Genomic DNA, 115,343 nt, shown 5'->3' with positions numbered 1-115,343 from the left:
AGCCGTTCTGACCGCCTTGACTTTGCCGTCCTTCACGACGACGTCGAGAACAGGCGTGTTCTCGTAGGCTTTTGCACCTTTCAGCTTTGCGCCCTTGATAAGCGCAGTGGTCACGTCGAGAGGATTGACTTGACCGTTCGATGGCACGAACTGCCCGCCGAGCACATCGTCGACTCTCAGCAACGGCCATCGCTCTTGGATTTCCGCCGGCGTCAGGTAATGGCAGGGAACATCCATCCGCTTCGCCGATGAAACGTTGCGGCGAATCAGTTCCAGACGCTCGGGCGTCAGCGCGACCGTCATCGATCCATTTTCCTTGTAACCCGTGGCTTGGCCAGTCTCTTGCTCGAGCGACTGGAACAATCGCGTCGTATATTGGGCAAGTTCCGTTTGCGCTTTGGAATCGCGCAATTGGCCTACGATGCCGGCGGCGTGCCAGGTAGTACCGCTAGCGAACCGATCGCGCTCCAACAGAACGGCGTCGGCTATGCCCTTGTGAGCCAAATGGTAAAGCGTGGATGCGCCGATGATGCCGCCGCCGATTACGACGACGCGGGCACGCTCAGGCAGAGATTGAGTCATGGTGTCGACACCTTCTGTATGGTGATAATCCGAGAACCTAGTGCGAGCGAGAGGTAGCGGCCGTACGCGCCCCACCGTCGGCCACCAGAACGGCGCCGGTAACGAAGGAGGCGTCGTCGGAGGCGAGGAAGGCCGCGCACTTGGCTATTTCAGCCGGCTCGGCCACGCGCCCCAGCGCGATGCGCTGCGCCACATGTGAGAACTCTTGTTCGACACTCGTTCCGTTCGCCTGCGCAAGGTCGGCCATTTCGGCCTCGCTCATGCGCGTGCGCACCCAGCCAGGACAAACGCAGTTGGCGCGAACCCCATCCGCGCCATAACGGTTCGCAAGCGCCCTTGTTAGCGCGACCAGTCCGGACTTGCTCGCCGCGTACGAAGCCATGCCTGCCGACGCGTTGAAAGCGGCTACCGACGAAACGTTGACGATCGACCCTCGTGCGCGGCGACGCATGTGGGGCAGCACAGCGCGACACACACGCATGGCGCCGGTGAGGTTGACTTCGATAATCGTGTTCCAGGTGTCGTCACGGATGTCGGCAACGTCATCCGCGATCATCACGCCCGCGGCATTGACCAGAATGTCGATTTGGCCGGAGCGCGCGATCGCCCCCTCGATGGCGCGGCTGACGTCTTCCTCCCTGCGAACGTCAACGCGAACTTCGGCGAAATTCGCTCGCCCGCTCGGCGAAGCTTTCGGATCGAACCCGATGTCCGCAGCAACAACGTTGGCGCCTTCCGTCGACAACTGCAGCGCAATCTCGCGCCCGATGCCTGAGCCCGCACCGGTGACGAATGCTGTTCTGCCATGAAAACGCGACATGATGACGGCTCCTATTGTTCTGTCACGCCCGGCGGAATCAGTCCGGCTTCGACCCAGTTATCGAAGATGCCGAGTGCCTCGTCTGTAAAGGCGCGATCGTTGATATGCATGTCGAGAACGCGCAAATCGACCGGCGGCTCGATCAGTTGCTTGTATTCATCGATGAAGACCTGATGCCCTTGCGGATCGTGCAAGGGCTGGCCCGGCGCATCCCAAGCGTGAATGCCTTGCAGCGGAAGCAAGAATGCGGTCGGCCCCTTGGCCGCATTGACCTTGCTCGCGACGAAGCGCGCGAGCTCGCGTCGCTCTTCGCTCGTCGTCGTGACCGACGCAATCAGGCGGTTGTGGGCGTGGTAAGGGCGGCCTCTATACCTCTCAGGCAACGGCGCCCATGTCTGGACATCCACCATATCGCTCGCGCCCGGCGCGATGATCTGGGGAACGCCAAGGCGACCCGCGGTCTCGAGTCGTGAAGCACCCGCGTTGACAACGGACCCCCGCAGAATGTTGCTCAACTCGCATAGCGCAAGATCGAAGACCGCCACAAACGTGCCCTGCTCGATCAACGACTCCATCGCCCGTCCGCCCATGCCCGTGCAGTGGAACACGACCGGCTCGTAGCCTCGCTTTTCCAATTGAGGCGTAAGTTCGACCATGTAGCTCAGGCAAGACTTGCCCAGCCCGCCGATAGCCACACGTGGCCGGGCGGCCTTGGATAAGGTTACGGTGCTGCAAGCCCCGAGGACGGCGCCGGCCGCCTGGCTCAACGTGGCCCTGCAGATCGAATTCAACCCGTACAGGCCACCGGCCCATAAAATCATCATGACGTCGGCAGCGAGCCGGTCGGGTGGGATCAGGTGGGAATACGCCACCGTCGTCACGATGAATTTCGGCATACCGAGCGGCAATGCGGCGGTGACGTCGAGCGCTAGGTCGGTTCCCATCGTGCCGCCCAGCGCGAGCACGCCATGCACCTGCCCCTTGGCATAGAGATCCAGCGTGAGCTTGACCGCACCTTCCGCCATTTTGGTCATGGCGGCGTTTTCGTCGCCCAGCGCGGCAATCTCCTTCAACGTGATGCCGGCTGCGGCCGCGACCTTCACGTTGGAAATCTCCGGATCGAAGACAGGCGTTCCGAGCACCCCGACATCCATGATGACGCCTGAGGCGCCCTCCCGCTCGATGCACTCCTTCATGAACAGCAGTTCGTCCGACTTGGTATCGGCGGTGCCAACAATTAAAATCTTCAATCCCGACTTCACGTTTGGCTCCCGTTAGCGACGCCGGCGCGCTCCGCGGCCCAGAGTTCTTCCATCGCGTACCCTGATTCGGGCAACGTCGTCCCGCCATCCACGACGATCGTTTGTCCCGTGATCCAACTCGCTTCCCGACTGGCGAGGAACAGCACCGCGGACGCTACATCGTCCGGCCGTCCGGGGCGCCCCAACGGTATGTAACGGGTAAGCCGTCTCAACGTCTCGGCCTGACTCAAACGACCCCGATCCTTTGTCACCATTCCAGGTTCCACTCCATTGACCGTGATGCCACTGCTGGCCAACTCCAATGCAGCAGCCTTGATGAACCCGTTCACACCGGCCTTGGCCGCGGCGTAATGGGTGGCGCCCGCCATCGCGACACGCGGACCCGTGATTGACGAGGTGATAACGAACCGGCCGGCCGCGCTGTGCCGAAGCGCGGGCAAGGCCGCTTGCAGAAGCCAGAATCCGCTTTTGAGATTGAGCGCAAAGGTATCCTCGACGACTTGCTCGTCAAGCGCTTCCAAGCCAAGCCACCGACACCCGCCCGCGTTATGGCAAACCACATCCAGGCGGCCGTCGGTAGCGCACAGCGCTTGATCGACCATCGCCGATATCTCGGCGCGCTCGACCCCAAAGGGAACGACGTGAGCGCGGATACCTTCGGCCTCGAGTTGGCTCGCAACCTCCTGCGCGCTGGACAGCGTTCGATTGGCCAGCACGAGCTGCGCGCCCGCGCGCCCGAGCGCAAGCGCGATGGCCCCGCCGATACCGGGGCGCGCGCCGGTTATCAGCGCGACCCGACCGCCAAATTGGAAGTGACTCATGCGAGCCCCCCGTGCTCGAGGCAATTTGCCGCGAGGAACTCGCAGAATTGCTCGAAGACTTCGATATACCTGTCGGTGTCCGCCGCGGTGGAAGCCGGGCACATCAGGAGCATGCAGTGGAATGGCGTAATGAGTACGCCGCGATTCAGAAAATAGACGTGCAGCAGGGCCTCCAGATCGCCGTCACGCCCCGCGGACACCTCCGCGGCATTCCTCGGCGCAGCCGGCGCGAACATGATTTCGACGCGCGCCCCCAACTGCTCCACGTACCACGGAAGATCGAACTGGCTAACGATGCCTCTCAAACGCTCGGCGAGATCCTCCGCGAGTCGAACCATGCGATCGAACGCGGCAGGCGTCAGCACTTCGGCCAGCACGGCGCGAACGGACGCCACTTGAAGCGCACTGCCCGCCAGCGTGCCGCCGAAACCCAGATGCGCGCTTTGGCGCACCTTGGTCGGATCGACCTTGGGGACCTTCTCCCACATTCGGCGAGCCACATCGTCGCTCACGCCATACAAGCCAACCGGGATTCCTCCCCCCACCGCCTTGCCCAAAACAAGCATGTCAGGGTCGAGTCCGCGAAGGGCCGTGTACCCGCCCGGTCCCGTCGAGAACGTATGCGTTTCGTCGATCAAGAGCAACGTGCCGTGTCGGCGGGTCGCCTCGCGCAGTGCTTGATGAAACCCCGGCTCAGGCGCGACCATTCCGTAGTTGGTCATGAACGGCTCGGTCAATACGCAGGCGACGTCCCGCGATGCGAGCTTCTCTTCGAGCGCCGCGATATCGTTGAATTCCACCACGGCAGAAACGCGCTCGTGGTCCACCGCGTTGGGATGGATGCCATTGCGCATCACCATCTGCCCCGACGAATCGAGCGTGACGTGGGCCTCTTCGACCGAGCCATGGTAGCAACCGCTAAACACGAGGACCTTCTCACGCCCCGTAATCATGCGAGCGATGCGGATGGCCGCGCGATTTGCGTCGCTGGCTGACGTCGTAAAACCCCAGTACGGAAGACCGAATCGCCGGGTCAGCTCCTCGCCGACCCACGACGCGTGCTCCGTGGGCAACATCAGCGTCGCACCGCGCTCCATTTGCTCGGAGACGGCTCGTGTAACGGCCGCCGGCGCATGTCCGCACATGGCGCCCGTGTCACCCAAACAGAAGTCGACATACCGTTGGCCATCCACGCATTGAAGCTGCGTGCCGGAAGCGTCTTTCGCAAACACCGGAAACTTGCCGGCCCAGCGACGGAACCAATGCGATGGCGCACCATACAGATAGTGGCGCTGGCCCTCTTCGAATAATTGCTTAGAGATTGGGTGCAGATCCGCAAACGCGTCCTGCTCACGTTCCAAGGCATCGCGAACCCCGGACTCACTGAGTCGATTCATGAATCGCTTCTCCGTACATGACGACGCTGCCCGGTCGCGTAACAAAGCGCATTTGCACATCGTCGTCCCGTCGATTTGGCTAGTTCCGCTTGGCTTACCGCTCGACCGCCATGAATGCGCCTTCGAGGGCATCGCACAGAAAATCGACTTCGCTGCGGCTAATCGTGAGCGCGGGCGATAGGATGATGTTCGGTCCCGACGTACGCACCATCGCGCCTCGCGCATACGCTTCGCGCGCCACCATCGTGACTTCCTTGGCGCCTCGGCCGAACGGCGCCTTGGTCGCCTTGTCGGCCACCAGTTCCATCCCGGCCATCAGCCCGATACCTCTGACATCGCCTATCAGACGTGACTTCCGGCCCAGGTCCGTGAGCCGTTCCATCAAGTACTGGCCTTGCTGCGCTGCGTTGGCAACGACGCCCTCGCGCTCGATAAGATCCAAGGCGGCGAGCGCCGCCGCCGCGGCCACGGGGTGTCCGCTATACGTATAGCCGTGCGAAATCGCAGCGCCCGACGCATCGCCCGACCGGAACACGTCCGACACTTTCTTCGATATCGCTGTGGCGCCGAGGGGGACGTAACCGGAGGAAATCCCTTTCGCCAGGCACCAGATGTCGGCCTTCACATTCCAAAGCCGGGTGCCGAACAACTGACCGGCGCGCCCGAAACCGGTCACGACTTCATCGGCGATCAACAGCACGCCATATTTGTCGCAGATCTCGCGCACGAGAGGCCAATAATTCGGAGGAGGCACGATCACGCCGCCCGCGCCTTGAACGGGCTCGGCGATGAACGCCGCAACCGTGTCAGTGCCCTGGAACAAGATCTCGCGTTCGAGCAATTGCGCGCAGATTTCGCCCAGCTTGATCGGGTCGTCCGTGTAGGGATTGCGATAGACCCAGGGCGTGTCGATATGGAAGCAACCTGGCAGAAGCGGCTCGTAGGGGCGGCGGAAGTTGGTATTCCCATTGACGCTCATTCCGCCGAAATGCACACCGTGGTAGCCCTGCTTCAGCGAGATGAACTTCGTGCGGTCTGCTTGCCCGTTGACCTTCCAATACTGGCGGGCCAACTTCAGCGCGCCTTCGACCGCGTCCGAGCCACCACTACTGAAGAACACGGAAGCTACGCCGTCCGCCTCCATCATGCGTACGATGCGTGCGGAAAGCTCGATTGCACGCGGGTGTGTCGTACCTCTGAAGGTGTTGTAATAAGCCAGTTCATCGAGCTGCGCCACGATGGCGTCGCGAATTTCCGTCCGCCCGAATCCGAGATTTACACTCCAGAGCCCGCCGACGCCATCGAGCAGTTTGTTGCCGTCCGCATCCCATATCCAGCTTCCTTCGCCGCGCGTGATGATGTCGGGGGGCGTATCCATCATCGCCTGCGGGTGAGCCATCGGATGCCATAGGTACTGTGCGTTAGCCGCCTTCAGCTCGTCGAGCGTCATCTTGTTCATGCCAATTCCTCTACCGGTAGGTTGAGCCGCGTCGCGATTGCGGCGATATTCCCATTGATGTCGCGCAGGTCGAAGTACTGCACTTGCAGGCCTGCCTTTGCAGCACCGACGACATTTCGCATTTGGTCATCGACGAACAGGATCTCGTCGGGGCGCGTCTTCAGTTCGTCCACCGCGAGCTGATAGGCGCGTCGATCGGGTTTCAGAATCCCGGTGTGCGTCGCATCGACGATGACGGCCATGTCCTTGAGCACCGACATTTGCGCAAGGAACTCCGGTCCGTAGAAAAGTTCAAGTTCGTTCGAAAGAATTCCGACGAGGATCCCGTTGGCTCTAGCCCGACGGATCAGCTTCACCATGCCGGGCCGAACGACCGCATTGGGGTCGGTCTGGCGCGTGCGCGTCAGCATGGCGCGCACGGACCAATCCCGTTCGCCGATCGCCGCGCCCACCTCGCGCGCGCGGATTGCCCAGTAATCGCGCTCGCTAATTTCGTCGCGCTGCATGCTCTGCCATAGCATGTCTGTCGACGGATCGATCGGGCCGAGCCAGGTCAACGTTTCAGGTGGCAGTCCCAGCGCCGACTCCGTCTCGCGGTGCCGCTCAAACACGGAAACGCTGATGACGCTGCCGAAATCCAGGAGTAATGCTTTGGGCGGACGTTGGGGAATGGCCGCACGCGCCTGCGCTAGTCCGCCGCGGTTCTTGGGGAGAGAAAAGGCGTTCATTGAGCCACCGAAACGAGTTTGAGGTCCGTGTATCCGAGCAACCCCTCAAGGCCGCTTTCGTGGCCGAGCCCACTTTCTTTCACGCCCCCGAATGGCGTTTCAGGTTGGGAAACACCAAAATGATTGATGCCGACCATGCCGGCTTCCAGCTCTAGCGTCAGACGATGCGCCAGGTCGAGGCGATTCGTGAATCCGTAGGCGGCGAGCCCGACAGGAAGACGGTTCGCGCGTGCGATCGCCTCATCGAGATCGTCAAAAACATCAAGCACGGCGATTGGGCCGAACGGCTCCTCGTTTTGAACGCGCGAATCCAACGATGCATGTTCAATGACGGTCGGCTCGAAGAAATATCCCGGCCGCGTCAGCTGCTTTCCGCCGCAGGCGATTGTTGCGCCATGCTGCGCGGCATCGTCGACGAACGACTGCATTTCGAGCACCCGGCGACCCTCGATCAGCGGGCCGAATTGCACACCCTCGTCCAAACCCGCCCCAATCTTGAGCGAGGAGGCGCCTTGCACAAACGCTGCACGGAACGCTTCGTATTGAGCGCGATGCACGATAAAGCGAATCGGCGAAGCGCAAACCTGGCCCGCATTTCGAAACTTTGCGGGGACCGCCAGCTTGGCGGCTTTGGCGCCATCGTAGTCTTCGCACACGATCACCGGCGCGTGGCCGCCGAGTTCGGCGGTATATCGTTTGATATGCCGTGCCGCTTGCTCACCGAGCAGCTTGCCCACGCGGACGGAGCCCGTGAACGAGATTTTTGCGATCCCAGGGTGAGCGATCAGCGTCGATGAAATGAACGCAGGATCGCCCGCAACGAGGTTCACGACCCCTTCCGGAATGCCGGCATCGACGAAGCATTGGACAATCGCCATACACGTGGCAGGCGTTTCCTCGGCAGGCTTGATGACGACACTGCATCCCGCGGCGAGCGCGCCGCCCAGTTTCCGCGAAGGCAGGTTCGCGGGGAAGTTCCAGGGCGTAAATGCCGCCACAGGACCGACGGGAACACGCATGACCGTCTGACTTGTCACATTGGACAACCGAGCAGGCACGCCGCGAATCGGCAGGCGTTTGGCTTCCTCGGCCAGGAAATCGATGATGTCGGCAGAAAGCGTGACTTCGCGAACAGATTCGGCGAGCGGCTTGCCTTGCTCGAGGGTCAGGATGGTCGCGATTTCTTGCACGCGTTGACGCATGAGTGCAGTCGCGGCGGTGATGATTCGAAACCTTTCGATGGGCAACATGCGCGACCATCGGCTGAAACTGCGCCGCGCAGCCGTAGCAGCGCTTTCGAGTTCGTTGGGGCCGGCGACGGGAAGACGGCCGAGCAATTCCCCATCGGCCGGATTGAGGACTGCCACAGAGCCTTCGTCAGTCTGCTCGATCCACTGGCCGTCGATGAGCAGTTTCAGTTTCGGGTATGTCATGGTGCGAGCCGTGAGAATTTGTTAAATACATTCTCTGTCTCGCCATACCCGCAAACAATCAGCCTTTGGGTGGAATCTGTCAGCCAGCCGCCATCACCTTGCGCACGTTCTTCACGTTTTCCGAAACCCGTTTGACGAGCTTGTCCGAATCATCCGCCAGCTTTTTGATTTCCGCGGCGACCACTGCAAAGCCGCGCCCCTCTTGGCCGGCGCGTGCGGCTTCCACTCGTGCGTTGAATGACAGGATCGAGAGCGCACGGATGGTTTTCAGTATTTCTTCGACGTCTGAAAGAATCGCATTGGTCGACGATGTCATTGCCGCAAAGCGCTGTTCGGCTGCAATTTGCGCGGCGCGCTCGCCTTGGACCTCGATGACGAGCCCTTCCAAAAAGAGCAACTTTCCCTGTTCGTCGAAAACGCCGCCACCCACCTCTCTGACCCAAACGAGCTGTTTGTCGGCCCGCCGCACGCGATAGTCCACCGTCCACATTTGCCGAGTTCGCAATGCGGTGGTGACCCAGTCGAGCACGTATTGCTCGTCGGCCGGCTCAGTGAGAGAGGGCAACGTTCGCACGACGTTTCCGATGAAGTCCGACGCGGGGTAGCCCGTGAGCGAATGAATGCCATCGGTGGTGAAAACCAACGTGTAGTCGTTGTCGTTCAGACACCGATACAAAAATCCCTTCATCCTGCCGGTAATGCTTTGCATGATGGCAAGCTCATTGCCTGGATCACGCATCTGCGATGTCGTCATCTTGCTCATTCGCGACCTACGACGCCATCCTTCGAAAACAAAACCGGCACATGGGTCTGCGACAGCGCAACTGCGGTAAGCGCTTCGCGGCCCTGCCGATGCGTTGCCGCGAATCGCTCCGCATCGGCCAACCCCGTTATTTCAGTGCCATCGAGCCCGACACCGAGCACGCCCGCTCCATTCGCGATGAGCGCGGTAATGGAACTCGTCGTGCCGGAATCCACCTTGGCCCAGGTTTCGCCGTCGTCGCGACTCGCGTAAAGATGGCCCAGCAATCCGCCGACGAATACTGTTCCATCCGAGGCCACGGTGCCGGCCCACAAGCTTCCCTTGCCGCCCGTCTGCGTGTAGTCCCACGTCGAGCCGCCGTCGCGCGAGCGCAAAACGAGCCCTTGCTCGGACGTCACGAACAGAGTGCCGTGCGCGCTCGCGAAGATCTTGAACAAGTTTCGGTCGGCCTTGGTTGCACCCGGCGCTGGGCGCAGCTTGATGGTGCGCCAATGCGCGCCCGCATCGTCGGTCTCGAGCATCAACGACCATAAGCCCACCGCCCAGCCGTGGCGCGCATCGGCAAAATGGACGGAAAACAGCGGCTGGTCTGTCGAGGTATCCGCGCGCTGCAATTTCCACGTCTCCCCGCCATCATCGGTAGCAATGATCACTCCCCATTGCCCCACTGCCCAGCCGTGAGAAGCATCCGCGAAAAAGACATCGGAAAGGGTGGCCGAAACAGGCACGGTGCGGGCCTGGCGAAAAGTCTTTCCGTCGTCGTCCGAAAGCAACACGATCCCATGCGTTCCGACGGCAACCAGCCGCACGCCGGCACGCGCCGCTCCAAGCAGCATGTGATGCGTCGCATCGCGCCAGGCGTGGGCCGGGGCGACCTCAATCGCCGCCGGCGGCGCGTCGCCAGCGCTCGCCACGCTAGAGAAAGCGATACACAAAGACACCGCGATACCAATAAGCTTCGTTTTCATATCAAATGGCTCGTCGAGCTTGCTTCCAGTCAGTGGCTGAGTAGCCCGGGGGCGCGGACCGGCGTCCGGCGAGGAAATACACGCTCAAGAACGACCGCCAGCGCCGGCAACGCGGTCATCGCCATCACCAGGTTCACGATGAACATGAACGCCAGCAGTTTGCCCATGTCCGCCTGGAACTTCAGGGCCGAGAAACTCCAAGTGGCGACGCCGATGGCCAGCGTGATTGCCGTGAAGATGGTCGCTATCCCAACTTCGAGCATCGCATGCTCGACGGCTTTCACGATCGACTGGCCATTGGCCATGTGCAGCTGCAGGCGGTTATAGATGTAGAAGGCATAGTCCACCCCGATGCCCACCGCCAACACCATCACGGGGAGCGTTGCGACGGTCAGGCCGATTTGGAGCTCCTTCATGAACCAGTAGCCAATAAACGTCGCCACTGTCAAAGGCGCACAGCACGCCACCATCGCCCGCACATCGCGATAAGCAAGGAATACAAGGATCAGGATCGCCGCGTAGACGTACAACATCATCGGCAACTCGCTTTTTTGCACTTCCTCGTTGGTGGCTGCAATGACACCGGCGTTGCCCGCGGCCAGGCGAATGTTGAGACCGTTCATACGATGCGCGGCTCGATAGCGCTTCACGTCGTCGAGAATACGATTGAGCGTCGTCGCCTTGTGATCCGCCAGGAACAAATGCACGGCAGTCATGCTGCAATCCTTGTTCATGTAACCTTTGATGCGCCCGATTTCGGCAGACAGCCCCCCATAGTTGCCCGGGTCGATCGGCACGACGGCCATTTTCGGATTGCCTTCGTTGTATCCCTCGTTGTAATCGCGCAGCATCGCGGGATAAGACTGGACCGATACCACGCCCGGTTCGCTCTTCATCGACGATGCAAAGTCGTCCTCGAACAAGCCGACTGCCGGGTTATCGCATGCCGAGCCAGTCGATTCGAAGACCACCGTCAGCCAATCCAGGCCGACGTCGTAGTTGCGTGCGATCGATACGGCATCGCGATTGAAGCGTGCGTCCGCACGCAATTCGGGGGCGCCGGGCTGTAGCGTACCGATCACGCGGTCCTGGCTCTGCCATACCGCGACGACGAAGATGACAACGGTCAAACCGACGACCCAATAGGCGTTTCTAGGCTCAGCAACCCTTGCGAGCTTGCGCAGCCACGCCGAGCGCCGCTCCCGCTTCTCGAGCGCCCTATCCGCATACGCTTTCGTGAAATTGAAGAAAGACGCTGCGACGGGCAGCATGACAAGATTCGTCAATATTTTGTAGCCGACCCCAAGCGAAGCCGTAATTGCCAGCTCGCGCACCATGGGGATGGGGATAAGCAGCAGCGTGACGAAGGAAACGAACGCCGTAATGAGCGCTAGCGTACCCGGCACCAACAATCCACTGAAACTGCTGCGCGCAGCTTCCATCGTGCTGTGGCCGTGAGACAGCTCTCGGACGATGTAGTTGACCTGCTGAATGCCATGCGAGACACCAATTGCGAAGACGAGGAATGGAACGAGCACGGCCAGCGGATCCAAGCCAAAGCCAAGCAGCTTGAGCGTGCCGAATTGCCAGACGAGCGAAGTCAGCGAGCAGACAATCGGTAACGCGGTGAATCGCACCGAATGGCAGTACCAGTAGACCGCAAGCGCGGTGAGGAGCAATGCGATGCCGCAAAAGCCGAGCACTGCCTTGGCGCCGTCGGCGATATCGCCGATCTGCTTGGCGAACCCGATGATTTGGATCTCGTACCCGGCATCTTCGAACGGCTTGCGAATCTTCTCGTCGAGCAGATGATTGAATTGGACATAGTCGAGCACTGTTCCGCTCGCGTCGCGCTCATTGAGCTCGGCCGTGATCATGGCGCTGTCGCCGTTGTGCGAAACCAGCGTGCCGATATATCCGCCGTTGGTCGCGGACTGGCGAATCCGCGCGACAACGGCCGGGGTCAACTGATCAGGCGTGATCGTTCCGTCGATCACGGGGTTGGCGCGAAAGCCATCCTCCGTAATTTCGTTGACAAAGGCATTGGGCGTCCATAACGATTGAACGCCTTGACGATCGACGTTCGGTAGGAAGGTCACCGCCTGCGTGACTTGATACAAGCGGGTCAATCCAAGCGGCGTCCAAATGCTGCCGTGACGCGCGCGTACCACTACCGTTATGCGATTGGCGCCGAAAAGGTCCTTGCGATACTTCTGGAATGTCTGGATGTACTCATGACCGATGGGCATCTGCTTTTCGAAGCCGGCCTCCATGCGCAGCTGCACGGCAAAGACTGCCATCGCGGCGGTAAAAAGCGCAATCGCAGTCACGACAAGCACGCGATGCCCGAAAAAGAAACGCTCAAGGCGGAGGACGAAACGATTCAACACGACGATCTTCCCTTAAAGGTCGCGGCACGCGCTCGCGTGCCGCGTTACAACCTCTACCGATCAGAAGTTGCGGGTCACGAACATCCCGACGAAGTTGCGGTCCGCATACGGCTGACCCACGGTGTTATGTCCTCCGAAGAACGCCGTATAGTTGATGCCGGCCTGCCAGACTGCCGGATTCTGGTTGAACAACACATAGAAGTTCAGTGACTTCGCACCCTGCATGTAGTTGGCCGAGAACGTCGGCGTATAGCCATACAGTGCATCCGAGAACGTGATGCCGGGCGTCACTTGCCAGCCGTGAATCAACGTACCGTCATAGGTCCAATTGAAATCGACCGTAGCGCCGACGGAGCTGGACGTTCCTTGTGCCTGAATAATCGGATAGCCCAGGCTCGAGCCGTTATTCAGCCACGCGAAATAACCGGCGGCGGGCGCCTGCGTGACCGCCTGGCCATTGATCGTGCGCGTCACGCCGTTCGAATTGAGCCCAGGGTAGTAGATCCAAGTCAGTTCGGCGGTGAGCAAGGCCATATCGGCATGCAGCAGCTTCAGGAACGGATACTCGCTCTGCGTCAGGCTCAACTGACCGTTGATGTCGTATTGGAACTTCTTCTTGTCCGCCCATTGCTGACAATCGGCGCCAGCGATGCCGTTTGTGTTCGCGTCGAGCGCGCCGCCGGCGCCGAAGCAGCCGGTCAGTGCGACAGCATCATGCGGCCGATAGGACAATTCAGTGCCAATCGCCCAGTCGCCCAGTGCGAAGTTGGCGCTTGCACCGAATAGTTGCCGATTGGCGAGGTACGACCACTGACTCGAGCCGTTAGCCAGGGTGGAAAGCACGGGCGATTTGTCCGTGTAGTTCTCGTAATAGAACCCGAAATTGACATCGAGGTTCTTCGGCTTGTAGTTGAGTTTGACGCCGAACTGCGGTTTATATTGCGACGGCAGCACGGTGGAAACCGGCACACCGATCGAATTGAACGGCGGCCCGGCATATTGACCATTCACGAGCCCCTGATTGATGCCGGCGATCGTCGCGGAATTTCCGCTGTTGGGTCCGGCAATCGTCCCTGCGTCGACGCCCCCGACGTTGAAGTTCCCCGAATTGACGGTAGCGGGCTCCGCACCGCGCCCGAAGTTGTTGGCGACGGACCAATAGGTGCCGACCGGTGGATAGCGATTGCCGTTCCACTGAAACTGGTAATAGGCTTCCGTGCTGAAGCCGTGGCCGAGCCCGGCGGCGAAGCTCAGCATCGGGGCCGGCAGCAAGGCCTGCTTTAATTGCGTTCCCGGGATTAGCAACGACTGAACGTCGACTGAATTCGTTGCGTTGATCCCGCCCGTCGCGAAATAGCTTTCGCCCCAGTTGATCACCTGATTGCCTAGCCGCACGTGGGCCGGCTGACCACCAAGGTTAAAGTCCTTCTCGCCCCAAAGATCGAGAAGCCGCACAGGGTATTTGACTTGCGCGAGCGCGGAACTCGACAAAGGTGTGCGCGCGGTGTCGTTCACGAGGAAGTCATACATGCCGGTGCCGCGAATCATGAACTTGTAGCCTTCGCTCGGCATCGTGAGAAGCAGCTCGCTCGTGGCGCTGATATAAGCGCTAAATGGCTGTCCCTTCTTGTAATTCAAGTCGCCGTTATCGCCGAAGCCCCACTGATTCACGTTGGCTCCGGTGCAGCCGTAGGCGTTCGGATCGCCGGTCAGGGAACAGCTAGGATTCTTTGTCCGAATCCCGGCTCCCGCCGTCAAGTTGGTTACCCAAGATCCCGAGAGATCGCCCAAACCCGTAGAGAAATCGTATCCGTATGCGTTCGCCGCGAAAGCGCTCAGCACGGCAACCGACATCGACGCACCCACCCCTGGTCTTTTCATCGCTCATCCTTCGTCCGTTGTTCGCGGCGTGCGCCTCATCGGGCACGCCCGTCGCCAATCGATTGGCTGTCCTGCTTACCGCTCGCTGATCGAGCGCAGGTTCTCGGCGCTGTAAAAGCCCGAGGTGAAGTGCGGGTCGTTCGACTGTTCGAAGTAGTGAATGTCAGCGCCAGCGCCAATCACGCTTTGGTCAGAGACATAGCGCCCCGATGTCAGGTTGTATTGCGCGAAGGGTTCGACGTCACACGTGCCGCCCAGCTCCCAAACGGGGATGGGGTAGCCTTCCTTGGCCTTCCAGAGCTTGCCTTGGGCGTCGTAATCTTCCCCCGCCAGGGCGAGATAAGTATCCTCGTCGAGGTACAAGACCTTTTTCTGCGAAATGTGCCGCATGCTGGGCTTGAGTGTCGCTTCAAGCACATACACGCGATGAAGTTCGTAGCGCCGCGCCGATGGGTCGACCGAGTCCGGTTTGTAGACGTCGTTGACGCCCTTCTTGAAGTCATACATCCCGAAGTCGTTGTACGGGACATACATTTCCTTCTTCCCGATCAGCTTCCAGTCGAAGCGATCGATATCGCCGTTGAACAACCAGGGTTCGTCCACTGTGTACTGGTTTTCGAAACCAATTTGCGGCGCGTCATAGTCATATGAGGGCATGCGTCGAACGCGTCGCTGGCCGGAAAAGTAGTAATACGTCGGCGTGTCGTTATTGGCAAAATTGAACGTCTGCACCAGCCCCTGTCCCGCGAGAGCGGCGGGCGACTCGTAGGAGAAGTAAATCGAGAACAGCGCTTCGTCCGATTGCAGCGCGTTCGCCCCCTTCTTGCCCCATGGGAAGAACAACGTTTGATGGCTGGTCACGTCAATCCAGTCCGAGCTGCCGGGCCGCGGAGAGACAAGTGTGTTGAGCTTGCTCCACTCGACGCCGACGCCGCGATAGCGCGTGAGGTAATTCCAAATCGCCTCTTGCCCGGTCTTTGCCGCGGGGAAAGGCAAGCCAGGCAGCACCGCGGTTTGCAAGTGGTTACCACTTGCGTCGAGCTTGGCGGTACCCGCGTTCTTTTTAATGTTGTCCTGGATCCAACCGGGGTAACCGCAATCTCGGTGCGTCGGATAGACGTCCATCCGATAACCCTTGATCTGCTTGAAAAGCGCCAGTTGCCCGGGCGGCAGCTTGTCCGAATATTTACTCAGGTTTTCCGCAGTGATGGAGAACAACGGCTTTTCCGCTTTATACGGCGAATAGTCGCCCCGCACCTTTCCAACGGACCATCCGGCGGGCGCAGCCTGGGCGCCCTCAAACGCCGAAATTTGTCCGTCCTTGCTGCCGGCCCGGTCTGCTCCACTGATCGTCGTGTCCCCAGCAGACTGCGCCCAGCTTGCCGCAATGGCGCAGCAGCATGCGATTGCCAGCGCGGTTTTGATATAGAAGTGCATCGCGTATCCCTCTCTAAGAGCAACTTGACGCTGGGCAAGGCATTCGGATTTCCGATTGATGCGTGACCAGGTGAAGCGATTCTCGATGTGTCAAATTTGACCGGGGATCAACCGAAGGGATGATTTTCAGCAAGCCTATGGATAACCCCGAGCGCATTTGATTTGTATGAAAGCGGTTCACGGAAGGCTAGCGCCCGAGGAGTCCAAACGTGCGAAAACGCCCCGCGGCGGTCGCGCGCGAAGCGTTGGAATTGAATGCGCGGCTATCGGGCGTCGCCTTAACGGCGATGGAAATGATCGTCCGCAGCGACGGCAAACCGCGAAGGTCAGTGCGTCTCGTACTCGGACATCAGCGACACGAGACTCGCACGGTTCGGCACCCCAACCTTCTCGTAAATTTTCAAGACATGCGACTTCACGGTCGCGATGCTAATGTGCAATGCGTGCGCAATTGAAGCGTTGGTCCGTCCCGACGCCAGTAATTCAACCACGTCGAGCTCTCTCGGCGACAAGGAAAATTCGTTCGTCAATTCCTCGCGGACTTCGGTCTTGCTTCTACCGGTGAAACCCCGCAGGTTGTATTCGATGTAGGGGCTCATCGCGTTCATGACGGCTGCCACTTGAGAAGCGTCATCGCCCTGCTCGAGCAGAAGGCTCATCCCACCGAGAACTCGTGCGCCGGCTTGAAAAACTGCCTCAACGGCGTCTTCATAGCCGTGCGCTTTGACAAAGCGCACATAGTGATGGTGTTCGGGGGTGGGGGTCGGACTGATCGCATGCGTGAGCAACATGGTCCGCTCGCTCATACCATCGAGCCGATGGTATTCGAACGGATCGTACTTGCACATGCCGGCCTTGTACTCGCGGTGGAAATTCTCCGGCACACCCAGGCGGCGGAAATGGCAACTGTCCGCCTCCTGATCGATGACGTAGAACGCCATGGCTTTGACCCTTGTCATGCGTGCAGCGAACGCCATCGTCTCATCGATAAAGCGCCCGTCGATAAGCGAACGGTCCGAACGAGAACAAGCCGACATCATGAGATCCGCCTCCACGCTATCTGGTCAATACCCAAATGCACGCACGATCGTTAATCGATCGCGGAGCCTGGCCGCGGCCGGACCGACCTAACGCGCCGAGACATCCACGCCACGCGCTCAACTCAGTAAGCGCATAACGCGGGTCGCGGTGTTGTCGTCGGCCGATTTCGTAGCTAGGCGCACAAATTTGTCACATGACCCAGTTATAGCGAATGAAAATATTCTTAGCAAGTAGGGTGAAGTCCTAAGCCTCGATGTGCGGCGGCGTTAGAACCGTCCAGCGCCTCGCGCTTAGTATTCGGCAGCACAAGGCCTGGCCCGTTGGGGCGCCACCGGATGGGGTTCGCTCGACATTGCCCGGGATGGCTTCGCATAGAAACTCAGAACGCCCGTCCTGACGCGGCAATCCGATCAGGTAGTCGGTCCAATGATCTTCCTTCTCGGTGACAAATTGGGTCATTTGACCTATTATAAAACAACGATTGCATCGCAGGCCCGGGCAAGGCGGTCCGGAGGATCACCGGGGCGGCGATATTCGCTGAAGGGCCGCAGGAAACGGTAGTCGAGTCGCAGGATGATTGAAGGGGAACGTGATGGCTTGCATGGGAAGGTCGCTGCGCACAATGGTGGACCACTGGTTCGCTCCCCGTCCCGGTGATCGTTTGCGGGTCACGCGTTTTAGCAGAGCGCCTACGACTCACGAGCGGTTTGTTTGCATTGAAGCGATGAGATCGGCAGGGCCGATCTCCATACACTTCTTTCGTCATGAGAATGGTTTCTGGTGTGTCTATCCGCAGAGTCCTCGGCGTCCGACAATGCGGGCCGCGTAGCGCGAGTCGAACGATAACCACCACTTCGAACGACCGGCTTGCACTCTATGAGTCATATGACCGACAATAAGTCACGAAACTCTTAATCGAAACTCTTGTTGCCTGCGGCGTCGAGCCCATGACCAGAAAAACTCCGCCCCGCGAGACCTTGCTGCAGAATCGCTCGCCCGAAAACGACGAGTTGAACCTCCCCCCCGATTCGTTTGGCGACGAACAGGCTGCGATGGGGAACAACGGGAAGCGAGCGCTGACGGAACGCGGGCGCAATGCCGTGGCCCGAATCTTGAAATGCGCGACCGACATGTTCATTACCGAGGGCTACGGTGGATTGACGATGCGCAAGGTTGCATCGGCTGCTGGCATCGCCCTATCGAATCTTCAGCACTACTTTCCGTCTATCGAGCCATTGTTTGCCGCGCTCATGAGGCAAGTGGTCGAAGAGTACGCGAAAACTTACGACAATCTCCGGCACGATCTGTCACTCACAGCCGAAGAACGATTGGAAAAGGTGATCCGTCTTTTGATCGAAGACGATAAACAATCTCGGACACAAAGTCTGTTCATCAACATGTGGGCCTTGGCGCAGACTCACGATTTCGCGCGGGAAATCGTGGATGAAGCATACTTGCATCAACGACGCTGGATTCGCGGCTTCCTCGAAGCCGTCAATCCCGATCTATCCTCGCTGGAACTTTCGTGCAGAGCTGCCCTCATCACGTGCCAAATCGAAGGCCTGATGATTCTCATTCCCCAACGGAATCGATTCCCCTCGGATATCAAGGGCATCGAAGAGGAAGCCGTTAGGTCGATGATGTCACTCGCTCTTGCGGAAAGCGCCAGACAACCTTCTTCGAAGCCCAGAGCCCGCGATCGACGCGCCGATATTTCCTGAGCGGTGGTGACGCGGCGGAAGGGCGAGGCAAGTAGTAATCGGCGGGTGCATTGCCGAGCGTTTAGCTCTGCTCTCTACCCCAAATCCTACCCACAAATGCGGGGGCGAACGCCCTAGAGGGCCGAGAGAATACGACTGGATCTACACCCCAACTCGCCCGCCCAATAAGGCTGAGCGAGATTTCCTGAGAATCGGCGAGAACGCCTGAGAAGCTTGACTGGCGAAGAGAGGGGGACAGGCTCCCCGCCCGATAACGTTACTTAAAAATCAATAGCTTGATCCTGTGGACGAAATATCAGTGTACCAGCAGTTGTGTACCGGCTATCTGTATATTTAGGCCTCAAACCCGCCTTGAGTGTTGCCGTACTCGATCCGGTTGGCAATTACGGATGTGCTGCGCCCAAGGCCCAGATCGCTGCAGCGATGATTGAGCCGACAACACCAACAGCTATTCCGTACGCGCGCTCCGTCCATTTGGCTTTCGGGCTGTTGGCGTTGCGGAGTTCAGCGCGCATCTCCTCGATCTTCTTGTCTTGCTTTTCCAGCAGCTCAATTTGTCGATTCAGAGCATCAACAAGCGCCGCCCCTGCTTGGGGAAGCTCTTGAGGAGTGAGATCGCGAACCATCTCGTTCCACGGCATCGGCTGGGTCATCGTCGCCTTGCGAACGAATGGAACCCCTTCGGCCTTCACAAGTACGGATGACCGCTCCACCTGAATAACCGCAATTGCGTGCCCCTCGTGGGATTCGATTGCGAGGCTTGCCTTAGGCGCCGGCGCAAGGCGCTTCAGGGCCGCGTCGTATACACGACGGAGCTTCGTCCCGTCCACGCCCACGATTTCGGGTGGCTCCTTCACACCAACGACAATCTGCCCACCTTCAGTATTCGCGAACGATGAAATGAGGCTTGCAAGTATCCGAGGGTCTGGTACGGTGGACTTGAACTCAAGTGTTTCACTTTCCCCGGCGAAAATCAGGTCCAATATTTCTTTTTGCACTAATGGCTCCGTGCTTAGATCTCATTGTCGTCGTCCGAGAGTCGACGTTTGCCGACCCTCGGGATGAGGCCAAAATTCTAGCGGATGTCTATGGCGATCGCGGTTCGTGACGAACCTTGGACGCTTCGAAGGTTAGTGGTAGCAAGTTAGCCGACGCCTCTCGGCGCTGGACTGACAGCTAAAACTTTGCAACCGAGTGCAAAATCAATGCAAAGTCAGCCGGTTGCTTGCTTATTCGAGCGGAGGCGTACGGTTCACTAAGAGTCAAAAGCCTGACCTTTTCGTCTTGCGCGAATCACCCACTTTGAATTTTTTCCCAAGCTTACGTCTCACGTTTTCCGGATTCGCAGGGGCTGAAGGGTGGGTCGGCTTTTTCGATACTTGCTGCATATGGGCGAGGAACTCAAGGTCTCGCTCTATGTACTCTCGTTCGATCTCATTTCCGAATTCGAGGGCGGAATGGAAGTCTCGCTCAGCATCACTCAGATACGTCCGACACAATTCCCAAGCACGAGACTTCATATCTCGCGAGGTACCACGATCACGCGCTTTCTCGATACATTTTTTTGCAAGGTCGATCCGGGCCTTCCCCGTTAGTTGGAGCAGCGGGGCATTTCGCTTCAGAGCAGGATTCTTTTTTGTCGCTTCCTCTATTAGCTCGATTGCTTTATCATCTTCTTTGAGTTTTCGCAAGTTTACTGCCGCCCGCCGCAGTTCATTGGATTCAAGGCTTCGACTAGTAGCTGTGGAGTTCAGCGCCGCAGCGATCTTGTGCGACTCTTCATCCTCGCCCAAAGACAAAATTGTCTCGGACAGGGTTAGAAGGGTTGATGCATTATTGGTGTTCTTGATCGTTTCGTAGTGATTTTTTACAAGATCCAAAAGTCGACGTGAGCTTCCTTTTGCAATAGATGCTTGACAATACAGCTCAATCGCGCGGAAATTACTTGGATCCTCGTTGAGCAGCTGTTCGAGCTGTTCAATTGCGTCATCGTTGCGTCCGATGATAATTTTGTTCTCAATCGCCTGGAGTTCTCGCAGCAGAGAGTGACGTGGATGCGCGGGAAGAACACACGTCACTCGCCCCGGCTCAATCACGAACGAAGGGGGAGGACACCCCTCTTCTTGCATGCTTCGAATAATCGTGGGGATCCCTTGCCCCTCCGACTGTGCGAATTGCAGCCTAGAGAAAAAATATGCGAGTGCTTGGTTGCGCCAAAAAGGCGCTGCCTTCCCGCTTTTGAATCTAGCTTCATCAAGCGCACGTGGAAGCTCGCCGGGTGACGCAATCTCAATCCGATCGGAGAACACAGTTACTCGAACAGGCTGATCACTCTCATAGTCACGATGGACGATCGCATTAACTATTGCCTCTTGGAGCGCTTTCAGCGGGTATTTGTGTTGGTTTGGAACCGGGCTTTCCTTGTCGTAAGCAATATAGGCCTCAGCGTTCAGCTGTTCCATCACCTTTCTGGTTTGCTCTAGAACGTTGCCAACAATATCGCGTCGCTCCGCCGTCGGTTCACTCCTGTCCTTTCCTCTGTATATCGAGAAGACGATATATGCGCCCGGCACGAACTTCAAAAGGTCGCGACCAAAAAGCAGCAGCGCGAAATTTCTCGGATGAGAGACCCCGGCCCCACTAGGGGCTAGCAACGTTGGCACAAATGACGAGATCGCCTCCTGAGCCGATAGATAGTCCTCGATCGACTTTTGCGGATCCCAGATCCCGATCCTCTGGAGGGTGTCCCGCAGAGCGACCAGATCAATGTCACTGCCGCGTGCATCGAGTGCCGCGCGCTTGTCCCACGGCGGCAACTGGCCTTTGCGAACAAGTAGTTCGCGGAGCAATCCATCTTTTGCTTCGCGAGTTTCGCGCCCAATGCGAATCCAGTATCTGGACGCGTCGGCCCCGTCAGCGCGGTAGCAATGGGCGTAACCCGTGGACGGAACTACAAAGATGAGAATGCGCTTGTCCTCAGCGCCTTCAACGCGTTCTTCGTATACCACCGGCACAATTGGCGGCTCTACCTTGTCGCGGCAGTGTGCGAGCAATTGTCCTTCTATCTCTCTGAAGCGACTGGAAGTAAGGCCCACAAGCTCGACCGTTTGAAACCCATGAGCGTCCTTCTTCTCAGTCGCGCCGCAAACAATGTACCCGCCGCCTAGATTTGAGTAGTCGTTTGCAAAGGCGACTGCCGTACGCACAAGGTCTTGCACGTCCGCGACGTTCTCTTTCCATTCAACGCGCTCACTTTCACGCGTAGCTAGTTCTTTTAGGTCAATGAGATTCATCTTTTCATTCCTCCAGCGTCGGCGCAGTATATCCCACGCTTACAGCTCCACATGTGCCGCCGCCCGAGCTAGTCCGTAGGTTGCGCACAAAATCAATAGTGAGCTTAACAGCGGCTCGCAATAGGTAGCGAAGTCAATTAGCGCCGGGTTCGCTTGTACAGGCGCGAAGGCGCATGATTGTCTGGCGGCTAGTATTTAGCCTTCGCGCGATGGCTGCGACAGACTCACCCTTCGCGAGCCAACTTAAAGCCTGCGCTTCCTGTCCAGCGTCTAGGGCCCGAGGGCGGCCCAGTACCTTTCCAGACGCTTTGGCTCGCGCCAAGCCCGCCGCTGTGCGTTCAAGCAATAGGTCGCGCTCAAATTCTGCCACGGCGGACAGCACGGCCATTGTCATTTTCCCAGCTGCACTCGTGAGGTCTGCGCCACCAAGCGCGAGGCAATGGACGCGCACCCCAGCCATAGACAGGTCTTCGACGGTCGCTCGCACATCCATGGCGTTCCGCCCGAGCCTGTCCAACTTGGTCACGACCAGCACGTCTCCAGCCTCTAATCGATCGCGTAGCTTTGCAAAGCCCTTTCGCTCTCTCGCTGCTACAGAGCCCGAAACGCACTCGGCAATAACCCGGCGCGGCTCGATGCTGAAGCCCGCAGCCACTATTTCGTGGACTTGATTGTCGGTTGTCTGGTCCGAAGTCGAAACACGGCAGTATGCAAAGACTCTTCCCATGATCTTTCCGGCTGTCCATAAATGATGTACGAAATATCCGTCATGTCCAAAAGTGAGTCAAGCAGATTTTTGTACACAGGTAGACGTCGTGACCACAACCGGACGATTTGCTTCCCCCCATACCCAAGCGGTCTCTAGCAGGACAAGGGCGCGGCGGGAGCCTCTTGGAAACGGGGGAAACATAGCTGACAATGCTCGAACCGCGATGACCATCCCACAATACAGATGACGCTACAAATATATCCGCGCGAACATTCGTTTCGCCATGATCCGAGCGCGCGCGAGGTGCTCGAGTATTTGCGTGACAATCAGAGCAAGCTCGGCTTAGAGGACGCCGCAGTCTTTTGCAACTTCCCGATCTTCCGCGAAGAAGGTGAACTCCTTTCCGCGAAGCTGCTCTTGGTCAGCCCAAGTCTAGGCGTGGTTCTTATCGGTACCGAGCTGCCGAGCGAAAATTCAGACCATGCGATCGGGGCATCAGCTGCTTCTCTTGAGTCGACGTTTAGCCAAATATTTTCACGTCTTGTCAAGTACCCTCGCCTGCGCAGTAGCCGAACCTCATTGGCAGTGACGATGGACGCGTTCGTGTTTGTCGCCGAGACGACATTGAACGTGTCCGCTTACGACGAGCAGGTCGTCGTCGGCTTCGCCGCATTGGACCAACGATTCCGCGGTCTGCGTGCCGCGTCTCCCTTGGATGAAACAGTAATGCAGGAGTTGCTGTCCGTCCTTGATGGCTCGAAGGCGTTGCTCAAACCGGCAGAACGAAACGTCGAGCCATATGGGACAAACTCCAAAGCCGCTCAGATCAGCCGCCTCGAGGACGAAATTCGGCGCTTCGATAGGGAGCAACGACTTAGCTACATGTCGGATATAAATGGCCCCCAACGCGTTCGTGGTTTAGCTGGCTCCGGAAAGACTGTCGTGCTGGCCATGAAGGCGGCAATTACAATGGTCAAGGATCCCGAAGCGACGATTGCCTTTACTTTTTATACCAAGAGCCTGTATCAGCACGTAAAGCAGCTTATTACGCGATTCTATCGACTGTTCGACGACCGAGACCCTGACTGGGACAGGATCATGGTATTGCATGCGTGGGGTGGCGCTTTAGTAGAGGGATTTTACGCCTATACAGCGAGAGCATTTGGAGAAAGAGCGCTCACGTTGCGCGAAGCTAAAGACTTCGATCCGAGGCAACCATTCGATTACGCTTGCAAGCGACTTCTGAACTCGGGCCGAGCGGCCCCCATATTCGACTACGTCTTCGTCGACGAGGCGCAAGATTTTCCCCCTTCGTTCCTGAGGCTAGCGCTTTCAGTCGCCCGAGATGAACGGTTGGTCATCGCATATGACGTATTTCAGACCATATTCGATGTCGAGACCCCAACTGCTGGCAGCCTCTTCGGGACGGACGACCGGGGCGAGCCAGCCGTTAGCTTCGACGAGGACATTGTGCTGCACAAGTGCTACCGCAACCCGCGTGAAGTACTTGTGACGGCGCATGCAGTCGGTTTTGGCATATACGGACCACGCATTGTCCAAATGCTTGAATCTCGCGAACATTGGGAAGACCTGGGTTATCGGGTTACGGCCGGCGAGTTGGTTAGTGGCCATCCTGTCACCGTGGAGCGACCAACGGAAAATTCTCCATCTTCCATTTCGGACAGCAACACTCCAGACGATCTAATCAGGGTCACTGTGTTTAACTCATTCCCTGAAGAGGTCGATTTTTCGGCGAGCCAGATCGTCCATGACATTCGAAGTGAAGGCATTCAACCGGAAGATATACTAGTCATCTGCGCGGATGACCGTAACGTACGGTCCTATTTTTCCGCATTGACTGTAGCGCTTGAAAAATATGGGGTTAGCTGCAACAACCTCCATGAGGAGACGTACGGTCTGAGAGATTTCCAAGCCAAGAACAAGATAACTCTATCAACTGTATACAAGGCTAAAGGTAATGAGGCATATGTTGTGTTTTTGCTCGGGGTGGATGCATTGTTCTATCGCTCGACCGCCAAAAACAGAAATATGCTGTTTACCGCCATGACGCGAGCGAAGGGATGGCTTCGCATGAGCGGGATCGGTCCCGACGCACAGAGGTTCGCCGACGAAATAACACGCGCAAAGAGCAACCTACCTCGTCTCACGTTCAATTATCCACCGGCTGCTGAGCTTGTAGTTATGAAGAGAGACCTTGTGGAAATTTCCGTGGATGAGGTCGAGGACGCGCTCGGGCGGCTGGCGGACGACCTAGAGCCCGAGGAGTACGAGGCTTTATTGATGAGAAGGCTCCGGGAAGTCCGTGCCAGAAAAAGGCAGACTAGCTCTGTCAAAAAGAAGATTCTGTAATTGGTGCGATTCCATGTTTTCTGAACTGCTGCGCCCATATTTCCGATACTCTCGCCTGCGAGCCGAGACAACAGAAAATTTTCGCATAACGCCCGAGGTCATAAGAGTATTACGGAACCTATCTTACTTTGAGCAATGGAAACAAGCAAGGGCGAATAATTGGTTCCACGTAGCACTTGAGGACCATTCGCTCTTTGTGTTCAAAACGGGGGAGGGAGCGAGCTATCATTTCTATGACCGGCCTTTGGATGCCGTTCCGCTTTCTGAATACATTGAGGGAAACGGTGAAACCTATAACGTAAGAACTGTCGAGCAGTTCAAAGAGGAGTATGGCGAATATCTTCTTACTGCCCGAGCAAGAGAGCACGTCACGCCGATTCGCTATGATTTGGATTTTTCCGCATACAGAACAGGGGTGCACCCGGCAGCGCACATACATTTTGGCTTGGACAATCACATAAGAATTGGATTGCATCGTGAGCTAACGCCGCTCTCCTTTTTTCTTTTTGTTCTGAGGCAAATGTATCCGAGAAATTGGGAGTTTCTAATGGAAAGCAACTTGGGACAAAACCTCGATCGACGTATCCGAACTGATCTCAGAGAGATCGAGGCGGCATATCTGAAAGATCAGGACCGCGTTGAACTGGCCTTGTTGTAGCCGGACAGACGTCGGGCAGGCGGCCTTCTCTCGAGCGAATGACTGTTTAACGACGCTTACTAGGGCCACCGCCCGGCTGAAACGCCCTATCGCGGGCATAGTGAAGCCATTGTTTCGGCTCACCCACATTTGATATGTCGGTTTGATAGCCGCGAAACAAAAAACCCCGCAAATCATTGATTTTGCGGGGTTTTCCTCCATCTTCTGGCGGAGAGAGGGGGATTCGAACCCCCGATAGGCGATTAACCTATACACGCTTTCCAGGCGTGCGACTTAAACCACTCATCCATCTCTCCGAGAGCCGCGCATTATAGCAGAACTCTGCTGGCGTTGGTGCACTACGCTCGCCTGACCGCGCCCCCGCCCCACCCGCCCCATCAAGGATGCCGAATATAGTCCACCAGCGCCTTCGTACGCGCATCGGGCGCCTGATCGAACAAACTGACGACGATCGTCGCAACAAACCCGGCGGGCACCCCAAACACGCCTGAGCTAATCGGCTCGATCCCGAACCACCTCGGCCCGACGAACCCGGTCAACTGCCTAAAGTACGGATACGTCGAAACGATGTAATAAACGCACACCGCCAACCCCGCCAGCATCCCCGCGACCGCGCCCCGCTGCGTCGTCCGCTTCCAGAACACGCCGAGCACGAGCACCGGGAAAAAGCTCGACGCCGCCAACGAAAACGCCGCCCCCACCAAGAACAAGATGTTCCCCGTATTGAGCGACGCCACATAAGACGCGAACAGCGCCACCCCAAGCAGCAAAATCTTCGAAATCGTGACGCGCCGCTGGCTCGACGCCTCGGGATCGACCATGTGGTAATAAATGTCGTGCGACAACGCATTCGCGATCGTCAGCAGCAAACCATCCGCCGTCGAAAGCGCCGCCGCCAATGCCCCGGCCGCAACGAGCCCCGATATCACATACGGCAACCCCCCAATCTCCGGTGCCGCCAGCACCACCATATCGGGCTGAAGGCGAATCGCCGACCATCGAATGATGCCGTCGCCATTGCCCACATCGATACCGATCAACCCCGGTTCCGCGCGATGCCATTGCGTCACCCACGCCGGCCAATCGGCCATCGACCGCCCGACAAGATGCGTCAACACTTCATACTTGATCAAAACCGCGAGCACCGGCACGGAGACGTAAAACAGCGCGATAAAGAATAACGTCCAAGCGACCGATCGCCGAGCCGAACTCACCGAGGTCGTCGTGTTGTACCGCGACAAGATATGCGGCAAGCTCGCCGTGCCAAGCGATAAGCACAACAACAGAGAAAGAAAATTGCGCTCGTGCGTTCGCCGCTCGCCATTGCTCGCAGCCGGAAACGGTTCGTACATCGGCACGGGATCGGTTGCGCGCGCAAGCAAATCGTCACGCTCTTGCATCCAGACCACGCGCGCGGCCGCCGCATCGCGCGGGAAGGCCTCGAGCGCCGCCTCGCGCGCGTGAATGTCACGCAGCGGTCCATTGTGGCGGCGCAAGTCGTCGAGCTCGCGCATCAAGCGCGCCTTCTCATCGAGATACGAACCCGGGAGCGCTGCGAGCCGCCGGTCGATTTGCGCCACCCATGCGCGATACGACGCGCGAACGCTGCGCTCCTGCGGCGCATCGCGCACCATGCGGTCGAGCGTCTCCATGCGCTCCATCATCCGCCCATACGTCAATTGCGGCACCCATCCGAGCCCTTCCTTGTGCGCGATCATCGACACGGGTATCAAAAACGCACTGATGAGAATCACGTACTGCGCCACCTGAGTCCAGGTCACCGCACGCATGCCGCCGAGAAACGAACACACGAGAATGCCCGCCAATCCGCAAGCAATACCGATAGCAAAATCGACGCCGATAAAGCGTGTCGCGATAAGCCCCACCCCCTGTATCTGCGCGACGAGATAGACGAACGAACACAATATCGCGGCCATCGCCGCGATGCCGCGCACGACGTTGCTCGAATACCGCGTGCCGAGAAAATCGGGAATCGTGTAGCGCGCAAGCTTGCGCACATACGGCGCGAGCAAGAAGGCGACGAGGCAGTAGCCGCCCGTCCAGCCCATCAGGTATGCAAGCCCGTAGTAGCCGGTGGCGTAAAGCGATCCCGCGAGCCCGATAAACGAGGCGGCCGAGAGCCAATCGGCCGCGGTCGCCATGCCGTTGAAGGCGGCCGGAACACGCCGCCCCGCCACGTAATACTCGACGAGATCGGAGGTGCGCGATAGCAGTCCGATCACCGCATAAACCGCGATCGGCACGAACAAGAAGACGTAACCCACCCATACGCCCGGCCCCGTCGCGCGCTCGATCCGCCACATCGTATAAACGAACAGAAAAAAACCGAGCGTATACAACGCATAGGCACGCGCCAGCCGGCTCACGAGCCTCATCGCGTGACCTCCCGGGACAAGTCGCTCGCGGCATCGTCCGCCGCGGCCTGGCGCAAGCGCCGGTCGGCGCGTGTCATCGCAACGATATAGACAGCGATCAACAACAGATAAACAATGATCGCGCCTTGCGCCCCAAGGTAAAACGGCAATCGGAAGCCCGCCACGCGCAAGCCCGTAAGCGTTCGCGCAAAGACCGGGACGATAAACGAAACGGCAAACCCGATCAGCATCAACACGCTGATCAAGATCACGTTAAAGCGCCAATAGCGACGATGGGCGAGGAGCATCGCACTCGAAACCGGAGGCGGTTCGAGCGAGCGTTGAGCGACGGGATCGAGAGGACGTGGCGCGGCCATGCGCCTATGTATCAAAAAGGCGCGGCACGGGCAATTGGGATTGTCCGTGCCGCACCTTTAACAGAGCGCCGGCAGCCTACTTGCCGCTACCACCCGCTACCACCGCATCATGCGCTCAACGCACTTCGGCGAGTTGGTCGAGGATTGCCGGGTTTTCGAGCGTGGAGACGTCTTGCGTGATCTCCTCGCCCTTCGCCAATGAACGCAGCAAGCGCCGCATGATCTTGCCCGAGCGGGTCTTCGGCAAGTTCTCGCCGAAGCGGATGTCCTTCGGCTTCGCGATCGGACCGATCTCCTTACCCACCCACGCGCGCAACTCGTTCGCGAGCTTCACCGCTTCCTCGCCCTCGGGGCGGGCCCGCTTGAGCACGACAAATGCGACGACGGCTTCTCCCGTCGTATCGTCGGGCCGGCCTACGACAGCCGCCTCGGCAACGATCGGGTTGGCCACGAGCGCCGATTCGATCTCCATCGTCCCGAGCCGGTGCCCCGAGACGTTTAGCACGTCGTCGATCCGGCCCATGATCGTGAAGTAACCCGTGTCCTTGTCGCGTACCGAGCCGTCGCCGGCCAGATACAGGTTGCCACCCAGCTCAGCGGGGAAATAGCTCTTCTTGAAGCGTTCAGGATCGCCCCACACGGTACGCAGCATCGAAGGCCACGGGCGCTTCACGACCAGAATCCCGCCCTGCCCGTTCGGCACGTCTTGCCCCGTCTCGTCGACGATCGCAGCCATGATGCCCGGCAGCGGCAACGTACAGGACCCCGGAACGAGCGGCGTGGCACCGGGCATCGGGGCGATCATGTGGCCGCCGGTTTCGGTCTGCCACCATGTATCGATCACTGGGCAACGCGCACCGCCGACCTGCTCGTAGTACCACACCCATGCCTCGGGGTTGATGGGCTCGCCCACCGTGCCGAGAATGCGCAGACTCGACAGATCGAAACTCTTCGGGTGGACCTTCTCGTCGGCATCGGCGATCTTGATCAGCGAACGGATAGCCGTGGGCGCCGTATAGAAAATGCTGACCTTGTGCTTCTCGATCATGCTCCAGAAGCGGCCTCCGTCCGGGTAGGTCGGCACGCCCTCGAACACGACCTGCGTCGCGCCCAGTGCCAGCGGACCATACGTGATGTAGGTATGACCCGTGATCCAGCCGATGTCGGCCGTACACCAGAAGACGTCCGACGGCTTCCAGTCGAACGTCCATTTCATCGTCTGCGCGGCCCACAGCAGATACCCGCCCGTGCTGTGCTGCACGCCCTTGGGCTTGCCCGTCGAACCCGACGTGTAAAGCACGAACAGCGGATGCTCGGCACTGAGCCATTCGGGCTCGCAGCTCGTCGCTTCTTGCGCGGCGATCTCATGCATCCACAAATCGCGCGAAGCATCCCAGTCGACATTGCCGCCGGTGCGCCGATAAACGATCACGCTCTTGACGGCCTCGCACCCGCCCATGGTCAGCGCCTCGTCGGCGATGCGCTTGAGCGGCAACGCCTTGCCGCCGCGCATTTGCTCATCGGCCGTGATCAGCGCGACGGCGCCCACGTCCACGAGCCGCTCGTTCAGCGACTTCGACGAAAACCCGCCGAACACGACGGAGTGCGGCGCACCGATGCGCGCACACGCTTGCATGGCAACGACGCCTTCGACCGACATCGGCATATAGATGACGACGCGATCGCCCTTTTTTACGCCGCGCCGTTTGAGCGCATTGGCGAAGCGGCAAACGCGCTCGAGCAAGTCGCGATACGTGACGTGCGTGACGGCGCCGTCGTCGGTTTCGAAGATCAGCGCGGTGCGCTCGCCGTGGCCGGCTTCGACATGGCGGTCCAAGCAGTTGTACGACGCGTTCAGCTCGCCGTCTTCAAACCACTTGAAAAACGGCGCGTCGGACTCGTCGAGTACTTTCGAGAACGGTTTGCGCCAGGTGAGAGTCTCGCGCGCAAGCTTCGCCCAAAAGCCGTCGTAATCGCGCTCGGCCTCGGCCATCAACGCCCGGTATGCGTCCATTCCCGAAATCGCCGCGCCGGCCGACGCCTCGGCGGTAGGCGCGAATACGCGGTTTTCGCGAAGAACCGATTCAATCGCAGACATCGACTACTCCCTTATCGACAAGATGAAACTCGAATCCCGCGGCGGCAGGCGGATGCCGGCTAACCGCGCAAGACGGAAATGAAATGCCGCATCGCAACAATCAAGCGTCATGCGGAGCGCGCTCGCATGATAGTGGGTGCACAGTAGCGACGACAACTTACCGGGTTCTTACATCAGCCGCCATCGTCCGTTCGGTCATTCGCGCAGCTACGCTCCACGGGGCTCGCGCGCGCCGCACCTCGGGTTTACCTGATCGCGCATGCCCCTCTACAATGCTAGCCGAACTCCCCTCGGATCACAGCTTGAATCGCTACGCTTGGTTTCTCATCGCCGCAATGCTGCTCGTCGGCAGCAATGTCGGTATCGGTAAGTCGATCGTCGCTTTCGTTCCCGTGCTCGTCTTCGCGCTACTGCGTTTCGTCATTGCGCTCGCGGTATTGTGGCCGCTCTTGCGGCCCTCGAAAATGCGCTGCGTCAAACGGGGCGAATGGCTCAATCTGTTCTTGCAGGCCCTCTTCGGCACATTCGGGTTTACGCTGCTGATGCTGAACGGCGTAGCCCGCACGAGCGCCGTGGCCGCCGGCGTCATCACGAGCACGATACCGGCGGTCGTCGCCCTATTCGCCTGGGTCTTTCTCGGCGAACGGCCGAACGCGCGCGCCTGTATCTCGATCGCGCTCGCCATCGTCGGTATCGTGGCCGTCAACCTATCGCACGGCACGGCGGCGGCAGCCCATGGCCCAGCGGGATCGCTCGCCGGCAATCTCATGGTGCTGGGAGCGGTCTGCTGCGAATCGCTCTACGTGATCTTGTCGCGCCGGCTCACCCAAACGCTCACGGCCATCGATATCTGTGCCTATACCCATTTGTTCGGCTTCTTGCTGATGCTGCCGCTCGGGATCAAAGCCATGGCCAGCTTCGACTTCGCCGCCGTGCCCTCGAGCATTTGGGCGCTCACGCTTTGGTATGGTCTATCGGCCAGTATTTTCTCGTTCTGGCTCTGGATGAAAGGCATCCGGCATGTGCACGGTTCGCTTGCCGGCGTGTTCAGCGCGGTGTTGCCCGTTGCGGCGGCAGGTTACGGCATCGTCTTCTTGGGCGAGCGCCCCACGCTCGCCCACGGCATCGCGCTTGCCTGCGTCATCACCGGCATCGCCGTCGCAAGCGTCGAGCTCAAGCGCTCGCCGCCGGTTGCCTCCTGACGCCCGGGACGTTACGCCGCAGGCAGCCTTGGGGTGCTCGCGGCGCCGGCGCGGTACAATAGCGCGATTTGCGCGCGCATTTTTTAGCGCCCGCGTGTTCGTTTCGCCGCTCCGTCCCCACAGCACTCAGCCATGACAGTCATTAAACAGGAAGACCTCATCCAGAGCGTCGCCGACGCGCTGCAGTACATCAGCTACTACCATCCGCTCGACTACATCCAGGCCCTGGGCCGTGCGTACGAGCTGGAGCAAAGCCCGGCCGCGAAAGACGCAATCGCTCAGATCCTGACGAATAGCCGGATGTGCGCCGAAGGCCGCCGCCCGATCTGCCAAGACACGGGCATCGTCACGGTCTTTCTGAAAATCGGCATGGACGTGCGTTGGGGCAGCGCAAGCGGTCCGGCGACGATGAGCGTCACCGATATGGTCAACGAAGGGGTGCGTCGCGGCTATCTGAACCCCGACAACGTCCTGCGCGCATCGATCGTGAATCCGCCCGAAGGCGCCCGCAAGAACACGAAGGACAATACGCCCGCCGTCATCCACTACGAGATCGTGCCCGGCGACAAGGTGGACGTGCAGGTCGCGGCCAAGGGCGGCGGCTCGGAAAACAAATCGAAGTTCGCGATGCTCAACCCGTCCGATTCGATCGTCGATTGGGTCCTGAAGACGGTGCCGACGATGGGCGCAGGCTGGTGCCCGCCGGGCATGCTCGGCATCGGCATCGGCGGCACGGCCGAAAAGGCGATGCTGATGGCGAAGGAATCGCTGATGGATCCGATCGACATCCAGGACATCATCGCGCGCGGCCCGCGCGACTGGATCGAGGAATTGCGCGTCGAACTGCACGAAAAAGTGAACGCGCTCGGCATCGGCGCGCAAGGCCTCGGCGGTCTGGCCACCGTGCTGGACGTCAAGATCATGGCCGCGCCGACGCACGCCGCATCCAAGCCGATCGCGATCATCCCGAACTGTGCGGCCACGCGCCACGCGCACTTCACGCTCGACGGCACGGGCGCGGCCCATCTCGAGGCGCCCTCGCTCGACGCTTGGCCGAAGGTGCAATGGGAGCCGAACACGGAAACGAGCAAGCGCGTCGACCTGAACACGCTTACGCCCGAGGAAGTGGCGAGCTGGAAGCCGGGCCAAACGCTGCTGCTGTCCGGCAAGATGCTGACGGGGCGCGATGCGGCTCACAAGCGTATCGCCGATATGCTCGCCAAGGGCGAAAAGCTGCCGGTGGACTTCACGAATCGCGTGATCTATTACGTGGGCCCGGTCGATCCGGTGCGCGATGAGGTCGTCGGCCCGGCCGGCCCGACCACGGCGACGCGCATGGACAAGTTCACCGAAACGATGCTCGCGCAGACGGGTCTCATTTCGATGATCGGCAAGGCGGAGCGCGGCCCCGTTGCGATCGAGGCGATCAAGAAGCACAAGGCGGCGTACTTGATGGCCGTCGGCGGCGCCGCCTATCTCGTCTCGAAGGCCATTCGCGGCGCGAAGGTACTGGCGTTCGAAGATCTCGGTATGGAAGCGATTTACGAATTCGACGTGGCCGATATGCCCGTCACGGTGGCCGTCGACTCGAACGGTACGTCGGTCCATCAAACGGGGCCGAAGGAGTGGCAAGCCAAGATCGGCAAGCTCCCGGTCGTCACCGCTTAAGCGCTGCCCCGTCATCTCGACAAAAGCCGGGCCGCGCGCCCGGCTTTTTCGATGGGGGATCGGCCGAACGGCCAACGCGATGTCCGAAACCTTGGCTTTTGGTCATACAGCGTTTATCGTTTGCCAACACGAGCCCAATAGCATCTAGAACAAGGAACCCATATGCAAGGCGATAAGAAAGTCATCGAATATCTGAACGCGCAGCTCAAGAACGAGCTCACCGCGATCAATCAGTACTTCCTGCATGCGCGGATGTACAAGCATTGGGGGCTCGAAAAACTCGGCAAGCACGAGTACGACGAATCGATCGGCGAAATGAAACACGCCGATATGCTGATCGAACGCATCTTCATGCTCGACGGTCTGCCCAATTTGCAGGACTTGCACAAGCTATTGATCGGCGAGGAAACGAAAGAGATCCTCGAGTGCGATCTGAAGCTGGAGCAAGGCTCGCAGGCCACGTGCAAGGAAGCGATCGCCTACTGCGAATCGGTGCGCGATTTCGTTTCGCGCGGGATTTTCTCGACGATCCTCGACGACACGGAAGAGCACATCGACTGGCTGGAGACGCAGCTCGATCTCATCGATAAGGTCGGCATCCAGAACTACCAGCAATCGGCCCTGGGCTCGGCGGCCGGCTCCTGATCGCCGCGCGCTCGCGTACCGCCCGCGTTTGCCTTGCCGGCCATGACCGCACCGCCCGCCATGCCCCTCGACGAATCCGCGCCCTCGATGGCGCGCGGCCATGCCGCGCCGATCGGTATCTTCGATTCGGGGCTCGGAGGACTCTCGGTGCTGCGCGCCATCCGCGCACAGCTACCGCATGAGTCGCTGCTGTACGTCGCCGATTCGCTCCATGCGCCCTATGGGCTGCGAGACAACGAATTTATCTCCGAACGCACGCTCGCGATCGGCGAATGGCTGGTCTCCCAAGGCGCGAAGGCGCTCGTCGTTGCCTGCAATACCGCGACCGCGGAGTCGATTGCCCTGGCGCGCGGGCGTTTAGCGATCCCCATCATCGGCGTCGAGCCGGGCATCAAACCGGCCGCCAACCAGTCCAAATCGCGCGTGGCGGGCGTGCTCGCCACGCAAGTCACGCTGCGCAGCGAACGGTTTCGCTCGTTGATCGAACGTTATGCGGCCGATTGCCGCTTCCTCTGCCAACCGGGCCATGGGCTCGTGGAAGCGGTCGAGCGCTGCGAGATCGATACGGCGGAGGTGCGCGCGCTGCTCGCGAGCTATCTCGAACCGATGCTCGCGGCGGGCGCCGATACGCTCGTTCTCGGGTGCACTCACTACCCGTTTCTCGACGCGGCGATCCGCGACATCGCGGCTGGGCGTCTAACGCTCATCGATACGAGCGTGGCGATCGCGCGGCAACTCGAACGCGTGCTCGATGCAAACGGCTTGCGTGCGCCGGCCGATGCCGCGGCGGCCGATGCCGCGGCAGCCGATGTCGTGGCGGCCGACGCCGATAGGCAGCCACGCGAGCCCCGGCTCTACTCGACCGGTGAAATCGCCCATATGCGGCAGCTCGCTTCGACGCTGCTCGGCCTGGCGGGACCGGTCGAGCACATTCGCATTACTTCGCTGCGCCGCGCGCCGGAGCGCACACCCTCCGCTTGACCATTTGGTCCGCCCCGGCCTCCAATCCCGATCCCCGCCGCCTTCACAGCCGCCGGCGGCCCCTTCCCCCCTCGTTCGCGTCCCGTGCGCGCACGGGTAGACGCGTCCCACGCCAAATCAGGGTTCGATCCCTCGTGCCCGCTTGTTACAAAAAACCGGACGACCTGCTTGCCAACGACGCAAAACGTAATGATAATAGTTCGCATTAACGTTCTACCTTGGCTTGAGTCATGATCGTCTGCGTGTGCAAGTCCGTCTCCGACCGAAAAATCCGCGCTGCCATCGCGGAAGGAGCAGACAGTTTCGATGAATTGCAATTCGAACTCGGCGTAGCCACCTGCTGCGGCAAGTGCGAAGAGTCGGTGCGCGAGGTCATGGCGCAGTGCGGCGTCTGCGAAAGCCATTGCGGGGTTGAGCGGCCCGTCCCGCTGCAGCCGGTTCAGCCTATCCCCGTTATCTTTTACGAGCGTAAAGCGGCCTGAGCGCCTGCTTTTGTCCGCCCGTTTTCGTTATTTCAGTCGGCACGCCAGTTCGCTTTCGCCAGCAGCCGCTCGTTTCGCTCTAGGAGCCCGGGATGGTTTTGCTCATTGGCTTTGTCACGACACTGTGCATCTCTTTGTTTATCTGCCGCTCGTGATGCGACATCGTACCGCCCACTCTGCCGGCAACGCCGCACCCAGTTCCCGCTAACATGCAAGCCTCGTCTCCCGTTGCGGCCGGCATAGGGCCGGCAACTCAATCCGGCATGTCGCGTTCGCGTATCGTCCCTGCGTTCTTGTCCGTCGCGCTCGCCCATGCGGTGCTGATCGGTGTCTTCGCCGTCGGGAACCGCACCGCGGCGCCCCGGCCGGTCGAATCGACGGCGATCGTCGCGCAACTGCTTAGCGAGCCGTCCGACGCACCCGCGGTGGCCGTGCAATCGCCGCCCGCACCGCCAGTCAAGCATATTCAGAAGGAACCGGAGCAACGGCGTGAGAGCCGCCCGCCTCCCCACGTGCCGAAGCCGCAAGTTGCCGCGCCCGTGCCGAATCCGAACGCAATCGCGCCCGCCGTTGCGCCGGCGCAGGCGAGCGCTGCGCCGATGAACATGGACAACGCCGCCGCGCCAACCTCGAAAGCGGCGGCAAACGCCGCTTCGCCTTCGCAGTCCGCACGCGAAACCATCGCCGTCGCCGCGCCGAAACACGTCGACCATGCGGAGTGCCGCATCGTCAAACCGGCCTACCCCGAGTTGTCGAAACGTCGCGGCGAAACGGGAACCGCTACCGTGCGCTTCGTCATCGGCGCCACCGGTGCCATCGATTCGGTTTCGCTCGTCAAAAGCAGCGGCTTCGCGCGGCTGGACGACGCGGCCGTCGATGCATTGCATGCGAGCACCTGCCAGCCGTACCTGGAAAACGGCGCCCCGATCCGCGTCTCGTACACGCAGGCGTTCACGTTCGGGCTCGACGACGACTGACTTCCATCTGCAAGAAGCAAAAACAAGAGGACGCACATATGCAAAGCTACGGTCTAGCCCACGCTTGGGCCCAAGGCGATCTGGTTACACGCGCGATTGCGCTGACGCTGCTGACGATGTCGCTGCTGTCTTGGACGGTCATCGTCGTCAAAGGGTGGAACATCGTGCGGCTGGGCCGCTTGACGAAAAACGCCGAACGTCAGTTCTGGCACTCGGACGATTTCGCCGCCGGCGTCGATACGCTGGCGCAGGCGCTGCCCTCGCGCGATCGCAATCCGTTTCTCGCACTGGCCCTATCGGGTCAAGAAGCCGCGGAGCATCATCAGCGCACGCGCCCCCATCTGCATGATCGGCTCGACGTCTCCGATTGGATCACGCGCTGCCTGAAAGATACGATGGACGACGGCATTGCCCACATGCAGCGCGGGCTCGCGGTGTTGGCCTCGATTGGCGGAACGGCTCCGTTCGTCGGATTATTCGGTACGGTTTGGGGCATTTACCATGCGCTGATCGCCATCGGCGAAAGTGGACAAGCATCGATCGATCGCATCGCGGGACCGATCGGCGAAGCGCTGATCATGACGGCCTTCGGGCTCGTCGTCGCCGTGCCCGCGGTGCTCGGCTACAACGCGCTCACGCGTTCGAACCGGGCGATCGTCGGCAGCCTGCGCCGCTTCGCCCATAGCCTGCACGCCTACTTCGTCACCGGCGCGCGCGTCGCTCCGGCGGCGAGCCCGGCGTTACGCGTGGCAACGCGCGCAAGCTGACGGGAGCGAACCATGGCGATGCCGCTATTCGAAGACGAGGCCGACGAAGGGCTCATGGGCGAAATCAACATGACGCCGTTGATCGACGTCATGTTGGTACTCCTAATCGTCTTTATGATCGCGATTCCGGCCATCGAGCACGCGATCAAGCTCGATCTACCGCACGTGGGTAGTCAGACGCAGGAGGTCAAGCCCGCCCATATCGAGGTGGGGCTGCGAGCCGACGGCACGCTCGTATGGGACGGTGCGAACGTCGACGACGCGGGTTTGCGTGACGCTTTGAAGCGCGCGGCGCAGACGAAGCCTCAACCGCAATTGCGGCTGCGCGCCGATCGAAAGGTGCCGTACGAACGAGTTGCCGACGTCATGGCGGCGGCACAGGAAAGCGGCCTGACGCAAATCGGATTCGTGACCGAGCCGCGTACGCGCTAAGCGCGGGCGGGTAGCCGCTTGCCGGTCGAGTCCACAAAGTAAAAGGCCCTCATCGGGCGATGAGGGCCTTTTTTGCTGCGCACGCGGCGCCTTCGGGCGGCGGGCTCGCAGCCATCGGACTGGCTGCCGAGCACCGCATGCGATCGCCGTGTCTCGCACGGACCACGCTGTCGGCCCTATCCGGCTTGCTATAAGAGCAGCCGTCTGGTTTCACGTTGGACGCCCCAACGCGAAAGGCAATTTACTATAGGTCTCGGCGCCCGGTGCTTCAAGACACCGGCCATTGAAACTACTGATCGCCGTCGCGACTTAAATGGCAAAAGCGATCCCGCGGCCCTTTCCTGCGTTCCATATCACCGCACCGGAGCGACGAGCGCCGAGGCCGCTTCCGTGTTCGCGAGCTGCGCCGCCCTCACCTGCTCGCGCGTCGGGCACTCCATCATCGTATGGTTCTCCTCGTCGAGTTTTTCCACGAGAAAATCGACGAACGCGCGCACGGCCGGCACCATGCCCTGCCGCGACACGAACACGGCGAAGAGCTGCGGCGTGGGCAAGGTCCAGCCGGGCATGACCGGCGAAAGCTGCCCCGCGCGCAAAGCGGCGCCGTACATCATCTCCGGCAGTGCGGCGATCCCCACGCCATCGAGCACCGCTTCGCGTATCGTCGACAAGTCGGCGGTTACGAGACGCGGCTCGTGCTCATGGATGTGGCGACGGCCGTCCGGCCCGATCAGATGAAACGTGTGCCTGCCGTCGCCGCTCGGCGTATCGAGCGTATCGAAACGGGCCAAATCGTCCGGCGAGACAGGCGGTGCGTGTTGACTCAGCAGGCTCGGCGAGCCCACGAGCATCTGCTGCGTGCGCCACAAGGGACGTACGACGATGTTGGCGCTGTCGGGCGGCTCCGACCGTACGCGCAGCGCGACGTCGACCGAATCCTCGTAAAGATCGATCACGCGATTCGTCACACGAACCGACACGCGCACTTCCGGATAGCGCAGCAAGAACTCGGGAAGGATGTGCGTGAGCATCGTCTGCGATAGGGTCACCGGCACGCTGACGCGCACGGTGCCGCGGGGCGACGAACGCAACTCCTGCACGGCATTCATCGCGGCCTGCGCTTCGGAAAGCATGATCTGGCAATGCCGGAAGAAGCGCTCGCCGGCCTCGGTCAGCGCGAGTTTGCGCGTGGAGCGCTGTAGCAGCCGCACGCCGAGCGAAGTTTCGAGTTCGGCCACGCGACGCGATAGCCGCGACTTCGAGATGCCCAGCACGCGTTCCGCCGCCGAGAAACCACCGTGTTCGACGACCTGCGCGAAATACATCAAATCATTTAGATTCTGCGAATCGAGTTGCATCTCATCGTTCCAACGGTAGGACAATCCATTGCTCTGACCAGGGCTAAAAGCGGCGCGCACCCGTTCATATAATAGGCCTCACATTCTTCCGCGACGCTTACGCGTCCCTTCCGAGGTACTCTCAATGACCACGTCTCGCACGATCCGCCACACCATCGCGGCCGTTCGCACCGTAGAAGGCGGCGGCTTCGTCGTTCATCGGCCCTTTCCGACTCGCATGTTAATGGACTTCGATCCTTTTTTGCTGCTCGATGAAATGGGCCCCGTCGATTACGCCCCCGGCGCTGCCAAGGGTGCGCCCGATCACCCGCATCGCGGCTTCGAAACCGTGACCTACATGCTCGAAGGCAGCTTCGCGCATAAGGATTCGGCGGGCCACTCGGGCGTGCTCAGGCCCGGCGACGTGCAGTGGATGACCGCCGGCGCCGGCGTCGTGCATAGCGAAATGCCCGATCCCGACTTCGCTCGCGCGGGCGGGCGCGTGCACGGACTACAGCTATGGGTGAATCTCCCGCGCCGCGACAAAATGATCGAGCCGCGCTATCAGGAGATTCCGTCCGAACGCATTCCGACCGCCGCGACGAGCGACGGCAAGGTCCGCGTCAAAGTCATCGCCGGCGAGGCGTTAGGGGTGAAAGCGGCTATCGAAACGCGCACGCCGATCATTTATCAGCACTTCACGCTCGAGCCGGGCGCGTCGATCGTGCAACCGGTACCGAGCGCGTATCGCGTCTTCGCCTATGCGCTGAGCGGGACGGGACGCTATGGGGACGAGGCACGTGAAATCGGCAAGCAGCGCATGGTGATTTTCGCCGACGACGGCGACGCAGTGACGCTGGCCGCCGGCGACGAACCGCTCGACGTGCTGCTGATCGGCGGCGTGCCGTTGGATGAGCCGGTGGTGCGCCACGGTCCCTTCGTCATGAATACGGAAGACGAGATCCGGCAAGCCATCGTCGATTACCAAGCCGGACGGATGGGCGAAATCGCGCATTGAAGCGCCTGCCTCTATCGCCCGAGCGGCCGCGTGCGAGGCACGCAGCGTACACTCGCGCGCGAATTGCGTCACAATAGCCGCTCTGCTGCGCGAGCCGGCGGCACGCCCGATGCGGCGCCCGCGCGCTCGCCGGCTTCCCAATCAGGAGGACAGGCATGAGCGAACGCGTTGTCACGGCAAGCATCGGCGCAATTAACTACCAAGTCACGTTCGACGACGGCGCCCATCACTTGTGGCACGCCGACGAACCCACATCGCTCGGCGGCGGCGACCGCGCCCCTACCCCGGTATCGCTTTTGCTGTCGAGTTTGGGTGCGTGCACGTCGATCACGTTGAAGATGTATGCGCAACGCAAGGGCTGGCCGCTCGAGGACGTTCAAGTATCGCTGTCGATGCAAACGGGCGATCAGGGCTCGACGATCGACCGCAAAATCGTCTTGCACGGCGAGTTGACCGATGAGCAACGCGAACGGCTGCTGCAAGTAGCCAACGCCTGCCCCGTCCATAAGATTTTGATGCGGCCGATCGCGATCAACACCGGGCTCGCGGCCACGTTGCCGGCAACGCCCGACGAAGTGTAGATCGTGCCCGACCGCCGCATTTGACGCAGAAGGAACGTCCTTGAATTTCGAACATCTCGTCCAGATCAACGATCCCCTGAACCCGCTCGCGGAAACATTGACGCGCGATCAGTTGTGGGAAGGGCTCGTGCTGCGCGCGGAGCAACCACAGCTTTTCGTGCTGGGTCTCGATAGCTGCACGATTCTGTCGCGCACCGCCGATACGCTCGAGCGCGAATTGCACTACGGCCATGCGACGGTGCGCGATCGGGTCACGTTGGTTCGCAACGAAAGCGTACGCTACGACATTCTCGCCACCGAGGCGCACGTGGGCGGTTCGCTCACGATGACGATCGAGCAACCGGACGCACTGCAGTTGTTCGTGCGCTTCGAGTACGCCACCACGTTGCCCACGCCCGATACCGAGGACGCGCGCCAAACCAGCGAAATCGTGAAATCGGCCTACCGCGAAGCCGACATCGATACCGTCCGGCTCATTCGCGAGTACGCGCGCAATCCGTCGCGGACAACGCCCCTTCATTGAGAGCAACGGCCGTTCGGGCCGCTCACTGCTTGCCGGCCATCGTTAAACGATGGTCGCGCCCTATCAATGCCCTATCTCGATGAATTTGTTTTTTACAATCGATAATGATTCTCATTTATAATCGACTCCATCGAATCGAACAACCAATGCTTCAAGCATGAGTGAATCCGCGCGCCAGTCCACGCTAACGTTGAGAACGTCTATGAGTACGCTCACTCGCTCCCGTTTGAAGAACGGAGCAACCCCGGCGTTGGTCACGCGCCGCGTCGGCACGCGTGAAGAAAGCGGCACTGGCCCGACCGAGCGAACGTTATCGAGCGAACACGTGTTGCAGGGGCACAGCCATGTTTTCATCGTTCACAACGGTGAGCGATATCAGTTGCGCGCCACTCGTTTAGGGAAGTTGATCCTGACCAAGTAAGCGCTAAGCACCGTGTATTGTGGGGACCACCTCCTTGAGAGGTGTTAGGCAGTAGCCAGCGCAACGTCGAGCACGTGAGTCTAGACCCCTTCGTGCCCCCTCTTTAACGACGTAGCAGCCAGCCAAGCCGCTTTTTTGGGTCCTTCACTCGGTTTGTCGTGCGGGCTTTTGCATGAATTTCTGTTTTTTGTTCGTTGCTACCAGCACTGCTATCGGCATCGCTGGCAGTCCCCGCTGCCGGTCCCGCTGCCGGTCCCGTTATCGAGCAAAGCCCCAGAACATCAACCACCAGGCACTATCGGCCACGGCGAGCGCAGCCGCCATGAACACCATGGCGCCCAGTCGCAACGCAACGCGCGCCGTGTATTGACCAGTCACACGCCAAGCCAGCCAAGCGCTCCATGCATTGGCAATCGCCAGCACGGCGATACGGACCGTCGACGCCCAATCCAGCGGAACATGCTCCGCGCGGAGCAACGATAACGTCGTAGCCGACAATCCCAAGAACACCCCCGCCCCGGCGATGGGAATGAGCGACTGAGTGAGGTGATGCAAGCGTGAGCGATCGAACCGGCCTAGCACGCGCGTGGCTGCTGTCACGAGCACAAGCAGCGCGGTGCCATAAACGAGCGCCGTCGCGAGGATGTAGCCGATGAGCAAGGTGCCGTCGAGCCAGGAGAAGACGTCGTTTTGCTCGGGATAATGCGTGAAGAGAAACCACGGCGCATTGGTATCGAGCATCCACGTGGCATCGTGATCGATAAGCCAGCCGGCCAGCGTTTGCTTGAGCTCGACAAACCACGGGCTCGCGCTCCAGTGAAATGCGCCGATTGCGACGCCGAGCAGGCCGTAAAGGATCAGGGCCGTATCCCAGCCGCTAGCCGCGTCTCGTCCGAGTTCCACGACCTCTTGGGCCGGCGAACGCCAGCTCAATGCGATCGCATCCCGGTGACCGCTGCATCGGCCGCACATATGGCAGGATGCCGCGCCCTTCATGTTTCTGAGCGGCACCAGCGGCGCGCAATTGATCGGAATCACGCGATGCCCGCGCTCGCCCGAGGTATAGGAACGCCGCCAAGCGGCTTCGTCCACCTTGTAATGGAATGGCGCGAGACGCGCCAACAGCGAAAACACGCCGTTGACCGGACACAAATAGCGGCACCAGACGCGTTTATCGCGCCCGTAAAGAAATCCGATGACCATCGCGGCCGCCGTCGATCCGCCCAAGACGAGCAATACGGCGAGCGGATACTGATAGACGCTGACCATTTGGCCGTAGATCGTCGTCAGGCCGAATGCGACGAAGGGCCAGCCGCCCCATCGCATCCACCGCGGAATCGCCCTCCCCCTTCCATGACGGCTGGCGAATTCGGCCAGTGCGCCCTCCGGGCATAGCACCCCGCACCATACGCGGCCGAGCAGGACCATCGAAAGCAAGACGAACGGCCACCAAATGCCCCAAAACACGAACTGGGCCGCTAGCGTCAGGTTGTTCCAAAGATGCGCGCTCTCGCCCGGCAACGGGATACATGCGGGAACGATGATCAAGAATGCGTAGACCGCGACGACCGACCATTGGATCACGCGGATCGCCGCGCCGTTGCGTTGCATCCATGCACCGGCGCGCGCGAGCCGCCCTTGGCCGGCGGCACCGATCGCGGGCGAACTCATGCCGTGCGTCCTGCCGCCGGCGCGGGCGCGCGGCCGGCACGCCGCGCGAACCACCCGACGACAAGCCAATACAGCGCGTAAGCGACGAGATTGGTCAGCGCCGGATGGGCACGATAGCCCGTCAGTGCGGCAACCAGCGATCCAATGGTGCTCGAATCGTCAAGCAGCCTCGACGTATCCCAAACCTGCGAGATGCCGAGCGGCAAGATTTCTTTATCGATGAGCTTATCGACGCCTGTCTGCAGCAGGCCGGCGCCCAACAGCAGCAGCATGATCTCGGTCACGCGGAAGAAATGGCGCCACGAGAACACGCGGCCGCCGAGCTGAAGGATATAGAAGGTCAACAACGCGAGCCCGAGCCCGAGCACGATCGCGAGGACGTCGCCATGGCTGACGTGGCCCGACTGACCAAAGCCGAGGCCGTAAAGGAAGATCACGGTTTCGCTGCCCTCGCGTGCGATCGCCAGGGCAACGAGGACCGCCACGCCCCAGCCGTTGCCGTCGCGCGTGCGCTCCTGCAGCGTGCGCTCCATGTCTCGTTTGAGCGTACGCCCGTGGCGCTTCATCCAAAGCACCATTTGCACGATCAAGAAGCATGCGACGAGGACCATGCCCGTCTGGAAGTAGTCCGCCGCGTCGCCTGACAGCACCTCGCTGAAACCCACGAGCGCCGCGCCGAGCACAACGGCCGCCAGGATGCCGACGCCTACGCCCGCCCATAGATACGGCAAACCGCGCCTTGCGTCCGGGTCGCCATTCTTCAGCCACGCGTAAAGGATGCCCACCACGAGCAGTGCCTCGACGCTTTCGCGCCATACGACGAACAATACCTGGCCCATCTCTTACCCTCCGAGCGCCCGTCGTTCCACTCCCCGGGCGCAAAAAGCCACTACTTGACGACGATGACGCCTCGCGCCGATTGATGGAAATCGTCGAAGAACTTATATTCGCCCGGCGTTTGGGGAGCGATTACGACGACCGACGCGGCCCCGGGTGCGAGCACCTTTTCCTTGCGCAATTCGACGCTCTCGAATTCGGCCGCGCCCTTGCCGCTGTTGTGCACCTCGATCCGGATACGCTTGCCGGCCGGCACTTCGATGCGTGCGGGCGTGAGCGTGCCGTCGGCCATCTCGAGCTTGACCGTGACCGAGTCGTCGGCATGCGCCGCGATAGCCGTAACGGCGAGCAAACCGGCCAGTGCGGCCTTCGAAACCCATTTCATACCGTTCCCCTACGCCGAGCCGTGCGGCTTAGTAGCCGCCCTTCTTGCCGATACCCGCGAACGGGAAATCATATTGGAGCGTGATCGGCTTAAACCAAGGGCCGACGCCCGTCTCTTTATCGGTATGGCGGCCGAATGCCATATGACCCATCTGCATCGGCGGCTCGATCACCAGCGTCATGTGGTACTTGCCGGGCCCGAACAGCTTGACGTTATCGCCGTAGTGCGGACCGTCGCTCGCGACCATCGGCATCAAATCGCCTTTGATCGTCTGCTTGCCGCCGACCTTGCTGAGCTCGTAGTGGACTTGCAGATAAGGCATCCAGTCGCCCTCGGCAAAGCCCGTCGGGTTGTTCTTGACGGCGTGGATATCGGCTTCGAGGTGAACGTCGGAATCCGACGCCTTGCGCATCATGCCTTCCGGATCCATCGTGATCGGCTGCAAATAGACGGCGCCGATTTCCATGCCGCCCTGCACCTGGGGCTTGCCGATCGGATACTCGGCCGCCGACGCCGCCAGTGCGGTCATTGCCGCCACGGCGGCCACGCCGCTCAAAATCCAGGTGGAACGCTGCATCGAAACACTCCTCTTTTTGCCTTATCGGAACGGAAGATCAGTCGAAAACACGAACGCAAATGCGAACGATTATCAATCAAGCATAAGTGTACACGAAGGCGGCATTCGGACCAAGCGACCCTTCGGCGCATAGGGTCGCCCGCGCGCCGCGGGCGTCGTTTCGATTTAGTCCGGCCCGGAAACGGAATCCCCGACGTTCGCGCCGAACACGCGCTCGCGCAATACGGCGAGTTGATCGCGCGCCGCCGCCGCCTTTTCGAATTCGAGATTCTTGGCGTGCTCCATCATCTGCTTCTCGAGACGCTTGAACTCCTTGGCGAGGTCCTTCTCCGACATGTCCTCGAACTTCGCGCGCTGCTGCATCTCCTTCAGTTCGGCGCGCGCGTCGTCGGCGCTATAGACGCCATCGATGATGTCCTTGACCTTCTTGACGACGCCGCGCGGCGTGATGCCCATCCGCTCGTTGTAGGCGATCTGCTTGGCGCGCCGGCGCTCCGTTTCGTCGATGGCGCGGCGCATCGAATCGGTCATGTTGTCCGCGTACAGAATCGCCGTGCCGTTCACGTTGCGCGCTGCCCGGCCGATCGTTTGGATCAGCGAACGTTCGGCGCGCAAGAAGCCCTCTTTGTCCGCGTCGAGGATCGCCACGAGCGACACTTCGGGGATGTCCAGCCCCTCGCGCAACAAATTGATCCCGACCAGCACGTCGAAGGCGCCAAGCCGCAGATCGCGAATGATCTCGACGCGCTCGACCGTATCGATGTCGCTATGCAGATAGCGCACCTTGACGCCGTGATCGGCAAGAAATTCGGTGAGCTGCTCGGCCATGCGTTTGGTCAGCACGGTCACGAGCACGCGTTCGTTCACGGCCACGCGCGCATGGATTTCGCTGAGTACGTCGTCCACCTGCGAGCGCGCGGGCCGCACCTCGATGATGGGATCGACGAGCCCCGTCGGCCGCACGACCTGCTCCACGACCTGGCCCGTCTTCTTCTTTTCGTAATCGGCGGGCGTAGCGGAGACGAAGACCGCCTGGCGCATCTTGCGTTCGAACTCGGGGAATTTCAGTGGCCGGTTATCGAGCGCCGAAGGCAACCGAAAGCCGTATTGCACGAGGTTTTCCTTGCGCGAACGGTCGCCGTTGTACATGGCGTTCAATTGACCGATCAGCACGTGCGACTCGTCGAGCAGCATCAGCGCATCGGGGGGCAGATAGTCGACGAGCGTAGGCGGCGGCTCGCCGGGCGCCGCCCCCGAAAAGTGCCGCGAGTAATTTTCGATGCCCTTGCAAAAGCCTAGCTCCTGCAGCATCTCGAGATCGAAACGCGTCCGTTGCTCGAGGCGCTGCGCCTCCACGAGCTTGCCTTCGGCGTAAAAGAACTCCAGGCGCTCGCGCAACTCCTCCTTGATCGTCTCCACCGCGCGCATCACCGTCTCGCGCGGCGTGACGTAGTGCGAGGAGGGATACACGGTAAAACGCGGAATCTTTTGCCGCACTCGCCCCGTCAACGGATCGAACAGTTGCAGGGACTCGACTTCGTCGTCGAACAGCTCGATGCGCAGCGCCATCTCGGCGTGTTCGGCCGGGAATACGTCGATCGTATCGCCGCGCACGCGGAACGCGCCGCGCTGAAAATCGGCCTCGTTCCGGTTGTACTGCATCGCGATCAGGCGGGCGATGACGTCGCGCTGTCCGATCTTGTCGCCCGTGCGCAGCGTCAAGATCATCTGGTGGTATTCGCTCGGATTACCGATACCGTAGATGGCGGACACCGTCGCCACGATCACGACGTCGCGCCGCTCCATGAGACTCTTGGTAGCCGACAGACGCATCTGCTCGATATGTTCGTTGATCGAGGAATCCTTCTCGATGAACAAGTCGCGCTGCGGGACGTACGCTTCCGGCTGGTAGTAGTCGTAGTACGACACGAAATACTCGACGGCGTTGCGCGGAAAGAACTCGCGAAACTCCGAGTACAACTGCGCCGCGAGCGTTTTATTCGGCGCGAACACGATCGCCGGCCGGCCGAGCCTCGCGATGACGTTTGCCATCGTGAATGTCTTGCCGGACCCCGTCACGCCGAGCAGCGTCTGATAGGACAAGCCGTCCTCGACGCCCTCGACCAGTTGCGTAATCGCAGTGGGCTGGTCGCCGGCCGGCGGATAAGGCTGATAAAGATGGAACGGCGAACCCTCGAATTCGACGAACTTCGATTCGTCGAGGGCTTCGGCCGAATGGGGCTGAGCTTCGGACATGGAAATGGCGCTTCCTTCGCCGACAAAACAACCATTCTAGCGTTTCGCGCTCGCCTGGGCAGCAGGCCGCGGTGCCGCCCGGAATGGACGCTCGGATCGCGTCGGGCCAGCCTTGCCGCCCCGCTTTCCGGTAAAAAAGCGCACGATCGTGCAGACCGATTGGCCGCTCGTCCGGTAAAAGCGCGGCAACAGGGGGGCGGGATTCGCTACAATTACGCATTCGGCGCCCCGCCTGCGCGCCGGTGGGCAGTCCGATAGTCGGATCGAATTGCCTCGGCCAAGGCGGCCGGCGCATGCAGCAATGCCCGCTTTTACGTTTCCACTACCGTCCAAAGACACCATGTCCCTGTTCTCCGCAGTCGAACTCGCGCCCCGCGACCCGATCCTTGGCCTCAACGAGGCCTTCAATGCCGATACGCGCCCGACCAAAGTCAATCTCGGCGTGGGCGTCTACACGAACGAAGAAGGCAAGATCCCGCTGCTGCGCGCCGTTCGCGAAGCGGAACAAGCGCGCGTGAGCCAAGCGTTGCCGCGCGGCTATCTGCCGATCGAAGGGATCGCGGCATACGACGCATCGGTGCAAAAGCTACTGCTCGGCGATGCATCGCCGTTGATCGCCGCGGGCCGCGTCGTCACGGCGCAAGCGCTCGGCGGGACGGGCGCGCTGAAGATCGGCGCCGACTTCCTGAAACGTCTCAACCCGAACGCCAAGGTGGCGATCAGCGATCCGAGCTGGGAAAACCATCGCGCGCTGTTCGAGAGCGCCGGCTTCGAAGTGGTGGCCTACCCGTACTACGACGCGCAAACGCACGGCGTCAACTTCGATGCGATGCTCGCCGCGCTGGGTAGCTATGCGGCCGGCACGGTCGTCGTGCTGCATGCTTGCTGCCACAACCCGACCGGCGTGGACCTCAGCGAAGCGCAGTGGAAGCAGATCGTCGAGGTCGTGAAGGCGCGCAACCTCGTGCCGTTCCTCGATATCGCCTACCAAGGCTTCGGCGACGGCATCGATGCCGACGCGGCAGCCGTGCGTCTGTTCGCCGCCGCAGAACTGAACGTGTTCGTCTCGTCGTCGTTCTCGAAGTCGTTCTCGCTGTACGGCGAGCGCGTCGGCGCGTTGTCGATCATTGCCGACAGCAAGGACGAAGCCGCACGCGTCCTGTCGCAACTGAAGCGCGTCATCCGCACGAACTACTCGAACCCGCCGACGCACGGCGGCGCGATCGTCGCGACGGTGCTCGGCACGCCGGCACTGCGCGCGATGTGGGAGCAAGAACTCGGCGAAATGCGCGATCGCATCCGCGCCATGCGCGGCGGCCTCGTCGAGCGTCTGAAGAGCGCCGGCGTCGCGCGCGACTTCGGCTTCGTCAACGCACAGCGCGGCATGTTCTCGTACTCGGGCTTGAGCGCGGCGCAGGTCGATCGCCTGCGTGAAGAGTTCGGCATTTACGCCGTGAGCACGGGCCGCATCTGCGTCGCCGCGCTCAATACGCGCAACATCGACGCGGTGGCCAACGCCATCGCGCAAGTACTGAAGTAACGCTTGCACCGCGAGCCGCGCCCACGCGGCTCAGCGGTACGGCAGCCGATGAAAGAGGCGCCTCGCGGTTTCGCGGGGCGCTTTTTTATTCGCTCTTATTCGCTCGCGCCGCCCTCGTGGCCGTGCTTCAACGCCGGTCTCGATGAATATCGTGGGTGACGAATCCGGCATCGTTATCGGGCATGTCGAGCCATCCCGGCTGCGCGAGGCTCTCGCGAATGTCGCGCAGCCCGCATTCCCAGTGAACGTTCATCGTCGACTCGCCGAATTGATAGTCCTTGTAGTTGCCGTCGAACTCCTTATCCCGATAGACAAGCTGAAAGACGTTATAGCGGCGGGAGGATGCCAACTCCTCGGCCAGCTTGCACCACGGATCGTCGCGATGTTCGGGGGCCACGCGCGCGAGGACTTCGCGCAGCACATGACGAAAACGCTGCGAGTGCTGCAACGTATCGGTGACCATACGCGTGCGGCTAGAGTATTGGATGTCTTTCAAGCGGCCCTGCACGTCGGTCAGATTCGTCGGCACGGGACCGCGGGCGCTCCATAGGTCGACCTGGAACGCGAGCGTATCGCGACGCGGCGTGGTCTGAATCACTTCGGACAGCGGCGTATTGGACATGAGCCCGCCGTCCCAGTAGTACTCTCCGTCGATCTCCGTCGCCGCGAACCCCGGAGGCAGCGAACCCGAGGCAATGAAATGCTCGGCCCGCAACACCTTGTGCCGGTTGTCGAAATACTCGAAGTTGCCGGTACCGACGTTCACCGCCGCAACGGAAACGCGGGTTTCACCCGAATTGATCCTGTCGAAGTCGCACAAACGCTCGAGCGTCGCTTTGAGCGGTGCCGTGTCATACCAACTCGCCGTTGCGGGTGTGCTGGGCGTAAACGGCAATGGCGGCGGCACGCGCGGCACGAAAAAGCCGCGCTGCCCGTCCACTAGGGCGCTGAATGCCTGCATGGTCGTGAAAGCCGTACGCACGGGCGCGGGCGAATCGAAGAAGACTTGCTCGAGCGCCGGCGGCAAGGAAAAACCGTAAGCGGGCTGACAGACGGTATTCCAAAACTCCTTCAACCTCGCGACGCGATGCTCGGGGGCATTACCGGCAATGATGGCCGTATTGAGCGCCCCGATCGAAATACCGGCGATCCAGTTCGGTACGATGCCGGCTTCATGCAGCCCCTCGTATACACCCGCCTGATAGGCGCCGAGCGCGCCGCCCCCCTGCAGCACGAGCGCGACAGTTTCATAAGGAGGCAAGGCGATGCGCGGCACCGAGCGCGCCGTTCGCCCTGCCGCGTGTTGTTCGGCGCCATCCGCCACCGTCGCGTTCGCGCGAACGCGCGTCCCCTTGCGCTCCCCCATCTCGCCTCCTTACTGCATGCACCAGCCGTGGGAGACGATGAACGACTGCCCCGTCAAAGCCGCGCTCGGGAAGGTGCACAGGAACAGCACGGTCTGCGCCACGTCCTCGACGGTCGTGAACACGCCATCGACCGTTTGGCCGAGCATGACGCGCTTGACCACTTCTTCCTCGGTGATACCGAGTTCCTTCGCTTGCTCGGGGATTTGCTTATCGACGAGCGGCGTGCGGACGAACCCGGGGCATACGACGTGCGAACGCACGTTGTGCGCGGCGCCTTCCTTCGCCAGCACGCGGGACAGACCGAGCAGCGCGTGTTTCGCCGTGACATAGGCGGATTTCAGCGGCGACGCCTCGTGCGAATGCACCGAGCCCATATAGATCACGACGCCGCCGCGCTCACCCTTGTACATATGCTTGAGCGCGGCCTTCGTGGTGAGAAAGGCGCCATCGACGTGAATGGCCTGCATCTTCTTCCAATCGGAGAAGCTGTAGTTCTCGATCGGGTTGACGATCTGGATCCCCGCGTTCGACACCAGGATATCGACCGAACCGAACTGCGCCGCGACTTCGTCGATGCCGCGATTGACGGCGTCTTCGTTCGTCACGTCCATTGCGACGCCGAGCGCCTGGCCGCCTTGCGCGCGAATTCCCTCGGCGGCGGCTTGCGCCCCCGCTAGGTTCAGATCGGCGATCGCGACCGCGGCGCCTTGCGCGGCCAACGTACGCGCGATTTCCTTGCCGATCCCGCTTGCCGCGCCCGTCACGACCGCGACCTTCCCGTTCAGACTCGTATTCAACGACGACATTCGTCACCTCTCAAGCGTGCGTGGACAATGACATCATGGCGGGCGGCGCCCGGCAACCTGGCAGAACTTCATATACCGTTCGGCCGAATTGGCGCCCCGCCACGGACTTCGCTATTGTGCCCCAACGTTCGGCGCGAGTACGTTTCGCTGCCGATAGGATTAAGCTGCGGTGTTCACACCGCGTTATCACGCTCCAAGGAGGCATGCATGAATTATCGGCGTTTGGGCCGTTCCGGCCTGCAAGTCAGCGAACTCTCGCTAGGTTCTTGGGTGACTTACGGCAATCAAGTGGACCGGCGGGTCGCGCGCGAATCGCTGGCTGCGGCACGCGACGCAGGCGTGAATTTCTTCGACAACGCCGAAGTCTACGCGAGCGGCAAGGCCGAGGAAATCATGGGTCAGGCACTGAAGGAACTCGCCTGGCCGCGCGTGAGCTATATCGTCTCCACGAAATTCTATTGGGGCTTGAGCGAGGCGCCGAACCAGTACCACACGCTCAATCGCAAGTACTTGCACAATGCGATCGACGGCTCGCTCGCACGCCTTCAACTCGATTACGTCGACCTTGTGTTTTGCCATCGCGCGGATCCGAACACGCCGATCGAGGAAACCGTTTGGGCGATGAGCGACATGATCACGCGAGGCAAGGCACTGTATTGGGGCACATCGGAATGGAGCGCGGACGAGATTCGCGCGGCGTACGAGATCGCGGAACGCCATCATCTGCACAAGCCCGTCATGGAGCAGCCGCAATACAACCTCTTTTGCCGCAAACGCGTCGAAGAGGAATATGCGCGGCTGTACGAGGACATCGGATTGGGCTTGACGACGTGGAGCCCGCTGGCGTCCGGCCTGTTGACGGGCAAATACCGAGGCGGCGTGCCCGAGGGCAGCCGCGCCCAACTGCAAGGTTACGATTGGTTGCGCACGCAACTAACCGATGCGGACAAGAACGAACGCGTGGCGCAATTGGAAACGCTCGCGCGCGAGCTGGGTTGCACGATCGGCCAACTCGCGATCGGCTGGGTGCTCACGAACCCGAACGTCAGCACCGTCATCACGGGCGCGTCGCGTGTCGAGCAGATTGGCGAAAACATGAAGGCGGCGGAAGTGGCCACGCGCATCACGCCGGAAATCCATCAAGCCATCGAGGAGATCATCGGCGACGCCGCGCGCTGATCGAGATGCCCGCGTGCCGGGGCGCTGAGTCGTACCGACTTGCGGTACCGTACAATACGCGCCCCGTCCGAGCGTTCACTCGCCGGCGTGCCAAGCCACCCGATTCTCACGCTTCGAACCGTCCGTCCGTATGCTCAGCTACCGTCACGCCTTCCACGCAGGCAATCACGCCGATGTCCTCAAGCATGCTGTCGTCGTACAGTTGCTGCGCTATTTGGGGCAGAAGGACAAAGCCTATTGGTATATCGACACCCATGCCGGCGCGGGCGTGTACTCGCTGACGGAAGGCTATGCGACCAAGACCGCCGAATTCCAAACCGGCATCGCGAAGCTCTGGGAGCGTACGGACTTGCCGGCCGCGCTGCGCGACTACGTGGAGCAGGTCGGTGCGTTGAACCCGGACGGCCAATTGCGCTACTACCCGGGCTCGCCCTATCTCGCTTGGCGGCTCATGCGAGAGCAAGACCGCATGCGGCTGTTCGAGCTGCACAGTACCGAGATCGACGTGTTACGTCATAACTTCCGCGATGCGGGCCGCCGCGCCATGCTCTACGCCGGAGACGGCTTCGACGGCATCAAGGCGTTGCTGCCCCCGCCGCCGCGCCGCGCGCTGATCCTCGTCGATCCTTCGTTCGAAGACAAACGCGACTACGCGCGCACGATCACGTGCCTGGAAGAGAGCTTGAAGCGCTTCGCGACCGGCATGTACGCGGTCTGGTATCCGCAAGTCACGCGTGTGGAGTCGCAGCGGTTTCCGGAGCAGTTGAAGCAGCTACAGCAGACCAATTGGCTGCATGCGACGTTGACCGTCAGCGAGCCGCCTTCCGATGGCTTCGGACTATACGGCAGCGGGATGTTCATCTTGAACCCGCCCTATACGCTGGCGGCCGCGCTAAAGGAGGCGCTTCCGTACCTGGTCGACGCCCTGGGGCAAGACGCGAACGCCAAGTTCAAGCTGGAATCGCGGATCGCTTAGAGGTTTTGGCTTTGCCGCGATTCACTGGCGATAACCGGGTGCCACGCGATACCCGGTGGCACCGGCGGGCGCCGCGCCATTGGCGCCAGGCAATCCGATGTATGGCTCGACGATGATGGGCGGCTGCTCTGCGCCCGCTTCCGCGGGATCGAGCGTCGGCAGCCGCTTGGCGGGGACCATCGGCGCGCGCGAGAACGGCGCATTTTGAAGGACCAGGCCGCTTTGGCCGTCGTGAATACCGGTCTGGGTATCGAGTTCCACGCCGCTCTGGCCGTCGTTGATGCCCGTCTGCGTCCCCAGCTCCAAGGCCTGCGTGCCGGCCATGGCCTGTGAAGCAACGGCCATGAGGGCGACGTAAGCCGCGGCGCGGATGGCACCATGCAAGCGAAGCGAGACGAAAAGACGCATGGAAACGATCCCCGGGAATGGCCGAGCGGCGGATAGCCCGCCGCGAATGCTCACACCTTAGCGCGGCGGCGATGTTCGCGCTAGTCTCGCCGCACGTCGTGGCCCGCACGTCGCAAAAACAAAAGCCTCGCCAATGGAGCGAGGCTTGCAACAGTCACTTCAGCGCTTCGATGAGCGCAGGCGCTCGGTTTCGAGCCGCCGGGTCTTGCTCGGCTTAGATCGAATAGCCGTTTGCTTCGAGCGAGCGCAGGCGGCGCTCCAGATCGACCACGTCCGACGACGAGGCGAGATACGCTTCGCGACGGCTACGTTCGGCGGATTCGAACCAGTTGCTGAGCTTTTCGAGGATGTAGGCAAACATGATGTTCTCCAAGGGTCGGGTCTCGTCCCCAGCGGATCGCGCATCAGGGATTTCCCGTAAAAGGGTTAACCCGGATTATAGAGGCCTTGCGAGAAATTGCGAGTGAAATGCTCGAATGAAGGGCATTCCGATTTGGAATGGTGCACCGGGAGTCACGAATACGTCATGAATGCACCAATCAGGTGCCAACATGTTTGGACGGATGCTCAGCCTTGCCTGCATTGGCTATGCGGGCCGTCTGCGCATTCGTCGAGACTTGCGAGCCCCTCGAGAATCGGACAGTCGGGCCGCGCATCGCCGTGGCAATGGTCGGCCAGATGAGTCAGAGTGTCGCGCATTTCCGACAGTTCGGCGATGCGCCGTTCGAGATCGGCCACATGTTGGAGCGCAATCGTCTTGACTTCGGCGCTTGCGCGCGAGCGGTCTTGCCAGAGGGCCAGCAGCTTGCGAATGTCGTCGATGGAGAAGCCGAGGTGCCGAGCCTGGCGGATAAAACGTAAGGTGTGAACCTCTTGCTTCCCGTATACACGGTAGCCGGCGTCGGTACGCCCCTTGGGCGCCAGCAACTCGACGCTCTCGTAGTAGCGAATCATCTTGGCCGTCACCCCGGACTCACGGGCCGCTTCCCCGATATTCATGACGAATCTCCTTTCGACGACCAAAAGCGTATACCTTCCCACGACAGGAAGGTATACGCTTCGACAGAAGCCAGCGCTCGGCGAATGCCGCGCGCTCTCGGATGATGCCCCCTTTTAAAAGGAACTTTGCAATGATCGAATTCCAAGTCGAAGGTATGAGCTGCCAGCACTGCGTGGGCGCGGTAACGAAAGCGATCCGCGCGATCGATACGGCCGCGCTGGTGGAGGTGAATCTGGACGATCAGCGCGTACGCGTGCAATCGCGCGAAAACGCCGAACGCCTCGGCAACGCGATCGTCGAGGCCGGCTACGAGGTCAAGGGCAGTCGCACGATCGTCGACGCTTGAGGCGGCTCGGCGAGATGTTCACGATTGCCGTCATCGGCGCGTCCGGCCTGCTTGGGCGCGCGCTCGTGCGGGAGCTCGGCACGCGCGCCGGTTGGCGCGTGGTGCCCACAGCGCATCGGCGCGTACAAGGCGAGATGGCCGCGCTCGACGTCCGCGATGCGGCGGCCGTCGCGTCTTTCGTCGATCGGTTGCGTCCGGACGCGATCGTCATCGCCGCGGCCGAGCGCCGGCCCGATGTCTGCGAGCGCGATCCGATCGCCGCGCGGGCGTTGAACGTCGATGCCGTACGCGCTATCGCGTCGGCGGCGCGGCAATGCGGTGCATGGGTACTCTCGATTTCGACCGATTACGTCTTCGACGGCAGCGCACCGCCCTATCGCATCGACGATCGGCCCGCTCCGCTCAACGCTTATGGTCTAAGCAAGCTCGATGGCGAGCGCGCGCTCGCGCAATCGACCGAGCTGGGCTGCGTGCTGCGGCTGCCGCTGCTTTACGGTCCGGTGCTCGATTGGGCCGAGTCGGCCGTGACGAGTCTCGCGCCAGCCGTCGTCGCCTCGCAAGCGCCGGGGGCAAGCCCTGCGCCGATGGATGCTTGGGCAACCCGTTATCCGACTTACACGCCGGATGTCGCTTATGTGATTCGCGGCATGCTCGAGCTGCACGCGAAGGGGCAAGCGGTGTGCGGTATCGCGCAGTGGTCCGGCGACGAGCCCATGACGAAGTTCGAGATTGCCTCGCGCATCGCGCGCGCACTCGCCATCGATGCTCGTCTCGAGCCGCAAACCACGAGCGGCGAAGGCACACCGCGTCCGCGCGACTGCCATCTGGATTCGAGCAGGCTCGAAGCGCTCGGGATCGGTCGGCGTACGCCATTCGACGTCGCGATCGCCGAGGTACTGAGCACCTGGCCCACGCCCGCCCCGTCGCTTCGATAGCGGCGATTCGACGCGCATTTCGATCAACAGAAATTGCGGCTCTCCGATTGCAGGCCGCCTAAAAGATGGGATAAATCCACGAGCCGCTTGGCCACGAGATGGCGCACCTCTCCCTGGCACTGCCACACGCCGTAGACGGCCAGCAGCGAAGCGCCGAGCACTTCCTTGCGCTGTTTTTCGAGCAGGCTCGGCCAAACGATGACGTTGACGTTGCCCGTCTCGTCTTCGATCGTCACGAATATCACGCCTTTGGCCGTGCCCGGCCGTTGACGAACCGTCACGATGCCGCAGCCTCGCGCCGGTTGACCGTCGCGATAGCCGGACAGCTTCGATGCAGGCATCAGCCGCATGTCCAGCAGTTGCGCGCGCAGCAGCGCGAGCGGATGACGGCGCAGCGTCAGTCCGGACGAGCGGTAATCGGCCACGATGTTTTGCCCTTCCGTCGGCGCGCCCAACAGCGGAGTATCGTCCGCCTCGACCGCCGTGGCCAGCATGTCGCGCTGAGGCACGGCCGCCACCGAATGCCAAAGCGCTTCGCGTCGATTGCCGACGAGCGCGGATAACGCATTCGCATCGGCCAATACGTGCAAATCATGCCGATCGAGCTGCGCGCGGCGCGCCAGATCGTGCACGCTTTCGAACGAGCGCACGGCGCGTGCGTTTTCGATGCGCTCCGCCACCTCTTGCTTCATGCCGCGTAAGAGCGAGAGGCCGAGACGCACCGCCGGACGGGCCGCACCTTCGACCGGTTCGAGTACGGCATCCCACCCGCTGATCGTTACGTCGGCCGGCATCACCTTCACGCCATGCCGGCGTGCATCCTGCACAAGCTGGGACGGCGAATAAAAACCCATCGGCTGACTATTGAGCATCGCCGCGAGAAATGCCTCGGGCTCGTGACACTTGAGCCAACTGCTCGCATAGACGAGCAACGCGAAGCTCGCCGCATGGCTCTCGGGAAAGCCGTATTCGCCGAAGCCTTTGATCTGCTCGAAGATGGCATCGGCAAAGCTGCGTTCGTACCCGCGTTCGAGCATCCCGTTTACGATGCGGTCGTAATACCGTTGCAAACCGCCCTTGCGCTTCCAGGCCGCCATCGCCCGGCGCAGTTGATCGGCTTCGCCCGCGCTGAATCCGGCCGCGAGAATCGCGACCTGCATCACTTGCTCTTGAAAAATCGGCACCCCGAGTGTGCGCCCCAATGCGGACTCCAACGCTTGGCTCGGATAAGTCACCGGCTCGAACCCCTGCCGCCTGCGCAAATACGGATGCACGGCGCCGCCTTGGATCGGCCCCGGCCGCACGATCGCCACCTCGATCACGAGGTCGTAGAACGTTTCCGGCCGCAACCGCGGCAGCATGCTCATCTGCGCGCGCGATTCGATCTGGAAAACGCCAACCGTATCCGCACGCGAAATCATCGCGTAGGTCTTCTCGTCCTCGGGCGGGATATCCTGCATCTCGAAGCGCTCGCCGCGCCGCTCGGAAACGAGTTCGAGCGCACGCCGTATCGCCGACAGCATGCCGAGCGCCAATACGTCGATCTTGAGCAGTCCTAAAGACTCTAGATCGTCTTTATCCCATTGGATGACGGAGCGATCGGGCATCGCCGCATTCTCCACCGGCACGAGCCGCGTCAGCTTGCCGCGGCTGATGACGAAACCGCCCGAGTGCTGCGATAGATGGCGCGGAAAATTCAGCAATTGCACCGCCAGCCGCGCCCAGGCTTGGATCAGCGGTTGACTGGGATCGAGTCCCGACTCTTCGAAGCGGGCGAGCAGGTCGTGACTCGTATCGAACCAATGATGCGACTTGGCGACGGCATCGACGATTTGCGGATCGACGCCGAGCGCCTTGCCCGTGTCGCGCAACGCACCGCGTGGCCGGTAAGTGGAGACGGCCGCCGCGATCGCCGCGCGGTGCCGGCCGTATTTGCGGTAGATGTATTGCACGACGAGCTCGCGCCGCTGGTGCTCGAAATCGACGTCGATATCGGGCGGCTCGCCCCGCTCCTTGCTGATGAAGCGCTCGAAGAGCATATTGCCGCGCCCCGGGTCGACCTCGGTAATCCCCAGGCAATAGCAAACGGCCGAATTGGCGGCCGAGCCGCGCCCTTGGCACAAGATGTTTTGGCTGCGCGCGAAGCGCACGATATCGTAGACCGTCAAGAAATACGGCTCGTAACGCAGATCGGCAATCAGCGCGAGTTCGTGTTCGATCTGCTGCTGCACCGGATGAGGGATGCCGGCCGGAAAACGCCGCAGCGCACCGGCGTAGGTTTCTTGCCGCAGATAGGCGGTAGGCGTGAAGCCCTCGGGCACGAGTTCGTCGGGATACTCGTACTTCAGCTCCTCGAGCGAGAAGGTGCAGCGCGACAAGATATGGATCGTCTCGCGCAGCGCTTCGTCGGAATAAAGATTGACGAGGCGCAGCCGCGAGCGCAAATGCTGCTCGGCATTGGGCGCGAGTTCGTAACCGCATTCGTGCACGCTCTTGCCGACGCGGATGGCCGTCATCGTATCTTGCAGCGGCTTGCGCGAACGCACATGCATGACGACCTGGCCGAGTGCGACGACCGGCAAGCCCTGGCAGCGTGCGACATACTCCACCGCGCCGCGGTGAATGTCGTCCATCGCCCGCTGATGGAGCACGAGCCCCGCCCAGGCTCGGCCCGGAAACGTCTCGTCGAGCCATTCGAGTTGCGCGGCGAGCACCTCTTCCTTGGCCGGAAAGTCGGGCACGAGAATCGCCAGGCAATCGGGCATCCCGCGCAAATGCGCATGCTCGGCTTGCGGCCGCGAGAGATCGTATGGCGTCAGCCGGTATTCCCCCTTCGGCGAACGCGTGCGCGCAAGCGTGATGAGCTCCGACAAATTGCCGTACCCCTCGCGGTTTTGTGCGAGCAAGATGAGTCCGAACGAGGGCGAGCCATCGGCATGGCATAAGCGGAAATACGAGCCGATGACGAGCGGCAGCCCCACCTCCTTGGCCGCGTCGTGAGCGCGCACGACGCCCGCGAGCGAGCATTCGTCGGTGATCGCGATGCCCGCATAGCCGAGCTGAGCGGCGCGCGCGACGAGTTCTTGCGCGTGCGATGCGCCGCGCAAGAACGTGAAGTTGGAGAAGCAAAAAAGCTCGGCGTACGCCGGCAGCCCATTGAAACCGGGAACCATCGCATCATCCGAATAAGCCGTGAAGGAACCAGCGAGGTCCTTCGTCCGCGTCGCGGCTACTCACGCGTTCGCGGTAAATCCAGTAATAGCTTTTGTCGTCGGCCTCGGCGACGAAGTAATCGCGCGTGACGAGTTCGCCGTCGAACCACCCGGCCTCGATGCGCTCGGCCGGCGAGACGACGCGCAGCGGCGACCCGTAGAACGGGCGATGCGCCCGCGTGAGCAAACGCACCGGCGCGGCAAGCATCCAGGTGGGCCGCGGCAATCCCTCAGGCAGCGTGCCCTTGGTCTTCGCATGATGCTCGCCGAGCGGCACCCACCGGTTGGCCACCTCGGGCCGGTAATCGGCCGTCGGCGCGGGGCGCAAAACATTGTCCTCGCCGAGCCGGGCCACCAGCAGTTCGAGCAGACGCGCATGGCTTTGCGCCGAACCGCCCGGCTCCGGAAAAAGCTGCTCGGCCGGCGGGGCGGCCGCCTCCACCTTCGAGGCGTCGAGCCGCACCGCGATCATGGGCGCCGCCAATTCGATCCGGTGCAACCGCTCCTTGAGCAGACGCAGCAGATGCGCCTCCTGCCAGGCGGGTTCGCCGAGCGCGATTTCAAGGAGCGTGGGCGCCATCGCTTGCCTGCCGCGCTCGTGTTCGAGCGAAAGCACGATGGCCGTCACGGCCAATTGCTTGGCGCAGAGCCAGCCGCACAATTGCACGATCAACCGGTGCGCGGCGTAAAGCGCGCCGTCCGCATGCTCGATGCGATCGGGCAACTCCAGACGCGCGGAAAACGTAGGCGGCAACACGAGCCAATCGAACAGTTCGGGCGCCGTGCCGAACGCGCGATCGAGCGAATCGAGCACGTGCTCGCCGCAGCGCCGCTGCAACCCCGCGCGCGGCAAGCGGCGCAAGTCGGCGATCGTCGCGCAACCGAGCCCCGCGAACCAATCGGCAAAGGGCCGCGCTTCCGGCACCGACAACATAGGCAACGGCGACAAGACGCGTTCGAGCGAGGCGAGCCGCAACACGCGCCGGTTGCCATGGCGCGCAAGCAGCCACGCACCCTGCCCCGTCGGCGCGACGCCGATACGCGCCGTAAAGCCGAGCGCGTCGAGAATCGCGCGCGCCTGCCGGCACAGGACCCGCACCCCGCCGAACAATCTCAAGCTCGCGCCGACCTCGACGATGATCGTCGCCTCCCCGGCCAGCGTTACGTCGGGGGAGAACCGCATCAGCGCCATGCCCACTTCGCGCGCCGCCTGCGCCTCGCGCGCCGCATCGCGCTCGAACATCAGCACGTCGGCCGATAGCGTCAGCACGCCGCCGCGCTTCATGCCCAGGCGGATTCCCGCCGCGCGCGCCGCGGCATCGGCGATAACGACGTGCTCTTTCTCGAGCGCGACGCTGCCGGCCTTCGGTTCAGGCAGCCACTTCGGTCGGAAGACTTCGAGCGGCAGTTTCGGCAAATGGACGGCGAGATAGACGCGCATGGCGAGACAGCAAAACAGGGGTGGGTTGCAACGAAATCGACAAAGGCTCCACGCGCAGGGGCCCTCGCCGTTTCACGATATCGACCGTCAACCCGTGAGCCGATGGTCGCAGCGCCATGCGCAGCAAAGCCGGCGACGCTTCTTGCGTCACCGTGAGCGGCCGCACCATGACGAACAGCGTTTCAGCGGATTGCGCCGCGAGATGGAGCCGCCGCAGCGATGCCGATTGCGCCGACGACGCCCAGAAAATCAACGCGCCGCAACTGCCCGCCCGCAGGATTTGCTCGGCGGACCACAACGCATCGCCCGTCTTGGGCGCCTTGATATGAAGCAGGCGCTCGAGCGGCAACCCGATATAGCCGAGCCCCAGACCATTGGGTACCTGAGGCGGCTGCAGCAACGCCACGGGCCGCTCGCCCAATGCGCTGAGCGCGGGCTGCAACAGCCGCATCTCGCCGATCCCCGGCTGCTGGACGAGCAAATCGATCAGCGCGCCGAGCGGCCAGCCGCCGCCGGGCAACTCGGCCGACAGCGCCGGATATCCCGTATCCACGACGCGCGTGCGCCCATGCGCCAACTGCGAAGCCCGCCACAGCGACGGATGGAGATCTTCGGCACGAACGGAGGCGGAAAGCATCGATACCCACAAAAACCTGTATATCCATACAGCATCTTACACGCAATCGGGTCCCTCGGAACTGGAACTTTTTATCCCCCGCTCCCTCCCCGCCGGGGACCCGCATGCGCCACGACATTTCGTAAAACCACGCATTTCGCTTACTTGCCCACTCCCCGCCACTACGAAATGCCAAGCGGCGTTCGCCGAACGGCCTCAATACAATCGTCGGAAGATACGGTGATACCTCCGGCGGGTGCAACCCGTCGGCGCACCGTCTCCGATCGCGCCTCTCGCATGCAGTCCGGCGCCGTGAACTATTCCAAAAAACAACGATAGATAGGACTCCCCATGTCAACTCTCGACTTGGTCGAGGAACGCGAAGATCTGCAACCTGCATCGGCATCGGCCGCCAAGCCGGCATCGCAACCGGAACCGGCGCAGCGCTCCAAACCGCGCGGGCAATGCGAGATTCGCTACATCGACGAAACGGACGTGGCCCCGCTCGTGCGTGCCGAAGAGACCGGCGACGCAACGTTCCTCGCCGCCGAACTCGGCGCGGCGCGCTCGGCCGACGAACGCATCCGCATGATCCGCGGCATTCTCAACATCATCGGCTTTTCGGGCCTCGGCTATGCCGCGCTGAAGCTGGACGCGCACAAGCAGCCCGAGTACGCCTACTTGCTGCGGGATTACTTGGCAAGCGATCTGCTGCCGCAATCGCTCGGCGGCGGCTACCTTTTGCGCGACCCCCACATGCGCCGCGCGTTCGAATCGAGCCGCCCGCACGTCTGGGACATGCGCTCGCTCGTCAACGCCTCGCGCAAGGACGGCATCGATCCGCCGCTGCGAAGCTTCTTCGACGGCATGCGCGAGAACGGGCTCGCCAGCGGCCTCGCGTTCAGCCTGCCGATTGCCCGCACGCCCCTGCGCGCGCTGATTCTCTTTGCCGGGCCGCCCGAGCATTGCGAATGGATCACCGACAGCGTCATCGCTCAAGCGCTCGGGCTCGGCCTCTCGCTGCACCAACGGTGCGCGGCCTACGTCCAAGCCATTTGCCGCCAAGACGCCGCCGGCAGCCTCTCGCAATTGCAGCAGCGCATCTTGGGCGCGGTCGTCGTCGGCATGTCCGACAAAGCGATCGCGGCGCGGCTGAACACGACCGTGCACAACGTCGACTATCACTTGCGCCAGTTGCGCGAAAAATTCGGCGCCCGCAACCGCAGTCAACTCGCTTATCTCGCGGGGAAGCTGCAAGCGGTCTGAGCGCTCCAAGCGGCGCGCGGACGGATGCGGCCGGTGCCGGGATGCAAGGCGCCGGACGCCTTGCATCATGCGCTCGTCTGCTCGTCGCCGTCGGCCCAGCGCAGCAGCTCGGCGACGCGGCGGTAGAGCGCACTATCGATGTATTGATATTCGCGCGCGCTCTCATAGAGCGCATCGGCCAGCGCGGCGTTCGCCGCCGTCGGCACGAGAAATTCGCCGGCCCACTCGAGAATGCGCCGCGCCGTCTCGCCCTCGCCGCGCGCGCAAACCCAAGGCAGCTTGCCTTTGCCCGCATAACAAAGCGCGACGGCCGCATTGGCCGAATGCACGACGGCCGATGCCATCTTCACGCGGTCTTGCAGCGAATTGAACACCATCTCGTGCGCCATGTGACGACGGCGCGAATTCAAATGCGGATCGCCCTCCATCTCGCGGAACTCGCGGCGCACTTCCTCCATCGACATCCGATGCCGTTTCATGAATTCGTATTGCTGATAGGCGTAGTCGAGCGCCGCGAACGCGACGAAGATCAATGCGGCCCACCCCGCGAGCGAGAGCAGCAACTTGCCCGTCACCGCCAAAATCGCATCGGGCCGCAGGTAGCCGGCCTGCAGCGGCGCATCGAGCGATGCGCGCAAGAGCACCCACAGCGTCAGGCACAAGATGAACGTTTTCAAGCCGGTCTTGAGCAGCACGACGACGCTTTTCAGCGAGAACATGCGCTGCAAACCCGCGGCCGGATTGAGCCGCGTGAAACTCGGCGCGATGCGCGTGAACGCAACGACGCCGCCGGCCTGCGCGAGCGAGACCGCCGCGCCCGCCACGCCGGCCAGCCCCACGACGCCGAGCCCGAGCACCACCCATCCATGCACCGCCAGCACGAGTACGGTCGAGATCGAACGAGCCGGATCGCGCGAAGACAAGGCCGCGAAAGCCGCGTCGAATAACGTACGCAGCGTGTCGACCACGCGCGGTCCCTGCGAGCCGAGCGCCGCCAGCACGACGAGAAACACGAGCGCGGCGCTGACCTCGGTGCTGAACACGACTTCGCCCTTCTTGCGCGCATCGCGCAAACGCTTCTCGGTGGGGGCTTGATCCTTTTCGCTCATATCGGCAAAGGTCCTCTATAGCATCGACTTCAACAATTCGAGCAATCCGTTGTCGGGACCCAAGTACGCATGCAGCGACGCATAGACGAACGGCAAGAACAGCGCCATCATCAGGACCGCCACCGCGCTCTTCACCGCCTGCGACATCAGAAAAACGTTCAGTTGAGGCATCGCGCGGCTCACGAGTCCGAACCCGAGTTCGACCAATATCAGCACGATCACGACGGGCGCCGCGAGCTTGACCGTCCATAGCATGACGCTCGCCGCCCCGCGCGCGATGAACGGCAGCAGCGCCGTGCCGAATTTCGGCGCGAACGAGGCGATCGGCCAGAGCCGATACGATGCGAACAGCGCGGAGAGCAATAGATTCAATCCGCCGCTCGTCACGAACAGCGTAATGGCCAGCATGTTCAAAAAGCCCGCGCATGGGCCGCTCTCGTACTGCGCGATCGGATCGAAAAACGACTGATTGCTCGCGCCCGTTTGGAAATCGATCAGCGAGCCGGCCGCCGCGATCGCCCACATCACGGCGCCGAACGCGTAGCCGAGCAAGATGCCGATCAGCGCTTCCTTCGCGACGAGCCCGGCCCACATGAGCGGCGCCAAACCTTGCAGCGAACTCATATCCATCGCCGGGCCCACGAACAAAATGATGACGGCCATGAAACCGTTGCGCACGAGGCCCGTCAGTACCGACGCGCTAAACGCGGGCACGATCATCATGATCGGCAGCACGCGCGGCAGCACGATGACCGCCGGGCGCACGGCGCTGACGGCGGCGTCGAACGCCTCGCTCGAAACGACGTTCATACGTCGTCTCGGCCCAACGGCGCGATCGCCGTCCGCAGCGCCGCCTCTTCCGCGCAAGCCTCCTCGGCCGCCTCCGCGCGCTGCGCCGCCATGCGCTCGAGCCGTTCGCCGGTGCGCTCGGCTTGATCGCGCTTGGCATCGGCTCGCCGCAAGGCGTCACGCAACGCCTCGAGTTTCTGCGTCTCCTCGCGCAAGCGCTCTTGCGGCGGCAGCGTCCGCTCGCGGGCCGCCGCGATGCGCTCGTCGAACAACTGCCAATCGATCCCGGCTCCCGCCAGTTCGCGAGCCGAATGCGGTCCGGCCAGCATTTGCGACGTCAGCGCACGCCCCGCGGCGATCTTCGCCTCGATCAACCGCGTGACCTCGGCTTCGGCGCGCCGCAACGCGTCGCGCGCGGTCTCGACCGCCGCCTCCTGACGGCGCACCTGCGCGAGCACGACATCGCGCCGCATCTCGCGCACGCGAGTAAGCTTCGCGATGATCCTATCCATATTGCGCCTCGAGCGCGACGAGCTTGGCCAGCGTCTCGTCATACGTCTCCAGCCGCGCCGGCGACTGGCAAGCGAATTCGCGCAGCGCGCCGCGCGCGGCCAGCGCGGCATCGGCCAGCGCGTCGCTGCCCGCGCGGTATTCGCCGATCTGCACGAGCAACTCGATTTCCTGATACTTGGCAAGCAGCTCGCGCACCCACGCGGCACGGCGCACGTGCGCTTCGTCGGTCACGCGCGTCATCACGCGCGAGGCGCTCGCCAGCACGTCGATGGCCGGATGGTGGCCGGCCTGCGCCAGCTTGCGCGACAAGATGATGTGCCCGTCGAGAATCGAGCGCACTTCCTCGGCGATCGGATCGCTCTCGTCGTCCCCTTCCACGAGCACCGTGTAAAACGCCGTGATCGAGCCGCGGGCGCCCTGTCCCGCGCGCTCGAGCAGTTGCGGCAATACGGAAAACGTCGAGGGCGGAAAGCTGCGCCGCGTCGGCGGCTCGCCCGAGGCCAGACCCACCTCCCGCTGCGCGCGCGCAAAGCGCGTCAGCGAATCGACGAGCAGCAACACGCGCAGGCCCTTATCGCGGAAGTATTCGGCCACCGCGGTCGCCACATAGGCCGATTTGACGCGCTCCATCGCGGGCCGGTCGGACGTCGATACGACGAGCACCGTGCGCGCGAGCGCCTCTGGCGACAAGTTGTGCTCGATGAATTCGCGCACCTCGCGTCCGCGCTCGCCGATCAAGCCGACGACGGCGACGTCGCAACCGGCGCCGCGCGCGATCATGCCGAGCAACGTACTCTTACCTACGCCGGCAGGCGCGAAGATACCGACGCGCTGACCGATCCCCGTCGTCAAAAACGCATCGATCGCCCGCACCCCCGTCGGCAGCGGCTCGTCGATCAGCGTCCGTTCGAGCGCGCCGACAGGCTCGGCGAAGGCGCTCACGCGTGTGCCTTTCGGAATCGGCCCGCGTCCGTCGAGCGGCTCGCCCAGTCCGTTCAATACGCGTCCGAGCAGAGCGTCGCCCACTTCGAAGGTATGCGCATGCCCGGTCGGCAAGACCTCGGTCGCGCTCGACAAACCGGCCAGACTGCCGAGCGGCGTCAGCACCGCCGTCTGCCGCGAGAACCCGACGACTTCGGCGAACATCGGCGCAAGCCCCGGCGTATGCAGCTCGCAGACTTCTCCCAAACGGGCATGAATCCCGGAGGCATGAATCAAAAGCCCCGCCGTCTGCGTCACACGGCCGCGCATGCGCAGCGGATTGACGCTTTCGAGCGCCTTGGCGAAGCGCTCATCGTCCGCATCGCCGTGCAACTGCGCGAACAGTGCGTCGCGCCAACTCCAATCCGATTCGCTCATAGCCCCCTCCTCGCTTCGATGGCGGAACGAATCGCATCGATCTGCGTCGATAGCCGCGCATCGATGCTGCCGGCCGGCGTTTCGACGACGCAATCGTCGTCGCCGAGCGATGCATCCGCCACCACACGCACGGCTTGCGCGCGCACGGCCGCATCGGCCGCATGCGCTTCGTCGGCCAACGCCGCCCGGCGATGCGCGACGGCCTGCTTCATGACCTCCACCGACGCGGGCGCCACGCGAACGACGAGGAACGCTTCGTCGCGCACGAATGCATCGATGCGTTTGAGGGCCAGCGCGAAGATCTGCTCACGTTCGAATTCGCCGACGAGTTCGCGCAACCCGCGTACCACCATGTCGGCCATCTTCCCGCGCGAAAGCGCCAATGCGTGCGCCGTATCGAGCGCCGCGCCGTAGGCGCGCTCGGCGCCCTCTCGCTGACCGCGCGCGAAGCCTTCGTCGTATCCCCGGCGCAGCATCTCGTCCTTGCGCCGCTCGGCATCGGCGATGATGCGCTCCGCTTCCTTCTTCGCGGTCAGCACGATCGAATTGGCGTCGAGCAACGCCGAATACTCATGCTCCTTCAGCACGCGGCGCTCCGAGAGCATCTGCAGGTTTTCGCTCGTGATCAGAAAAGCCAGTCCCATGCTCGCAACCTTTCGGGAATGAGGCAAAGAAACAGTAGCTCGGCGAACTCCGCGCGCTGCGCGTCGCCCAATTGATAAGCCGGCTGCACGTCGGCGACGCGCGGCAGCTTCAAGCGCGTGCGCGCGAACACGGGCGCCCCCGCCGGCGCGATAAAGTCGAGCAGCAAACGCGCGCCACGCGCGCCGATCTTTTGCACGACTAGCTTCGGATAGCGCCGCATCGGCTCGAGCGTTTCGCTGACCGCATCGAACGGCGGCGTCTGCCCTCGCACAAAAGCGAGCGTCTCCGGACCGAAGCCGAGCACGAGCGCTTTTTCCACCCCGCGCGTCAGTTCGCCGCCGACGAGCCAGGACTTGTGCAGACATAGTCCGCACAAACGCGCCAACTGTTCGAACGCCTCGCGCGGCAATAGCGCGAGCCGCTTTTCGCGTGTATCGAAGTCGTAATCGACGGGCACGTTGCCCGAGGCGTCCGCGTGCAAGCCGACGTTCTCCAGCAGCGCTTTCGCGAGCACGCGTTTCCCACGTTCGCCGAAGCGCGCGATGTCGTTGTACGGCGCCGGCCAAATGCCGAGCGGCCAACTCGGGTCGACGTAACGCTCGGGGTGCAGATTGAATTGCGCGACGAGTTTCGCGAATCGGCCGCGATTGACCGGGGCACGCCACAACTCGTGTGCGTGATCGTCGAAGCCGCTCCCGTCGTCGTCAATTCGCATGCGTTCGCTCATGCGACAGGTTCGCCGGCTCCGCCCCCGCGCCGCGCGCCATCAGCTTGAACTGCCCGCGGCGCAACAGCAGCACCACGAGCACGACGAGCGTCGACAGTACCAACGCGAGCGCGCCCAATGTCAGCGCACGCGCGAGCATGCCGGCTTGCACGCCTTCGGGCTGTTCGCTTTCCTTCGGCGGCGCGGCTTGCAAAAAGAGCGAGACGTTGTCGTACGACAACCCTTCGATGCTGTGCGCGACGAGGTCTTTGACCATCGGCGCCATCATCTTCAGATCGATACCGGGCCGGTATTTGATGTAGACCGAGGCCGACGACGGCTTGAGCTTGTCCGAGAGCGGATCATTCTCGGGAATGACGACGTGCACGTGCGCGACGATCACGCCATTCACGTCGAGCAGCGTTCGATCGAGTTCCTGCTCCGCGCCATAGACGTAACGAATCCGCTCTTCCGCCGGCGTGGACACGAGTCCTTGCTTGCGAAAGAGTTCACCGAGATTTTCGGTCGGCTGGCGCGGCAAACCGACGGCTTTGAGCGCATTCAAGGCGGCGGGCACGGAGGAGCCGTCCACGGTCAACTCCCAGCCGTGGTCGGGCACTTGCGACTTCGACGCACTGATGCCCGCGTTCGCGAGCGCCTGAATCATCTCGTTGGCCGACGCCTCGGTCAAATCCATGTACAACTCTTGCTGACAGGCCGCCAGCGTCAGGGCGCACGCGAGCGCAACGCATGCGCGCAGCAGCGTTTTCATAGGTCTTCCCAAAAGCGCACCGCGCGCCGCTCATGCGCGCGCCGTGCGGTAACCGGCTAAGGCGCGTCGCTCATTCGGCGTTGTTCTTCAGCAGCGAATGCGTGACGCCGTTCGAGGCATCGGCCATGGCCATGCTGAACTGATACTGCTCCATCGTCACCGACGTGCTCAACGTGAAATCGGTCAGCCGCACCATCGTCATCATCGGATCGCCGGCATCGATCAACGCGGCCGGATGTTCCATCTGCGACATCGCCGCTTGGTAACGCGCGTCGAGCGCCGCGGTTTCATTGCGCATATGCGTCACGACGGCATCGAGGCTATGCGACTCGTGCGCGCTGTGCATGCGGATCGTGCCCGCGGGAGCATCCGGCGCAGCCTGCGCATTCATATGCGCATCGAACGCGTTCGCTTGCGCGGGATCCGCTGGGTTGGCGGGCGCGGCCGGCATCGCCTGAGCCGCGGTCACGCCCGCCCCGCTCGGCTCGTTCGCGCTCGAGAACTGAACCGCCGCGGCAACTGGAACGGTCATGTGAACCTCACCTTTGAAATGATCGGCGACATGCGCCGTACGAGGGCAGGCGTCGGGTATCGGGCGCCGCTCGCGCGGCGCCCGGACTACGACAAGTGCTTAACGGCGAGAATTAAGAAACGTGCGCGCCGCGCTGCATGTTCTGGCACGCCGTATCCACCGTGCTGCTCTCGCCTTGACGCGCCGACATCACGGTCTTGCACATGTCCTGCGTGTTGCTCAACTGCATAGACCACAGTTGGAAATTCATTTCCTGCTTTTGCATATCGTTCATCTGGGCTTGGATGTCGCCCGAGTTCATGTTCGTCGATGACACGCTCATTGCTGCTCTCCTTGCAGTGAAAGTAATAGCCCCGGCAACCGGGGAGTCCAACCTAGTCGCGCGTTACCGCGCTTGCCTGCTCATGCGAGGCGCTTCGCCTCGCGTGAACCCGTCTACGCTCGACGGCCGCCCGCGGTGAGGCGCGGACACCGCTTCGCGAAAACTAGCCCGGCGGCGCCGAGATGAACTCGTGCACGGCCGCGGTGCCCACGTCCATGAAAAACCGGTCGGGCCCGCGCGCGAAAATCACGCGATCGCTTGCGATCTGCCTGACCTCGAGTCCGCCGGGCAGCTTCGAGCCCTCGAAGTAACGCGCCCCATCCGCCGTCTCGATGAAGCGCGTCCCGAGACCGTCGTCGTACACGCCGACGATGTCGGGCACGCTGCCCGCTATCGGCGGCGCCTTCTTCTGCGCGACTTCGGGCGCACCCGCATAGGCCACGCGATCGATCACCTGCAAGGCCGGCCGCGCGTCCTTCGTAAAGTTGGCGACGCGCTGTTGCAACGCGCGATTGGCCGTGCCCCCCACGAGCAACGTACCGTGGCCGCCGTACGTCACCGTGAGCGGGGTATCGCTGAAATAAAGCCGTGCCGACCCTAGCAACTCGTCGATGACATAGACGTCGCCCACCGTGGTTTGCGGAAACGTCTGCACGATCCGCTGCAGCCGATCGCGATCCGACAACGCGTTGACGTAGCCAGACACGACAAACCCCGTATTCGTGGGCCTCACATTGACCTCGGGATAGTCGCGCAGCGCCTGCTGCACCTGCTGCATGCGTTCGGTCGCACTCGCTTGGAACCAGAACGGATCGGTCGCGCCGATCGCCAAATACGCACCGCCCGCCAACGCCAATACGCCCCACGACACGCATAGACCGATCACGAAGCGCCGGCTCGCCATCCATGCCGCCCACGGCGCCGCGGCCCATCGACCTAAACGCGTGCCCGCGCTCTGGCTCGCCTCGAGCGCCGCCTGCGGGCGCGGTTCGGCCGCCGGGACGATGCCGAGCTTGAGCGAGCCGATCTCGACGACGTCGCCATGACGCAATGCGCGACGCGTCGTGTCGAGCGCGACACCATTGAGCGTCGCATCGCCCCCGCCGACGTTTTGCACCGACACCGCGATATGTCCCACCGACAAACGCAACTGCCGCGGGGCCAGTTCCCGGTCCGGCACGATGACGTCGCACTGCGCGCCGGAGCCTACCCAGTTCTCGCCCACCTTCAGCGCGAGCGTGCGCCCCGACAGCGGGCCGCTCAGGAACGTGAGGCTCCACGGCGCTTTCGTCGCAGACAACGCGCTCGATCTGGCCGCGGTCGTCGCTTCGTCGGTCATTCAATGCTCCATCGCGGGCGCCGGTACGGCGCTAGGCGGCACGACGATCGGCGCGGGCGTCTTGCCCGGTATCGGTTCGCCCGAGTTGTACGGCTGTCCCGGCAGCGGCGGCTCGACGCCCATCGGCGTCGCGCTCGGATCGAACGCGCTCGCCGTTTGCACGACGCGCGGCGTCAGCAGATAAAACCGGTCGCTGCGCTCGCCGTCCTTCTTCGTGTATTTGAACAAGTTGCCGATCCAGGGAATATCGGAAATCCAGGGGATGCCCGTCTTGCTCTGCGTGAACGTATCGTTGTTGAAGCCGGCGATGAGCAAGCTCTTGCCTTCGTCGATCATCGCCTTCGTCACGATGTTGCGTTGAATGACGGCCGGCACCTGCGTCACCGTCAGCGCGCTGTTCAATTGACCGTCGTCGATATCGATCGACATCATCACGCCCGGCTTGCCACCGTCTTCGACGATGCGCGGGGTCACCTTCACGCTCGTGCCGGTCGTGATGCCGTACAGCGAGGAGTCCTGATAGCCCGCCACTTGAACGTAGAATTCGGTCAGGTTTTCAAGGATCGCTTCGTTGTTGTCGAGCGTCAGGATCATCGGTTTCGACAACGTCTGCGCCTTACCCGTCTGCTGCAGCAAATTGATGCGCGAAAGCAGATAGTCGCGCATCGCTCCGCCGATCGACGCGGTCAGCGCCATGCCGATCGGCGTCGAGGCGCCCGTTTGACCGGCTTCGGAATTGCCCGCGTTGAACGTGAGCGGCGGATTGCTGCCGTCGCCGAATTGGAAATCGCCATGGGGCGTATGCAACCGCCAATCGACGCCGAACGAATCGAGCGCGCTTTCGTCGATATCGATGATCGTCAGGCCCACTTCGATCAGACGCGGCCGCGAATCGAGCGCCGAAATCAGTTGCGCGTATTGCGGCATATGCTCGGGCACGTCGCGCACGATGACCGAATTCGTCCCCGCATCGGCCACGATCTGCGGCAACGAGACGGGTTGTCCCGTCATTAACGCCGCGTCGGACGCCGCGCCCGGCGCCTCCGTCGTGGTGGCGTTGGCCGCGCCGAGCGTGAGCCTGGGCACATTGACCATATCGCCCGAGGAGAGTTTGACTTGCCGCGTCGCACCCCCTAGCCGAGCGCCGTAACCGGGCGCGCCGAAGTTGCTGTCGCTCTTGCCGAATAAGCGGCCAAGCGTCGACGCCACGCCGGGAATCGCCACTTCCTTGCCCGAGCGATTGATCTGGAAGTCGGTCGCGTACGCATAACGCAGCGGAAACGCGCGGATCTCCGCGCGGTCGAGCCCGCGGCTCGGATCGGTAATCGTCGAGATGGCTTGCCGCACGAGTTCGACATAGCGCTGCGGCCCCGAGACGTAGATCGTGTTCTCGCGGTCGCTGATGATGAGCGGAAAGCGCCTGTCGGGAATTTGCATCGCCTCCAGCGTGCGCGAGAGTTCTCCGGCGCTGCCCTTCGGGATCGGAAACACTTGTGTCTGCCCGTCCTCGGCGCGGTCGACATAAAGCAGCGAGCCGTCGAAGTAATACGTGAGGCCGTAGGTCGCGCAGACGCTGCGCAGCGTCGCCAGCGGCGAGCCCGAAAAATGCCCGCTGATCGTGCCGTCCACTTTCGAATCGATGACGGCCGTCACGCCTTGCGCGGATGCCAGTTCGCGAATGAAATCGCTGACCTTCTTGCCGTCGGCGACGATCGTGTAAGGACGATCGCGCCACTGCAACTCGGCGGCGTGCGCCACGCGCGGCGGGCCGAACGCTCCGGCGAGCGACAGCGCGAGCGCGCCGAGCGCGAACCGCGATAGCGCCGAAATGGCGCCAGCACGCGCGACAAAGGCGCGGTGCGCCCGAGGAGAAAGCATCTTGGTGCTCAAAACAACCTCGCAAAAGACTGCTGACCGAAAAGCAGAACCGAGCGCCCAATCCAGCCGCCCGTCACGATGATCGCCACCATCACCGCGATCATGCGTGCGGCCAGGCCGATAGTTTGGTCCTGCAACTGCGTCACGGCTTGCGCCAATGCAACGAGAAGCGCCACCCCCGCCGCGACGAGCACCACCGGCAAGGACAACATCAACACGAGCAAGAGCGCTTGCCGCGTAATATCCAAAATCGTTTCCGTCGTCATCGTGTCATCCTTGGCCCGTCATATCGCAATCGTTCGACCGTCGGCGCGCGCTTTCCCGCGCTAGGCGATCGCGGGATTCGATACCCACCCGATGGTGCGCAATTCCACGTCCTCCTCGAGCTCTTGATACGAGAGCACGGGCAAATCCGGCAGCACGGCGGCCAGCGTCGTGCGCACATAACGGCGCACGTTCAGCGAAACGACGACGGCGGTGCGCACGGACGTGGCGCGTTTGCGCGGCATGCCCGCGCTTGCGGTGCTTTGGTGATGCGCATCGAAGAGCTTGCGCACTTGCTGGCAGACATCGTCCTTGACCTCGCGCGCAAGGCCCAGCACGTTACCCTGCTTGGTACGCAGCACCGCTTGCTCGAAGCGTTCTTGCAACACCGGCTCGAACAAAATGACGTCGAGCTTGCGCGCATTGCCCACATGGCGATCGGTGATCATGCGGCGCAAATCCACGCGCACGAGTTCGACGAGCGCGATCGTGTCGTCGGGCTCGCGCGGCGCCCACGTGATCATGCTTTCGAAAATGATGCGCAAGTTGCGGATGGGGATATCTTCCAGCAGCAAGCGCCGCAGCACTTCGGTGATCCGCTGCAGCGGCACGAGACGCATCAACTCGGCGACGAGTTCCGCGTAGTCGCGCCGCACGAGCCGGATCAGATGCTGGGCTTCCTGAATACCGATCAAGGCCGCCGCGTGCTTGCGCACCTCGCTTTCGATGTGCCGGGCCAGCACCTCTTCCGTGCGCAACCCCACCGACGGGCCCGATGCCCGCGTCTCGGCGGTGAAAACCGACCTCATCCCGGCCGGCAGCGGCGTTTTTTCAGGTGCCTGCGCGGGCGCGGCATCCAGCGGCAGCCAAACGGGCTGAGCGAAGGGTCCGAACGGCTCGGCGGGCAGCCGCTCGACGTCCTCCGCCAACGGCGTCACGCCGTCCCACAGGAGCCGATCGAGATGCAACCGGCCTTCCGATGCAAGCACGTCCTGCACGAACACTTGATAGCTGCCCTCGGGCAATGCGCTCTCGAAGGCCACGTGCACGCGCGGGAAGATCGGGCCGATATCGGCCTCGACGTTCGACTTCGCCGCGGCCAGCGCCTCTTGCAAGCGCACGAGATTCAGATGCGGCGAAACCGTGCGCGCGAGCGTGACGGCAACGGGCGAGGTCACGCCCGACGTATGCGGGCCCACCTGCGCCTCGCGCTCTCCCGGAACGAGCGGCTCGGCCAGCGTGATGAGCTTGAGCGGCGGCATCGTCTTGCGCCGGCGCAGCAGCAGCGCCCCACCGCCGCCCGTCACGAGCGCGAGCGCAGCGAACGACCAGACGGGGAAGCCGGGCACGAAGGCGAACGCGAGCAGCACCGCGGCCGCGATCAGCAGCGCACGCGGGTGCGCGGTGATCTGCTTGCCGATTTGCTCGCCGAGTTGGCTGTCATTGGCATCGCGCGTCGCCACGCGCGTCGTGACCACGCCCGCCGCGATCGACACGAGCAGCGACGGGATCTGCGCCGACATGCCGTCGCCGACGGTCAGAATGGCGTACCGATGCAACGCGTCGGACACGCTCATGTCCTTCATGATCGTGCCGACGGCGATGCCTGCCAGGATGTTGACGAACGCTATGACGGTGCCCGCGATGGCATCGCCCTTGACGAATTTCATCGCGCCGTCCATCGCGCCGTGCAACTGCGACTCTTGCTCGAGCCGCTCGCGCCGATGCTTCGCTTCTTCGGAACTGATGATGCCCGCGCGCAGATCGGCATCGATACTCATCTGCTTGCCGGGCATGGCGTCGAGCGAGAAACGCGCCCCGACCTCGGCGACGCGCTCCGAGCCTTTCGCGATTACGATGAACTGCACGATCGCGATGACGAGAAACACGACGCCGCCGACCACGAAGTTATTGCCGACGACGAGCCGCCCGAACGCATCGATGATGTGTCCCGCGTTCGCATGCAGCAAGATCAGCTTGCAAGAGGCGATGTTGAGCGATAGCCGCAGCAGCGTGGTAAAGAGCAGCATCGCCGGAAACGACGAGAAGCTCAAGGCCGACGGCAGATAGGTCGACACCGTCAGCAATACGACGCTAATGGCCAGATTGAGCGAGATGAGCGCGTCCATGACCGCTGTCGGCAGCGGCAGCACGAACAATGCAATGACGATCGCCATGAAGCCGGCCAACGCAAGATCGTAGGGGCGTACCGGACGACGCGTGTCGTCGGCGCCGCTTCGACCCGGCAACCAGCCTTTCACTTGCTTCCTGAGCGCCGCCACGGACATCGAAATCCCTCGCTGAAAAATCGCCTGTGCGGAAAGGACAATCCGCGACGAAAAGTGTATGAGCGAGGGGTACGCGTCTCAATCGTCAGATTCGTAGTAAATCGCGCATCGGCCACTACGCAACTGCGAAACACTACTGAACAGTGCAGTTCCAAGCGGCATGCGCGCGCGGCTATAGTCGAAAACCATGAGGCGGCACTCGAATACGCGATACGCCGCTCACGACATGGAGGACTGCATGACGAACCCCGAGGCGCGCAGGCGCCTGTCGAAAGGAAGCGGCGAACGAGATGCGCGGCATGCGATCGACTTTATCGAATTGGCCGATTGCCAGCTCGTAGTCAGCAAACACGCGGCCCGTCACGGCGAAACGAACGGCAGCGACCGCGTATCCGAAATCGCCGCCGACTTAGCCGCGGCGCATTCGCCGCATGAACGCAAGCAACTGATGCGGATCGCCCTGCGCACGATCGGCTTCGACTGGTTTTGCTATTGCCGCCTGACGCGGCTCGGCGAACTCGTGAACCGGGCGCGCTATTTCGATCTATGCTCGCCGCCCGGCTGGGCCCAGCGCTACGTGGACCAGCGCTATTTCGACATCGACCCGCGCATGGCATTCGCCTGCCGCCACGACTGGCCGCTCGTCTGGGACCAGGAGACGCTCGCCGCCGGCGTTACGATCGCGGCCGAATCGAACGAGCGCATGCAGCGCTTTCTCGACGACACGCAAGCCTGCGGGACGCGCAGCGGCATCGCCTTTGGGCTCGTCGATCCGGGCAGCCTCGAACATAGCGTCATGATCTTCAGCTCGGTCAATCCCACGAGCGAATGGATCAACGACCGCGTGGTGGGCCAAGCGTACGCGCTCGGCCTCGGCGTGCATGCGTTTCTCGCCGAGCAAATGGCTGCGATCGCGCAAACGCCGACGCTCTCCGATCTGCAACGCCGGATCTTGAACTTCACGGCCAGCGGGCTCAGCGACCGCGAGATTGCGCAGCAGTTGAACATGTCGCGCAGCAACGTCGATTACCACATGCGCCAAATCCGCAAGAAATATGGGGTCTTGAACCGCGTGCAGCTTGCGTATTTGGCGGGACGGCTCTACGTCGTCTGACTTTCATGTCCGCTACTTTGGCAAGTGCGCCGCCGAAGGCGAGCGCGGCCGCCGCATCGCCATCGCATGGCACGGCACAACCGCTCGGCAACGCGCCCGGGCTGCCGCGCATCAGTGCGCTGGCGGCGCAGGCGCTCAACCGCGCGTACGCATGGCCGACGCCGCTCGCGTTCGCCACCGCGCACGGCCAGTACGAATTGCGTTGGCAAGCCGACGCTCAGCCCGCTTCGCCCGGACACGTCTATGCGTTTCGCTTCGGCCCAGCCGAAGGGTGTTTCGTGCTCGATTCGATCGGCGAGCATGCGTTGATCGGCGATGCCGGAAGCGACGCCGTACCCGCTGAAATCCGCTGTGCGCTCATCGCGGATGCGCTCGCGCCGCTGATCGACGCGCTCGAGATGCGCACGCGGCAAAAGATCGAATTCGGCGTCGCGCCCGCCGGCGCGGCGCCGAGAGAAGAGCTCGCGCGCGCGCACGACGCACTGCGTTTCTGCGTCAGGCGTCCCGGCAGCGAATGGTACTGCCATGGCGCGCTGCGCTTCGCCGAGGAACGGTATCTCGGTCTGGCCTGCCCCTCCGATCCCCCGCCCCCCACGCTGCGCGAGACCGATTTCGACACGTTGCCGATCACGCTGCGCTTCACGGTCGGCTCGACGATGCTGAGCGTCGCCGAACTGCGCTCGATCGCGCGCGGCGACATCATCGGCATCGAACGCTGGCAATCGTTCGGCAGCGCGCTGCGCTGCGTCGCCACCACGAGCGACGGGCACGTAACCGTGTCGGCGAAAGCCATCGGCTCGCGCATCGTCATCGACCATATCGAGGAGAATTCCGTGACTCCATCCACCCGGGCCGATGCGACGTCCGCCGGCGCGCCGGGCCCGCTCGACACGCACGCCGCCGGTACGGCCGCCGGTGCAACGGGCGAAGCCGCACTGACGCACGTCGATGCGCTCGAAGTACGCGTGAGCTTCGAACTCGACGAGCGCTCGATGCCGCTCGCGCAACTGAAAGCGCTCAAAAGCGGCTATGTGATCGAGCTGGAGCAGCCGCTCAACCAGAGTACCGTTCATATCCGTGCGAACGGGGCGCTGGTCGGACAAGGACATCTGGTGGCCGTCGGCAACAAGCTCGGCGTGCGCGTCTCACGCTTTTCGGAGAACGGCGATGAGTAACATGCCGAGCCCGGTCACGATGCTGTTTTTGATCGTCGCGCTCGGCACGATTCCGTTCGCCGCGCTGATGGTCACGAGCTACACGAAGCTCGTCGTCGTGTTGGGCCTGCTGCGCACGGCGCTGGGCGTGCAGCAGGTGCCGCCGAACATCGTCTTGAACGGCATTGCGCTGATTCTGACGATCTACATCATGGCACCGGTGGGCAGCGCGATCGTCGATACCATGCAAACCAATCATGTGGCCATCGGTGGCACGATGAGCATCGACGACGTGATGGCGATCGGCCAATCGATCGCGCCGCCGGTCAAGAAATTTCTGTCGCAGCATACGGTGCCGGGCGAGCGTAACTTCTTCATGCGCTCGGCCACGGCGATCTGGCCGGCCGAGCGCGTGCAAGCGCTGCAATCGGACGACCTCATGGTGCTCGTGCCGAGCTTCATGCTTTCCGAGCTGACGCGAGCGTTTCAGATCGGCTTCGTGATCTACGTGGTGTTCGTCGTGACCGACCTCATCGTCGCCAATGTCTTGCTCGCGCTGGGCATGCAGATGATCTCGCCGACCACGATCTCGATCCCATTCAAGCTGCTGCTTTTCGTCATGCTCGACGGCTGGTCCGTGCTCGTGCACGGGCTCGTGCTGTCGTATCGCTAGCGGGACCCTCGTCCGATGCGCCGCGCCCTCGCCACCCTCCTTCTCGCATTCGCAATATGCATGGGATGCAGCACCGCGCGCGCGGCCGATTTTATAGCCTTGGCGCTGCGTTGCGCTCCGACGGTCGAAGCGCATACGCTGGCCGCGCTCGTCAGCGTGGAATCCGGCTACAACCCCTATGCGATCGGTGTGGTGGGCGCGCACCTAGTGCGCCAGCCCGCCTCGCTCGACGAAGCGGTCGTCACCGCGCGAAATCTGGCGCGGCTCGGCTACAACTTCAGCCTCGGGCTCGGACAGGTCAATCGCTACAACCTGGCACGTTTCGGCGAGACCATCGACTCGATCTTCGATCCATGCGCGAACTTGCGCGTGGCGGGCTCGATCCTCTCCGAATGTTTCGCACGTGCCAGGCACGGCGAAGCCGACGACCAATACGCGTTGCGCAAAGCGCTGTCCTGCTATTACAGCGGCAACTTCGCGACGGGATTTACGGCCGGCTACGTCGAGCGCGTCGTCTCGCATGCCCTCGACGATGGACACCACGCCGTCGCGCCGATTCCGCTGGCACCGATTGGCGCTGCCCCGCCGCCGGGACCCGAGCCGGCGCGCACGCCTTCGATACCGCCTTCGATACCCGCATCGAGATCGGCTTCGACTCGCCCTTCCGGCGCGCATCGCTCACGCTGCGCGCCGGGTATCGTCGTGCTTTCCGACTGCGGCGGCGGGACGCTGTCGAATCCTGCCAAGGTAACGATTTTGCAGTAGCGGCGCCCCGAAAAACCCCTGCCGGCAACGCCGGTTTTTCGGTGTATCTTACCGGCCGAAACCCGCGCCCAGCGTACGTCTTACCGATTTTTGCCGTCTGCCCGGAAGATCGATTTCAGGCATGCCTCAGTTTCGTAGTTCCCCCTTGCGCGACCATGCAAAACCCTAGCTGAACTACTGGTTCAACGATCGCTCGCGCCGCTTTCACGCCGGATACTGTTGCCTCTCGCGGCTTTGCGGTCCGCGCGCATTTCATGGAGCACGCAAGATGAATCAGTACGGCACCATCGATGCAGACAACGACGCTTCGAACTTCTTCGTATATGGCGACGCCGACCTCGACAGCGCGGCCGAAACACCGATGCAAGACGACGCGCCTGATGGTCAGCGGCTGGCCGGGATCGCCTACGATTTGGCCAAGGTCGGCACAGGCGAGGCGCGGCATGCGCTCTTGCGCCCGGCCCTGCGCGCGGCCGGCTTCGACGCGATGTGTTACCTGCGGGTCTCTCGGATTGGCGATACGGTAAATCGAATCGCCTACTTCAATGCGTTCTCGCCGGCAGGTTGGGCGCAGCGGTATCTGCGCGAGCGCTTCTACGAAATCGATGCGCGCCTGGCCTACTCGTGCCGCCACGAATGGCCCATGTTGTGGGATCTGTCGTCGATCGCATCGACCCACTCGCTCGGTGCGGCGAGCGCCGCAAACGGGCCTTGCACGGCGGCGGCGCGGGCCGAGCGGTTCATGGCGGCCGCGCGCGACGCCGGCCTGCTCTCGGGCGTCTCGTTCGGCCTCGGCGCGCCCGATGCGCTCGAGGCAAGCGTCGTGATCTTCGCGAGTTCCCAGGCGTCGAAGGCGCGGCTTCCCGATATGTCGATCGGCCATGCGTACGCGCTGGCCGTCGGCCTGCACGAATTCCTTTCGATGCGGGCGCCCCAGATGCACCGCTGCGCGGGTATCGCGGAGTTGAGCGATATCCAGCGTTCGATCCTCGAGTTCGTGACGCTCGGGATGAACGACAAGGACATCGCCGAGCGGCTCGGCACGTCGCACCACAACGTCGATTACTACCTGCGCCAACTGAAGAAGCTGTACCACGCGACCAACCGCGTCCAGCTCGCCTATATCGCCGGACGCGTTCTCGCCACGCCCGCCGACCGGCGCTAATCGAATTAGCCGCTCGCGCGGCTCCAGCCCCAGCGCGCGGCGAGGTACGCGAGCTGGGCGCGATTCTCGACGTTGAACATCTTCTGCAACGTCTTGACGTGTTGCGTGACACGATGCAGCGAGGACGCGATTTCCGCGGCGATCTCATGATCGGAAAGGCCCCGCAACAGCCGCTCGAGCACGACCGCCTGCTCCTGCGTCAGTGCAACGACACGCGCCGCGCGCGCGCACTCCTCGACGTAAGGCTGCATCAAGCGGCCGATCGTCATGCTGGCCGCGAGCACGCAGCCCATCACACGGTCGTCGATCCAATCCGTGTCGCCGGCCTGCGACGTCAGGCCCAAGGCGATGCGCAGGTCCGCGCGCGGCGCCGGCAGCCCGAGAATGAGACCACTGTGCATTCCATGTGCGCGCAATGCGGAGATAAGGCTACGCACACGCGGCTCGGCGACATTGGATCGCGCTTCCAACCGATCGACGTCCCAAGTCACGGGAAGACCGCTTTCCCGCAATACCGCAAGGCGCGGGTCCGTTTCATACAACCGGCTTTTCAAATAAATCGTCGTAAACCCGACGCTTCCCATTTCACGCATCGTATAGGCACGCAAAATGCGCCTCCCAATGGATTCCAAGGCCATGTAAGAGAACGTCGAAAAGCCGGCTTGCTGCAAGCGCTCGCGGCATTCGCGCAGCTCGCATTCGTACCTGCCCGCGTCCGGCGTCCCATCGATCCGGGCGAGATAGGCAAGTGCATCGGCTTGCGAAAACCAGACGAGCGCCGGGAATCCGTCATCGATTGTCATCAGCAAATGACCTCTGCCACCGGTATCGTTTTTTTACGTTTATTATTACGCAATGTTACGCGCTCGGACATAGGCGAATCAAACTAGTGCCTTGTCCCGGCGTAACGCACATCCTCGATCGGAGGCTTATCGATGCACTACCCTGCATTGCGCAAGGACGACTCGGCACTTGCGCCGCTTTTGCATTCGTGTGAAGGACGACTCGGCACTTGCGCCGCTTTTGCATTCGTGTGGCGCCGAACCGGCTGCATCCGGTCGTGGCCGGACGATCGAGGTCGTCTGGTGCAACGACCCGCGGCAATTGAGCTTGACGCAGCGCCATAGCCCGCGCCTGGGGATCGCGCAAGCGCTGGCGGCCGCGCAAAGCGCCTGCGAGCGCAGCCGCATGGTCAACGGCTTCTTGCATTTGATCGGGTTTTCCACGTTCGCTTATTTCGCGCTAGAGTTCGCCCGCGATAGAGTCGAACGCTTGTTTTTGCACGAGGCTTTCATTCCCGGGACCTATCGCGGCGACTACGTGCGCGAGCGTTATCACGACGTCGATCCGCGCACGCTGGCCGCGCGCCAGGGCCGGCTGCCGCTCGTCTGGGACTTGCAGCATTTGCATGACCAGCGGCCTAGCTTGCAGCACGACGATGCGGCCCAAGAAGGGCTCGAAGGCTTCATCCGCATGATGCGCGACGACGGCATGCGCAGCGGGCTCATGTTCGCCATGTCGATTCCGGGGACGCGCATGCATGCATTCATGAGCTTTACGGGGCAACGCCGCACGCGCGATTGGATCACCTCCACGACGCTAGAACAGGCGCTCTCGATCGGCATGTCGGTTCATACGATCGCCTCCCAGCAATTGACTGCGGCGGCGCGCGATCGCACCTCCGACGGCTTGACGGCATTCGAGCGCGAATTGCTGCTCGGTATCGCGGAAGGCGCCTCCGACAAGGAAATCGGACGCCGCTTGGATACGAGCCCCCATAACGTCGACTATCACTTGCGTAAGCTGCGCAAGCGCTTTAACGTCGCGAACCGGACCGAGCTGACGTACCTCACGTCGAAGCTCGAGTTGATTTAATTGATTTAGATACGCTTCGGCATTTCGTCGGCGAGCGGCCGCAGACTCGCCAACCGATCGAAAGCGATATTCCCTCCGCACGCAAGCACGGCGACGCGCGCGCCGCGCGGTACGGCGCGGCGGTTTTCGAAAGCCGCCGCGAGCGCGACGGCCGCGCCGGGCTCGACGACAAGCTTGGCCTCATCGAAATACCGCAAAGTCGCCGCCGCAATCTGCGACTCGCCAACAGTCACGATGTCGTCCACATAGCGCCGGATCAGCGGGAACGTCAGATCGCCTAGGCATTGCACCTTGATAGCGTCGGCGATACTTGCGCTCGGCGCATCGATGGAAACCCGCTCACCCGCGTAAAACGAACGGCGCGCGTCGTCTTCGAGCGAGGGCTCCACGCCTATCACGGCGACCTCCGGCGCGATCTGCTTGATCGCCGCGGCCACGCCCGCGATCAGGCCGCCGCCGCCGATCGGCACGAACACGGCGGCAGGCAAATCGCCGCCGCATTGCCGCAACAGCTCTGCGCCGATCGATGCTTGGCCCGTCATCACCTGTCGATCGTCGTAGGGTGCGATGAGCGTATAGCCGTGCGTGTGAGCCAGGCTCTCGGCGAGTACGCGGCGCGCGTGCGACGAGGGCTCGGCCATCACCACGCGAGCGCCCCACCCCTCGGTCGCCTCGATCTTGGACCGCGGTACGTCCGGCGACATCACGATCGTCGCGCGGATGCCGGCATCGGCCGCCGCTTTGGCCACCGCTTGCGCGTGATTTCCGGTCGAATACGCGACGACGCCTCGTGCGCGCTCATCGGGCGTCAAGTTCGCGATGCGCCAGGTCGCGCCGCGGATTTTGAACGAACCCGTCGGCAGCAAGCTTTCCGCCTTGACGACGATGGGCGCGCCCGAGGCTGTGCGCCAACGGCTCACGGCCACGAGCGGAGACGAACCGAGCATGCCGAATAGGAAATCGGACGCCGCGCGGATATCGGACAAAGGAAGATTCATCGGCTGACGCCCTTCTCTTGCGGATCCGCCGGCACGACTTCCTCCGGACTTTCACTTTCGAGGGTGTCGCATCGGAACGAGACGGCACGACGCGCGCGCGTGTCGACGCTCAACTCGAATACGTCGGGACGCGAATAGTGCCCGGTTACGTCGAGATCGAACTTGCCGCGCACGATATCGTCGAGGTCGAGTTCCGCCGTCAAGACGGCCTCGCCATCGTAGACGGGTCCGGCCAGCACCTGCCCGAACGGGTCGACGATAACGCTGCCGCCTCGAATCAGCGTCGTCTCGGGCGCATTGCCTTGGATGCAGTCGTAGTCTTCCGGGCAATCCGCCCGCGTCAAATACTGGCAAGCGCTCAGCACGAAACAGCGCCCTTCGTAGGCGATGTGCCGCATCGTACATTGCCAGATGTCGCGATCGTCCACGGTCGGCGCGCACCATATGCCGATGCCTTGACCGAACATCGCCATGCGCAGCGCCGGCATATAGTTCTCCCAACAGATCGCCGCGCCGATCTTTCCGAGTTCGGACGTATCGACTACCGGCACGGTCGAGCCATCGCCCATGGCCCATATCAGGCGCTCGCTGGCCGTCGGCATCAACTTGCGATGGCGGCCGCGCAACGTGCCGTCGGGCCCGAAAAAGAGCGCGGTGCAGTAAAGCGTGGCACCCTCGCGTTCGATCACGCCGACGACGAGCCATGCGAGCGCACGGCGAGCCATCTCTCCCATGCGTGTGACTTCGGGACCGGGCACGTCGATGGCCGCGCGCCAATAGCGCAGGTAATCGTCTCGACCGGCGAGCGAACGCGAGCCGACGCGCGCACCGAAGTCGAGCCCCTTCGGATAACCGCCGACGTACGCCTCGGGAAACACGATGAGCCGAGCACCCTGCACAGCGGCGGCGTCGGTCAATTGCTCCATGCGCGCGAGCGTTGCAGCCGTATCGAACATGCGGCTGCCGCTCTGCACCACCGCCACGCGCTGTTTCGCCATCGATGCCTCCATCGTCGAAAGTAATGGACGCAGTTTGCTATCCTGCCGCTTATCGATCAAACAAATTGTCTCGAACATGAAAATCAATGTGCTCGATATCAAGCGATTGGATTTGAATCTGGCCGTGGTCTTCGTGGCGATTTGGCAGGAGCGCAGCGTAACCAAAGCGGCGGCGCGTCTCGCGCTGAGTCAGGCCGCGACGAGCGCCGCGCTGGCGCGCCTGCGCGAAGCCTGCGGCGATCCGCTGTTCGTGCGCATCCGCGGCGGCATGGCGCCCACGCCGCGGGCGCAGGCGATGGCCGATCGGCTCGAAACCGGCATCGCCGATCTATGGGAGGTGCTGACGCATCGGCACGCCTTCGACCCATCGAGTGCATCGCGCCGCTTTTCGATCGGCATGTCGGACGACTTCGAGATCGCGCTCGGCCCGCCTCTCACGCGGCTCGTACAGCGAGCCGGCCCGCGGCTCTCGGTTATGTTTCGGCAAACGAACCGCCATACCGTCGAGCAAATGCTGAACGACCGCGAGATCGAATTGGCGATCGTGTCGGACACCGTCAAGCGCGCTTGGATCGCGCACGAGCCCATCGGAGAAAGCGGCTATGCCTGCGTGCTCGATGCGCGAGCCGCCCGTACGCCGCTGCCGCTTTCGCTGGACGCCTACTTGGACCTTCCGCATTTGCTCGTGTCGTTTTCGGGCAGGACTGGTATCGTCGATACCGCCTTGCAGGCGCTCAAGCGCGAGCGTCATGTTTATGCGGCGCTCACGCACTTCTCCGCGGTGCCGGCCTTTCTGGCGAAGACACGCGCCGTCGTGACGCTGCCCTCGCATGCGGCCGCCGCGCTGGCGAGCGTGTCGAATTTGACGGCGTGCGCGGTGCCGCTCGATTTGGGCCGCTACCCCGTGCAACTGCTCTGGCGGCGCGATAGCGACGGCGAGAGCGCGCTCATGTGGATGAGGGAGCAAGTCAAAGAGGCATTCGCGCTCGCGCGCGCGGAAATGAAAGCGCTCGAGATGGGTCCGCCGAAGGGGCGCAAGATTCGGGGGTGAGCCCCATGCGCCAAAATTTCTAACAACGCAAGCGTTTGTTTCTTGCACTCGAACGTGCAGAGGTCTGCGAGGTCGCTCTGGTCTGTGTCGTTTTGCATAGTGCAACCGATTGGAGGGGAAGTACAGAGGCGATTATTCTTACCCTGCCCAATCCCCCCGCGGCGCCGGAAAATACACACCGGCGCGCTGCGCCGCGGCGGTGATATGCGCTTCGATAGCACGCCCCGCCGCTTCGCTATCGCGCGCCTTCAAAGCATCGAGAATCGCCCGATGTTCGCGATATGTCGATTGCAGCAGCTCCCGCCGGTAAAACGGCAAGCGCTGACTCTCCTGCATGATCTCGCCGCTGCTGCGCAAAATCGCTTCGATCGCGCCGTTGCCGGCCACTGCGACGATGCTCATGTGAAAAGCAAAGTCGAGCCGCGCCGCCGTATCGAGATCGCCCTCGGTCAGCGACGCGTGCAACTGCTCCATGTTCTCCTCGAGCGACGCGATGACCTCGTCGGTCATGGCCAGGGCCGCCATCCGAGCCGCGAACCCTTCGAGCGCATAGCGCACCTGATAAGTGTCCGGCAGCGACGACTGCTCCGCGAAACGCCAAGCCGGCCCGCTGAGCGCGCGGTCGCTTTGGACATACACGCCCTTGCCCGCGCGGATCGTCAGCAAGCCTAGCGCCTCCAGCGTCGAAAGCGCCTCGCGCAGCGCGGCACGGCTGATATCGAGTTCTTCGGATAGTTGCCGCTGCGCGGGCAGCGCGCTGCCGACCGGATACTCGCCGCGCTCGATGCGCTCGCGGATCGTTTCGGTCGCGGCTTCGGTCACCGTCTGTGTCGTGCTTCTCATCGTGCGGAGCAATCGCCTGGTCGGACCAGCATTGTAGCGCGCCCCCAAAGCTCACGCCCCATACCCCACTGCCCGTCTCGCACGGGTTTACACCTATGCCGGCTGAGCTTGACGCGACTATATCGGCTTCCTAATCTTCGCCATAAGATGCCTGGTCTTACCAGTTAGACCAGACAAATCCCCGCCGCCCCTCTTGGAGAAAGCCGTGCTTAGATTCATCAATTCGCTGTTCGGCCGCGTCATGATCGCGCTCGTGGCCGGCATTGCGATCGGCGCGCTGTTCCCGCATTTCGCGCAGTCGCTACGGCCGTTCGGAGACGGCTTTCTGAAATTGATCACGATGGTCATCGCCCCGATCGTCTTTTGCGTGGTCGTGAGCGGCATCGCCAGCGCGGGCAACTTGAAGAAGGTGGGCCGCGTGGGCGGCAAGGCGATCGTCTACTTCGAAGTGATGACGTCGATCGCGCTCATGATCGGCGCCGTGCTTGCGCTCGTCGTGAAGCCCGGCGCCGGCATGAATGTCGACGTGCATACGCTCGACGCGCAAGCGCTGACCACATACGCCGAGCACGCCAAAAGCTTGAAAGACGTCGCGGCATTTTTGTTGAAGATCATTCCGAGCACGGCCTTCGACGCGTTCGCCCGCGGCGACATCTTGCAAGTGCTCGTATTCGCCGTACTGTTCGGCTCGGCGCTTTCGCTGCTTGGCGAGAAAGCCAAGCGCGTCAGTTCGCTGATCGATGAGCTCGCGCAAGTGTTCTTCCGCATCATGGGCTTCATCATCAAGCTCGCGCCGCTGGGCGTGCTCGGCGCCATCGCGTTCACGACCGGCACTTACGGCGTCGCCTCCCTCGAGCAATTGGGTCTGCTCGTGCTCGTGTTCTATGCAAGCTGTGCGCTCTTCGTCGTACTCGTGCTGGGCAGTGTCATGCGCCTCGCCGGGTTCAACGTCTTTAAATTGATCCGTTATCTGCGCGAAGAACTCGCGATCGTCCTCGGCACCGCTTCGTCGGACGCCGTGCTGCCCCAAGTCATGCGCAAGCTCGAGTGGATGGGCGTCAAGGATTCGACGGTCGGCCTCGTCATCCCTACCGGCTATTCGTTCAATCTCGACGGGTTCTCGATCTACCTGACGCTCGCCGTCCTGTTCATCGCGCAAGCCACCAACACGCCGCTGTCGACGCACGACCTGATCGTCGTGGTGTTGGTCTCGCTCGTCACGTCCAAGGGGGCACACGGCATCCCGGGCTCGGCGATCGTGATCTTGGCCGCCACGCTCTCGGCCATTCCCGCGATTCCGGTGCTCGGCCTCGTGCTGATCCTTCCCGTGGACTGGTTCGTCGGCATTGCGCGCGCAATCACCAACTTGATCGGCAACTGCGTCGCGACGGTGGTCGTCGCGGCCTGGGAGCGCGACATCGATCGTGCCCGCGCCCACCGCGTACTCGATCAGGATCCGGACCTGCGCTTCGTGCAGGAGGCCGAACTGCCGCAACTCGATACGCCGGCACCCGGCGCCGCCGCGATTTGAACGATCGGCGCGCTATTGCGCCCCTGCCGGACCGAGGCCGCCAAGGCCTCGTCCCGCCTCTGCTTTGGATAAGTCACCATTCGCCATGGCCATCCCGACCCTCGACCCCAACGCCCCCGATTTCACGCGCCGCTGCTTGAACCTCGCGGATCCACGCCTGGGCGCAAAAGCGCTGGCTGCCAGCGACGAATTCTTCGCGCCGAAAGAACGCATGCTCGATCCCCAACCGGCCGTGTTCATTCCCGGCAAATACGACGATCACGGCAAATGGATGGACGGCTGGGAGACGCGCCGCAAACGTACTACCGGCCAAGACTGGTGCATCGTGAAGCTCGCTCGCCTCGGCACGATCGAAGGCGTCGATATCGACACGAGCCACTTCACCGGTAACTTCCCGCCTGCCGCGTCGGTCGAAGCCTGCGCGAGCACCAGCGAGCTGCCGCCTGACGACGCTCGCTGGCATATGCTCGTCGCGCCGACCGCATTGCAAGGCAACCAGCACCACTACATCCCGGTTCGTCACGCGGACGCATTCACGCATATTCGCATCACCCTGTTCCCAGACGGCGGCGTCGCAAGACTGCGCGTCTACGGGCGGCCGGCGTTCGAGCAGGCGCTCGCATCGTCCGCGCCGGAAAGCCTCGTCGATCTAGCGGCCGCGATCAACGGCGCCCATGTCGTCTGTGCGAACAATCAGCATTTCGGACTAGCCGCCAATATGCTGATGCCGGGCCGCGGCGCGAACATGGGCGACGGATGGGAAACGCGCCGGCGCCGCGAACCGGGCAACGACTGGGCCATCGTCGCGCTCGCACGCCCCGGCGCGATCCGCAAGATCGAAGTCGATACCGCATTCTTCAAGGGCAATTATCCCGATCGCTGCTCCCTGCAAGCGGCCTACGTCACAGGTGGAACCGACGAATCGCTCGTCACGCAAGCGATGTTTTGGCCCGTCCTGCTCCCCGAGCAACCGCTGCGGATGGATGCCCAACACGTTTTCGAACGAGAGATTGCCGACATCGGCGCGGTGACGCACGTGCGGTTCAATATCTTCCCCGACGGCGGCATCTCGCGGCTGCGCCTGTGGGGCGAGTTGGCGTAAGGACGGAGACGATGAGTCATGTCCTGCGGATCGAGCCGATTACGCGAGCCGCCTTCGCGCCGTTCGGCGACGTCATTACCCTCGAAGGCGCTCGCCATTTTCCGATCAACGGCGGAACGACCGAGCGCTATCACGACCTCGCGGCCATCGACGTCGGCGAAGCCGGCGGACGCCCCCTCCTGAACGTTTTCCGCGGGCAACCGCGCGCGTTGCCGTTCGAGGTGACGATGATGGAGCGCCACCCGCTCGGCAGCCAGGCGTTCATCCCGCTCGGTCCCGCACGTTATCTCGTCGTCGTCGCGCCGGCTGGCCGCTTCGACGAACGGCAGCTTCGAGCGTTCGCCGTCGAAGGCACCGTGGGCGTCAACTACGCGCGCGGCGTTTGGCATCATCCGTTGATCGCGTTGGATGCCGTCGCCGATTTTCTCGTCATCGATCGTGGCGGCAGAGAACCCAATTGCGACGAGATCGAGCTAGCCGCACCCTACCGCCTAGGCGCGGGCGACCTGGCCGCAAGGTGAAACGCCCCTGGCCGGCCGGTGCGGCCCGCGGCGCCCTCGCCGGCGCCCTGAGCCGCACGGCGATTGCCGGTAAAATGGGCGGCATGGACAAGTGCCAGTATTGCGGAAAAATCCGCGACGAATGGGAATGCCATGGGCAGGAATGCCGCACCGCGATCGCCAAGGCGCTGCGCCGGCATCGCTCGGGCTTGCCGATGGTCGCCAACGTCATCCGCAACGAAGTGCCCGCCGGTGCCAGCACGAGCGAGGTGATCGCCGTCCTGTCGCGCCAGCGCTTACGGGCGCGCCGCGCGAACGAGGAACGGCGCGAGCGACGCGAGGCGGAAGGGTACGAGCAAGCGCCTCAAAGCACCCCGACGAGCCGGTAACCGACACCCGTCTCCGTCACGATATGTTCGGGCTGGGCCGGATCGCGTTCGAGTTTTTGACGCAAATGCCCCATGTAGATGCGCAGATAGTGCGCGCTATCGACACGCGACGGTCCCCATACTTCCTGCAGCAATTGCCGATGGGTCAGCACACGGCCCGCATGGCGCGCAAGCGAGACGAGCAAGCGGTACTCGATCGGCGTCAAATGCACCGGTTGCCCGTCGCGCTGCACCGTCCGCATTTCGAAGTCCACCTCGACCCCGCCGAAGCGCAGCGTCGACGCATCGCCCGAAACGGCGCGGTTGCGCCTGCGCAATTGAGCGCGTATGCGCGCCAGCAACTCCGCGACGCCGAACGGCTTGGTCAAGTAATCGTCCGCACCCGCGTCGAGCGCCGCGACCTTCTCCTCTTCTCGTGTACGCGCCGACAGCACGATGACGGGTACCGACGACCAATCGCGCAACTGGCGGATCACATCGGCACCGTCCATATCGGGCAGGCCCAGATCGACGATGACGAGATCGGGTCGCGCGCTGGCTGCGAGCGACAGGCCTCGTCGGCCGAGCTCCGCCTCGATCACGCGGACGTTCTCGGATTCGAGCGACGCTTGTACGAAACGTCGAATGGCTTTGTCGTCCTCGACTAGAACGACGGTAATCGTGGATTCCGGCATAGTTAGTTCTTAGGCTTGGCCGCACGTAGCGGCGGCAAATCGCCGAGCGCGATCTCGTCGATCGGCTCCGCCTCGATCGCCGGTGTTTCGTTCGCCGGCAGCGTGAACCAGAACGTTGCGCCGATGACCTCGCCGCCGGCGTTGAGGCGATTGTCGGCGCCGATTTGCCCACCGTGCGCCTCCACGATCGCCCTGCAAATCGCCAAGCCCAAGCCGATGCCGGGCTTGGCCGATTCTTTCTCGCCGCGCGTGAACTTCTCGAACAAGCGCGCTTCCATGCCGGCCGGCAGCCCCGGCCCGCAATCCTGCACTTGTACTTTGACGTAGCGTTGAGCGTCCGCTTCGAGCGTCGATGCGACGATCGCGATTTGGGAACCGGCCGGCGTGTACTTCGCCGCGTTCTCCAGCAGGTTCGCGAAGAGCCGCTCGACGAGCACGGCATCGAGTTGCACGAGCGGCAGATCGGCCGGCACGCGTGCTTCGATCGTCCGCCCGGCCAGCATGCGGCGGCATGCCGACAAGGCGGACCCGACCACCTCCTCGATCGACGACCACTGCCGGTTCAGCCGCATACTGCCTTCCTGCAACCGCGCCATGTCGAGCAAGTTCGTCACGAGGCCCGTCATGCGCAGCGCCTCGTCGTGAATCGCTTCGGCCAATTCCTGCTCGCGCAAGCTCATCGGCGCCCCGCCCGGCGCCTCCGCGAGCATCGATGCGAAACCGACGATCGAAGTCAACGGCGTGCGCAGATCATGCGAAATCGCCGACAGCAACGAGTTGCGCAACCGCTCCGACTCCATGCTGACGAGCGCGTCCTGCGCGATCTCCACGTAATGCACGCGTTCGAGCGCCAGCGCGATCTGCGAGGCGAACGTATCGATCATGCGCCGCTGCTCGGGGATCTCCAGTTCCTCCATGCGCGGCGAAAAAATCGCGATTACGCCGCGCGTGCGCATCGGCGCTTTCAACGGCAAATACAACGCACGCGCGGCCGGCAGCGTATCGGTGCCATGCCCCGCGTTCTTTTGCTGGTCGTAGACCCATTGCGCGATATCCAAATCGAGCGCCGAGGCGTCGAGCGTCAGCGCCTCGTCGGGATTCTCGATCTTTTGCCTCACCTTTTCCGCGCTGTCGGGCAATAGGATCGCGACGCGCGCTTGGAAAACCTCCGCAACATGGCGCGTGCCGATTTCGATGATCTGCGCCGTCGTCAACGCCGCGCCCAGTTCACGCGCCATGGCGAACATCGCGCCGGTACGGCGTTCGCGTTTCGTCGCGATGCGCGCTTGGCGGCGCAGGCTCGCCGTCAGGTGGCTGATCGTGAGCGAGGTCATCAACATCACACCGAACGTCAGCAGATACTGCGTATCGGAAACCGTAAACGACATGCGCGGCGGCACGAAGAAGAAATCGAATGCCGCCACGCCCAGGAACGAAAACATCACGCCGGGTCCGCGCCCGAGCCTCGCCGCCGTGAAAATCGTCCCGAGCAGATAGAGCATGACGAGATTGGCGAGCGAGATATGGTCGACGAAATAGCTTTCGACCACCGTAATCGCGGCGCATATACCGAATGCGTACGCATACGAAACGGCAGCCGAGCGGCCGCCGTTCGAGCCGATTCCGGCGAACCGCGTCACGCGTTCGCCCCGCTCCGCGGTCTCGCGGACCGTACCGGAATTGACGAGCGTGACGTCGATATCGCGCGCCGCGCGAATCAATCGCTCGCCGGTCGAGCGCCGCAGCCACGCGGTCCATCCCGGCCGCGACGTCGCCCCCACGACGAGCTTGGAGACATTGCGCATGCGCGCGTAGGCGATGAGCGTTTGCGGCGCGTCCTCGCCTTGCAGCGTCACCGTCTCCGCGCCCAATTCGGAAGCGAGCTTCAGTGCGTCGAGGGTGCGCTTGCGAAGCGTATCGGGCAAGCGTTGCAGCTTCGGCGTTTCGACATAGACGGCGAGCCAATCGGCCTTCAGGCTCGATGCGAGGCGAGCCGCCGCGCGCACGAGCGTCGCGCTCTGCGGACCCGCGCCGACGCAGACGATGATGCGTTCGCGCGCTTGCCAAATGCGCTCGATCGATTGATCGGCGCGGTACTCGCGCATCTGGGCATCGACTCGATCGGCCGTACGCCGCAGCGCGAGTTCGCGCAGTGCGATCAGATTGCCTTTCCGGAAGAAATTGCGAACGGCGCTTTCCGCTTGATGCGGAAGATAGACCTTGCCCTCGCGCAAGCGGTCGAGCAACTCTTCCGCCGGCAAATCGACGAGCGTCACTTCATCGGCCAAATCGAAAACGCGATCGGGCACGGTCTCCCAGACGCGAATGCCCGTGATCTGCCCGACGACGTCATTCAAGCTCTCCAAATGCTGAACGTTGACGGTCGTGTAGACGTCGATGCCCGCATCGAGCAACTCGTGCACGTCCTGCCAGCGCTTCAGATGACGCGAGCCCTGAACGTTCGAGTGAGCGAGTTCGTCGACGAGAATCAAGCCGGGCTTGCGCGCAAGCGCCGCATCGAGATCGAACTCCGCGAGCTGACGCCCGCGGTATTCGATGCGGGCCGGCGGCACAATCTCCAAGCCGTCGAGCAGCGCCAAGGTTTCCTTGCGACCGTGCGTTTCGACGATGCCGACGACGACATCGACACCCTCCTCGCGGCGGCGGCGGGCGGCCTGCAACATCGCGAAGGTCTTGCCGACGCCGGCGGATGCGCCGAAGAACACCTTCAGCCGGCCGCGGTGACGCTTTTCCTCCTCGCGCTGAATCTTATCGAGCAGCGCGTCGGGATCGGGTCGTTCCATAGGGCGTCTTCAATTGGTCATGACCGCATAGCATCCATCGGCATCGGAGAGCGCAGCGCGCCCGCACTTGCCGCCATCTCGTCAGTGTAGCGGTTTCAGTTCATCGAGCGCGAGATTGAGCTTCAGGACGTTCACGCGCGGCTCGCCGAGCACGCCGAGTTGACGGCCCGACGTGTTTCGTACGATCAACGCGTTGACTTGGCCGGCCGTCAACCCCCGAGCCTTGGCCACGCGGGCCGCTTGATAAGCGGCTGCGGCCGGAGAGATGTCGGGATCGAGACCGCTGGCGGAGGACGTCACGAGATCCACGGGGACCGGCAAGGTATTGGAAGGATCGGCGTCGTGCAAGGCGCTCAAACGCCCTTTCACCTCGTCGGTCAACGCGGGGTTCGTCGGCCCGAGGTTCGAGCCGCCCGAGCTTTGCGCGTTGTACGGATTGGGCGACGTCGCCGACAAACGGCCCCAGAAATAACCGGGCGCGTCGAATTGCTGTCCGATGAGTTCGGAGCCGGCCGCCTTGCCGTTTTTCTCGATGAGGCTGCCGTTCGCCTGGTGCGGAAAGACAGCCTGCCCGACGGCCGTCACGACGGCCGGATAGACGATGCCCGTGATCACCGTCAATGCCGCAAACAATACCAGCACGGGTCTCAGCATATTTTTCATGATCGATCGATACAAACAAATGGTGTTCTAAAGGGGCCGGCCCGCGTACATCGATGCTTGAGCCGGCCCGTGATACCTACCCGTGCCCGGGCGTTACGCCCACCCCATCGCCGAGATCAGCATGTCGATCAATTTGATGAACGGAAACGGGAGCAAGATGCCGCCGAGCCCGTAGATCAGCAAGTTGCGGCGCAAGAGCGAGGCGGCGCCGAGCGCGCGGTACTTGACGCCCTTCAACGCGAGCGGAATCAAGAAGACGATGATCAGCGCGTTGAACACCACGGCCGACATGATGGCCGACGCGGGCGAAGTCAGATGCATGACGTCGAGCACGCGCAACTGCGGATACGTCGTCGCGAACGCGGCCGGGATGATCGCGAAGTACTTGGCCACGTCGTTGGCGATCGAGAACGTCGTGAGGGAGCCGCGCGTCATCAGCATCTGCTTGCCGATTTCCACGATCTCGATCAGCTTCGTCGGATTCGAATCGAGGTCGACCATATTGCCGGCCTCTTTCGCCGCCTGCGTGCCCGTATTCATGGCCACGGCCACGTCGGCTTGCGCGAGCGCCGGGGCATCGTTCGTGCCGTCGCCCGTCATCGCGACGAGGCGTCCTTCCGATTGATGCGAGCGAATCATCTTCAGTTTCGCCTCGGGCGTCGCTTCCGCCAGGAAGTCGTCCACGCCGGCCTCGGCCGCGATCGCGGCGGCCGTCAAGCGGTTGTCGCCCGTGATCATCACCGTCTTGATGCCCATCTTGCGCAACTCGGCGAAGCGCTCCTTGATCCCACCCTTGACGATATCCTTGAGTTCGATCACGCCGAGGACACGGGCCGCGCCATTGATCTTTTCGGCGACGACGAGCGGCGTGCTGCCGCGGCGCGCGACATCGTCGACGGCCTTGATGACCTCTTGCGGATAACGACCGCCGTTTTCCTCGACATAGCGCTTCACGGCATCCGATGCGCCCTTGCGAATCTCGCGATTGGGCAGATCGACCCCGCTCATCCGCGTTTGCGCGGTAAAACCGAGGAAAACCGCCTGCAGCGCGTGCATGTCGCGTTCGCGGATATTGAAGCGCTGCTTCGCGAGCACGACGATACTGCGGCCCTCCGGCGTTTCGTCGGCCAGCGACGACAGTTGCGCCGCATCGGCCAGCGCCTCCTCGGACACGCCCGGAGCCGGAACGAACGAGGACGCCTGCCGATTGCCGAGCGTGATCGTGCCCGTCTTGTCGAGCAGCAACACATCGACGTCGCCCGCGGCTTCGACCGCGCGGCCCGAGGTGGCGATGACGTTCGCTTGCATCATGCGGCTCATGCCGGCCACGCCGATTGCCGACAGCAAGCCGCCGATCGTCGTGGGAATCAAGCAGACGAGCAGCGCGACGAGCGCCGTGATCGTCACGACATGTCCCGCATGGGCGGCGGCCACCGAGAAGATCGAGAACGGCAGCAGCGTCGCCGTGGCGAACAGCAGCACGAGCGTGAGCGCCACGAGCAAGATCGTCAGGGCGATTTCGTTCGGCGTCTTTTGGCGCTTGGCGCCTTCGACCATCGCGATCATGCGGTCGAGAAACGCCTCGCCCGGATTTACGCTGACGCGCACGACGATCCAATCGGACAGCACCCGGGTGCCGCCCGTGACCGACGAGAAATCGCCGCCCGATTCGCGAATGACCGGTGCCGACTCGCCGGTGATAGCCGACTCGTCGACGGAGGCGACGCCTTCGATCACCTCGCCGTCGGCAGGGATCGTGTCGCCCGCCTCGATGAGCACGACGTCGCCCTTGCGCAGATCGGTCGACGTGACGAGCAGAACCGGCGCTTTCGGATGCGGCTCGTTCAGCTTCTTGGCCATCACGTTGCTCTTGGCGCTACGCAGCGAGGCGGCTTGCGCCTTCGAGCGCCCTTCCGCCAATGCTTCGGCGAAATTGGCGAACAGCACCGTAAACCAGAGCCACAGCGCGATGGCGAGGATGAACCCGGCCGGCGCCTCCGCTTGGCCCGCGAGTGCGGCGACCCAAAGGATCGTCGTCAGAATGCTGCCGACGTAGACGCAAAACATCACCGGGTTGCGCAATTGAGTGCGCGGCCCGAGCTTCTTGAAGGCATCGACGATCGCGGGCTTCACCAGCGCCGGGTCGAACATCGAGCGAACGGCGGTACGCGCCTGCCCGAGGTTATCGGGACGATGGACAGGCGGTTGAGTCACAGTAGTCATGCTTTCCTCGAAATCAATGACCCGAGATCATCGTGAGATGTTCGGCAACGGGGCCGAGCGCCAATGCGGGCACATAGGTGAGCGCGCCTACGAGCACGAGCGTGCCGAGCAGCAGGACGACGAACAGCGGCCCGTGCGTCGGCAAAGTGCCGGACGTGGCGGCGATACGCTTTTTATTCGCGAGCGAACCGGCGATGGCCAGTACCGCGACGATCGTGCCGAAGCGGCCCAACCACATGGCGATCGCGGTCAGTACGTTATAGAACGGCGTGCTGACGGTTAGGCCCGCGAACGCGCTGCCGTTGTTGTTGGCGGCCGAGCTGAACGCATAGAGGATTTCGGAGAAGCCGTGCGCGCCCGGGTTCGAGATGCCGGCCGTGCCGAGCGGCGACAGCACGGCGATGGACGTGCCGACGAGGACCAGCAACGGCGTCAGCAAAATCGCGATCGACACCATCTTCATCTCGTAGGCTTCGATTTTTTTGCCGACGTATTCGGGCGTGCGGCCGATCATCAGACCCGCCACGAACACGGCCAAAAGCGCGAATACGAGCATGCCGTATAAGCCCGAGCCGACACCGCCGAAGATCACTTCGCCGAGCTGCATCAAGAGCAACGGCGTAAAGCCGCCCATCGGCGTGAGCGAGTCATGCATCGCATCCACCGCGCCGCACGAGGCAGCCGTCGTCGCGACCGTGAAGATGCCTGTCTGCGCGATGCCGAAGCGCACTTCCTTGCCTTCCGCATTGCCGCCGGGCTGCATGGCCGTTGCGTTTTGGTCGACGTGCAGCGAAGCGAACAGCGGATTGCCGCTTTGCTCGGCGGCGATTTCGCCCCAACAGGCGACCGCAAACGCGATCGTCATTGCCGCGAGCACCGCATAGCCTTGCCGTCGATCGCCGATCATGCGGCCGAATACGACGCACAAGCCCGCCGGGATGATGAGGATCGACAAAATCTGCACGAAGTTCGAAAGCGGCGTCGGATTTTCGTACGGATGGGCTGAGTTCGCGTTGAAAAATCCGCCGCCGTTCGTGCCGAGCATCTTGATCGCTTCCTGCGAGGCCACGGGGCCCATCGCAAGTGTCTGCTTATCGGCCTTCATGTCCTGCATGACCGGGTTGCCCTTGGCATCCTTCACCGGGTTGCCTTGCGCATCGGTTTTCGGTGCTTGGTAGGTCGTGACTTGCAGCGTCGGAACGTCTTGATACGACTTGAAGTTCTGAATCACACCCTGGCTGATAAACACCAAGGCGATGATCGTCGCAAGCGGCGCGAGGATGTAAAGCGTGATGCGGGTAAGGTCGACCCAGAAATTGCCGATCGTCTGCATCGTGTGACGCGCGAAACCGCGAATCAACGCGATGACGACGGCAATGCCCGTTGCGGCGGACAGGAAGTTTTGCACCGTGAAGGCAGCCATTTGCGTCAGATAGCTGACGGTCGACTCGGGCGTGTAATCCTGCCAGTTCGTGTTCGTGACGAAGCTGACTGCCGTGTTGAACGCCGCATCGGGCGTCATCGGCCCGAACGCCTGCGGATTCGCGGGCAGCCATTGCTGCAGACGCAAGAAGCCATAGACGGCCAAGGTGCCGAGCGCATTGAACAGCAGCACGGCGAGCGTATAGTGCTTCCACGACATTTCGGCTTGCTCGTCGACGCCGGCGATTTTATAGAGCAACCGTTCGAGCGGGCGGCCGACTTTGCGGACGACGACGGACGAGCCCTCGAGCACAGCGCTCATATATCGGCCGACCGGAAAGGCCAGCGCGATCAACACGACGATAAAAAGAGCGGTTTGGAGAAAGTTATTGGCGTTCATTCCAGATCCTCCGCGCGCAACAGCGCGTAGACGAGGTACGCCAGCAATAGCAGCGTCGAAGCCCCTGCGAGCCACATCATCCAAGCAATCACGGCCGGCCTCCCGGTCCGCGGCCGCGAAGCTTGTCGCAACCGGCTGCCAGCGCCACGCATAGCCCCAAAAAGATGGCTATGCCGACTAGGTACATAAAGTCCATTGTTGTGTTCTCCCGTAGCGGATCAGGACAGCGTGAAGCGTAGACGAGATCGAGTAAACGCCACGCTAAGAGTGAGCGAACCCGTATAAAAATCGTGTAAACGCGCGCGGGATTTCGTCCACCCTGGGCCCGATCGATCGGGTGTTGTCAAGCTCGGATCCGTCCGAGAATTTCGCCGGCGAGCGAATACGACTCGCCGAACGGCTAGCCTTCGCCTCGCGTTCGACGCCGCCTTTCAGACGCGCTCGACCGCATAACACTTATTCAACGAGGCATAGATGTTCAGTTGCTCCCCTGCTCGCGCACGCGCGTTCCTGCTGTGCGCTTCCCTAGCCTTTTCGTTCGACGCCCTGGCCGAGTCGGGCCACTATCGCGTGAGAGAAGAATCGCTATCGACGGGTGTTCGAATCGCCCAACAAGTCGATACCGTCGCATTCCCCGGTTTCCTCGGGTCCGCTTCGAAGTCACCGGCTACCGACACCCCCGCGGCCGGTACCGATCGTATGCGTTCGATCCGCCTGCTGATACCGGCCAAGGGCAATACCACGTCCGCAGTCGCGTTGGCGAACGGCTCGGCCTACCTGACGTTCAATTTGTTCAACCATGCCGTGCTCGTCGGTTATGGCAGGTCTTCGGCCGCGCAATCGGAAACGCCGTTCCGAGGCACGAATAAAGAATCGATACGGCCTAACAACGACGATCCCAGGTGGTCTCAAATCGTCGACATCGGCAGACGCATCTCGCCGAAGGCAACGCACGTGCTCGTCACGCTGTATGTCGTGCCTCGGCTCGATAACGGTACTCAAACGGAAAACAGAGCCAATTTGACGCTAACGCTCAACGAGGCGACGGTTCAAGGCATGCATGTCCTCAAAGGCCGCTCTTTGGCCGATGGTTTGATGCTCTCGGTGAGCGCGCGTGACTGGACCGCCTGGCGCGAACAACCCGTCCGCGCCGGGATGATGCGCGAATCGAATGCGTCGTTCTCGCTGCCGGACGCCTTCCCGCATCGATTGCCGTTCGTGGAACAGCGAACCGTCGACTTAAGCGGCGAGCCGGGTGGGCGGCGGCGCGATAAGCGCTGCATGACGAACGTCGCCTATGAGATGAGCAATTTGCTGTTTCCTGCGCTTTTGGAAGTCTATTTCGGCCGATCGGATCTATGCACGCTCGATCCGCATCCGAATCAGGACGTGGCGGCACCGCTACCCTTGGTGGAAGTGGCGAACCACGAAGATATTCCGCGCCTGCCCGACTCGACCGTATTCGAGGCGGCCGCGAGGGAGCCGGAAGAGTTGGGCGCCGCGGACGCCTTCGATGTCGCGATGGATATTGAGTTCTGCAATTCCAATCACCTCGAAAGTGCAGGCGATACGGCTTGCACGAACGCCGACAGGCGCGCCGCCGCCGCACTCGGCGATCTGACGCCCGCGCAAATCGAGGAGTTGCTTGCGCAGATCGAACGCATGTACGACGCCGACCGCCCTGGCCCGGGCACGTTGCACACAGGCAACGACGAATTGGATCGATGGCTGAACGCCGACCTCGTTCGCGCCGAAAATGCGTTGAACACCGCACAAGCCGTCGTGCATGTGTCCGATGCGCATGCAGAGCCGCAGGAACCGGTCAAGAAAAAGAGAAAGAAGCACAAGCAAAAGCTCGTCAAGGCGAGTTGCGTCGAGAACGATAAAGCACACGACGCCCCGGGCGATCGCGTCCGAAAGTGCGTCCGCGCAGCAAAAGCATTGCTGCACGAAAGGGGAGAAATCGTTGCGCTGTCGCCGCATGTCGCCAGCCGGGACCGCTACAGCCGGCGCGGAACCGAGCAATTCAATCGATTCACCAGGGAGTTCAGAAATACAGGCAGAGGGATGCCGCGCGGTATAGCGGAGGATCAGTTCGCAACGTTCACCGCGGCAATCGGCCGAGACGCCGCACCTACGGGCGACAACCTCGGCTTCGTGTTCATCAACGATCCGGCGCTTCGCGGCGGGGTATCGCGCTTTCCCTATGGCGTCGAGCACATCTGGTCCCCCGGGGGCGGCGGTAACGAAAATGCGGGACATCGGCAAGATTGGGAAACGCTCAAAGGGCTGCCGGTCGACAACCGGCAATTGTTGATCGATGTGATCATGGCCGCGCTGACGGACCCAAACGCACGCTTTACCCAATCGCGCGCGCGTAACGGCAACGTCGTTCGCACGTTTCAATACTTCGTCTTCATGAACGGCAATGTTCCGTTCGCCGTCAGGAATATCCGTATCGTCTTGGGACAAAACGGGATGGTCGTGACCGCCTATCCGCTGCGCGGGGCGAGCGCCGACTCGCTGCTGATGTAAGGCGGCTAGCAGCCGGGATGCCGGCACTATCGGGTGCCGGCTCTCCGGTTCGTTCGCAGCCGGCGGCCCATACATTGTCCGCCGCGCTGCGATCGTCATCCTATCCGTTAATGACCGAACACTATCGCGGGGCTCAACGCCTTCGCCATCGCCGCATTACCGGCATCGTTCGGATGAAGGTGATCGCCCACATCAAACGCGGGCAACAAACGCGTGGGGTGCGTGGGATCGCGTAAGACGGAATCGAAGTCGGCTACCGCATCGAATACCCCGCTCTGTCGAATCCATGCGTTGACTTCTTGGCGAACCTTATCCTTGTCTGGCGTGTAATACCCGTGCACGTCGGTGCCTTCCAGCGCCCCCTCGAACGGCGCGATGGTGCCGCCGACGACGCGCACGCCCCTTGCATGAGCGCGCTCGATCAATCGACGATAGCCGGCAATCAACATGGGCGCCTTCATCGGCGCTTCGTTCGGCGCGAAGCTCGAGCCGGGCCAACCGATGTCGTTGGTGCCGAGCAGCACGATAACGGTCTTGATGTTTGGGCGGGCAAGCACGTCGCGGTTTAGTCTCGCGAGCCCGCTCACGCCCATGCCGTCGCTCAGCAACCGGCCCCCGGAAATGCCGGCGTTGATTACCGGGACATGGTTGTTAGCCAGGCTACGCGTGAGGTCGTCGGTCCAACGACGATCGGCATCCATCGTCGTGCCGCGGCCATCCGTGATCGAATCGCCTAGTGCGACGATGGTGTCGGTTTTGTTTGGCGCGTCGACGAGCACCTCGCTGAGCAGCAGTCTCGCATCGAGCGGCGCGGGTCCGGCGAGCTTCGGATCGCTGAGATGGTTACCGGATACCACTTGCGCTTGTTGCCGGCCGTCCCAGTGGAACGTCGTGAGCGGCGTACGCTGCGGCAAGTACACACTCACGGCAAGCGGCGCGAGCGCGGGTACGGGCATATCGATCGGATCGGATACGACGCGCTTGCCCGGCGCAATCGTTGTTGCCGGCCGGCCGCCGAAGGTCACTGTTCGATCGGTGGATGTATCGATTGTCGCTAGTTCATTGGACAGTGCGGCGACATGCGCGCCGCCGACGACCACGGGCGTAGCTCCGTATTCGTTCGACAGGGCAAGGCGAATCCGCCGGCCCCCGATGCTCACGCGGACGAGCTGGCGTACCGTGCTCTGCTCCAAAGTATCGGGAATCCCGGTAGGCAGCGGTAAGGCATCGGCAGCCCAAATGGGCTGAACGCTCGCGGCCCACGTATCGACCCAAGCGGCGTGAGCGGGTTGGACCGCGGCGGCACCGGTGAGCAAGGCGCCGGACACCAACTTCCTTGCTGTTTGACTCAAAACGTGGGAAAGGGGTTGGGTTTTCATCTTGTCGCTCCTAGTCGGGAGACGCCAAGTTAGGCCATTCCTCTTTCTCGTAGAAGAAGGCAAATTTGCATATAAGTCATTCCGTTTCAGAATGTCTATGGATAGATGCGATATGCTCGCCGCCGAGACGAAAACTTTCAGACGATCGGAAAGCCTGCCCCACCACGAACGACAACCTCCTCGCGCCCAAGCACTCATATGGACCCAATCAGAGCGATGCGGACTTTCATTCGCGCAGTGGAACTCGGCAGCTTATCGGCCGCCGCGCGCGAACTCGACACGACGCAGCCCACCGTCAGCAAGATCATCACCGGCTTGGAAGCCGAGATGGGCGCGCGTCTGCTCGTACGCACCACCACCTCGCTGTCGTGCACCGAACAAGGAGAGCGCCTCTATCTCCGTGCACGCCAAATGGTCGAAGCTTACGACGAAGCCAAAGCCGATGTGCGTGGCTTGATCGAACGGCCCGAGGGACGGCTGCGCGTGGCCGCCCCCGTTAGCTTCGGTGTCTTGCATCTGAATAGGCTCGTGCTCGAATTCATGGAGCACTACCCGGATATCCAAGTCGATATGACGCTGAACGATCGGATCGTCGACCTGACCGTCGAAGGCGTCGATGTCGCGCTGCGGATCGGCGGCGAATTGCCTCCCGATGTCGTCGCGCGCCCGATCGCCGCTTATCAACGGACGGTCGTCGCGTCGCCCGGGTATATCCGAGCGCATCCTGCCATTCGCCGGCCACAGGATTTGGTCAAGCACGCGTATCTACGTTTCGCATGGCTCACGCAAGGCGATTCGCTCACGCTTTGTCATCGCGACGGACGGGAAACGACCGTCGCTACGCAGGCGCGCTATCGCATCAACAATTCGCTGGCGATTCGCGAAGGATTGCTCGCCGGCGCGGGCGTGGGGGTCGCGCCGGATTGGCTCGTCGCAGATCTGCTCGAAGATGGGCGGCTGGAACGCATCTTGCCGGCATGGCGCGCATCGCCGCATGAGCTCTTCGTGCTGTACCCGCCGCGCAGATATCAACCCCTGCGCGAACGCGTCTTCATTGAGTACCTGACGAGGAAATTCGCGGACCAGTGAGCAAGCGGATACACGGGAACCGCAATGCTCAAGCCGTTACTCATTGCTTGGGACCAGTGGAACGCGAAGCAGCATGTCACTTTCGAGCGGGCGGACGAAATGAGTACGGTATTAAGAGGGGAATTCGAAGCACGCATCGAGGCTATCGAAGCGCGTATGGATGCACGTATCGCCGCAATGGGAGAGCGGCTGGATGCATATGTGATACGCGCCGAGGAGCGAGACAAGCGACTCGACGAACGGCTCGAGGAACGAGACAAGCGACTCGAGGAACGCGATAAGCGGCTCGATGAACGGGACAAGCGAATTGAATTGATCGCCCAGCAAGTGGCCGCGGCAGCGAAGAGCGCTTCGAACCTCAAGGCTCATATGTGGCTCGCCACGACGACGATCGTCATTGCGGTGTCAGGTACAGTCGTGGCTGCGTACTACGCGGCACAACCGTCCCATCTCGGGATCACGCAGGCGGTCATTTCCGCCTTTCAGCAGGGGCAGCAAACGCAAAACCCGCTACGGGAGCAAGGCAGCGGCGGCTAGACTCGCTGGACGCGAGCCACCCTCCGCGCACCAAAGAAAAAACCCGCGGCAGCCTAAGCTGTCGCGGGTTTTTCAATCTGGTCGGGGCGAGAGGATTTGAACCTCCGACCACCTGCACCCCATGCAGGTACGCTACCAGGCTGCGCTACGCCCCGAAAGCATGAAAGTATAACAGACACTTTCACTAAATAGAACCACCCACGCGAAACTATCTACGCAGCAGTTCGATGATGCCGATCAGATCCTTCCTCAGTTGCCCGACATCGACGTCCCCGCCTGCTTGCGCAGGCGCCGCCGATGCAGCCGCCGCTTCCTGCTGCCCCTGCGCATCGAGCTTCGCGCTCGCCTCGTCCTCGATCACGGCGCCGCGCGCATCGAGCTTATTGCGCGCGCCGTTGATCGTGAAGCCCTGCTCGTAGAGCAGTTCTCGAATACGGCGTATCAACAGCACCTCGTGGTGCTGATAGTAACGACGGTTGCCGCGGCGCTTCACCGGTCGCAACTGCGTGAACTCTTGCTCCCAGTACCGCAGCACATGGGGCTTGACGCCACACAGCTCGCTGACTTCACCGATCGTGAAGTAACGCTTCGCCGGGATCGGAGGCAAGACGACTTTCTCGACCGTCGTAGTCATCGTCGGTTAACCGTCGTGGTGGAAGGCACACTGCAACGCGTCGGAGCCTCGCGATCAGCGCGGCAGCGCCGCTTCGGCGCCGTTTTCGACGAGCGCCTTCAGCTTTTGACTTGCATGGAACGTTACGACACGACGTGCCGCGATCGGAATCGCCTCGCCCGTCTTGGGATTGCGCCCAGGCCGTTGCGGCTTGTCACGCAACTGAAAATTGCCGAAGCCGGACAGCTTTACGCTGTCGCCCCCTTCGAGCGCATCGCGGATCACCTCGAAGAACGCCTCGACCATATCCTTGGCCTCGCGCTTGTTCAGTCCCACATTATCGAACAGCAGCTCGGCCAATTCGGCTTTGGTCAAGGTCGGCGTTTCCGGGGAAGTGGAGACGCCGATGGACGGTGTCGGTATTTCGCGAATCATGGCGCCACGCTGCGCCGCAAGTAGGGCTTCGAAATCACTCGAGTTCATTTCGTTCATGTCTAAAAACGGCGACTAACCGACGGCGACGCACCGCACGAACGCTCTCGCGAGCGTTCCCGCGCCTATCCTCGCAACCGCGCACCGTAAACTCGAGCCAAGCAATCCACCAAGGTCTTGACGGCCAAATCGACCGTTTCGTCCTGCAGCGTGCCGCCAGTATCTTGCAGGGTCACGCGGAAGGCAAGGCTTTTCTCGTGCGCCGCCAGCCCACCGGAAGTGCTTGATTTTGCACGAAATTCATCAAAGAGCGCAACCCTTTGTACAAACTTGCAGGCCTCTTCGCCGAGCGCCTTGTGCATCTCGTCGAGCAACGCCTGAACCTCGACGTTTTGGTCGACGACCACCGCGATATCGCGCCGAACCGGCGGATACTTCGAGACTTCCGCCAGCGTCGGCAATGCACGTCCCATCAATGCCTGCGCATCGATTTCGAATAGGATCGGCGCATGCGGCAGGTCGTATTGCTGCATCCAGCGCGGATGCAACTCGCCGATCCAACCCACGGCATGCCCGTCCAGTTCGATCCGCGCACTGCGCCCCGGATGCAACGCCGGGTGTTCCGCCTTCACGAAGCGCGCGACGCGCGGCGCGAACAGCGCCTCGACATCACCCTTTACGTCGAAGAAGTCGACCATGCGCGTCGGCAAGCCCCACTGCTCTTCCGCGGCCGGACCATACGCGAGCGCACCGATGCGTTTCGGCTGCGCATAGCCTTCGACGGTCATCTCGCTCGCACCGATCGAAGCATCGCGCAAGAACACGCGCCCTGCCTCGAACACCCGGACGCGATCCGCACGGCGGTTCAGATTGTGGCGCAAGACCTCGATGAGGCTGCCGAACAACGTCGTGCGCATCACTGACAACTGGCTGGCGATCGGATTGATCACGCGCACCGGCGTATCGTTGCCCGCGAAGTCGCGCTCCCAGCTTTCGTCGACGAAGCTGAAGTTGATCGTTTCCGCATAGTCGCGCGCGGCTAGCGCGTGACGCAGCGTGTGAATCGAGCGGCACGTCTCGTTCGTCGCGCGCATTGCATTGGCTGCGACGGGCGGACGAGCCGGGATCTTTTCGAAACCGTAGATGCGCGCGACTTCTTCGATCAAGTCTTCCTCGATCTCGATGTCGAAGCGATACGACGGCGGCGTCACGGCGAAGATCTCGCCGTCGAATTCGTATTCGAGCCCAAGACGCGTGAAGATTCGCGCCATCTCATCGGCATCGATCGCAACGCCGATGACGCGCTGCGCGCGCGCCACACGCATCGTCACCGGCAGGCGCTGAGGCAAATTGACGACCTGATCGTCGACGGGACCCGCCTCGCCCCCGCAGATGTCGAGAATCAAACGCGTAATGCGCTCGATGTGCGCAACGGTCGTGTCGTAATCCACGCCGCGCTCGAAGCGATGGGCGGCGTCGGTCGAGAAGTTGTACTTGCGTGCGCGGCCGCGAATGCTATCGGGCCACCAGAAGGCGGCTTCGAGATAGACGTTCGTCGTATCGAGCGTCACCGCGGTGCTATCCCCGCCCATGATGCCGGCGAGGCTCTCCACTTGACGATCGTCGGCGATCACGCCGACGGATTCATCGAGCTCGATGGTATTGCCGTTGAGCAGCTTCAAACTTTCGCCGCGGCGCCCCCAGCGCACTTCGATGCCGCCGTGAATCTTGTCGAGATCGAACACGTGCGACGGACGGCCCAATTCGAGCATGACGTAGTTTGAAATGTCGACGAGCGCGGAAATGCTTCGCTGCCCGGAGCGCTCGAGCCGCTCCACCATCCATTGCGGCGTCTTCGCGCGCGCATTCACGCCGCGAATCACGCGGCCTGAAAAACGGCCGCACAAATCGGGAGCCGAGATTTTCACCGGCAGACGCTCGGTCAGTTTCACCGGCACCGGCTCGATCGCGAGCGGCTTGAGCGGCGTACCCGTAATCGCCGCCGTTTCGCGCGCGACGCCGAACACCGAGAGGCAATCGGCCTTGTTCGGCGTCAGCTTGATCTCGAACACCGTGTCATCGAGGTTCAACGCTTCCCGAATGTCCTGCCCGATCGGCGTGTCCTCGGGCAAGATCATGAGGCCGCTGTGATCTTCCGAGAGCTTGAGTTCGCGTGCAGAACAGAGCATGCCTTCGCTTTGCACGCCGCGCAGCTTCGACAGCTTGATCGCGAACGGCGCACCGCCCTCCTCGGCCGGCGGCAACTGTGCGCCGACCAGCGCGACGGGCACCTTGATCCCGGGCGCGACGTTCGGCGCGCCGCACACGATATTGAGCGTCGATCCCGTGCCGGCATCGACCTGACAGACGTTGAGCTTATCGGCGTCCGGATGCTTGACCACTTCGAGCACGCGGCCGACGACGATCTTCGTCGTGGGCGGCGCGGCCGGTCGCAACGATTCGACTTCGAGGCCGGCCATCGTCAACGCATGCGACAGTTCCTCCGTCGTCAGTTGCGGATCGGCAAACGTTCGGAGCCAGGATTCAGGGAATTGCATGTGTGTCTACGTTCGAAGGAGTGGGTCCATGCTCGGGCGGGCGCTCGCTCGGCCCAGGCACCGCTTGCGGCTGTAGGTACGCGCTAGAGGCGCGTTACGCGAATTGCCGCAAGAAGCGCAGATCGTTCTCGAAGAACAGCCGCAGATCCTGCACGCCGTAGCGCAGCATCGTCAGACGCTCGAGCCCGCTGCCGAACGCGAAACCGATATAGCGCTCGGGATCGAGGCCCATATTGCGGATGACGTTCGGATGCACTTGGCCCGAACCCGAAATCTCGAGCCACTTGCCCGCGTTCTTGCCTTCCTCGAACTTCATATCGATTTCGGCCGACGGTTCGGTGAACGGGAAATACGAAGGCCGAAAGCGCACGAGAATGTCGTCGCGCTCGAAGAATTTCTTCAGGAAATCGGTATAGACGCCTTTCAGATCGGCGAAGCTGATGTTCTCCTCGATCCACAAACCCTCGACCTGATTGAACATCGGCGAGTGCGTCGCATCGCTGTCGACGCGATAGGTGCGGCCCGGCACGATGACCTTGATCGGCGGCGTATTGCTGCGCGCGTAGCGCACTTGCATCGGACTCGTATGGGTGCGCAACAGCAGCGGACGTCCGCCCGCGTCTTTTCCGTCGACGTAAAACGTATCTTGCATCGACCGCGCCGGATGGTTTTCCGGGCTATTGAGCGCCGTGAAGTTGTACCAATCCGTTTCGATCTCGGGGCCGTCGGCGACGTCGAAGCCGATCGAGCCGAAAATCCGTTCCACGCGCTCCCACGTTTGCATCACGGGATGCAAGCTGCCGGCGCCGATGCCGCGGCCAGGCAGCGTGACGTCGATGGCCTCGGCGGTCAGGCGTTGCTCGAGCAATGCCTGCGCGAGCGCATCGCGCCGCGCGGTGAGCGCCGCTTCCACTTGCTGCTTCGCGACGTTGATGCGCGCGCCCTCGGTCTTGCGTGCCTCGGGGTCCAGCTTGCCGAGCCCCTTGAGCAGCTCGGTCAACATGCCCGCCTTGCCGAGAAAACGCGCCTTCTCGTTTTCGAGCGAGACGCTATCGGCAGCTTGCGAGAAAGCTTCTTGCGCGTCGGCGACAATCCGGTCCAGATCCATTGATCCCATCATTTCAACGTCGGTGTTTTACGTAAGTGCGGCCAGCAAAAAAAAGGGGCTCGGTGAGGAGCCCCGTTTTCTTGTCCGAAGCACCGGCTTGCCCCGGCGCTCCAGACGAACCACGCAGTGACTAATTGATCAATTAGGCTGCAACGGCGGCTTTCACCTGCTTCACGATCGCGGCAAAAGCAGCCTTGTCGAACACGGCCATATCGGCCAGCACCTTGCGGTCGAGTTCGATCGAGGCCTTCTTCAGGCCGTTGATGAACACGCTGTACGTCATATCGTGCTGACGGACGGCCGCGTTGATACGCGTGATCCACAGCGCACGGAATACGCGCTTCTTGTTGCGGCGGTCGCGGTAGGCGTATTGGCCCGCGCGCATGACCGCTTGCTTCGCGATGCGGTAGACGTTATTGCGGCGGCCGCGGTAACCCTTGGCCAGGTTGATGATCTTCTTGTGGCGGGCACGTGCCGTAACCCCACGTTTGACTCGAGGCATGTTTCGCTCCTATGAGTAAAGGTTGAGGGTTAGGCGAAGGGCATCATCGCGCGCACGGAATCCAAGTTGGACTCGTGCACCGCTGCCGAACCGCGCAGGTGACGCTTATTCTTCGTGGTTTTCTTCGTGAGAATGTGGCGCTTGAAGGCTTGACCGCGCTTGACGGTACCGCCCGGACGCACCACGAAGCGCTTTGCGGCGCTCTTCTTGGTCTTCATCTTAGGCATGACGAACAACTCCGTTATTTGATGGCGATGGGTGTGCGGCCGGCCAAAAGCCCTAGCTCCGCCCTTTGAAACCCAGTCCACTTGTCTGCGGCTCAGCCGTTGCCGGCCGCCGCGTTTTCAGGAGCGGCACCCGATACCGCCGGGCGCCGCTCCGAAACCTGCTAGGCACTTCTACTTCTCTAACTGCTTCGTCGCACACACCGCCATCCGCCCGCTATGGGCCAATCGGCGGCGCGCCGAACGCTACTTCTTCTTCTTCGGCGCGAGCACCATGATCATCTGGCGCCCTTCCATCTTCGGCATTTGCTCGACCTGACCTACTTCCTCGAGGTCGGTGCGCAAACGCTCGAGCATCCGCATGCCGATTTCCTGGTGCGCCATTTCGCGTCCGCGAAAACGCAACGTGATCTTCGTCTTGTCGCCGTCCTCTAGGAAGCGCACGAGATTACGCAGCTTGACGTTGTAATCGCCGTCATCGGTACCCGGGCGGAACTTCACTTCCTTGACCTGGATGACCTTCTGCTTGAGCTTCGCCTCGTGCTGCTTCTTCGCTTCCTGGTACTTGAACTTGCCGTAATCCATCAAACGGCAGACCGGTGGGACCGCCTGCGGGGCGATTTCCACCAGATCGACGTCCTGCTGTTCCGACATGCGGAAAGCATCAGCCAGTTTCACGATGCCGAGCGGTTCGTTGTCGACTCCGACTAGACGCACCTCGGGTGCGGTAATCTCACCGTTGATGCGGTGCCCCTTATCAGTAGCGATGTTCCGTTTCCTCTAAAAATTAAAAAAACGAGCCGCGCTGCCGCAGTGGCTTACTTGAACGCCTGAACGTCTTCACGCAGGCGCTCAACGAAGGTATCGATCGGCATGACGCCCAGATCGACACCGCCACGGGCACGCACGGCTACCGTTTGTGCTTCACGCTCTTTGTCGCCTACCACGAGCAGGTACGGCACTTTTTCGAGCGTATGCTCGCGTATTTTATAGCTAATTTTCTCGTTGCGCAAATCGAGCTCGATTCTAAGCCCTTGTTTTTGCAACGTTTGGGCCAAGCTCTGCGCATACTCGGCCTGGCTTTCGGCGATATTCATGACGACGGCCTGCGTCGGCGCCAGCCACGGCGGCATCGCGCCGGCATGGTGCTCGATCAAAATCCCGAGGAAACGCTCCATCGAACCGACGATCGCCCGGTGCAACATCACGGGCCGGCGGCGGCTATTGTCCTCGGCCACGTACTCGGCGCCGAGCCGCTCCGGCAGCACCATGTCGAGCTGCAGCGTACCGCACTGCCACGACCGGCCGAGCGCATCCTTGATGTGGTACTCGATCTTCGGGCCGTAGAATGCGCCCTCGCCTTCGAGTTCTTCCCACTTAAGGCCGCACGCCGTCAGCGCTTGACGCAAGCCTTCCTCGGCGCGATCCCACGTCTCATCCGTCCCCGCGCGCTGCTCCGGACGCAGCGAGAGCTTGATATCGATGTTCTCGAAGCCGAAATCGCGATAGACGCTCATCGCGAGCGTATTGAATTTGATCGACTCCTCGATGAACTGCTCTTCCGTACAGAAGATATGCGCATCGTCCTGGACGAAGCCGCGCACGCGCATCAAACCATGCAGCGCGCCGGATGCCTCGTTGCGATGGCACGAGCCGAACTCGGCGTAGCGCAGCGGCAAGTCGCGGTACGAACGCAAGCCGTGCTTGAACACCTGCACGTGGCCCGGGCAGTTCATCGGCTTGATCGCGTAGTCGCGCTTTTCCGACTCCGTCGTGAACATGTTCTCGCGATAGTTCTGCCAATGGCCCGACGCTTCCCACAGCGAGCGGTCCATGATCATCGGCGTCTTGATCTCGAGATAGCCGTCGGCATTCACGCGCCGGCGCATGTACTGCTCGACCTGCTGCCACAGCGACCAGCCCTTCGGATGCCAGAACACCATGCCCGGCGATTCGTCTTGCAGATGGAACAGGTCGAGCTGGCGGCCGAGCTTGCGGTGATCGCGCTTCTCGGCTTCCTCGAGCATATGCAGATAGGCATCTTGCTCTTCCTTCTTCGCCCAAGCCGTGCCGTAAATGCGCTGCAACTGCTCGTTCTTCGAGTCGCCGCGCCAGTAGGCGCCCGCGACCTTCATCAGCTTGAAGACCTTCAGCTTGCCCGTGGACGGGACGTGCGGGCCGCGGCACAGATCGGTGAAACCGCCGTGCGAGTAGAGCTTGATCTCGTCGCTCGCCGGGATCGATTCGATGATCTCGGCCTTGTATTTCTCGCCGATGCTCTTGAAGTACGCCACCGCTTCATCGCGCGAGACGACACGGCGCGACACAGGCTCGTCCTTCTTCGCGAGCTCGAGCATGCGCTTTTCGATCTTCTCGAGATCCTCGGGCGTAAACGGCCGTTGATAAGCGAAGTCGTAGTAAAAGCCGTTGTCGATCACAGGCCCGATCGTCACTTGCGCTTCGGGATAGAGATCTTTCACGGCGTATGCGAGCAAGTGCGCCGCCGAGTGGCGAATGATATCGAGGCCGTCCGGGTCCTTCTCCGTGACGATCGCGAGCGAGGCGTCGCGCTCGATCAGCGTCGAAGTATCGACGAGTTCGCCGTCGAGCTTGCCGCCGAGCGCGGCCTTCGCGAGACCCGGACCGATCGAGGCAGCGACTTCCGCCACCGTCACCGGGTGATCGTATTGTCGAGACGAACCGTCGGGCAGGCGTATCGAAACCATTGCGTTCTCTCCGAGATGCCGCGCGCGGCATCAAAAACAATCGATTGGCGGCAACAAACCAAAACAGCAAGACTTGCCAAGCAAAAGACGGATAAAAAAAATGCGGCCCCGCTTTCGAGGGGCCGCATTCACTTTCACTGACAAGCAGACTAACAGGGCGAAAGAGGTCCTCGACTAGCGTCGCTCCGAAAAGGTTTCGGTCAACGTTCGCGGTGTCATAACCGTATTCGCCTTGTGCGCTCTCGCGCCTTTGACTGCTGCTGAACGCCCGGCGGACCGGGCATTCGATTTTCGTTGGTAGGCTCGATTGGACTCGAACCAACGACCCCCACCATGTCAAGGTGGTGCTCTAACCAGCTGAGCTACGAGCCTGAAGAAGAAGCGATTATATGGACCCTATTGAACCTTGGCAAGTACTTTTATGCTTTCACATGAAAAAAGCTAAGACTTGCGCGTCGCGCTGACGACGCCGGCTACTTCGCCGAGCAGCGTGCAGGCGCGCTGGATCTGCGAGGAGCTCGATACTTCCACCGTGAATTGCATGAACGCGCTCGTGCGCCGGCTCATCGTCTTCACGCCGACGACATTCATCTTCTCGCGCGCGAACACTTCGGAGATATCGCGCAGCAGCCCTTGCCGGTCTTGCGCCTCGATCGTGATATCGACCGGATACACCGACGAGCCACGCCCCACCATCACGTCGGCCGACCAGGCGGCGGCCAGCACGCGCTCGGGCGCCCCCGCCGCCATGCGCCGGAACATCGCGCAATCGCTGCGATGAATCGACATGCCCTTGCCGCGCGTGACGAAGCCGCTGATTTCGTCGGGCGGCGCTGGCCGGCAGCAGCGCGCAAGTTGCGTCAGCAACGCATCGACGCCGACCACGAGCACGCCCGTCGACGCGCCGCGCGCCACGCTCGCGCCGCTGCCGCGCTTTTCGAATTGCTCGGGCGTATCGGCTTGCGGCTCGGGCGGCGCCGTATCGGAGAGCGCCTGCTCGACGTTGCGCAGGCTGAACTCTTCCTTGCCGACGACGTTGAATAGATCGTCGGTCGACTTGAAGCCGAGCTTCGCCGCGAGCTGATCGAGATTGACCGACGTCTTGCCTTCGCGCTGCAGGGTCTTTTCGACCATCGCGCGGCCGGTCGCGATGTGCTCTTGCAATTCGATCGCGTTGAACCACGCGCGCACCTTCTGCTTCGCGCGATTGCTCTGCAAATAGCCGAGTTGCGGATTGAGCCAATCGCGCGAAGGGCCGCCCTCCTTCACCGCGACGATCTCCACCGTCTGGCCGTTCTGCAACGGCTTGTTCAGCGGCACCATCGCGCCGTCGACGCGCGCGCCGCGGCAGCGGTGACCGAGTTCGCTATGCAAGTGATAGGCAAAGTCCAGCGGCGTCGCGCCCTGCGGCAGCGCGATCACGCGCGCTTGCGGCGTGAGCACGTAGATGTGGTCGTCGTCGAGCGTGGCATGGCGCAATTGCTCCCAGGGCCTCGCCGCCGCGGGCTCGCCTTCGGCGACGTCTTCCTTCCACGCGAGCAACTGGCGCAGCCACGCGATCTTCTCATCGTATTTCTCGCTCGCGCTGAACTGCCCGCCGTAGCCGCGGACGCCCGCTTCCTTATAGCGCCAATGCGCGGCGATGCCGTACTCTGCGAAGCGATGCATCTCGTGCGTGCGGATTTGCACTTCGAACGCGCGACCGTCGTCGCCGATGACGACCGTATGCAACGACTTATAGCCGTTCGGCTTCGGCCGCGAGATGTAATCGTCGAATTCCTTCGGCACGGGCTGCCAAAGATTGTGGACGATGCCGAGCACCGCGTAGCAATCCTTGATGTCCGGAACGATGACGCGGAACGCACGCACGTCGTACAACTCGGCGAAGTCGAGCGCCTTGCCGCGCATCTTGCGCCATATGCTGTAGATGTGCTTCGGGCGCCCGCTGACCTCGGCCTCGATATGCGCCGCCGCGAGTTCTTGCTGCAACCGCTCGATCGCTTGCGCGACGTACGACTCGCGCTCGACCCGCTTCTCGTCGAGCAGCTTCGCGATGCGCTTATAGGTATCGGGGTCTTCGAAACGAAACGCGAGATCCTCGAGTTCCCATTTCAATTGCCAAATGCCCAGCCGATTCGCGAGCGGCGCGTAGATCTCGAGCGTCTCGCGGGCCACGTCGGCTCCGGGCGAAAGTTTCGCGGCCGCGTAGTAGCGCAGCGTTTGCAAGCGCGACGCGAGCCGGATCAGCACCACGCGAATATCCTGCGCGAACGCGAGCAACATCTTGCGCAGCGCCTCGATTTGCGCGCGGCGCGCCGCCTGCGCATCGCGGCCCGCCTCCGGCATGGCGTTGCTCGCCGCTTTCAAGCTGACCGTCCCGAGCCGGAGCAGCTTGCGCACGTCGCTCACGAGTTGCCCCACCTCTTCGCCGAAACGCTCGGCGATGACCCGTTCCGGCTCGGCGAGATGCGGCGTCAACGCGAACAACGCCGCGGCCAACACTGCGGGCGGATCGACGTTGAGCTTGCCGACGATCGACGCGGTGCCCGCCGCATGTTCGGCCAGCAATTCGCCGGACGCGAGACGCGCGTCGCCCGCGTGCTCGCGCACGAAAGCGAGCGCATCTTCAAATGACGGCAACGACGGCGCGCCGGCGACGACCGTATCGGCGTTCATCGTTCGACTCTCTTGCGTGGGACGGGAACTGCGAGGTTCGATTGCTCAGCCGCGCTGGGCCGCGACGACGACGATTTCGACGAGGCATGCCGGATTGGCGAGCTTCGCCTCCACGGTGGCGCGCGGCGGCGTGGCGCCTTGCTGGACCCACTCGTCCCAGACCGCGTTCATGCCTTGAAAGTCGTTCATGTCGGCCAAGTAAATCTGCACCGACAGCAGTTGCGACTTGTCGCTGCCCGCTTCGGCGAGCAGCCGATCGATATGGCCCAGCACTTCGCGCGTCTGCCCGCGGATGTCCTGGCTCGTCTCCTCGGCGATCTGCCCGGCCAGGTAGATCGTGCCGTTGTGAATCGCGATTTCCGAGAGGCGGTTGCCGACGTGATGACGAATGACTGCCATGTGAAGTCCTGATCGGGTACGAAAAATTTCCGAAGGCCGCATGCGGCCGCAAACCGCTATTATGACGCGTACCCGTCGTCGCCGACGAAGAAACGGCGCGCAATGCCGATTTGCCCCGCATCGAGAAACGCCGGGGCATGGCCCACCCCTGCGATTTCGACGCTCGACACCGCTTGGCCGCGCTCGACCATGGCGGCGACGGTTTGCGTCGACAGCAGATCCGACTCGCCGCCGCGCACGACCAGCACAGGGCCCGGAATCGCCTCGAACAAGCGCCACAAAAGCTGCTCCGCGCCGAGCCCGGCGTCGGGGTTGACGGCAGCGAACGGCTGCGCGATCGCCGGGTCGTAGCGCAAGACCCAGGCGCCGTCCTCGCGCTGGCGCATCAGCGGCGCGTTGATCTCGTACCACTCGTCCGCGCTCAACGGCCCGAAACCCGGCGCGAGCGAAGCGGCGTAATCGACGGCTTCGCGCAGCGTCCCGAAGGTCCCGGGTTTGCCGAGGTAGTCGCGAATCCGGTCGAGCGCGCCGGGCTCGATATGCGGTCCGATATCATTGACCAGCAATTTGCGGATCGGCGAACCCGGCAAGCCCGCCAGCGTCATGCCGATCACACCGCCCATCGACGTGCCGAACCAGTCGACCGACTCGACGTCGAGCCGCGCGATCAAGGTAACCATGTCGGCAACGTATTGCGGCACGACGTAGCGGTTCGGATCGCCGAGCCAATCGGACAGGCCGCGGCCCGCGACGTCCGGACAAACGACGCGATAGACGTCGGCGAGCGCCGCCGCGACGCGATCGAAATCGCGCCCCGAACGCGTGAGTCCGTGCACGCAGACCAGCACGCGTTTGTTGGCGGGATCGCCCCATTCCGTGTAAGCCATCCGATGCAGGCCCGTGGGGCTCGCGCATTGCACGTAACGTTGCACGGGAGCGGGAGCCGCCGCGGGATTCGCGGCGGCGGTCGGCGTCGTCTCAGTCATCGTATCGTCGTCCTCGGATGGACATGGCGCGGCGCGATGGCATCCGCCGCGCGCGAGCCCCGGTTCAGTTCACCGCGCTCGTATCGAGCGGCGCGCCCGTCTTCGCCTTGATCTCATCGACGGTCACGCCCGGCGCGAGTTCGACGAGTTTCAGGCCCGCATCGGTGACGTCGATCACGCCCAGGTCGGTGATGATCCGATTGACCACGCCCACGCCCGTGAGCGGCAGCGTGCACTCTTCGAGGATCTTGTGCTGATCGCCCTTGGCCACATGCTCCATCAGT

105 protein-coding genes, 3 tRNA genes and 1 pseudogene (1 of these 109 running past the window's edge) are annotated in these 115,343 nt (G+C 62.2%); 35 read left to right on the top strand and 74 right to left on the bottom strand.

Translation table 11 applies throughout. From position 1 onward, the window contains the following. From DXT59_RS10885 to DXT59_RS10815, 15 genes and pseudogenes are all read right to left on the bottom strand, one after another. Positions 1-582, bottom strand: partial view of an FAD-dependent oxidoreductase gene (locus DXT59_RS10885; RefSeq protein WP_116136908.1) — the start only. The gene continues 1,887 nt to the left of window position 1, outside the view; the window shows 582 of its 2,469 coding nt (coding positions 1-582); its start codon is at positions 580-582; the stop codon falls past the left edge of the window. Positions 583-619: 37 nt separating this feature from the next. Next, entirely contained in the window at positions 620-1,402 is a 783-nt protein-coding gene (locus DXT59_RS10880; RefSeq protein WP_116136907.1) for an SDR family NAD(P)-dependent oxidoreductase, read from the bottom strand. Between the two features lie 11 nt (positions 1,403-1,413). After that, positions 1,414-2,664, bottom strand: coding sequence for a Tm-1-like ATP-binding domain-containing protein (locus DXT59_RS10875; RefSeq protein WP_116136906.1), 1,251 nt, complete (start codon positions 2,662-2,664; stop codon positions 1,414-1,416). Continuing rightward, positions 2,661-3,485, bottom strand: coding sequence for an SDR family oxidoreductase (locus tag DXT59_RS10870; RefSeq protein ID WP_116136905.1), 825 nt, complete (start codon positions 3,483-3,485; stop codon positions 2,661-2,663). Before DXT59_RS10870 ends, DXT59_RS10875 begins: the two co-directional genes overlap by 4 nt. Continuing rightward, positions 3,482-4,882 (bottom strand): transaminase, encoded by a 1,401-nt coding sequence (locus tag DXT59_RS10865; protein ID WP_116136904.1) that lies wholly within the window; start codon positions 4,880-4,882, stop codon positions 3,482-3,484. Before DXT59_RS10865 ends, DXT59_RS10870 begins: the two co-directional genes overlap by 4 nt. A gap of 94 nt (positions 4,883-4,976) precedes the next feature. After that, on the bottom strand, positions 4,977-6,332 hold the full coding sequence (locus DXT59_RS10860) for an aminotransferase class III-fold pyridoxal phosphate-dependent enzyme (protein ID WP_116136974.1): 1,356 nt from the start codon (positions 6,330-6,332) through the stop codon (positions 4,977-4,979). Positions 6,333-6,337: 5 nt separating this feature from the next. Beyond that, the gene (locus DXT59_RS10855; protein WP_116136903.1) at positions 6,338-7,069 is read right to left on the bottom strand and encodes an HAD-IA family hydrolase; all 732 of its coding nucleotides are present in this window, start codon (positions 7,067-7,069) and stop codon (positions 6,338-6,340) included. After that, positions 7,066-8,502, bottom strand: a complete 1,437-nt coding sequence (locus tag DXT59_RS10850; RefSeq protein ID WP_116136902.1) for an NAD-dependent succinate-semialdehyde dehydrogenase — start codon at positions 8,500-8,502, stop codon at positions 7,066-7,068. The genes DXT59_RS10855 and DXT59_RS10850 overlap by 4 nt, the downstream gene beginning before the upstream one ends. Positions 8,503-8,581: 79 nt before the next feature. Continuing rightward, positions 8,582-9,265, bottom strand: a complete 684-nt coding sequence (locus DXT59_RS30930) for a methyl-accepting chemotaxis protein (RefSeq protein ID WP_116136901.1) — start codon at positions 9,263-9,265, stop codon at positions 8,582-8,584. Next, the gene (locus tag DXT59_RS10840) at positions 9,262-10,233 is read right to left on the bottom strand and encodes a WD40/YVTN/BNR-like repeat-containing protein (RefSeq protein WP_116136900.1); all 972 of its coding nucleotides are present in this window, start codon (positions 10,231-10,233) and stop codon (positions 9,262-9,264) included. Before DXT59_RS10840 ends, DXT59_RS30930 begins: the two co-directional genes overlap by 4 nt. Before the next feature lies 1 nt (position 10,234). Continuing rightward, a pseudogene (locus DXT59_RS31575) lies at positions 10,235-10,279 on the bottom strand (hypothetical protein); the annotation flags it as partial. After that, positions 10,263-12,623, bottom strand: coding sequence for an efflux RND transporter permease subunit (locus DXT59_RS10830; RefSeq protein ID WP_116136898.1), 2,361 nt, complete (start codon positions 12,621-12,623; stop codon positions 10,263-10,265). The pseudogene DXT59_RS31575 and the gene DXT59_RS10830, both read right to left, overlap by 17 nt. A 60-nt stretch (positions 12,624-12,683) precedes the next feature. Beyond that, complete coding sequence (locus DXT59_RS10825; protein WP_420823383.1) at positions 12,684-14,477, bottom strand: DUF1302 domain-containing protein; 1,794 nt, start codon at positions 14,475-14,477, stop codon at positions 12,684-12,686. A gap of 102 nt (positions 14,478-14,579) precedes the next feature. Continuing rightward, entirely contained in the window at positions 14,580-15,941 is a 1,362-nt protein-coding gene (locus DXT59_RS10820; RefSeq protein WP_116136896.1) for a DUF1329 domain-containing protein, read from the bottom strand. A 326-nt stretch (positions 15,942-16,267) separates the two neighbouring features. After that, positions 16,268-16,981, bottom strand: coding sequence for a helix-turn-helix transcriptional regulator (locus DXT59_RS10815; protein WP_162878029.1), 714 nt, complete (start codon positions 16,979-16,981; stop codon positions 16,268-16,270). Positions 16,982-17,929: 948 nt separating this feature from the next. On the opposite strand from DXT59_RS10815, the gene DXT59_RS10810 reads away from it, so the two are divergent. Beyond that, complete coding sequence (locus DXT59_RS10810) at positions 17,930-18,703, top strand: TetR/AcrR family transcriptional regulator (protein ID WP_116136894.1); 774 nt, start codon at positions 17,930-17,932, stop codon at positions 18,701-18,703. 383 nt (positions 18,704-19,086) lie between these two features. On the opposite strand, the gene DXT59_RS10805 is transcribed toward DXT59_RS10810, so the two are convergent. The 3 genes from DXT59_RS10805 to DXT59_RS10795 all read right to left on the bottom strand — a co-directional run bounded on the left by DXT59_RS10805 (position 19,087) and on the right by DXT59_RS10795 (position 22,723). Continuing rightward, entirely contained in the window at positions 19,087-19,701 is a 615-nt protein-coding gene (locus tag DXT59_RS10805) for an AlbA family DNA-binding domain-containing protein (protein ID WP_116136893.1), read from the bottom strand. Positions 19,702-19,965: 264 nt separating this feature from the next. Further along, positions 19,966-21,996: an ATP-binding protein gene (locus tag DXT59_RS10800; protein WP_116136892.1), complete on the bottom strand. Its 2,031-nt coding sequence runs from the start codon at positions 21,994-21,996 to the stop codon at positions 19,966-19,968. Between the two features lie 133 nt (positions 21,997-22,129). Next, the gene (locus tag DXT59_RS10795) at positions 22,130-22,723 is read right to left on the bottom strand and encodes a recombinase family protein (protein WP_116136891.1); all 594 of its coding nucleotides are present in this window, start codon (positions 22,721-22,723) and stop codon (positions 22,130-22,132) included. 225 nt (positions 22,724-22,948) lie between these two features. Between DXT59_RS10795 and DXT59_RS10790 the strand changes: the two genes are divergently transcribed. Both DXT59_RS10790 and DXT59_RS10785 read left to right on the top strand, forming a co-directional pair. Next, the gene (locus tag DXT59_RS10790; protein ID WP_116136890.1) at positions 22,949-25,075 is read left to right on the top strand and encodes a DEAD/DEAH box helicase; all 2,127 of its coding nucleotides are present in this window, start codon (positions 22,949-22,951) and stop codon (positions 25,073-25,075) included. Between the two features lie 13 nt (positions 25,076-25,088). After that, entirely contained in the window at positions 25,089-25,733 is a 645-nt protein-coding gene (locus DXT59_RS10785; protein WP_116136889.1) for a DUF2290 domain-containing protein, read from the top strand. A gap of 205 nt (positions 25,734-25,938) precedes the next feature. Here the strand turns inward: DXT59_RS10785 and DXT59_RS10780 are convergent. From DXT59_RS10780 to acs, 4 genes are all read right to left on the bottom strand, one after another. Beyond that, positions 25,939-26,029 (bottom strand) — tRNA-Ser (locus tag DXT59_RS10780). 81 nt (positions 26,030-26,110) lie between these two features. Further along, a complete protein-coding gene (locus tag DXT59_RS10775; protein ID WP_116136888.1) occupies positions 26,111-28,129 on the bottom strand; it encodes a sodium:solute symporter family protein in 2,019 nt (672 codons plus the stop codon). Then, positions 28,126-28,485, bottom strand: coding sequence for a DUF4212 domain-containing protein (locus tag DXT59_RS10770; protein WP_205417404.1), 360 nt, complete (start codon positions 28,483-28,485; stop codon positions 28,126-28,128). Before DXT59_RS10770 ends, DXT59_RS10775 begins: the two co-directional genes overlap by 4 nt. Before the next feature lie 115 nt (positions 28,486-28,600). Beyond that, on the bottom strand, positions 28,601-30,583 hold the full coding sequence (acs, locus tag DXT59_RS10765; protein WP_116136887.1) for an acetate--CoA ligase: 1,983 nt from the start codon (positions 30,581-30,583) through the stop codon (positions 28,601-28,603). Between the two features lie 302 nt (positions 30,584-30,885). Between acs and DXT59_RS10760 the strand changes: the two genes are divergently transcribed. The 8 genes from DXT59_RS10760 (at position 30,886) to DXT59_RS10725 (ending at position 37,737) form a co-directional block, all read left to right on the top strand. After that, positions 30,886-31,785, top strand: coding sequence for a DMT family transporter (locus DXT59_RS10760; protein ID WP_116136972.1), 900 nt, complete (start codon positions 30,886-30,888; stop codon positions 31,783-31,785). 132 nt (positions 31,786-31,917) lie between these two features. Continuing rightward, the gene (locus DXT59_RS10755) at positions 31,918-33,453 is read left to right on the top strand and encodes a fumarate hydratase (protein WP_116136886.1); all 1,536 of its coding nucleotides are present in this window, start codon (positions 31,918-31,920) and stop codon (positions 33,451-33,453) included. Between the two features lie 162 nt (positions 33,454-33,615). Further along, entirely contained in the window at positions 33,616-34,098 is a 483-nt protein-coding gene (gene bfr, locus DXT59_RS10750; protein ID WP_116136885.1) for a bacterioferritin, read from the top strand. 60 nt (positions 34,099-34,158) lie between these two features. Then, positions 34,159-35,079 (top strand): glutamate racemase, encoded by a 921-nt coding sequence (gene murI / locus DXT59_RS10745; RefSeq protein ID WP_116136971.1) that lies wholly within the window; start codon positions 34,159-34,161, stop codon positions 35,077-35,079. Between the two features lie 230 nt (positions 35,080-35,309). Next, complete coding sequence (locus DXT59_RS10740) at positions 35,310-35,561, top strand: (2Fe-2S)-binding protein (protein ID WP_116136884.1); 252 nt, start codon at positions 35,310-35,312, stop codon at positions 35,559-35,561. A 263-nt stretch (positions 35,562-35,824) separates the two neighbouring features. Further along, positions 35,825-36,538: an energy transducer TonB gene (locus DXT59_RS10735; protein WP_116136883.1), complete on the top strand. Its 714-nt coding sequence runs from the start codon at positions 35,825-35,827 to the stop codon at positions 36,536-36,538. 38 nt (positions 36,539-36,576) lie between these two features. Beyond that, positions 36,577-37,305, top strand: a complete 729-nt coding sequence (locus DXT59_RS10730; protein WP_116136882.1) for a MotA/TolQ/ExbB proton channel family protein — start codon at positions 36,577-36,579, stop codon at positions 37,303-37,305. 12 nt (positions 37,306-37,317) lie between these two features. Beyond that, positions 37,318-37,737, top strand: a complete 420-nt coding sequence (locus tag DXT59_RS10725; RefSeq protein ID WP_116136881.1) for an ExbD/TolR family protein — start codon at positions 37,318-37,320, stop codon at positions 37,735-37,737. 353 nt (positions 37,738-38,090) lie between these two features. Here the strand turns inward: DXT59_RS10725 and DXT59_RS10720 are convergent, their stop codons facing one another. Continuing rightward, complete coding sequence (locus DXT59_RS10720) at positions 38,091-39,095, bottom strand: LysR family transcriptional regulator (RefSeq protein WP_116136880.1); 1,005 nt, start codon at positions 39,093-39,095, stop codon at positions 38,091-38,093. A gap of 124 nt (positions 39,096-39,219) precedes the next feature. On the opposite strand from DXT59_RS10720, the gene DXT59_RS10715 reads away from it, so the two are divergent. The 4 genes from DXT59_RS10715 to hemP all read left to right on the top strand — a co-directional run bounded on the left by DXT59_RS10715 (position 39,220) and on the right by hemP (position 41,617). Then, positions 39,220-40,092, top strand: a complete 873-nt coding sequence (locus DXT59_RS10715) for a pirin family protein (RefSeq protein ID WP_116136879.1) — start codon at positions 39,220-39,222, stop codon at positions 40,090-40,092. A 155-nt stretch (positions 40,093-40,247) separates the two neighbouring features. Beyond that, on the top strand, positions 40,248-40,673 hold the full coding sequence (locus tag DXT59_RS10710; RefSeq protein WP_116136878.1) for an OsmC family protein: 426 nt from the start codon (positions 40,248-40,250) through the stop codon (positions 40,671-40,673). Between the two features lie 40 nt (positions 40,674-40,713). Then, positions 40,714-41,196, top strand: a complete 483-nt coding sequence (locus tag DXT59_RS10705; RefSeq protein ID WP_116136877.1) for an SRPBCC family protein — start codon at positions 40,714-40,716, stop codon at positions 41,194-41,196. Positions 41,197-41,353: 157 nt separating this feature from the next. Further along, positions 41,354-41,617, top strand: a complete 264-nt coding sequence (gene hemP / locus DXT59_RS10700) for a hemin uptake protein HemP (RefSeq protein WP_116136876.1) — start codon at positions 41,354-41,356, stop codon at positions 41,615-41,617. A gap of 258 nt (positions 41,618-41,875) precedes the next feature. Here the strand turns inward: hemP and DXT59_RS10695 are convergent, their stop codons facing one another. From DXT59_RS10695 to uvrB, 5 genes are all read right to left on the bottom strand, one after another. Then, the gene (locus tag DXT59_RS10695; RefSeq protein WP_116136970.1) at positions 41,876-43,288 is read right to left on the bottom strand and encodes a 4Fe-4S binding protein; all 1,413 of its coding nucleotides are present in this window, start codon (positions 43,286-43,288) and stop codon (positions 41,876-41,878) included. Beyond that, positions 43,285-44,127 (bottom strand): FTR1 family iron permease, encoded by an 843-nt coding sequence (locus tag DXT59_RS10690; RefSeq protein ID WP_116136875.1) that lies wholly within the window; start codon positions 44,125-44,127, stop codon positions 43,285-43,287. The genes DXT59_RS10695 and DXT59_RS10690 overlap by 4 nt, the downstream gene beginning before the upstream one ends. 50 nt (positions 44,128-44,177) lie before the next feature. Further along, the gene (locus DXT59_RS10685) at positions 44,178-44,510 is read right to left on the bottom strand and encodes a cupredoxin domain-containing protein (protein WP_116136874.1); all 333 of its coding nucleotides are present in this window, start codon (positions 44,508-44,510) and stop codon (positions 44,178-44,180) included. A gap of 28 nt (positions 44,511-44,538) precedes the next feature. Further along, the gene (locus DXT59_RS10680) at positions 44,539-45,087 is read right to left on the bottom strand and encodes an iron transporter (RefSeq protein ID WP_116136873.1); all 549 of its coding nucleotides are present in this window, start codon (positions 45,085-45,087) and stop codon (positions 44,539-44,541) included. A gap of 165 nt (positions 45,088-45,252) precedes the next feature. Further along, a complete protein-coding gene (gene uvrB / locus DXT59_RS10675; protein ID WP_116136872.1) occupies positions 45,253-47,343 on the bottom strand; it encodes an excinuclease ABC subunit UvrB in 2,091 nt (696 codons plus the stop codon). A gap of 340 nt (positions 47,344-47,683) precedes the next feature. Between uvrB and DXT59_RS10670 the strand changes: the two genes are divergently transcribed. Continuing rightward, complete coding sequence (locus DXT59_RS10670) at positions 47,684-48,883, top strand: amino acid aminotransferase (protein ID WP_116136871.1); 1,200 nt, start codon at positions 47,684-47,686, stop codon at positions 48,881-48,883. A gap of 127 nt (positions 48,884-49,010) precedes the next feature. Here the strand turns inward: DXT59_RS10670 and DXT59_RS10665 are convergent, their stop codons facing one another. Next, on the bottom strand, positions 49,011-50,249 hold the full coding sequence (locus DXT59_RS10665; RefSeq protein ID WP_116136870.1) for a patatin-like phospholipase family protein: 1,239 nt from the start codon (positions 50,247-50,249) through the stop codon (positions 49,011-49,013). 9 nt (positions 50,250-50,258) lie between these two features. After that, positions 50,259-51,056, bottom strand: a complete 798-nt coding sequence (locus DXT59_RS10660) for a 3-hydroxybutyrate dehydrogenase (protein ID WP_116136869.1) — start codon at positions 51,054-51,056, stop codon at positions 50,259-50,261. 207 nt (positions 51,057-51,263) lie between these two features. Between DXT59_RS10660 and DXT59_RS10655 the strand changes: the two genes are divergently transcribed. Then, positions 51,264-52,235: a potassium channel beta subunit family protein gene (locus tag DXT59_RS10655; RefSeq protein ID WP_116136868.1), complete on the top strand. Its 972-nt coding sequence runs from the start codon at positions 51,264-51,266 to the stop codon at positions 52,233-52,235. 130 nt (positions 52,236-52,365) lie between these two features. Further along, the gene (locus DXT59_RS10650) at positions 52,366-53,211 is read left to right on the top strand and encodes a 23S rRNA (adenine(2030)-N(6))-methyltransferase RlmJ (RefSeq protein ID WP_116136867.1); all 846 of its coding nucleotides are present in this window, start codon (positions 52,366-52,368) and stop codon (positions 53,209-53,211) included. Positions 53,212-53,232: 21 nt separating this feature from the next. Here the strand turns inward: DXT59_RS10650 and DXT59_RS10645 are convergent, their stop codons facing one another. The 3 genes from DXT59_RS10645 to cueR form a co-directional block, all read right to left on the bottom strand. After that, positions 53,233-53,619: a hypothetical protein gene (locus DXT59_RS10645; RefSeq protein WP_205417403.1), complete on the bottom strand. Its 387-nt coding sequence runs from the start codon at positions 53,617-53,619 to the stop codon at positions 53,233-53,235. Positions 53,620-53,833: 214 nt separating this feature from the next. After that, complete coding sequence (locus DXT59_RS10640; protein ID WP_116136969.1) at positions 53,834-53,980, bottom strand: DUF3563 family protein; 147 nt, start codon at positions 53,978-53,980, stop codon at positions 53,834-53,836. Between the two features lie 206 nt (positions 53,981-54,186). Further along, positions 54,187-54,618, bottom strand: a complete 432-nt coding sequence (gene cueR, locus DXT59_RS10635; RefSeq protein WP_116136866.1) for a Cu(I)-responsive transcriptional regulator — start codon at positions 54,616-54,618, stop codon at positions 54,187-54,189. A 131-nt stretch (positions 54,619-54,749) separates the two neighbouring features. Between cueR and DXT59_RS10630 the strand changes: the two genes are divergently transcribed. Both DXT59_RS10630 and DXT59_RS10625 read left to right on the top strand, forming a co-directional pair. Next, on the top strand, positions 54,750-54,965 hold the full coding sequence (locus DXT59_RS10630; protein ID WP_116136865.1) for a heavy-metal-associated domain-containing protein: 216 nt from the start codon (positions 54,750-54,752) through the stop codon (positions 54,963-54,965). Between the two features lie 14 nt (positions 54,966-54,979). After that, positions 54,980-55,900, top strand: a complete 921-nt coding sequence (locus DXT59_RS10625) for a dTDP-4-dehydrorhamnose reductase family protein (protein ID WP_116136864.1) — start codon at positions 54,980-54,982, stop codon at positions 55,898-55,900. 23 nt (positions 55,901-55,923) lie between these two features. Here the strand turns inward: DXT59_RS10625 and DXT59_RS10620 are convergent, their stop codons facing one another. Genes DXT59_RS10620 through imuA form a run of 3 tightly spaced genes read right to left on the bottom strand, consistent with a single transcriptional unit; the run spans position 55,924 to position 61,190 of the window. Then, the gene (locus DXT59_RS10620) at positions 55,924-59,073 is read right to left on the bottom strand and encodes an error-prone DNA polymerase (protein ID WP_116136863.1); all 3,150 of its coding nucleotides are present in this window, start codon (positions 59,071-59,073) and stop codon (positions 55,924-55,926) included. Between the two features lie 4 nt (positions 59,074-59,077). Continuing rightward, positions 59,078-60,553 carry a Y-family DNA polymerase gene (locus DXT59_RS10615; RefSeq protein WP_116136862.1) on the bottom strand — a complete coding sequence of 492 codons (1,476 nt, stop codon included), beginning with the start codon at positions 60,551-60,553 and terminating at the stop codon, positions 59,078-59,080. Next, entirely contained in the window at positions 60,483-61,190 is a 708-nt protein-coding gene (gene imuA / locus DXT59_RS10610; protein WP_116136861.1) for a translesion DNA synthesis-associated protein ImuA, read from the bottom strand. The genes DXT59_RS10615 and imuA overlap by 71 nt, the downstream gene beginning before the upstream one ends. Positions 61,191-61,520: 330 nt before the next feature. On the opposite strand from imuA, the gene DXT59_RS10605 reads away from it, so the two are divergent. Then, positions 61,521-62,435, top strand: coding sequence for a helix-turn-helix transcriptional regulator (locus DXT59_RS10605; RefSeq protein WP_116136860.1), 915 nt, complete (start codon positions 61,521-61,523; stop codon positions 62,433-62,435). A 65-nt stretch (positions 62,436-62,500) separates the two neighbouring features. On the opposite strand, the gene DXT59_RS10600 is transcribed toward DXT59_RS10605, so the two are convergent. From DXT59_RS10600 to DXT59_RS10540, 13 genes are all read right to left on the bottom strand, one after another. Then, positions 62,501-63,544, bottom strand: a complete 1,044-nt coding sequence (locus DXT59_RS10600) for an EscU/YscU/HrcU family type III secretion system export apparatus switch protein (protein ID WP_116136859.1) — start codon at positions 63,542-63,544, stop codon at positions 62,501-62,503. A gap of 15 nt (positions 63,545-63,559) precedes the next feature. Continuing rightward, entirely contained in the window at positions 63,560-64,354 is a 795-nt protein-coding gene (gene sctT / locus DXT59_RS10595; RefSeq protein WP_116136858.1) for a type III secretion system export apparatus subunit SctT, read from the bottom strand. After that, positions 64,351-64,845, bottom strand: coding sequence for a hypothetical protein (locus DXT59_RS10590; protein WP_116136857.1), 495 nt, complete (start codon positions 64,843-64,845; stop codon positions 64,351-64,353). The genes sctT and DXT59_RS10590 overlap by 4 nt, the downstream gene beginning before the upstream one ends. Next, positions 64,838-66,205: a FliI/YscN family ATPase gene (locus DXT59_RS10585; protein ID WP_116136856.1), complete on the bottom strand. Its 1,368-nt coding sequence runs from the start codon at positions 66,203-66,205 to the stop codon at positions 64,838-64,840. Before DXT59_RS10585 ends, DXT59_RS10590 begins: the two co-directional genes overlap by 8 nt. Then, positions 66,202-66,849, bottom strand: coding sequence for a type III secretion system stator protein SctL (gene sctL / locus DXT59_RS10580; protein ID WP_116136855.1), 648 nt, complete (start codon positions 66,847-66,849; stop codon positions 66,202-66,204). The genes DXT59_RS10585 and sctL overlap by 4 nt, the downstream gene beginning before the upstream one ends. Next, a complete protein-coding gene (locus DXT59_RS10575) occupies positions 66,831-67,565 on the bottom strand; it encodes a SctK family type III secretion system sorting platform protein (RefSeq protein WP_162878028.1) in 735 nt (244 codons plus the stop codon). Before DXT59_RS10575 ends, sctL begins: the two co-directional genes overlap by 19 nt. After that, positions 67,555-68,328, bottom strand: coding sequence for a type III secretion system inner membrane ring lipoprotein SctJ (gene sctJ, locus DXT59_RS10570; RefSeq protein ID WP_116136853.1), 774 nt, complete (start codon positions 68,326-68,328; stop codon positions 67,555-67,557). The genes DXT59_RS10575 and sctJ overlap by 11 nt, the downstream gene beginning before the upstream one ends. A gap of 70 nt (positions 68,329-68,398) precedes the next feature. Continuing rightward, positions 68,399-68,860, bottom strand: a complete 462-nt coding sequence (locus DXT59_RS10565; protein ID WP_116136852.1) for a hypothetical protein — start codon at positions 68,858-68,860, stop codon at positions 68,399-68,401. A 112-nt stretch (positions 68,861-68,972) separates the two neighbouring features. Continuing rightward, positions 68,973-69,182, bottom strand: a complete 210-nt coding sequence (locus DXT59_RS10560) for a hypothetical protein (protein ID WP_116136851.1) — start codon at positions 69,180-69,182, stop codon at positions 68,973-68,975. A 163-nt stretch (positions 69,183-69,345) separates the two neighbouring features. Beyond that, the gene (locus tag DXT59_RS10555; RefSeq protein ID WP_116136850.1) at positions 69,346-70,521 is read right to left on the bottom strand and encodes an FHA domain-containing protein; all 1,176 of its coding nucleotides are present in this window, start codon (positions 70,519-70,521) and stop codon (positions 69,346-69,348) included. Next, entirely contained in the window at positions 70,522-72,411 is a 1,890-nt protein-coding gene (gene sctC / locus DXT59_RS10550) for a type III secretion system outer membrane ring subunit SctC (protein ID WP_240324468.1), read from the bottom strand. Then, complete coding sequence (gene sctS, locus DXT59_RS10545; protein WP_116136849.1) at positions 72,408-72,665, bottom strand: type III secretion system export apparatus subunit SctS; 258 nt, start codon at positions 72,663-72,665, stop codon at positions 72,408-72,410. The genes sctC and sctS overlap by 4 nt, the downstream gene beginning before the upstream one ends. A gap of 60 nt (positions 72,666-72,725) precedes the next feature. After that, positions 72,726-74,951 carry an FHIPEP family type III secretion protein gene (locus tag DXT59_RS10540; protein ID WP_116136848.1) on the bottom strand — a complete coding sequence of 742 codons (2,226 nt, stop codon included), beginning with the start codon at positions 74,949-74,951 and terminating at the stop codon, positions 72,726-72,728. A gap of 238 nt (positions 74,952-75,189) precedes the next feature. Here DXT59_RS10540 and DXT59_RS10535 point away from each other — a divergent pair, with 238 nt between their 5' ends. The 5 genes from DXT59_RS10535 (at position 75,190) to DXT59_RS10515 (ending at position 79,822) form a co-directional block, all read left to right on the top strand. Further along, positions 75,190-76,065 (top strand): helix-turn-helix transcriptional regulator, encoded by an 876-nt coding sequence (locus DXT59_RS10535; protein WP_162878027.1) that lies wholly within the window; start codon positions 75,190-75,192, stop codon positions 76,063-76,065. A gap of 5 nt (positions 76,066-76,070) precedes the next feature. After that, positions 76,071-77,240: a type III secretion system cytoplasmic ring protein SctQ gene (gene sctQ / locus DXT59_RS10530; protein WP_116136846.1), complete on the top strand. Its 1,170-nt coding sequence runs from the start codon at positions 76,071-76,073 to the stop codon at positions 77,238-77,240. Then, positions 77,233-77,892, top strand: a complete 660-nt coding sequence (gene sctR / locus DXT59_RS10525; protein ID WP_116136845.1) for a type III secretion system export apparatus subunit SctR — start codon at positions 77,233-77,235, stop codon at positions 77,890-77,892. The genes sctQ and sctR overlap by 8 nt, the downstream gene beginning before the upstream one ends. Positions 77,893-77,991: 99 nt before the next feature. Continuing rightward, positions 77,992-78,657 (top strand): lytic transglycosylase domain-containing protein, encoded by a 666-nt coding sequence (locus DXT59_RS10520; RefSeq protein WP_240324467.1) that lies wholly within the window; start codon positions 77,992-77,994, stop codon positions 78,655-78,657. Positions 78,658-78,925: 268 nt separating this feature from the next. Beyond that, on the top strand, positions 78,926-79,822 hold the full coding sequence (locus DXT59_RS10515; RefSeq protein WP_116136843.1) for a helix-turn-helix transcriptional regulator: 897 nt from the start codon (positions 78,926-78,928) through the stop codon (positions 79,820-79,822). A 5-nt stretch (positions 79,823-79,827) separates the two neighbouring features. Here the strand turns inward: DXT59_RS10515 and DXT59_RS10510 are convergent, their stop codons facing one another. After that, positions 79,828-80,625, bottom strand: coding sequence for an autoinducer binding domain-containing protein (locus DXT59_RS10510; protein ID WP_116136842.1), 798 nt, complete (start codon positions 80,623-80,625; stop codon positions 79,828-79,830). A 220-nt stretch (positions 80,626-80,845) separates the two neighbouring features. On the opposite strand from DXT59_RS10510, the gene DXT59_RS10505 reads away from it, so the two are divergent. Further along, positions 80,846-81,697 (top strand): helix-turn-helix transcriptional regulator, encoded by an 852-nt coding sequence (locus tag DXT59_RS10505; protein WP_240324478.1) that lies wholly within the window; start codon positions 80,846-80,848, stop codon positions 81,695-81,697. A 5-nt stretch (positions 81,698-81,702) separates the two neighbouring features. On the opposite strand, the gene DXT59_RS10500 is transcribed toward DXT59_RS10505, so the two are convergent. Then, positions 81,703-82,695 carry a threonine ammonia-lyase gene (locus DXT59_RS10500; protein ID WP_116136841.1) on the bottom strand — a complete coding sequence of 331 codons (993 nt, stop codon included), beginning with the start codon at positions 82,693-82,695 and terminating at the stop codon, positions 81,703-81,705. After that, on the bottom strand, positions 82,692-83,693 hold the full coding sequence (locus tag DXT59_RS10495; protein ID WP_116136840.1) for a nitrilase-related carbon-nitrogen hydrolase: 1,002 nt from the start codon (positions 83,691-83,693) through the stop codon (positions 82,692-82,694). The genes DXT59_RS10500 and DXT59_RS10495 overlap by 4 nt, the downstream gene beginning before the upstream one ends. 76 nt (positions 83,694-83,769) lie before the next feature. On the opposite strand from DXT59_RS10495, the gene DXT59_RS10490 reads away from it, so the two are divergent. Next, entirely contained in the window at positions 83,770-84,744 is a 975-nt protein-coding gene (locus tag DXT59_RS10490) for a LysR family transcriptional regulator (protein WP_205417401.1), read from the top strand. 138 nt (positions 84,745-84,882) lie between these two features. On the opposite strand, the gene DXT59_RS10485 is transcribed toward DXT59_RS10490, so the two are convergent. Beyond that, positions 84,883-85,587: a FadR/GntR family transcriptional regulator gene (locus DXT59_RS10485; RefSeq protein ID WP_116136839.1), complete on the bottom strand. Its 705-nt coding sequence runs from the start codon at positions 85,585-85,587 to the stop codon at positions 84,883-84,885. 205 nt (positions 85,588-85,792) lie between these two features. Between DXT59_RS10485 and DXT59_RS10480 the strand changes: the two genes are divergently transcribed. From DXT59_RS10480 to DXT59_RS10465, 4 genes are all read left to right on the top strand, one after another. Further along, positions 85,793-87,118 carry a C4-dicarboxylate transporter DctA gene (locus tag DXT59_RS10480; protein ID WP_116136965.1) on the top strand — a complete coding sequence of 442 codons (1,326 nt, stop codon included), beginning with the start codon at positions 85,793-85,795 and terminating at the stop codon, positions 87,116-87,118. 85 nt (positions 87,119-87,203) lie between these two features. Then, a complete protein-coding gene (alc, locus tag DXT59_RS10475; RefSeq protein ID WP_116136838.1) occupies positions 87,204-88,220 on the top strand; it encodes an allantoicase in 1,017 nt (338 codons plus the stop codon). Positions 88,221-88,231: 11 nt separating this feature from the next. Beyond that, a complete protein-coding gene (locus DXT59_RS10470; protein ID WP_116136837.1) occupies positions 88,232-88,741 on the top strand; it encodes an ureidoglycolate lyase in 510 nt (169 codons plus the stop codon). 83 nt (positions 88,742-88,824) lie between these two features. Continuing rightward, positions 88,825-89,109: a hypothetical protein gene (locus DXT59_RS10465; RefSeq protein WP_116136964.1), complete on the top strand. Its 285-nt coding sequence runs from the start codon at positions 88,825-88,827 to the stop codon at positions 89,107-89,109. Here the strand turns inward: DXT59_RS10465 and DXT59_RS10460 are convergent. The 6 genes from DXT59_RS10460 to DXT59_RS10435 form a co-directional block, all read right to left on the bottom strand. Further along, positions 89,085-89,783 carry a response regulator gene (locus tag DXT59_RS10460; RefSeq protein ID WP_116136836.1) on the bottom strand — a complete coding sequence of 233 codons (699 nt, stop codon included), beginning with the start codon at positions 89,781-89,783 and terminating at the stop codon, positions 89,085-89,087. The genes DXT59_RS10465 and DXT59_RS10460 overlap by 25 nt on opposite strands. A gap of 2 nt (positions 89,784-89,785) precedes the next feature. After that, complete coding sequence (locus DXT59_RS10455) at positions 89,786-92,587, bottom strand: sensor histidine kinase (RefSeq protein WP_116136835.1); 2,802 nt, start codon at positions 92,585-92,587, stop codon at positions 89,786-89,788. Between the two features lie 81 nt (positions 92,588-92,668). Continuing rightward, on the bottom strand, positions 92,669-93,250 hold the full coding sequence (gene kdpC / locus DXT59_RS10450) for a potassium-transporting ATPase subunit KdpC (RefSeq protein WP_116136834.1): 582 nt from the start codon (positions 93,248-93,250) through the stop codon (positions 92,669-92,671). 93 nt (positions 93,251-93,343) lie between these two features. Then, on the bottom strand, positions 93,344-95,473 hold the full coding sequence (gene kdpB, locus DXT59_RS10445) for a potassium-transporting ATPase subunit KdpB (RefSeq protein ID WP_116136833.1): 2,130 nt from the start codon (positions 95,471-95,473) through the stop codon (positions 93,344-93,346). Positions 95,474-95,486: 13 nt separating this feature from the next. Then, positions 95,487-97,295, bottom strand: coding sequence for a potassium-transporting ATPase subunit KdpA (gene kdpA, locus DXT59_RS10440; RefSeq protein WP_116136832.1), 1,809 nt, complete (start codon positions 97,293-97,295; stop codon positions 95,487-95,489). Next, a complete protein-coding gene (locus DXT59_RS10435) occupies positions 97,292-97,384 on the bottom strand; it encodes a potassium-transporting ATPase subunit F (RefSeq protein ID WP_102648608.1) in 93 nt (30 codons plus the stop codon). Before DXT59_RS10435 ends, kdpA begins: the two co-directional genes overlap by 4 nt. A 385-nt stretch (positions 97,385-97,769) precedes the next feature. Here DXT59_RS10435 and DXT59_RS10430 point away from each other — a divergent pair, with 385 nt between their 5' ends. Beyond that, positions 97,770-99,830 carry a hypothetical protein gene (locus DXT59_RS10430; protein WP_116136831.1) on the top strand — a complete coding sequence of 687 codons (2,061 nt, stop codon included), beginning with the start codon at positions 97,770-97,772 and terminating at the stop codon, positions 99,828-99,830. Positions 99,831-99,937: 107 nt separating this feature from the next. Here DXT59_RS10430 and DXT59_RS10425 read toward each other — a convergent pair whose 3' ends face one another. Then, positions 99,938-101,209: an SGNH/GDSL hydrolase family protein gene (locus DXT59_RS10425; protein ID WP_116136830.1), complete on the bottom strand. Its 1,272-nt coding sequence runs from the start codon at positions 101,207-101,209 to the stop codon at positions 99,938-99,940. Positions 101,210-101,425: 216 nt separating this feature from the next. Between DXT59_RS10425 and DXT59_RS10420 the strand changes: the two genes are divergently transcribed. Further along, the gene (locus DXT59_RS10420; RefSeq protein ID WP_240324466.1) at positions 101,426-102,298 is read left to right on the top strand and encodes a LysR family transcriptional regulator; all 873 of its coding nucleotides are present in this window, start codon (positions 101,426-101,428) and stop codon (positions 102,296-102,298) included. Between the two features lie 24 nt (positions 102,299-102,322). Next, the gene (locus DXT59_RS10415; RefSeq protein ID WP_116136828.1) at positions 102,323-102,835 is read left to right on the top strand and encodes a hypothetical protein; all 513 of its coding nucleotides are present in this window, start codon (positions 102,323-102,325) and stop codon (positions 102,833-102,835) included. A 78-nt stretch (positions 102,836-102,913) separates the two neighbouring features. Here DXT59_RS10415 and DXT59_RS10410 read toward each other — a convergent pair. From DXT59_RS10410 to DXT59_RS10340, 14 genes are all read right to left on the bottom strand, one after another. Further along, positions 102,914-102,990 (bottom strand) — tRNA-Pro (locus DXT59_RS10410). 53 nt (positions 102,991-103,043) lie between these two features. Beyond that, positions 103,044-103,469 carry a MerR family transcriptional regulator gene (locus DXT59_RS10405; RefSeq protein WP_116136827.1) on the bottom strand — a complete coding sequence of 142 codons (426 nt, stop codon included), beginning with the start codon at positions 103,467-103,469 and terminating at the stop codon, positions 103,044-103,046. 54 nt (positions 103,470-103,523) lie between these two features. Continuing rightward, positions 103,524-103,940, bottom strand: coding sequence for an integration host factor subunit alpha (locus DXT59_RS10400; RefSeq protein WP_116136826.1), 417 nt, complete (start codon positions 103,938-103,940; stop codon positions 103,524-103,526). Positions 103,941-104,005: 65 nt separating this feature from the next. Then, positions 104,006-106,438: a phenylalanine--tRNA ligase subunit beta gene (gene pheT / locus DXT59_RS10395; protein WP_116136825.1), complete on the bottom strand. Its 2,433-nt coding sequence runs from the start codon at positions 106,436-106,438 to the stop codon at positions 104,006-104,008. A 94-nt stretch (positions 106,439-106,532) separates the two neighbouring features. Continuing rightward, the gene (gene pheS, locus DXT59_RS10390) at positions 106,533-107,546 is read right to left on the bottom strand and encodes a phenylalanine--tRNA ligase subunit alpha (RefSeq protein WP_162878026.1); all 1,014 of its coding nucleotides are present in this window, start codon (positions 107,544-107,546) and stop codon (positions 106,533-106,535) included. Between the two features lie 142 nt (positions 107,547-107,688). Then, positions 107,689-108,048, bottom strand: a complete 360-nt coding sequence (rplT, locus tag DXT59_RS10385) for a 50S ribosomal protein L20 (RefSeq protein ID WP_004192938.1) — start codon at positions 108,046-108,048, stop codon at positions 107,689-107,691. 29 nt (positions 108,049-108,077) lie between these two features. Then, complete coding sequence (gene rpmI, locus DXT59_RS10380; protein ID WP_102648611.1) at positions 108,078-108,275, bottom strand: 50S ribosomal protein L35; 198 nt, start codon at positions 108,273-108,275, stop codon at positions 108,078-108,080. A gap of 243 nt (positions 108,276-108,518) precedes the next feature. Further along, on the bottom strand, positions 108,519-109,040 hold the full coding sequence (gene infC / locus DXT59_RS10375) for a translation initiation factor IF-3 (protein ID WP_116136824.1): 522 nt from the start codon (positions 109,038-109,040) through the stop codon (positions 108,519-108,521). Between the two features lie 50 nt (positions 109,041-109,090). Continuing rightward, a complete protein-coding gene (thrS, locus tag DXT59_RS10370; protein WP_116136823.1) occupies positions 109,091-110,998 on the bottom strand; it encodes a threonine--tRNA ligase in 1,908 nt (635 codons plus the stop codon). Positions 110,999-111,293: 295 nt separating this feature from the next. Further along, positions 111,294-111,370 (bottom strand) — tRNA-Val (locus tag DXT59_RS10360). Positions 111,371-111,439: 69 nt separating this feature from the next. Then, on the bottom strand, positions 111,440-113,674 hold the full coding sequence (locus tag DXT59_RS10355; RefSeq protein ID WP_116136822.1) for a RelA/SpoT family protein: 2,235 nt from the start codon (positions 113,672-113,674) through the stop codon (positions 111,440-111,442). Positions 113,675-113,719: 45 nt separating this feature from the next. Beyond that, on the bottom strand, positions 113,720-114,073 hold the full coding sequence (locus tag DXT59_RS10350; protein ID WP_116136821.1) for a RidA family protein: 354 nt from the start codon (positions 114,071-114,073) through the stop codon (positions 113,720-113,722). Positions 114,074-114,132: 59 nt separating this feature from the next. Then, positions 114,133-115,059 carry an alpha/beta fold hydrolase gene (locus DXT59_RS10345; RefSeq protein WP_116136820.1) on the bottom strand — a complete coding sequence of 309 codons (927 nt, stop codon included), beginning with the start codon at positions 115,057-115,059 and terminating at the stop codon, positions 114,133-114,135. A 64-nt stretch (positions 115,060-115,123) separates the two neighbouring features. Continuing rightward, positions 115,124-115,343: CoA-transferase (locus DXT59_RS10340; protein ID WP_275895772.1), on the bottom strand; the 220-nt coding region annotated here is incomplete at its 5' end.

Origin of the sequence: Trinickia diaoshuihuensis (genome assembly GCF_003390925.1) — a bacterium.
Taxonomy (GTDB): Bacteria; Pseudomonadota; Gammaproteobacteria; order Burkholderiales; family Burkholderiaceae; genus Trinickia; species Trinickia diaoshuihuensis.
Note: the sequence above shows the minus strand (reverse complement) of the source record. Positions and strands in the feature narration are given on the sequence as shown.

Excerpts from the sequence above, each read along its gene's own strand:
- DXT59_RS10880 (WP_116136907.1), bottom strand. The coding sequence starts at position 1,402 with ATGTCGCGTTTTCATGGCAGAACAGCATTCGTCACCGGTGCGGGCTCA.
- DXT59_RS10870 (WP_116136905.1), bottom strand. The coding sequence starts at position 3,485 with ATGAGTCACTTCCAATTTGGCGGTCGGGTCGCGCTGATAACCGGCGCG.
- DXT59_RS10865 (WP_116136904.1), bottom strand. The coding sequence starts at position 4,882 with ATGAATCGACTCAGTGAGTCCGGGGTTCGCGATGCCTTGGAACGTGAG.
- DXT59_RS10860 (WP_116136974.1), bottom strand. The coding sequence starts at position 6,332 with ATGACGCTCGACGAGCTGAAGGCGGCTAACGCACAGTACCTATGGCAT.
- DXT59_RS10855 (WP_116136903.1), bottom strand. The coding sequence starts at position 7,069 with ATGAACGCCTTTTCTCTCCCCAAGAACCGCGGCGGACTAGCGCAGGCG.
- DXT59_RS10850 (WP_116136902.1), bottom strand. The coding sequence starts at position 8,502 with ATGACATACCCGAAACTGAAACTGCTCATCGACGGCCAGTGGATCGAG.
- DXT59_RS30930 (WP_116136901.1), bottom strand. The coding sequence starts at position 9,265 with ATGAGCAAGATGACGACATCGCAGATGCGTGATCCAGGCAATGAGCTT.
- DXT59_RS10840 (WP_116136900.1), bottom strand. The coding sequence starts at position 10,233 with ATGAAAACGAAGCTTATTGGTATCGCGGTGTCTTTGTGTATCGCTTTC.
- DXT59_RS10825 (WP_420823383.1), bottom strand. The coding sequence starts at position 14,477 with ATGTCGGTTGCCGTGCTGAGCGCTTTCGCGGCGAACGCATACGGATAC.
- DXT59_RS10820 (WP_116136896.1), bottom strand. The coding sequence starts at position 15,941 with ATGCACTTCTATATCAAAACCGCGCTGGCAATCGCATGCTGCTGCGCC.
- DXT59_RS10815 (WP_162878029.1), bottom strand. The coding sequence starts at position 16,981 with ATGATGTCGGCTTGTTCTCGTTCGGACCGTTCGCTTATCGACGGGCGC.
- DXT59_RS10810 (WP_116136894.1), top strand. The coding sequence starts at position 17,930 with ATGACCAGAAAAACTCCGCCCCGCGAGACCTTGCTGCAGAATCGCTCG.
- DXT59_RS10800 (WP_116136892.1), bottom strand. The coding sequence starts at position 21,996 with ATGAATCTCATTGACCTAAAAGAACTAGCTACGCGTGAAAGTGAGCGC.
- DXT59_RS10795 (WP_116136891.1), bottom strand. The coding sequence starts at position 22,723 with ATGGGAAGAGTCTTTGCATACTGCCGTGTTTCGACTTCGGACCAGACA.
- DXT59_RS10790 (WP_116136890.1), top strand. The coding sequence starts at position 22,949 with ATGACGCTACAAATATATCCGCGCGAACATTCGTTTCGCCATGATCCG.
- DXT59_RS10785 (WP_116136889.1), top strand. The coding sequence starts at position 25,089 with ATGTTTTCTGAACTGCTGCGCCCATATTTCCGATACTCTCGCCTGCGA.
- DXT59_RS10775 (WP_116136888.1), bottom strand. The coding sequence starts at position 28,129 with ATGAGGCTCGTGAGCCGGCTGGCGCGTGCCTATGCGTTGTATACGCTC.
- DXT59_RS10770 (WP_205417404.1), bottom strand. The coding sequence starts at position 28,485 with ATGGCCGCGCCACGTCCTCTCGATCCCGTCGCTCAACGCTCGCTCGAA.
- acs (WP_116136887.1), bottom strand. The coding sequence starts at position 30,583 with ATGTCTGCGATTGAATCGGTTCTTCGCGAAAACCGCGTATTCGCGCCT.
- DXT59_RS10755 (WP_116136886.1), top strand. The coding sequence starts at position 31,918 with ATGACAGTCATTAAACAGGAAGACCTCATCCAGAGCGTCGCCGACGCG.
- bfr (WP_116136885.1), top strand. The coding sequence starts at position 33,616 with ATGCAAGGCGATAAGAAAGTCATCGAATATCTGAACGCGCAGCTCAAG.
- murI (WP_116136971.1), top strand. The coding sequence starts at position 34,159 with ATGCCCCTCGACGAATCCGCGCCCTCGATGGCGCGCGGCCATGCCGCG.
- DXT59_RS10740 (WP_116136884.1), top strand. The coding sequence starts at position 35,310 with ATGATCGTCTGCGTGTGCAAGTCCGTCTCCGACCGAAAAATCCGCGCT.
- DXT59_RS10735 (WP_116136883.1), top strand. The coding sequence starts at position 35,825 with ATGTCGCGTTCGCGTATCGTCCCTGCGTTCTTGTCCGTCGCGCTCGCC.
- DXT59_RS10730 (WP_116136882.1), top strand. The coding sequence starts at position 36,577 with ATGCAAAGCTACGGTCTAGCCCACGCTTGGGCCCAAGGCGATCTGGTT.
- DXT59_RS10725 (WP_116136881.1), top strand. The coding sequence starts at position 37,318 with ATGGCGATGCCGCTATTCGAAGACGAGGCCGACGAAGGGCTCATGGGC.
- DXT59_RS10720 (WP_116136880.1), bottom strand. The coding sequence starts at position 39,095 with ATGCAACTCGATTCGCAGAATCTAAATGATTTGATGTATTTCGCGCAG.
- DXT59_RS10715 (WP_116136879.1), top strand. The coding sequence starts at position 39,220 with ATGACCACGTCTCGCACGATCCGCCACACCATCGCGGCCGTTCGCACC.
- DXT59_RS10710 (WP_116136878.1), top strand. The coding sequence starts at position 40,248 with ATGAGCGAACGCGTTGTCACGGCAAGCATCGGCGCAATTAACTACCAA.
- hemP (WP_116136876.1), top strand. The coding sequence starts at position 41,354 with ATGAGTGAATCCGCGCGCCAGTCCACGCTAACGTTGAGAACGTCTATG.
- DXT59_RS10695 (WP_116136970.1), bottom strand. The coding sequence starts at position 43,288 with ATGAGTTCGCCCGCGATCGGTGCCGCCGGCCAAGGGCGGCTCGCGCGC.
- DXT59_RS10690 (WP_116136875.1), bottom strand. The coding sequence starts at position 44,127 with ATGGGCCAGGTATTGTTCGTCGTATGGCGCGAAAGCGTCGAGGCACTG.
- DXT59_RS10685 (WP_116136874.1), bottom strand. The coding sequence starts at position 44,510 with ATGAAATGGGTTTCGAAGGCCGCACTGGCCGGTTTGCTCGCCGTTACG.
- DXT59_RS10680 (WP_116136873.1), bottom strand. The coding sequence starts at position 45,087 with ATGCAGCGTTCCACCTGGATTTTGAGCGGCGTGGCCGCCGTGGCGGCA.
- uvrB (WP_116136872.1), bottom strand. The coding sequence starts at position 47,343 with ATGTCCGAAGCTCAGCCCCATTCGGCCGAAGCCCTCGACGAATCGAAG.
- DXT59_RS10670 (WP_116136871.1), top strand. The coding sequence starts at position 47,684 with ATGTCCCTGTTCTCCGCAGTCGAACTCGCGCCCCGCGACCCGATCCTT.
- DXT59_RS10665 (WP_116136870.1), bottom strand. The coding sequence starts at position 50,249 with ATGGGGGAGCGCAAGGGGACGCGCGTTCGCGCGAACGCGACGGTGGCG.
- DXT59_RS10660 (WP_116136869.1), bottom strand. The coding sequence starts at position 51,056 with ATGTCGTCGTTGAATACGAGTCTGAACGGGAAGGTCGCGGTCGTGACG.
- DXT59_RS10655 (WP_116136868.1), top strand. The coding sequence starts at position 51,264 with ATGAATTATCGGCGTTTGGGCCGTTCCGGCCTGCAAGTCAGCGAACTC.
- DXT59_RS10650 (WP_116136867.1), top strand. The coding sequence starts at position 52,366 with ATGCTCAGCTACCGTCACGCCTTCCACGCAGGCAATCACGCCGATGTC.
- DXT59_RS10645 (WP_205417403.1), bottom strand. The coding sequence starts at position 53,619 with ATGCGTCTTTTCGTCTCGCTTCGCTTGCATGGTGCCATCCGCGCCGCG.
- DXT59_RS10640 (WP_116136969.1), bottom strand. The coding sequence starts at position 53,980 with ATGTTTGCCTACATCCTCGAAAAGCTCAGCAACTGGTTCGAATCCGCC.
- cueR (WP_116136866.1), bottom strand. The coding sequence starts at position 54,618 with ATGAATATCGGGGAAGCGGCCCGTGAGTCCGGGGTGACGGCCAAGATG.
- DXT59_RS10630 (WP_116136865.1), top strand. The coding sequence starts at position 54,750 with ATGATCGAATTCCAAGTCGAAGGTATGAGCTGCCAGCACTGCGTGGGC.
- DXT59_RS10625 (WP_116136864.1), top strand. The coding sequence starts at position 54,980 with ATGTTCACGATTGCCGTCATCGGCGCGTCCGGCCTGCTTGGGCGCGCG.
- DXT59_RS10620 (WP_116136863.1), bottom strand. The coding sequence starts at position 59,073 with ATGGTTCCCGGTTTCAATGGGCTGCCGGCGTACGCCGAGCTTTTTTGC.
- DXT59_RS10615 (WP_116136862.1), bottom strand. The coding sequence starts at position 60,553 with ATGCGCGTCTATCTCGCCGTCCATTTGCCGAAACTGCCGCTCGAAGTC.
- imuA (WP_116136861.1), bottom strand. The coding sequence starts at position 61,190 with ATGCTTTCCGCCTCCGTTCGTGCCGAAGATCTCCATCCGTCGCTGTGG.
- DXT59_RS10605 (WP_116136860.1), top strand. The coding sequence starts at position 61,521 with ATGTCAACTCTCGACTTGGTCGAGGAACGCGAAGATCTGCAACCTGCA.
- DXT59_RS10600 (WP_116136859.1), bottom strand. The coding sequence starts at position 63,544 with ATGAGCGAAAAGGATCAAGCCCCCACCGAGAAGCGTTTGCGCGATGCG.
- sctT (WP_116136858.1), bottom strand. The coding sequence starts at position 64,354 with ATGAACGTCGTTTCGAGCGAGGCGTTCGACGCCGCCGTCAGCGCCGTG.
- DXT59_RS10590 (WP_116136857.1), bottom strand. The coding sequence starts at position 64,845 with ATGGATAGGATCATCGCGAAGCTTACTCGCGTGCGCGAGATGCGGCGC.
- DXT59_RS10585 (WP_116136856.1), bottom strand. The coding sequence starts at position 66,205 with ATGAGCGAATCGGATTGGAGTTGGCGCGACGCACTGTTCGCGCAGTTG.
- sctL (WP_116136855.1), bottom strand. The coding sequence starts at position 66,849 with ATGGGACTGGCTTTTCTGATCACGAGCGAAAACCTGCAGATGCTCTCG.
- DXT59_RS10575 (WP_162878028.1), bottom strand. The coding sequence starts at position 67,565 with ATGCGAATTGACGACGACGGGAGCGGCTTCGACGATCACGCACACGAG.
- sctJ (WP_116136853.1), bottom strand. The coding sequence starts at position 68,328 with ATGAAAACGCTGCTGCGCGCATGCGTTGCGCTCGCGTGCGCCCTGACG.
- DXT59_RS10565 (WP_116136852.1), bottom strand. The coding sequence starts at position 68,860 with ATGACCGTTCCAGTTGCCGCGGCGGTTCAGTTCTCGAGCGCGAACGAG.
- DXT59_RS10560 (WP_116136851.1), bottom strand. The coding sequence starts at position 69,182 with ATGAGCGTGTCATCGACGAACATGAACTCGGGCGACATCCAAGCCCAG.
- DXT59_RS10555 (WP_116136850.1), bottom strand. The coding sequence starts at position 70,521 with ATGACCGACGAAGCGACGACCGCGGCCAGATCGAGCGCGTTGTCTGCG.
- sctS (WP_116136849.1), bottom strand. The coding sequence starts at position 72,665 with ATGACGACGGAAACGATTTTGGATATTACGCGGCAAGCGCTCTTGCTC.
- DXT59_RS10540 (WP_116136848.1), bottom strand. The coding sequence starts at position 74,951 with ATGTCCGTGGCGGCGCTCAGGAAGCAAGTGAAAGGCTGGTTGCCGGGT.
- DXT59_RS10535 (WP_162878027.1), top strand. The coding sequence starts at position 75,190 with ATGACGAACCCCGAGGCGCGCAGGCGCCTGTCGAAAGGAAGCGGCGAA.
- sctQ (WP_116136846.1), top strand. The coding sequence starts at position 76,071 with ATGTCCGCTACTTTGGCAAGTGCGCCGCCGAAGGCGAGCGCGGCCGCC.
- sctR (WP_116136845.1), top strand. The coding sequence starts at position 77,233 with ATGAGTAACATGCCGAGCCCGGTCACGATGCTGTTTTTGATCGTCGCG.
- DXT59_RS10515 (WP_116136843.1), top strand. The coding sequence starts at position 78,926 with ATGAATCAGTACGGCACCATCGATGCAGACAACGACGCTTCGAACTTC.
- DXT59_RS10510 (WP_116136842.1), bottom strand. The coding sequence starts at position 80,625 with ATGACAATCGATGACGGATTCCCGGCGCTCGTCTGGTTTTCGCAAGCC.
- DXT59_RS10500 (WP_116136841.1), bottom strand. The coding sequence starts at position 82,695 with ATGAATCTTCCTTTGTCCGATATCCGCGCGGCGTCCGATTTCCTATTC.
- DXT59_RS10495 (WP_116136840.1), bottom strand. The coding sequence starts at position 83,693 with ATGGCGAAACAGCGCGTGGCGGTGGTGCAGAGCGGCAGCCGCATGTTC.
- DXT59_RS10490 (WP_205417401.1), top strand. The coding sequence starts at position 83,770 with ATGAAAATCAATGTGCTCGATATCAAGCGATTGGATTTGAATCTGGCC.
- DXT59_RS10485 (WP_116136839.1), bottom strand. The coding sequence starts at position 85,587 with ATGAGAAGCACGACACAGACGGTGACCGAAGCCGCGACCGAAACGATC.
- alc (WP_116136838.1), top strand. The coding sequence starts at position 87,204 with ATGGCCATCCCGACCCTCGACCCCAACGCCCCCGATTTCACGCGCCGC.
- DXT59_RS10470 (WP_116136837.1), top strand. The coding sequence starts at position 88,232 with ATGAGTCATGTCCTGCGGATCGAGCCGATTACGCGAGCCGCCTTCGCG.
- DXT59_RS10465 (WP_116136964.1), top strand. The coding sequence starts at position 88,825 with ATGGACAAGTGCCAGTATTGCGGAAAAATCCGCGACGAATGGGAATGC.
- DXT59_RS10460 (WP_116136836.1), bottom strand. The coding sequence starts at position 89,783 with ATGCCGGAATCCACGATTACCGTCGTTCTAGTCGAGGACGACAAAGCC.
- DXT59_RS10455 (WP_116136835.1), bottom strand. The coding sequence starts at position 92,587 with ATGGAACGACCCGATCCCGACGCGCTGCTCGATAAGATTCAGCGCGAG.
- kdpC (WP_116136834.1), bottom strand. The coding sequence starts at position 93,250 with ATGAAAAATATGCTGAGACCCGTGCTGGTATTGTTTGCGGCATTGACG.
- kdpB (WP_116136833.1), bottom strand. The coding sequence starts at position 95,473 with ATGACTACTGTGACTCAACCGCCTGTCCATCGTCCCGATAACCTCGGG.
- kdpA (WP_116136832.1), bottom strand. The coding sequence starts at position 97,295 with ATGAACGCCAATAACTTTCTCCAAACCGCTCTTTTTATCGTCGTGTTG.
- DXT59_RS10430 (WP_116136831.1), top strand. The coding sequence starts at position 97,770 with ATGTTCAGTTGCTCCCCTGCTCGCGCACGCGCGTTCCTGCTGTGCGCT.
- DXT59_RS10425 (WP_116136830.1), bottom strand. The coding sequence starts at position 101,209 with ATGAAAACCCAACCCCTTTCCCACGTTTTGAGTCAAACAGCAAGGAAG.
- DXT59_RS10420 (WP_240324466.1), top strand. The coding sequence starts at position 101,426 with ATGCGGACTTTCATTCGCGCAGTGGAACTCGGCAGCTTATCGGCCGCC.
- DXT59_RS10415 (WP_116136828.1), top strand. The coding sequence starts at position 102,323 with ATGCTCAAGCCGTTACTCATTGCTTGGGACCAGTGGAACGCGAAGCAG.
- DXT59_RS10405 (WP_116136827.1), bottom strand. The coding sequence starts at position 103,469 with ATGACTACGACGGTCGAGAAAGTCGTCTTGCCTCCGATCCCGGCGAAG.
- DXT59_RS10400 (WP_116136826.1), bottom strand. The coding sequence starts at position 103,940 with ATGAACGAAATGAACTCGAGTGATTTCGAAGCCCTACTTGCGGCGCAG.
- pheT (WP_116136825.1), bottom strand. The coding sequence starts at position 106,438 with ATGCAATTCCCTGAATCCTGGCTCCGAACGTTTGCCGATCCGCAACTG.
- pheS (WP_162878026.1), bottom strand. The coding sequence starts at position 107,546 with ATGGATCTGGACCGGATTGTCGCCGACGCGCAAGAAGCTTTCTCGCAA.
- rplT (WP_004192938.1), bottom strand. The coding sequence starts at position 108,048 with ATGCCTCGAGTCAAACGTGGGGTTACGGCACGTGCCCGCCACAAGAAG.
- rpmI (WP_102648611.1), bottom strand. The coding sequence starts at position 108,275 with ATGCCTAAGATGAAGACCAAGAAGAGCGCCGCAAAGCGCTTCGTGGTG.
- thrS (WP_116136823.1), bottom strand. The coding sequence starts at position 110,998 with ATGGTTTCGATACGCCTGCCCGACGGTTCGTCTCGACAATACGATCAC.
- DXT59_RS10355 (WP_116136822.1), bottom strand. The coding sequence starts at position 113,674 with ATGAACGCCGATACGGTCGTCGCCGGCGCGCCGTCGTTGCCGTCATTT.
- DXT59_RS10350 (WP_116136821.1), bottom strand. The coding sequence starts at position 114,073 with ATGGCAGTCATTCGTCATCACGTCGGCAACCGCCTCTCGGAAATCGCG.
- DXT59_RS10345 (WP_116136820.1), bottom strand. The coding sequence starts at position 115,059 with ATGACTGAGACGACGCCGACCGCCGCCGCGAATCCCGCGGCGGCTCCC.